This is a genomic window from Neobacillus sp. NPDC058068, assembly GCF_042885335.1.
In the GTDB taxonomy this organism is placed as follows: Bacteria; Bacillota; Bacilli; order Bacillales; family Cytobacillaceae; genus Neobacillus.
Map to the genome: position 1 here is coordinate 115,344 of NZ_JBHVSI010000007.1, position 115,343 is coordinate 230,686.

The 115,343-nt window shown below is 38.1% G+C and carries 85 protein-coding genes and 3 pseudogenes (2 of these 88 cut by a window edge); 71 read left to right on the forward strand and 17 right to left on the reverse strand.

The window, feature by feature from the left end; translation table 11 throughout:
• A protein-coding gene (locus tag ACFVSW_RS10215; RefSeq protein ID WP_387315380.1) for a hypothetical protein crosses the window boundary here: on the forward strand, positions 1-467 show its end. It extends 1,129 nt beyond the left edge of the window; 467 of the gene's 1,596 nt are visible here — the last part of the coding sequence; the start codon falls outside the window, past its left edge; it ends in the stop codon at positions 465-467.
• A gap of 298 nt (positions 468-765) precedes the next feature.
• Here ACFVSW_RS10215 and ACFVSW_RS10220 read toward each other — a convergent pair whose 3' ends face one another.
• A complete protein-coding gene (locus tag ACFVSW_RS10220) occupies positions 766-1,002 on the reverse strand; it encodes a hypothetical protein (RefSeq protein WP_387315382.1) in 237 nt (78 codons plus the stop codon).
• Between the two features lie 199 nt (positions 1,003-1,201).
• Between ACFVSW_RS10220 and ACFVSW_RS10225 the strand changes: the two genes are divergently transcribed.
• The 15 genes and pseudogenes from ACFVSW_RS10225 to ggt all read left to right on the forward strand — a co-directional run bounded on the left by ACFVSW_RS10225 (position 1,202) and on the right by ggt (position 22,589).
• On the forward strand, positions 1,202-1,528 hold the full coding sequence (locus tag ACFVSW_RS10225) for a phosphoribosyl-ATP pyrophosphohydrolase (RefSeq protein WP_387315383.1): 327 nt from the start codon (positions 1,202-1,204) through the stop codon (positions 1,526-1,528).
• Positions 1,521-3,949 (forward strand): annotated as a pseudogene (locus tag ACFVSW_RS10230) (DEAD/DEAH box helicase family protein). The gene ACFVSW_RS10225 and the pseudogene ACFVSW_RS10230 overlap by 8 nt, the downstream one beginning before the upstream one ends.
• Before the next feature lie 87 nt (positions 3,950-4,036).
• Complete coding sequence (locus ACFVSW_RS10235; RefSeq protein ID WP_387315385.1) at positions 4,037-6,262, forward strand: McrB family protein; 2,226 nt, start codon at positions 4,037-4,039, stop codon at positions 6,260-6,262.
• Positions 6,237-7,724 (forward strand): DUF2357 domain-containing protein, encoded by a 1,488-nt coding sequence (locus tag ACFVSW_RS10240; RefSeq protein ID WP_387315387.1) that lies wholly within the window; start codon positions 6,237-6,239, stop codon positions 7,722-7,724. The genes ACFVSW_RS10235 and ACFVSW_RS10240 overlap by 26 nt, the downstream gene beginning before the upstream one ends.
• A 567-nt stretch (positions 7,725-8,291) precedes the next feature.
• The gene (locus ACFVSW_RS10245) at positions 8,292-9,260 is read left to right on the forward strand and encodes a hypothetical protein (protein ID WP_387315389.1); all 969 of its coding nucleotides are present in this window, start codon (positions 8,292-8,294) and stop codon (positions 9,258-9,260) included.
• A 964-nt stretch (positions 9,261-10,224) separates the two neighbouring features.
• Entirely contained in the window at positions 10,225-11,856 is a 1,632-nt protein-coding gene (locus ACFVSW_RS10250; RefSeq protein ID WP_387315392.1) for a P-loop domain-containing protein, read from the forward strand.
• A 257-nt stretch (positions 11,857-12,113) separates the two neighbouring features.
• The gene (locus ACFVSW_RS10255) at positions 12,114-12,941 is read left to right on the forward strand and encodes an electron transfer flavoprotein subunit beta/FixA family protein (RefSeq protein ID WP_387315396.1); all 828 of its coding nucleotides are present in this window, start codon (positions 12,114-12,116) and stop codon (positions 12,939-12,941) included.
• Complete coding sequence (locus ACFVSW_RS10260; RefSeq protein WP_387315398.1) at positions 12,942-13,964, forward strand: electron transfer flavoprotein subunit alpha/FixB family protein; 1,023 nt, start codon at positions 12,942-12,944, stop codon at positions 13,962-13,964.
• Between the two features lie 270 nt (positions 13,965-14,234).
• Entirely contained in the window at positions 14,235-15,416 is a 1,182-nt protein-coding gene (locus ACFVSW_RS10265) for a class I SAM-dependent methyltransferase (RefSeq protein ID WP_387315401.1), read from the forward strand.
• Positions 15,417-15,925: 509 nt separating this feature from the next.
• Positions 15,926-16,876 carry an SGNH/GDSL hydrolase family protein gene (locus ACFVSW_RS10270; protein WP_387315404.1) on the forward strand — a complete coding sequence of 317 codons (951 nt, stop codon included), beginning with the start codon at positions 15,926-15,928 and terminating at the stop codon, positions 16,874-16,876.
• Positions 16,877-17,248: 372 nt separating this feature from the next.
• Positions 17,249-18,184 (forward strand): aldo/keto reductase, encoded by a 936-nt coding sequence (locus ACFVSW_RS10275; RefSeq protein ID WP_387315406.1) that lies wholly within the window; start codon positions 17,249-17,251, stop codon positions 18,182-18,184.
• 518 nt (positions 18,185-18,702) lie between these two features.
• Positions 18,703-18,909, forward strand: coding sequence for a DUF2726 domain-containing protein (locus ACFVSW_RS10280; protein ID WP_387315580.1), 207 nt, complete (start codon positions 18,703-18,705; stop codon positions 18,907-18,909).
• Between the two features lie 31 nt (positions 18,910-18,940).
• Positions 18,941-19,264, forward strand: coding sequence for a phosphoribosyl-ATP pyrophosphohydrolase (locus ACFVSW_RS10285; protein ID WP_387315409.1), 324 nt, complete (start codon positions 18,941-18,943; stop codon positions 19,262-19,264).
• A 30-nt stretch (positions 19,265-19,294) separates the two neighbouring features.
• A complete protein-coding gene (locus ACFVSW_RS10290; protein WP_387315411.1) occupies positions 19,295-20,290 on the forward strand; it encodes an HNH endonuclease in 996 nt (331 codons plus the stop codon).
• Between the two features lie 532 nt (positions 20,291-20,822).
• Positions 20,823-22,589: a gamma-glutamyltransferase gene (ggt, locus tag ACFVSW_RS10295; RefSeq protein ID WP_387315413.1), complete on the forward strand. Its 1,767-nt coding sequence runs from the start codon at positions 20,823-20,825 to the stop codon at positions 22,587-22,589.
• A gap of 1,328 nt (positions 22,590-23,917) precedes the next feature.
• Here ggt and ACFVSW_RS10300 read toward each other — a convergent pair.
• Both ACFVSW_RS10300 and ACFVSW_RS10305 read right to left on the reverse strand, forming a co-directional pair.
• A complete protein-coding gene (locus tag ACFVSW_RS10300) occupies positions 23,918-24,238 on the reverse strand; it encodes a hypothetical protein (RefSeq protein ID WP_387315415.1) in 321 nt (106 codons plus the stop codon).
• A 289-nt stretch (positions 24,239-24,527) separates the two neighbouring features.
• The gene (locus ACFVSW_RS10305; protein WP_387315417.1) at positions 24,528-24,914 is read right to left on the reverse strand and encodes an ABC transporter ATP-binding protein; all 387 of its coding nucleotides are present in this window, start codon (positions 24,912-24,914) and stop codon (positions 24,528-24,530) included.
• A gap of 215 nt (positions 24,915-25,129) precedes the next feature.
• On the opposite strand from ACFVSW_RS10305, the gene ACFVSW_RS10310 reads away from it, so the two are divergent.
• Positions 25,130-27,037, forward strand: a complete 1,908-nt coding sequence (locus tag ACFVSW_RS10310; RefSeq protein ID WP_387315418.1) for a 3'-5' exonuclease — start codon at positions 25,130-25,132, stop codon at positions 27,035-27,037.
• A gap of 218 nt (positions 27,038-27,255) precedes the next feature.
• Here ACFVSW_RS10310 and ACFVSW_RS10315 read toward each other — a convergent pair whose 3' ends face one another.
• Positions 27,256-27,741 carry a DinB family protein gene (locus ACFVSW_RS10315; RefSeq protein WP_387315420.1) on the reverse strand — a complete coding sequence of 162 codons (486 nt, stop codon included), beginning with the start codon at positions 27,739-27,741 and terminating at the stop codon, positions 27,256-27,258.
• Between the two features lie 1,384 nt (positions 27,742-29,125).
• On the opposite strand from ACFVSW_RS10315, the gene ACFVSW_RS10320 reads away from it, so the two are divergent.
• The gene (locus tag ACFVSW_RS10320; RefSeq protein ID WP_387315422.1) at positions 29,126-29,611 is read left to right on the forward strand and encodes a GyrI-like domain-containing protein; all 486 of its coding nucleotides are present in this window, start codon (positions 29,126-29,128) and stop codon (positions 29,609-29,611) included.
• A gap of 290 nt (positions 29,612-29,901) precedes the next feature.
• Positions 29,902-30,162, forward strand: a pseudogene (locus ACFVSW_RS10325) (AraC family transcriptional regulator); the annotation flags it as partial.
• A 24-nt stretch (positions 30,163-30,186) separates the two neighbouring features.
• On the opposite strand, the gene ACFVSW_RS10330 reads toward ACFVSW_RS10325, so the two are convergent.
• Complete coding sequence (locus ACFVSW_RS10330; protein ID WP_387315423.1) at positions 30,187-31,089, reverse strand: LysR family transcriptional regulator; 903 nt, start codon at positions 31,087-31,089, stop codon at positions 30,187-30,189.
• Between the two features lie 1,308 nt (positions 31,090-32,397).
• On the opposite strand from ACFVSW_RS10330, the gene ACFVSW_RS10335 reads away from it, so the two are divergent.
• The 14 genes from ACFVSW_RS10335 to ACFVSW_RS10400 all read left to right on the forward strand — a co-directional run bounded on the left by ACFVSW_RS10335 (position 32,398) and on the right by ACFVSW_RS10400 (position 52,504).
• Positions 32,398-35,217 (forward strand): carbohydrate-binding protein, encoded by a 2,820-nt coding sequence (locus tag ACFVSW_RS10335; RefSeq protein WP_387315425.1) that lies wholly within the window; start codon positions 32,398-32,400, stop codon positions 35,215-35,217.
• 342 nt (positions 35,218-35,559) lie between these two features.
• Positions 35,560-35,646, forward strand: a complete 87-nt coding sequence (locus tag ACFVSW_RS10340; protein WP_387315582.1) for an S-layer homology domain-containing protein — start codon at positions 35,560-35,562, stop codon at positions 35,644-35,646.
• A gap of 465 nt (positions 35,647-36,111) precedes the next feature.
• Positions 36,112-37,338 (forward strand): FAD-dependent monooxygenase, encoded by a 1,227-nt coding sequence (locus ACFVSW_RS10345; protein WP_387315427.1) that lies wholly within the window; start codon positions 36,112-36,114, stop codon positions 37,336-37,338.
• A gap of 594 nt (positions 37,339-37,932) precedes the next feature.
• Positions 37,933-38,691, forward strand: a complete 759-nt coding sequence (locus tag ACFVSW_RS10350; protein ID WP_387315429.1) for an SDR family oxidoreductase — start codon at positions 37,933-37,935, stop codon at positions 38,689-38,691.
• Between the two features lie 377 nt (positions 38,692-39,068).
• Positions 39,069-39,533, forward strand: coding sequence for a nuclear transport factor 2 family protein (locus ACFVSW_RS10355; RefSeq protein ID WP_387315431.1), 465 nt, complete (start codon positions 39,069-39,071; stop codon positions 39,531-39,533).
• Positions 39,534-39,858: 325 nt separating this feature from the next.
• Complete coding sequence (locus ACFVSW_RS10360; RefSeq protein WP_387315433.1) at positions 39,859-40,197, forward strand: hypothetical protein; 339 nt, start codon at positions 39,859-39,861, stop codon at positions 40,195-40,197.
• Positions 40,198-40,520: 323 nt separating this feature from the next.
• A complete protein-coding gene (locus ACFVSW_RS10365; protein WP_387315436.1) occupies positions 40,521-41,021 on the forward strand; it encodes a VanZ family protein in 501 nt (166 codons plus the stop codon).
• Positions 41,022-41,224: 203 nt separating this feature from the next.
• Positions 41,225-42,019, forward strand: coding sequence for an ABC transporter ATP-binding protein (locus tag ACFVSW_RS10370; protein WP_387315438.1), 795 nt, complete (start codon positions 41,225-41,227; stop codon positions 42,017-42,019).
• Between the two features lie 453 nt (positions 42,020-42,472).
• Entirely contained in the window at positions 42,473-43,546 is a 1,074-nt protein-coding gene (locus ACFVSW_RS10375) for a Wadjet anti-phage system protein JetD domain-containing protein (protein WP_387315440.1), read from the forward strand.
• On the forward strand, positions 43,537-45,048 hold the full coding sequence (locus ACFVSW_RS10380; RefSeq protein ID WP_387315443.1) for a hypothetical protein: 1,512 nt from the start codon (positions 43,537-43,539) through the stop codon (positions 45,046-45,048). Before ACFVSW_RS10375 ends, ACFVSW_RS10380 begins: the two co-directional genes overlap by 10 nt.
• The gene (locus ACFVSW_RS10385; protein ID WP_387315445.1) at positions 45,049-45,795 is read left to right on the forward strand and encodes a DUF6063 family protein; all 747 of its coding nucleotides are present in this window, start codon (positions 45,049-45,051) and stop codon (positions 45,793-45,795) included. It begins immediately after the preceding gene.
• Complete coding sequence (locus ACFVSW_RS10390; protein ID WP_387315448.1) at positions 45,773-50,236, forward strand: coiled-coil domain-containing protein; 4,464 nt, start codon at positions 45,773-45,775, stop codon at positions 50,234-50,236. The genes ACFVSW_RS10385 and ACFVSW_RS10390 overlap by 23 nt, the downstream gene beginning before the upstream one ends.
• Positions 50,237-50,692: 456 nt before the next feature.
• Entirely contained in the window at positions 50,693-51,979 is a 1,287-nt protein-coding gene (locus ACFVSW_RS10395) for a histidine--tRNA ligase (protein ID WP_387315449.1), read from the forward strand.
• 141 nt (positions 51,980-52,120) lie between these two features.
• A complete protein-coding gene (locus tag ACFVSW_RS10400; RefSeq protein ID WP_387315451.1) occupies positions 52,121-52,504 on the forward strand; it encodes a VOC family protein in 384 nt (127 codons plus the stop codon).
• 136 nt (positions 52,505-52,640) lie between these two features.
• Here the strand turns inward: ACFVSW_RS10400 and ACFVSW_RS10405 are convergent, their stop codons facing one another.
• Entirely contained in the window at positions 52,641-52,859 is a 219-nt protein-coding gene (locus ACFVSW_RS10405; protein ID WP_387315453.1) for a hypothetical protein, read from the reverse strand.
• 302 nt (positions 52,860-53,161) lie between these two features.
• Here ACFVSW_RS10405 and ACFVSW_RS10410 point away from each other — a divergent pair, with 302 nt between their 5' ends.
• The 5 genes from ACFVSW_RS10410 to ACFVSW_RS10430 all read left to right on the forward strand — a co-directional run bounded on the left by ACFVSW_RS10410 (position 53,162) and on the right by ACFVSW_RS10430 (position 57,714).
• Positions 53,162-53,659 carry a DinB family protein gene (locus ACFVSW_RS10410; protein WP_387315455.1) on the forward strand — a complete coding sequence of 166 codons (498 nt, stop codon included), beginning with the start codon at positions 53,162-53,164 and terminating at the stop codon, positions 53,657-53,659.
• Between the two features lie 493 nt (positions 53,660-54,152).
• Positions 54,153-54,467: a cupin domain-containing protein gene (locus ACFVSW_RS10415; protein ID WP_387315457.1), complete on the forward strand. Its 315-nt coding sequence runs from the start codon at positions 54,153-54,155 to the stop codon at positions 54,465-54,467.
• 19 nt (positions 54,468-54,486) lie between these two features.
• The gene (locus ACFVSW_RS10420) at positions 54,487-55,500 is read left to right on the forward strand and encodes a Gfo/Idh/MocA family protein (protein WP_387315459.1); all 1,014 of its coding nucleotides are present in this window, start codon (positions 54,487-54,489) and stop codon (positions 55,498-55,500) included.
• 61 nt (positions 55,501-55,561) lie between these two features.
• Positions 55,562-56,899, forward strand: coding sequence for a glycoside hydrolase family 30 protein (locus ACFVSW_RS10425; protein ID WP_387315461.1), 1,338 nt, complete (start codon positions 55,562-55,564; stop codon positions 56,897-56,899).
• Between the two features lie 89 nt (positions 56,900-56,988).
• A complete protein-coding gene (locus tag ACFVSW_RS10430; protein WP_387315464.1) occupies positions 56,989-57,714 on the forward strand; it encodes a glycoside hydrolase family 16 protein in 726 nt (241 codons plus the stop codon).
• A 174-nt stretch (positions 57,715-57,888) separates the two neighbouring features.
• On the opposite strand, the gene ACFVSW_RS10435 is transcribed toward ACFVSW_RS10430, so the two are convergent.
• Positions 57,889-59,292 (reverse strand): family 4 glycosyl hydrolase, encoded by a 1,404-nt coding sequence (locus ACFVSW_RS10435; protein WP_387315466.1) that lies wholly within the window; start codon positions 59,290-59,292, stop codon positions 57,889-57,891.
• 233 nt (positions 59,293-59,525) lie between these two features.
• Here ACFVSW_RS10435 and ACFVSW_RS10440 point away from each other — a divergent pair, with 233 nt between their 5' ends.
• From ACFVSW_RS10440 to ACFVSW_RS10515, 16 genes are all read left to right on the forward strand, one after another.
• Positions 59,526-60,656 (forward strand): ROK family protein, encoded by a 1,131-nt coding sequence (locus ACFVSW_RS10440; protein WP_387315468.1) that lies wholly within the window; start codon positions 59,526-59,528, stop codon positions 60,654-60,656.
• 14 nt (positions 60,657-60,670) lie between these two features.
• Positions 60,671-61,390 carry a 6-phosphogluconolactonase gene (locus ACFVSW_RS10445; protein ID WP_387315469.1) on the forward strand — a complete coding sequence of 240 codons (720 nt, stop codon included), beginning with the start codon at positions 60,671-60,673 and terminating at the stop codon, positions 61,388-61,390.
• Between the two features lie 252 nt (positions 61,391-61,642).
• Positions 61,643-63,043 carry a family 4 glycosyl hydrolase gene (locus ACFVSW_RS10450; protein ID WP_387315471.1) on the forward strand — a complete coding sequence of 467 codons (1,401 nt, stop codon included), beginning with the start codon at positions 61,643-61,645 and terminating at the stop codon, positions 63,041-63,043.
• 20 nt (positions 63,044-63,063) lie between these two features.
• Positions 63,064-65,187, forward strand: coding sequence for a glycoside hydrolase family 3 N-terminal domain-containing protein (locus ACFVSW_RS10455; protein ID WP_387315473.1), 2,124 nt, complete (start codon positions 63,064-63,066; stop codon positions 65,185-65,187).
• Positions 65,188-65,651: 464 nt separating this feature from the next.
• The gene (locus tag ACFVSW_RS10460; protein WP_387315475.1) at positions 65,652-66,617 is read left to right on the forward strand and encodes an ABC transporter permease; all 966 of its coding nucleotides are present in this window, start codon (positions 65,652-65,654) and stop codon (positions 66,615-66,617) included.
• A gap of 10 nt (positions 66,618-66,627) precedes the next feature.
• Entirely contained in the window at positions 66,628-67,488 is an 861-nt protein-coding gene (locus tag ACFVSW_RS10465) for a carbohydrate ABC transporter permease (RefSeq protein WP_387315583.1), read from the forward strand.
• Between the two features lie 22 nt (positions 67,489-67,510).
• Entirely contained in the window at positions 67,511-69,166 is a 1,656-nt protein-coding gene (locus tag ACFVSW_RS10470; protein ID WP_387315477.1) for a type 2 periplasmic-binding domain-containing protein, read from the forward strand.
• A gap of 80 nt (positions 69,167-69,246) precedes the next feature.
• Entirely contained in the window at positions 69,247-69,822 is a 576-nt protein-coding gene (locus ACFVSW_RS10475) for a hypothetical protein (RefSeq protein WP_387315479.1), read from the forward strand.
• A gap of 159 nt (positions 69,823-69,981) precedes the next feature.
• Positions 69,982-71,547, forward strand: coding sequence for a DUF4091 domain-containing protein (locus tag ACFVSW_RS10480; RefSeq protein WP_387315481.1), 1,566 nt, complete (start codon positions 69,982-69,984; stop codon positions 71,545-71,547).
• Positions 71,548-71,573: 26 nt separating this feature from the next.
• Positions 71,574-73,205, forward strand: a complete 1,632-nt coding sequence (locus ACFVSW_RS10485; protein ID WP_387315484.1) for a DUF4091 domain-containing protein — start codon at positions 71,574-71,576, stop codon at positions 73,203-73,205.
• Positions 73,206-73,245: 40 nt separating this feature from the next.
• Positions 73,246-74,703 (forward strand): serine hydrolase domain-containing protein, encoded by a 1,458-nt coding sequence (locus ACFVSW_RS10490; RefSeq protein ID WP_387315487.1) that lies wholly within the window; start codon positions 73,246-73,248, stop codon positions 74,701-74,703.
• Between the two features lie 286 nt (positions 74,704-74,989).
• The gene (locus ACFVSW_RS10495) at positions 74,990-75,928 is read left to right on the forward strand and encodes an ROK family protein (protein ID WP_387315489.1); all 939 of its coding nucleotides are present in this window, start codon (positions 74,990-74,992) and stop codon (positions 75,926-75,928) included.
• 29 nt (positions 75,929-75,957) lie between these two features.
• Positions 75,958-77,700 carry a DUF5107 domain-containing protein gene (locus tag ACFVSW_RS10500; RefSeq protein ID WP_387315491.1) on the forward strand — a complete coding sequence of 581 codons (1,743 nt, stop codon included), beginning with the start codon at positions 75,958-75,960 and terminating at the stop codon, positions 77,698-77,700.
• 89 nt (positions 77,701-77,789) lie between these two features.
• Positions 77,790-78,599 (forward strand): alpha/beta hydrolase, encoded by an 810-nt coding sequence (locus tag ACFVSW_RS10505; RefSeq protein ID WP_387315493.1) that lies wholly within the window; start codon positions 77,790-77,792, stop codon positions 78,597-78,599.
• Between the two features lie 40 nt (positions 78,600-78,639).
• Entirely contained in the window at positions 78,640-79,980 is a 1,341-nt protein-coding gene (locus ACFVSW_RS10510) for a glycoside hydrolase family 30 protein (RefSeq protein ID WP_387315495.1), read from the forward strand.
• 46 nt (positions 79,981-80,026) lie between these two features.
• The gene (locus tag ACFVSW_RS10515) at positions 80,027-81,262 is read left to right on the forward strand and encodes a metallophosphoesterase family protein (RefSeq protein WP_387315497.1); all 1,236 of its coding nucleotides are present in this window, start codon (positions 80,027-80,029) and stop codon (positions 81,260-81,262) included.
• Between the two features lie 126 nt (positions 81,263-81,388).
• Here the strand turns inward: ACFVSW_RS10515 and ACFVSW_RS10520 are convergent, their stop codons facing one another.
• Positions 81,389-81,706 (reverse strand): hypothetical protein, encoded by a 318-nt coding sequence (locus ACFVSW_RS10520; RefSeq protein WP_387315499.1) that lies wholly within the window; start codon positions 81,704-81,706, stop codon positions 81,389-81,391.
• A gap of 304 nt (positions 81,707-82,010) precedes the next feature.
• Between ACFVSW_RS10520 and ACFVSW_RS10525 the strand changes: the two genes are divergently transcribed.
• Positions 82,011-82,178, forward strand: a complete 168-nt coding sequence (locus ACFVSW_RS10525; RefSeq protein WP_387315501.1) for a hypothetical protein — start codon at positions 82,011-82,013, stop codon at positions 82,176-82,178.
• A gap of 26 nt (positions 82,179-82,204) precedes the next feature.
• Here the strand turns inward: ACFVSW_RS10525 and ACFVSW_RS10530 are convergent, their stop codons facing one another.
• On the reverse strand, positions 82,205-82,918 hold the full coding sequence (locus ACFVSW_RS10530) for a response regulator (protein WP_387315503.1): 714 nt from the start codon (positions 82,916-82,918) through the stop codon (positions 82,205-82,207).
• Positions 82,911-84,521 carry a DcuS/MalK family sensor histidine kinase gene (dcuS, locus tag ACFVSW_RS10535; protein ID WP_387315505.1) on the reverse strand — a complete coding sequence of 537 codons (1,611 nt, stop codon included), beginning with the start codon at positions 84,519-84,521 and terminating at the stop codon, positions 82,911-82,913. The genes ACFVSW_RS10530 and dcuS overlap by 8 nt, the downstream gene beginning before the upstream one ends.
• A 245-nt stretch (positions 84,522-84,766) precedes the next feature.
• On the opposite strand from dcuS, the gene ACFVSW_RS10540 reads away from it, so the two are divergent.
• From ACFVSW_RS10540 to ACFVSW_RS10590, 11 genes are all read left to right on the forward strand, one after another.
• Positions 84,767-86,017 carry a dicarboxylate/amino acid:cation symporter gene (locus tag ACFVSW_RS10540; RefSeq protein ID WP_387315506.1) on the forward strand — a complete coding sequence of 417 codons (1,251 nt, stop codon included), beginning with the start codon at positions 84,767-84,769 and terminating at the stop codon, positions 86,015-86,017.
• A 353-nt stretch (positions 86,018-86,370) separates the two neighbouring features.
• Positions 86,371-86,610, forward strand: coding sequence for a DnaD domain protein (locus ACFVSW_RS10545; protein WP_387315585.1), 240 nt, complete (start codon positions 86,371-86,373; stop codon positions 86,608-86,610).
• A 309-nt stretch (positions 86,611-86,919) separates the two neighbouring features.
• A complete protein-coding gene (locus ACFVSW_RS10550) occupies positions 86,920-87,675 on the forward strand; it encodes a class I SAM-dependent methyltransferase (protein ID WP_387315507.1) in 756 nt (251 codons plus the stop codon).
• Positions 87,676-87,718: 43 nt separating this feature from the next.
• On the forward strand, positions 87,719-88,267 hold the full coding sequence (locus ACFVSW_RS10555; RefSeq protein ID WP_387315509.1) for a GNAT family N-acetyltransferase: 549 nt from the start codon (positions 87,719-87,721) through the stop codon (positions 88,265-88,267).
• Between the two features lie 1,053 nt (positions 88,268-89,320).
• Entirely contained in the window at positions 89,321-90,208 is an 888-nt protein-coding gene (locus ACFVSW_RS10560; protein WP_387315511.1) for an amidohydrolase family protein, read from the forward strand.
• 407 nt (positions 90,209-90,615) lie between these two features.
• Positions 90,616-99,735 (forward strand): carboxypeptidase regulatory-like domain-containing protein, encoded by a 9,120-nt coding sequence (locus ACFVSW_RS10565; protein ID WP_387315513.1) that lies wholly within the window; start codon positions 90,616-90,618, stop codon positions 99,733-99,735.
• A gap of 446 nt (positions 99,736-100,181) precedes the next feature.
• Positions 100,182-101,171, forward strand: coding sequence for a DUF4822 domain-containing protein (locus ACFVSW_RS10570; RefSeq protein ID WP_387315515.1), 990 nt, complete (start codon positions 100,182-100,184; stop codon positions 101,169-101,171).
• 274 nt (positions 101,172-101,445) lie between these two features.
• Positions 101,446-102,903, forward strand: coding sequence for a sensor histidine kinase (locus tag ACFVSW_RS10575; RefSeq protein WP_387315517.1), 1,458 nt, complete (start codon positions 101,446-101,448; stop codon positions 102,901-102,903).
• A 12-nt stretch (positions 102,904-102,915) separates the two neighbouring features.
• Complete coding sequence (locus ACFVSW_RS10580; protein ID WP_387315519.1) at positions 102,916-103,605, forward strand: response regulator transcription factor; 690 nt, start codon at positions 102,916-102,918, stop codon at positions 103,603-103,605.
• A 77-nt stretch (positions 103,606-103,682) separates the two neighbouring features.
• Positions 103,683-103,982: a YkoP family protein gene (locus ACFVSW_RS10585; protein ID WP_387315521.1), complete on the forward strand. Its 300-nt coding sequence runs from the start codon at positions 103,683-103,685 to the stop codon at positions 103,980-103,982.
• Between the two features lie 107 nt (positions 103,983-104,089).
• Entirely contained in the window at positions 104,090-104,185 is a 96-nt protein-coding gene (locus ACFVSW_RS10590) for an endonuclease/exonuclease/phosphatase family protein (protein ID WP_387315523.1), read from the forward strand.
• 449 nt (positions 104,186-104,634) lie between these two features.
• Here the strand turns inward: ACFVSW_RS10590 and ACFVSW_RS10595 are convergent, their stop codons facing one another.
• The 5 genes from ACFVSW_RS10595 to ACFVSW_RS10615 form a co-directional block, all read right to left on the reverse strand.
• Positions 104,635-106,005, reverse strand: a complete 1,371-nt coding sequence (locus ACFVSW_RS10595) for an MATE family efflux transporter (protein WP_387315525.1) — start codon at positions 106,003-106,005, stop codon at positions 104,635-104,637.
• 155 nt (positions 106,006-106,160) lie between these two features.
• Positions 106,161-106,745 carry a helix-turn-helix domain-containing protein gene (locus ACFVSW_RS10600; RefSeq protein ID WP_387315527.1) on the reverse strand — a complete coding sequence of 195 codons (585 nt, stop codon included), beginning with the start codon at positions 106,743-106,745 and terminating at the stop codon, positions 106,161-106,163.
• 558 nt (positions 106,746-107,303) lie between these two features.
• Positions 107,304-107,582 carry a hypothetical protein gene (locus ACFVSW_RS10605; protein WP_387315528.1) on the reverse strand — a complete coding sequence of 93 codons (279 nt, stop codon included), beginning with the start codon at positions 107,580-107,582 and terminating at the stop codon, positions 107,304-107,306.
• A 177-nt stretch (positions 107,583-107,759) separates the two neighbouring features.
• Positions 107,760-107,936, reverse strand: a complete 177-nt coding sequence (locus ACFVSW_RS10610; protein WP_387315530.1) for a hypothetical protein — start codon at positions 107,934-107,936, stop codon at positions 107,760-107,762.
• 400 nt (positions 107,937-108,336) lie between these two features.
• Positions 108,337-108,999, reverse strand: coding sequence for a nitroreductase family protein (locus ACFVSW_RS10615; RefSeq protein ID WP_387315532.1), 663 nt, complete (start codon positions 108,997-108,999; stop codon positions 108,337-108,339).
• Positions 109,000-109,288: 289 nt separating this feature from the next.
• Between ACFVSW_RS10615 and ACFVSW_RS10620 the strand changes: the two genes are divergently transcribed.
• The gene (locus tag ACFVSW_RS10620; protein ID WP_387315534.1) at positions 109,289-110,284 is read left to right on the forward strand and encodes a zinc-dependent alcohol dehydrogenase family protein; all 996 of its coding nucleotides are present in this window, start codon (positions 109,289-109,291) and stop codon (positions 110,282-110,284) included.
• A gap of 275 nt (positions 110,285-110,559) precedes the next feature.
• On the opposite strand, the gene ACFVSW_RS10625 is transcribed toward ACFVSW_RS10620, so the two are convergent.
• On the reverse strand, positions 110,560-110,952 hold the full coding sequence (locus ACFVSW_RS10625; protein WP_387315536.1) for a hypothetical protein: 393 nt from the start codon (positions 110,950-110,952) through the stop codon (positions 110,560-110,562).
• 372 nt (positions 110,953-111,324) lie between these two features.
• Positions 111,325-112,305: a DUF3231 family protein gene (locus tag ACFVSW_RS10630; RefSeq protein ID WP_387315539.1), complete on the reverse strand. Its 981-nt coding sequence runs from the start codon at positions 112,303-112,305 to the stop codon at positions 111,325-111,327.
• Positions 112,306-112,753: 448 nt separating this feature from the next.
• Between ACFVSW_RS10630 and ACFVSW_RS10635 the strand changes: the two genes are divergently transcribed.
• The 4 genes and pseudogenes from ACFVSW_RS10635 to ACFVSW_RS10650 all read left to right on the forward strand — a co-directional run.
• Positions 112,754-113,164 (forward strand): hypothetical protein, encoded by a 411-nt coding sequence (locus ACFVSW_RS10635; protein WP_387315541.1) that lies wholly within the window; start codon positions 112,754-112,756, stop codon positions 113,162-113,164.
• 99 nt (positions 113,165-113,263) lie between these two features.
• Positions 113,264-113,509: pseudogene (locus tag ACFVSW_RS10640) on the forward strand (M20/M25/M40 family metallo-hydrolase); the annotation flags it as partial.
• Between the two features lie 495 nt (positions 113,510-114,004).
• Positions 114,005-114,502, forward strand: a complete 498-nt coding sequence (locus tag ACFVSW_RS10645) for a DinB family protein (protein ID WP_387315543.1) — start codon at positions 114,005-114,007, stop codon at positions 114,500-114,502.
• 503 nt (positions 114,503-115,005) lie between these two features.
• A protein-coding gene (locus ACFVSW_RS10650) for a GyrI-like domain-containing protein (protein WP_387315545.1) crosses the window boundary here: on the forward strand, positions 115,006-115,343 show its 5' portion. 142 nt of this gene lie beyond the right edge of the window; 338 of the gene's 480 nt are visible here — the first part of the coding sequence; the start codon lies at positions 115,006-115,008; its stop codon lies beyond the right edge, outside the window.

A 115,343-nucleotide genomic window follows, 5' to 3' on the forward strand; every position in this document is an offset into this window, starting at 1 on the left:
CAGATTCAATTCAACCTGGTAATGTATATTTACATGATGGTAAGCTTGAGCGGATCGAACTTGTTTTGAATGAAATAATTGATACTAAGAAATATAACCTTAATGATGAAAAATTGAAAGAAATCTATACTAAATGTAAATTCCTTGAACTGGAAGTATCCCCATCTTGTGATTTTGCACAGTCTAAATGGAAAGTAAATAGAATATTGCCTGGGGTTGCAGTTCCCTTCGAAGAAGGAGAATATTTGAAAAACCAAGGGGAATATTTTTATACTTCACCAGTGGTTAATGTGAATGATAAAAATTATTATATGCTATTTAATATTAAACTATTTTATTCAGTAGACTTTAATTACCTTAAAGCTATTAAGCCTGTCTTTATGTTACGGAGTATTTTACAGATAGAGATAAAAAATAGATTGTCTCAACATTTCCTTAGAGCTGGAATTGTAAATCTTAATCTGTAAGTTTTTTGCACATTTAATTCTGAAATATGTATGTCAATTTCCAATTAATAATGTTGGATTTCTTTTAACAGTAAAAGCCAACAAAAAAGAACCATTCTCGAATGTAAAATCACTATGTTTTTATTTGTCGCCAAGGAAAATCAAAACGAAAGTCATGTGTGTTACCGTAACTGGGTTTGATTATTAGGCGGTCAAGCCAAAATGAATAATATCAGAATCCTGTGGATTTCTTATCTAGAAAGATCAAGTGTAAAATCTTGGTCTTTTTTGTTTCATCTTTGTTCCAAGTTAGGAGCTGCTACTGATTTTTGCTAGTAACTTCTACCATTTTGTCCGGATTCATTTGAGCCGTTACCTGTAGATAATGATGACCGTTTTTTGTATAGATGGTCCCCAGCTCATTGCTTGTATACGGCCCATCTGGCGTCATCAGCTGCAGATTTCCGTACCTGGCACCATCAATGAATAAGGTGCCTCGCTGCGTTAAAGCGTTAAAACGAAACGGGCACCGATTTTTAGTTACGTATTGACACATTGAGAACTTTCGAATTGTGTCAGGATAGAACTGTATAAACAAAGTAGAAACAACTGAGATTCCCGAAATAAACGATACAACAAAATAATTAGTTGATTTGGCAGCGAATTTACTACATTCAGCACGAAACCATTATGTTTACAAATCTAGATTTCCAATTGTTATAATAGGGATATAACTATATGGGAGGTATCTGAAAATGCCTATTTACAACAAACTCGTCCGGGACCGTATTCCCGTAGTAATAGAGAGCACTGGTAAAACGTTTAGCAAAAGAATTTTAAGCAATGAAGAATACATAAAAGAACTTAAAAATAAAAGTTTCGAAGAATTAGAAGAGTATGTACAAGCTGAAAATGATAAAGATGCAATTGAAGAGTTAGCAGACTTGTTAGAAATAATCCATGCTCTAGCTGAATGTCACGGTGCAACAATTGAAACCGTTGAAGAGGTCCGCCAAAAGAAGGCTGAAAAGCGTGGTGGCTTTAAGGAAAAAATCTTTTTAATTGAGGTTGAGGATGAGTAAGATTCAACTGATAACAGGGGATCTAGGAAATCATTTAATTGAAAAGCTAGAAGAGGCTTCGACTATTTGTATTTTAACCTCATTTATTATGAAATCTGGAGTCCAATTTTTAAAAGAGGGCTTAAAAAGGGCTGCGGTAAATGGGGAAGATATTAAGATTTGCACCGGAGATTATTTATATATAACCCAGTCCGAAGCACTTGATGAACTTCTTTCCATTGACGAACGAATAAAAACAAGGATTTGGAAAAGTAATGGTGTTTCCTTTCATCCAAAGGCCTATATGTTTCAATCAAGTGAGCATGACTACTTGTTTGTTGGATCGTCTAATTTATCAAAGTCAGCACTAAATCAAGGGATTGAATGGAATCTAGCGGTCAGGGATGAAATAGAAGTTTTTGAGGAAGCACAATTAGAATTTCTGAACTTATTTTACGACGACCAAACGGTTCCATTAAATAAAGAAACTCTAGAAGAATACAAAGATAATTTTAATAAATTTCAAAGGAAATATCCAAATCTAACACAGAAATGGACCGAGCTTGAAGAACTAGATTTAATGCTACCGACGAAGAAAGTGATTCCAGTCCAGTCAGAGGTTATATTTGAACCGTCTGAATCATATGGGGAAATACAGCCGAGATTTGCTCAAATAGAAGCGCTTGAAGAGTTAAGTAAAACACTTGAAGAAGAGTATAACAAGGCGCTTGTTGTCATGGCTACTGGTTTGGGTAAGACTTATTTGGCAGGGTTCTTTGCCCAAAACTTTAAAAGGATTCTCTTTATTGCCCATCGTGAAGAAATTCTCATACAGGCTAGAGACTCTTTTAAAAGAATCATGCCTGAAAAGCAATATGGAATATACAACGGAAAAACGAAAGAAAAGCATGCTGATGCAATCTTTGCTTCGATTTATACACTAAGTATGAAGAAGCACCTTGAGCATTTTCAACCGGATGAATTTAATTTAATCATCATTGATGAATTTCATCATGCTGCAGCTGATTCATATCAACGAGCACTTGATTATTTCAAACCTCGCTTCCTTCTGGGGATCACGGCAACACCGGATCGTAATGATAACAAGGATGTATATGCTATTTGTGATGGTAACGTTGCTTTTAGACTTGATTTCTTAGAAGCTATTAATCGGAAATGGTTAGCCCCATTTAAATACTTTGGTGTTTATGATGATACAGATTATAGCCAGATTACCTGGTTAGGAAATCGCTATGATGAAGAGGAATTACTTCAAGCTCAATTAAGAGAAGATTTAGCTTCTAAGGTTCTTGCTGCATGGAAAATAATAAACAAACAAGGACATTAGGGTTTTGTTCTTCAATCAAACAAGCAAACTTTCTATCTCAATTTTTTAATAATCATGGATATCATACTATTAGTTTACATTCGCAGCAGACTGGTGTTAGTAGAAAAAAGGCGATTTCACAATTAGCAAAAGGAGAACTGGATATCATTTTTATGGTTGATCTTTTTAACGAGGGTGTTGATATTCCTGCAGTCGACACATTATTGTTTGTCCGCCCGACAGAATCATTAACTGTATTTACTCAACAAATTGGTCGTGGTCTTCGTTTACATCCAGGTAAAGAATCATGTGTGATTGTGGATTTAATCGGAAATTATCGAAATGCTGACATTAAGCTCAGTTTATTTGATACACAACCAAACGAAGGGAAAGTCAGAAATATTCAACCTGTCCTGCCAGAATTCTGTGACATGAATTTAGATGTAAATGCTATTAATCTCCTCCATGAAATGTCCCGGAAAAGGCAGCCAAGAAGAGAAAAGCTATTTAATGACTATGTGGATTTAAAACGGGAGCTTGGCAGGAGACCTGCTTATTTGGAATTGCATTTAAAGGGAGCTTCAGACTCCCCGCAATACAAACAGGAATTTCATTCCTTTTTCGGATTTCTAAAGTGGGCTGAGGAATTAAGTGATCAGGAATTAGTTATATATAATCAATACGAAAAATGGCTTGTTGAAGTTGAAAGAACTGGTATGGAAAAGAGTTATAAGATGGTCGTTTTATTGGCCATGTTAAATCGAGGGAAATCCAATTGGAATAAACCAATTACATCAAAAGAAGCTGCACCATTCTTTCATCAATACCTAATGGAAAAAGAGCACCGGAAAATGATTGATTTTTCCGAAAAGGGTGCTAAAAAACTATGGGATTATGATGAAAAGGGTGTCAGCAAATTGATCGCCACAATGCCAATGACAAAATGGAGTGGCAGCTCAAAGGGATTAATCTCATATGAAAATGATAGGTTAGTGTTAAACTTTGATATTGCCGAAGAAGATGAGGAAATTCTTTTCAATTGGACTATGGAAATTTGTGAATATCGTCTTCATTATCACTTTGAACGGAGAGCAAAGAATTACGGAATCCAATAGTAGCAAAGGATCTATCCAAGAATAAATCAAGGAAGATTAATTTATCGATTTAAGGGTGATACATTACATTATAAAGCAGGTGACGTCATGTTAAATCTTACATATTATCAAACACTATTTAATGAAGACAACACTGAAATTCGGTGTCGTAATGTACTTGATGAAGTATCTCCGGCGATCAAACCGTTATTTCAACGATTGATTGACAAAATTGAGATATCCCTTGGAAATGAGTATATCATCAAAAGTTATGATTCGACACTATCTACCACTTACAGTGATGCAAGGAATCCAACGTATGCAGAGAAGAAAAAGGACTCTGACATTGGCCGTAAATATTTTATTAAACTAAACCGTAAAGTGGATGACAATGAATACAATTTATTGACACTAGAATTCGATGGGATCAACAAAATGATTCTATTTCATATAGAGTTAAATTTCATTCCATTTTGGGCATGGGTAAGAAATAATCAAGTCCATAATGTTTTGGAGGCAATACCACCAACTTATTCGATTTTTACAGGATGGAAGGAAAAAACTACTGTAGCAAAAGATGAAATGATTTCGTTTGTTAAAGGGTGTGTTAAGCCTAGGAAACGCCCTTGGTTCCAAATTGGAACGAGTCTGCCATTAGAGGGGCAGGTAGATGAAGAAGACATATTAAAAGAACTTGTTAAAGTTTGGGACAAGTTAGCTTCATTCCGCGATTTTTATAATGAAGATATTGATCTTTCAAAAAAAGCGTACGATGCCTTATTGCTCTTAGGAGCGTCGCGAAACATAAATGAAACCCGTTTGTTAGGTCGTGAGTATGCCGTTGAAATTTCTGCTTTAGAAGATTACAAAACAAGTGGGAAACGCCAGGCCTTTACTATTCATGATGGGGAACAAATGCTCACAAAAGGATTTATTAGCTACCTTGAATATCATGATAAGAATTCTCCATTTCAAACCATTATCGTTCAACTTGAGGGTCACAACCATATTTTTACCAGTGCAAGAGAAATTATTGGAAATGGCAATATAGAATGGTGGATTACCAAAGTATTTGCCACCCACAGTCAGGACAACCAGTCAGTAATGAATGGTGCCATGCGATTGTTAAAAGAACATCATTTTCATGTGAATGGTACAAGGTATTGTGTCGGAACCTACAATAATGAAACACAGTCATTTGTTGAAGGTGCTGAGAGTGTTAAGAAACATTTTATTGATTCAGCTTTGTTATTTGCCCATGCAAGTAAAAAATTGGAGCTGCCATCTGATGATTCTGTAACACCAACCGGGGATGACGAAGGGACAGAATCTGCCGTAGGCTTGGAGCCAAATTTCACCTATCATGAGATCATCAACACCATTTCCAATAGTCAATTTACTTTTTCTAATGAAATTATTCGTGATTTACATCTAAATCTTACAGCATTGGATGATAAACATTTTGTCCTGTTAAGTGGAATTTCGGGAACTGGCAAAACACAACTGTGCCGGTTATATGCAAATGCAGTTTATGGACTAGAATATGAGAGTGAAAATCCATATTTCACGATTATTCCGGTACGCCCGGACTGGACCGATGCTACTGCACTATTCGGGTACTATAGTTCATTTGAAAAGCGCTATGTAAAAACAGAATTCCTGAATGTCCTATTGAATGCGTTAAAAGAGCGAGAAAAACCGCATTTTATTTTATTGGATGAAATGAACTTGGCCCGGGTGGAGTATTATTTAAGTGATTATTTAAGTGCTGTTGAATCGCGTAAAGAAATTCCTTTACATCAAGATGATCAGATTACGGATATTCCTAAGAAACTATTAATTCCACCGAATGTCTATGTTTTGGGAACCATTAATGTGGATGAAACCACTCATTCCATTTCTGATAAAGTCCTTGATCGTGCCTTTGTTATGACCCTATCCGACGTTGATTTTGATTCCTATTGGGAACAAGTAGATCAAGAGGTAAGAGCAGCGCTTACAAAAGAATTTCTGCTGCTAAAGGCATTGCATCGAACCTTATCCAACTATAACCTTCATTTTGGCTATCGCTCGATGGGCGAAATGTTGCAAAAATTATATGCCAATCATCAGCTTCCTGAAGAGCATCAGATGGATCCAATCGATGCGCTAGATCGGGTGATCTCTGAAAAGGTGTTAACAAAAGTTCGTGGAGATGAGCGGATTACGGAAATGCTGGAAAAGATAGAACAATGGCTGACAGGAAATTTACAGTCTTCCTCGATTTCTCTTCAGCATGTAAGACGGATGAAAGAGGAGCTGGAATACTATGGGGCAACACAATTCTGGAGATAATATTCTGGAATTATGGGATGTCCAGCAAGGATGGATACCTTTTTTGGAAGCCTATCTGACGGAAGCCACGGAATATAAGCTCCGCTATAAAGGGACTCATGTTGATGTACGGTTTCAGAATATTCCCTTGCCTTTTTATCGGGAACAAAGTTGTTGGTTTGCTACGTTAATTACACCGTTTCAGTCCGGCTTAGTAAAGATCATCATCAATGGTCAAAACCATGAAACATTTATTTACCCAGATGAACGCAAGTTGACGGAAGAACAGTTCAATTCGATGCTGGAAGAAATTTTGGAGGAGGCAAATAGTTGCTTTAAGTTAAGCGGCTTAGAGATGGATGTTGCTGCTTCAGGGAGAAACCGTGATATCAGCTGGACACAATGGAGTTATATTGATCAATCCTTCTATCAATTAAAACAAATTTTTTCACGGATTGAAAAACAGCCCATTCAGCGTTTAGAAAAATTTTCAATGACCATGAAAAGAGAGAAAGTGCAGCACACCGAACACGTAACCTTACGCTGGCTAGATTTTAAAGGCTATGGTACTGATATTCCAAGTAATGTACAAAATGTTAAGACACTTGAAACGAGAAATCTATATGAAAATCAAGTGTTAAAGCAGCAACTACAAGATTTGTACCGACTTCTTCGGAAATATGAGGCTGTTGAATATGAGGCGATGGCTCGTAAAGCTAGGAAGTATAAGGCGGTTGTCCAGCGATGGTTGAACAGCCCGTTTATCAAAGAAATTAGCGCAAATACCGGTCCGTATACGATTACACAAAAGTTTCGGAAACATCCTGTCTACCGCCTATGGTATCAATGGTTTGACCGACTTCATAAGCATAATCAAGAGGGTATTGGCTTTGACTATCCAATATCATTTAAGGACACCTTTCAATTATATGAAATGTGGTGTTTCATGAAGATTGTCAAAATTCTTAGAGAGACCGATTTTGTGTTAGATACGAGCGGATTGTTTCGAACAACTAGAGAAGGAATTTTTCTAAATTTAGCTGAAAATAATGAAAGTCGAATTAAGTTGAAGGGAGCCATATCACTCTATTATCAAAGATCCTATCAATATAACTCAAAGACCTTCCATACTTATACGCAGAAAATGATTCCCGATATCGTACTGGAGGGAAACGGAGGAATTATTGTCTTCGACCCGAAATACAGAGTACCCAATTATCTCGGGACGGCTCTTGGGGAAATGCACAAATATCGGGATGGCATCCTTCATCGGGAAACAGGGAATAATGCAGTCCAAGAGGCTTACATCCTAACACCTACTCATGAAGAGCATGCGGAAGGGATGAGGTATTTTCGAAATGATTTCCATGAAAGATTCCGGATGGGCGCTATTCAGATGTTTCCAGGGGACGAGGATCAAAATCTAAAGATGTTGTTGACACTGATACTGAATGGAATGAATAAAAATCCTCAAATCTATTAAAGATTTTGAGGATTTTTTTTTGCTTTTTTCGTAAACATTGTTGATTTTTATTAAATTGAAAATAATGTTCAATAATAAAGATAAATACAACAAGGTCTATTTATTATTACAAAGATGATTACGGCCATTGAAATGTACCACCTCTGACATAGTTTTTACCACCGAATGACAAAGAATGTACCAGAGAATGACAGACTGTTTACCGCTGCAATCCATCTGGTGATAAAAGATATAAAACCATAGTTTTGAGAATCAAAATGTTATAAAAAATTGATTGACTTTCAATAAGAAAAGTCTTCTGCAAACGGTCCAGATTAACTCTTGTTTTACGTAGTAGACTAAATACTGCGCAATAAATAATTTCCTTCATGAAAGAATGTACTCTAAAGTATAGAAGTTTAATTTATCGGTGGTAGTTTTCAAAAAATCGGCCAGATTGATGAGGATTTAGCTTAACTATTAGAAAATTATGTTAAAATATAGAGAATTAAAAAAAATACTTACTTACGATATGAAATTGCATAATTAATATTCTTGAAAGGTTTATAAATTCAGGAGATAAAAATAATGGAGGGTTTAAATATGGTCAGACCTAAATACAAGATAGAAAGTGCAATTGCGATGAGACCAATTTTTAAAAGAATGATACAACAAGTGGATTTTAATATTGATGAGATTAAAAATAAATTAATTCATGAGCAGTGCCATATTTATATGGTCTGTCAAAGACCCAGAATATCCATCGATATTAACAAAACGTCAATTGACTCTGAAAAAGTCAGTTTGTGTTTTAAGATAACAAATAATGAACATATTGAAGAAATAATAATTAATGTTGCAAATAACCTTGGGGTAACAGATATTGTAAGTCAGTATCCCTATACAGATCTAGATTTGAAAAATAAAGATGGAGAAATAGTTTCTGGAGGAAAGGTATCATTTTTTTACAATCAACTTCTGAAAATGAATAACACCTATCATAATTCGCTTAATCTTAAGGTTTTATATATTGGACAAGCGTTTGGTGAAAATGGTGAAAGGTTAGCTTCAGATAGATTAATAAACCACTCGACACTACAGAAAATATATAGTGATACTATGTATAATAGTCCAAACAATGAGATATGGCTTATTTTAATGGAATTTGAACCCTATTTAATTTCAGCAGGAGGAAAAGGTTTTGAAAATAATTCAAGCCTTGGGGATGCTGAAACAGAAGAACATCTTTTTAATCTTCTTACTACACGCATTAATCCTGATCAAGAGATAACATTTACTGAAGCGGCATTAATACGTTATTTTCAACCAATTTACAATAATGAATATAAAACCAGCTTTCCAAAAGGTACACATTCTTCTTACAATCAATGTTATCAACTTGATGTAAATTCAGTAGCATTTGAACTTCAAACCCAAAGTGATTTGTTTACCATGTTATATTCTGATGAGATTGAACCAAGTTTTTATCATATGAAGCATTTCCCATTATATTCAGAAAAAGAAAGATCAGACATGTTTAAAGAAGCTATAAAATAATTTCTCCGTTATAGATATCTGTTTGAACTTTGTAAACAATCGATCGGGGGTTAATGTGGAGAAACAACACAAAGTAATAATAAGCCTATTTACTACACAGTACAAAGATACTATTCAATAGAATATAATATTCCACAATCAGAGTGATTGCGGAAGACCAAAAGCCTAAATCTTCAGTAAAAATAAGCAGGATTTAGGCTTTTTTACTTTAAAATTGTTGCCGTTTTCCATTGTAAAGTACTTTGACAGCAAGTGGTAAATTTCGTGGCAACTGCTGGTAAAAACATGGCAGAGAGGGTACATTCTCGCGGCTGTAATCAGTCAAAAAAAGGACACGATGCACCTCTTGTCAAATGGTTAAATGAATGTTAAGATTTTGTTGCAGTAAAAATAAATCGTAATGAGGTGAGGATCATGATAGCAAAAAATTATACGTCTAATCCTCATATTGCTTTTTAGTTATTTTTTATATAAATACATTAGGCTCTGAGGGTAGGATTTACTCTCAGGGCTTTTTATATTTAGGCAGAAGGAGAAGGGAACGTTTATGCCTTCTTGCCGATCTATGACAGCCACTTATGGAGTGGCTGTCATTTTTTTTGGACAAAAGGTTGGTCAAGGCAACAATAGTGGATTTTTGATATTGGGTAGGATTTAATCCTTTGTCAGAAAAATTGATCTGAACTTTATTAGGGGGAATATGAATTGAACTTGGATTACGTGAGAATATATTCATTTTTCGCGGAAAATATCAAACAATGCCGGTTTATGTTTGAGCAGGCTTATTCCTGGAGAGTAGGGGTCGACCCGTTTCGTCGTTACCTTGTTCCAAAGGATAAAGGGCCCCCTTCTTGAGATATCGTTTCCCGTTATTCACAGCTTTGCAAATATGAAAGGATGATGCTTTATTAAAAGACTCGCTCAATATTTTCGCTCGTTACAATCCGGACAGTCCTCTTACGGTATGATTTATGAAGATCCAATCTATTGGAATAATGATGTTGCCTATTACATTGAACCGACACATAAACTCACACTGGATAAACCATGTATCACCATAAAAATACCTTTTGATCGTCTCTGCTTAGATGAACAGATGGGTCAAGTTGTTCTCCCGGATTTTGCATTAAGAGAATGGGTTGATCATATGGAGGTATTAAATAAATCGATTTATAACCGCTCACGTACTGATAAAGAAAATGGTGCTTTTTATTGTTTTCATCCAACCAATGCGGTGTTGCAACGTAATGCATCCTATGTCGAAGTCATCTCGGAAAAATGGTATATATGCTTAATGATTACCGTTCAACTTCCATTTAAGAATAATAATAAAGCGATGCGCATGCTCTGCAAAATGCTTCCAAAAGAAGTGGAGAAGTTTATAGCCAAGTTTGATCTCAACAAATTAAAAGCAGCCTATGAATTGGTAAAAAACCAAACTATGATTCGCGAATGGCTGAAATCCAGTGGTTATTGTGCCTTTATAGGGAATGGCAGCATTTTGCCAAGAAATAAAGACAACAGCGGGCCACTTGAGGGTGCCTTGCCTTTTACATCTCCGGAAGATGTTGAAGTTGAAATTGGTGGTTTGCGAGGAATGGGAATAAAACAGGGTGTTACGGTAATTACCGGCGGTGGTTATTCGGGTAAAAGTACAATGCTGGATGCACTCAATTCGGGGATTTACAATCACATCATGGGTGACGGAAGAGAATTTGTGATCACAGATCAAAGTGCAATGGAAATAGCTGCAGAGGAAGGCCGTTCCATAAAAAATATCAATATTACGCCTTTCATAAAATGGGTACCCAATAGTTCGGCTGAACAGTTTTCGACTGACTTCGCCTCAGGTTCCACTTCTCAAGCTGCCAATATTATGGAGGCAATCAACTTCGGCTGTAAGCTACTTTTAATTGATGAAGACAGAAGTGCGACGAATTTTATGATTCAAGACAGCAAAATGCGTTCATTAATCAAGCATGAACCTATTACACCTTTTACGGAACGGGTCAGGGAGCTTTATGAGGCTGTTGGGGTATCTTCCGTTCTTGTGATTGGCGGTAGCGGTGAATTTTTATCCGTTGCTGATCAAATCATCCTGATGGACAATTTTGTGCCGAAAAACGTAACCCAGGAAGCAAAAGATTTATGTAAACACGACAAACCACGTGAACCTATCGCCCATACAAAATGGGAGATAGATAGAAACATAACCACAGACCACTTTTCGAGCTATCCACAGGGCAGTGGTACAGAAAAGCTGATCGTTTCACCCATGGGATACATGGTGATAGGTGATGAACAAATTGATATCAGAGGGCTTTACAATATTACATCACATGCCCAGCTTGCAGCTATTGCCTTTTTACTTCGAAAAATTGCAATAAGTAATCAGGATCACCACATCTTTCTTCAGGAAAAGATTAAAAAAGCTCTCGAAGATATGGAGAGAGAAGGAGTGGATTGTGTATTTTCTTCCTTTTTTCCTGGTTTCGAAAGATGGCTTGAATTACCAAGAATCAATGAAGTATTATCTGTCATAAACCGAATGAAACAGTTGGATTTTATACAGCTTGAGCCCACTGAACACCGCTAATTACGAATGTTGGGTGGTGCCTGGCACTTTTTTCTTTTAATTTTCAGTATTTTGTCATTTTTCGACTAGCGCGGTGGGAGTCAGGCACCGATTAATTCGTGGGTTTTTTGTCAGAAAACTCGCATGTAAGGACATCTCCCATAATAAAGTAGATATAGATGGGTGTAACAAGCCTTTTAGTTGTAAAACATCTGGAAAGTTTCGTATGGCGGTAATAAAGAAACCATGGGCTTTTTAAGTTAGATGGGAGGGGTTTAATGTTTCATATTGTAGCCTGTATCAAGCAAGTGCCTGACACTAAAATTATTAAGATGAATCCAAAAACTAACACGATGGACCGGAGGACAGCGCCTGCGATTTTGAATCCGTATGATGCTCATGCAGTTGAAGAGGCCGTTCGTTTAAAACAACGATATGGTGGGACGGTATCGGTTGTCACGATGGGTCCACCTCCAGCGGTGTCCGCTATAAAGAAATGTATTGAAATAGGCGCGGATGAGGGGTATTTAATTACGGATCGCCGGTTTGCGGGTGCCGATACATTGGCAACGAGCTATGCCGTGACAAAGGCGATTGAAAAAATTGCAAAAACCAGACCCGTCGATTTGATCATTTGCGGAAAAATGTCCATCGATGGAGATACCGGGCAAGTCGGACCCGGAATAGCTAGAAGGCTCGATATACCACCACTCACTTCTGTGAACAAAGTCGTGGATATCAATCAAGAAGAAGGATATGCCGTTGTACATCGCAAGCTGGAGGATGGATATGAAGTCGTCCAATCCACCTTGCCGTGTTTATTTTCCGTTGAAAAAACTATTAATGACGTGCCATATTCCCCGATGCCGAACATGCTCAAAGCTGCCAGATACAAACCACATATCTGGTCTGTTGATGACCTTGAAGATGTAGATATCAAGCAGCTTGGTTTAAAGGGATCACCAACAATTGTTTCCAAAGTATGGGCTCCGCAAAAACCGGCAGGGGGAACATTCCTTGAAGGCAACCCAACGGCACAAGTAGAGCAATTGCTTCAGATCCTGCTTGAAAAGAAGGAGCTGTTTGAAAGTAAGGAGGGAATGTAATTGGATTTTAACGATTACAAAGGTGTTTGGGTCTTTATTGAACAAAAGAATGGAGAGGTTGCCTCTGTATCCCTTGAATTATTAGGTGCTGGTAGGAAATTAGCTGATAAACGAGGTGTGGAACTAGCGGGTATTCTTATCGGGGAACATGTTAAACCTTTAACAAAGACCGTGTTTGAATATGGAGCAGATACCGTGTATGTCTATGATCAACCTCTCTTTAAGCATTACCGGACTGAAACCTACATGAAGGCGCTGTTAGAGTGCAGTGATAAATATAAACCGGAAATTATTCTCTACGGGGCCACCTCAACAGGAAAAGACCTGGCAAGCGCAGTGGCCACCGATTTGCCGACAGGGTTGACGGCGGATACGACGGAGCTGGATGTAGAAGAGGAAACGGGGTTACTCCTTGCGAGTAGGCCGGCGTTTGGCGGAAATATTATGGCGACCATTTTATGTAAAAAATACAGGCCGCAAATGGCGACCGTACGCGCCAAAGTCATGAAGGCGCTGCCCCCAGAGGTGGGGAGAATAGGCAAGGTCGTCGAAGAAACCGTCTCATTAAAGGAAGAAGATATCCGGACAAAAGTTTTGGAAATTGTAAAGGAAACGGTTAAGAAGGTCAGAATCGACGAAGCGGACATCGTTGTGGCTGGCGGAAAAGGCTTAGGCAGCTACGAGGGATTTCAGTTAATATACCATTTGGCTGAAACGCTTGGAGGAGCTGTTGGTGCGAGCAGGGATGTGGTGGAAGCGGGTTGGATTGACCACCCCCATCAAGTAGGGCAAACCGGTGTGACGGTAACGCCAAAGATTTATTTTGCGATCGGGATTTCTGGCGCGATTCAACATATTGTGGGAATGAAAAATTCTGGTTTAATCATTGCCATTAATAAGGACAAAGAAGCTCCTATTTTTCAGAACTGTCATTATGGAATTGTTGGCGATGCATTTGAAATCGTTCCTGTCCTAATCGAACAGTTTAAACATGCACTTTCTAGTGACAAGGTGATGAAGTAAGTTAGTGCTGAATTATTACCATTATTCCTCTCTCATTCGTGAGTAAATTCTTCTCAAGGCTTCTGCTAGCGTTTAGCCTTTCGGATTAACAATATTTGTTTAACCTCCAAAGGCCTTAGAAAAATTCATTTAATCGCTAAACACTTTTTTCTTTACTTCACTAAGGAGTAAAGCTTTTTTTATGCTATAATTAGTACCAGATAATAGCACTTACTAGTAGGTTTTGGTCCTGTTAAGCAAAATAAATACGCCTAAACTGGAGATAATACTATGTTTGCAAATACCAAATTAAAATCACAAAGTTTCTCTGCCTATTTTAAGTCACTGGGTATCAAGGAATGCCAAACCAAAGAGGACTTCTGGAAGCATGTAACCGAGGTAGATCCCTTTTTGGCTAAGGAACTCCAACCCATTATGGATCGCAAACTAAAAGGGAATATTTATGAAGTGAAAAACCGAACACTGCCATTCAGTTTGGCAGTAGAATCATGGACGATGAATTTCCATCAGTCCTTGCTCAACTGGGTCAGTCAGCAAACTTATTTAAAGCCGAAACGGATTTTGGAAATTGGCTGTGATAATGGGTTGCTGTCTTGCAGGTACGCCACCATGTTCCCAGATGCCGAGATTGTAGGGATCGACCTGTGTGGATATGGGATTCGATGTGCTCGGGAGTTGGCAATAATGCAAGGACTGAACAAGGTGAGTTTTTACCAAATGGATTTTATGGAGGTATCTAAGCACTTTTCCCTGAATTCTTTTGATTTAATCATTTCTGCACGGACCTTTCATGAAATCATGGGGCCGATCATGATTTCAAACTATTGGTCACTTCTAGCGTACTTGAAGGAGAATCTAACATATGGTGACAGTCGTTATTTAGAAATAGTCCATCGTTTGTTAACGGAGGATGGATTGTATCTCTCTTGTGAACAATTGAAAAATTCCGCAGATCTCGGAAGGTGGGCGAATGTGCTTCAGGATGCGGGTCTCCATATTCAATGGGATGACAGTGGTACTATCGAATACCATGAAATAGGAGTAGATAGGCTGTCTCCTGTGATTGTGGCCACAAAAAGGGAGACAAATCTCGAAACCTTGGAAGGGATGGAACACCTTTATACGAAAGGTTACCCACTTGTATTTGAGGAGGGGAGGTCTTATAAAGGAGGGACAGCGGAATTTGCATATCAACGGCTGGGGGAGAAAACATTCGTCACAGGGATTCAATTGAAAGTGACGAACCATTGGCATGTGTTTCGAATTGAGCTTTGGGAGACAGATGGGTTTCTGCTTGTCTATAACTATGGAAATATGGGGTATCATGAATTGGATATTTTACCTGCCTCCGCATATGAAGAGGCACACCAGTTAATGGAGGAGGCGGTCGGTAAGTTCGGTTACCTTGGTCCGCTTATTTGGTATTACAACCTGGATGAACGACCAGAGTAGTTCAAAAAAACATTTTTATACTAGAAAGGAATATGGTTTCCAAAATTGTTTCGATTGCCGAGATTTCATATTGCTTATTTTAAGAGATATTTTTGCACTACTTGAATATATAAACTATTTTCATAGGCGCCTAGCAGTCCCCTGGTATCTAAAGCTTTAACGAACCGGGGGACTGACCCCAATCTTCCCAATTTACACGGAAGGATTTCAAGGTTAATACATACGATAATAGGCGAAAAACGGCTTTGTACAAATGGCAAAGTCGTTTTTTTTATGGCTCCTTTTTTCTCACAAAATTGACTGCAAACTTTTTATCCTTATTTCAAAAGCTAACAAAAATGAATTGATCTACTCTAATTTTCTTTTTCCTGTTTTGGTTACAAATAGGCAAGTTACAAAATTTGTGGTCTTAAATAATGTTGCCCTGCATGATAAAATGAATAAACTATATTAAACAAATAATGGTATCTTAGATTAAGATCTTCCGATACTAATAGGTGTGATGAAGTTTGAAAAGAAAAAAAGCAAAAATCATGATTATGGGTCTATTCACTGTGTGTATTCTTCTTTCTATTTTTCTTATAGATCGAAATCAAGCAGGCCTTAAAACAGTTACAACCGTCGCGTCAGTTGAATCTGAACAAGTGGAAAATACCAAGGAAGTTGCTTCTAAAGGAGAAGAGAAACCAGTAGAAGACCATTCCATTAAGCAGGAAAGTCCTAAACCATTCACCGCTGAAATCAGGAAAAAGGTAAGGGAAGTAGTGGATGGTGTCATTGATTTCTTCGAAAAAGATCAAAAGATGGTCGCAATCGGAGACTCACTCACGGAAGGTGTAGGAGATGAAACAAAGAGCGGTGGATATGTCGGGATCCTTAATCACACGTTTGAGGATCACAACCTTGCGATCAAAATAGAAAATTTCGGTAAAAAGGGAAACCGGTCGGATCAATTACTAAAGCGGCTGGAAAATAAAGAAATTGCCACTGCGATCTCAAAGGCTGATATTGTTTTAATCACCATTGGCGCCAATGATATTATGAAAGTCTTAAGAAGTAATTTTACAAACCTTACGCTAGAACCTTTCCAAATAGAAAGAGTGGAATATATTGAACGATTAACGGCCATATTGAATAGATTGCAAGAATTGAACCCAGATGCCCAAATTTATTTAATCGGGTTTTATAATCCTTTTGAAAGTCAATTCGCAAACATTAAAGAATTAGACATGATCATTGATAATTGGAATGAGGCAGGAAAATTATTGACAGAAGAATATGAGAATGTGAGCTTTGTTCCCACAGAAGATCTATTTACTAATTCCACGATGAATTTATTAGCAGGAGATCAATTCCATCCAAACACCAAGGGCTATAAACTTATCGCCCAGCGGGTCTTAGAATATCTAAAAGTGACGGAGGGAACAAGGGTCGCCAAAACCGATTCAGATCCAAACTAAAAAAATTGACGGAATAATTTCGTTTAATTTTTTTTAGTAAAAAAAGCTTAATTAGACGGGAAGTTCCGCCTATTGACTCGAAATTAAACATATAAAGAAGGCCCTTATTTCAAGATAAGGGTCTTCTTAAACTTTATTTACCAATACTGGTTGGGCTGTATTTACTATCCTAGTCCACCTCCATTAAGGGAACCGTCTTATGCTGAACTGGACATGCAGCAGCATGTTCGGTCTTTTTTTTTCTGATCATTCCTACCTCATTTCGTAACTTAGTAAATTGATTAGCAGATAATAAATAGAAAGCATTAACTTTGTTTTCTCTTCTAAAAGTTTGTTATCATCAAATTAGTAAAATAAGGGAGATGGAAGCTGATGACCAAACATATTAAAATTGGTAAGACAGATTTATATGTAAACCCGATTGGTCTTGGAACCAATGCCGTTGGGGGACATAACCTTTTTCCAAACCTTGATGATAAAGCAGGAAGAGAATTGGTCCGAACTGGTCTGGAACAAGGGATTAATTTCCTAGACACAGCCTATGTCTACGGTTTGGGGCGATCAGAAGAAATAATTGGTGAAGTTGTGAAAGAACGGGGAAATCGTTCAGAAATAGTGATCGCTTCCAAGGCAGCACTTCGATTAGACGGTAATGATATGGTTTTAGATAATTCACCTGCATTTCTAAAACAAGCCGTCGAAGAGAGTTTAAAACGGCTTCAAACAGATTATATAGATTTGTTCTATATTCATTTTCCCGATCATGATACACCTAAAGATGAAGCGGTTGGAGCATTAAAGCAATTAAAGGATGAAGGAAAGATTAGAGTCATCGGAGTGTCTAATTTTTCCCTTCAGCAATTAAAAGAAGCCAATAAAGATGGCTATGTGGATGTCTATCAAGGGGAGTACAACTTGATCAGCCGCGAAGCAGAGAAGGAGTTATTCCCATACGTAACTGAGCAGCAAATTTCTTTTGTCCCATTTTATCCCTTAGCTTCCGGGTTGTTAACAGGTAAATATAATCTAGAAACTGAAATTAGTGAAAAGAATCGAAAAAGACTGCAATTTCAGGTAGGTGTTTTCGAAAAAAACTTGGAAAAGATTGAACGGGTTCGTCAAATTGCAGCGACAAAGGGTGCGGAAGTTTATCAAGTGATTCTTACTTGGTATCTGTCCCGTCCATGCATCGATGTAATTATTCCAGGTGCAAAGCGAGCTGACCAAGTACTTCATAATCTAAAAACGTTACAGATTCAATTAACTGATGCAGAGATTCAAGAAATTGAGCAGATATTCCCTTTATAAGGAAAATTGTCTTCACACCCTTCCCAATTGGAAACCTGAGGTCGAGTGATTTTTAGTTTAACAATCAACCGGTTGTTGTTGAGTTTTAAAAATTTTCAACTGTCGGAAGCAATGGCTTTGGATTATTCGTGGAAGGAGGTTTATCAGAGGGTGATGAGGGGTTTTAAAAGATAAGATTATAACGAACTAAATTTTTTAGCTAAGTAGACCAAAATTTGAAATCTATTTACCCTGATGTAAAAGTGTAGCATGGTTTTATTACTGCACTATTAATCAGTAACATAATTAAGATTAAAAGGACCCAATAAATATCAAGGGTCCTTTTAATTTAAGTAAATTTAATAGTATTCAGGGACAGCCAGAATTCCAAAGCCTTGACTGGGTGCTGCATCAGCCACTCAGGATGTTAATCAAAGATCCTATCAAGCTTACAGAAGATGAACGAAAGTATACAATGAATGTATTAAAACATACTGATTTTGTTATTTTCAACAAGCTCGATAAGATGCCCTGTATTGGTGGTTGAAGTGGATGGACATGCCTATCACACAAATAATCTAATTCAGCTAAAACGAGACAAAATGAAGGATGAAATATTAAGGAAATATGGAATTCCAATTTTAAGAATGTCAACGACTGGGAGTGGAGAAGGAGAGAGACTTCGTCAAAAATTAATGGAGATATTAAAGCTGGAAACTGACAAGAAAGAGTTAATAAATATTTAGTCAATCAACATTCAATTAAGGGGTATGCCTAATGCCTTTATACAATAAACTAGTTCGCGATAAAATACCAAAAATCATTGAAAGTACCGGTAAAGAGTGTTCCACAAAAATATTAAATAATGATGAATATATCAAAGCACTTCAGGAGAAAAGTTTTGAGGAGCTTAAGGTGTACGTAGATAGCAAGACTAACGATGAAGCAATTGAGGAACTTGCGGATATCCTGGAAATCATCCATTCTTTTGCGGAGTATCATGTGGTTTCAATGGAGAAAGTTGAAGAAGTCAGGAAAAGAAAGCTGGAGACGCGAGGCGGATTTAACGATAGAATTTTTTTACTTGAGGTTGAAGATTGAAATGGGCACTAATATCTTGGGGGAGGGCCAATGAGCCATAAATTGCAAGTGGGAGAAATGATAGCCGCCTATTTAACGGATAAAGAAATATGGGCTCATTTTAATTTCATCTTCTCAGCGAAATCAAAAAATTCGACTACATACAAGTTTGTCTTAATTAAATCTATTCTTGAAAACTTATATAATGTGAATGACAAACTGGAATTGCCATACTCAATCTTATTTTCAAGTTTTGCCAAGATATACTGGAATCTTGTTATTCATCATAACCTTAACCAAATTAATATGACTGAAAAGAAAGCCGAGGTACAGAAAATTCTCCTTGATATCCAGGTAAAATATCAAATCCCGAAAACACTTGTTTTTGATAAGTTGTCTCATGAATTACAGGTTGAGATTATTAACAAGGTGAAGAAGAGATGCAAGATTAATGTGATGGGTGCCATTTACTGTGACACTGGATGTACGATTTACGATTTTGATAATAGCAAGGAACAGCTAAGACTTAATGGAACCTATTATTCGTTTTTGCAGCGGTTTCAACGGGTGTTAAATTATTTGACTAATTACCATCTTGCGTTATTTTTGGAAAAATTTAATGAAAAGGGAGATACCACTAACCTGCTTTTAAAAGTAGAAAATGTCTCTAAAAGATCCACACTTGTTCAGTTTTATCATGTACTCACCTCATTTTATAATAGTAAGTGTTTATACTGTGGGAAAGCTATTAATAAAGGAAAAGCTCATGTCGATCACTTCACTCCCTGGAGTTTTGTTCAAGCAGATCAACTGTGGAATTTAGTCATCGCCTGCAGCGCATGTAACTTATCAAAAAGTGATAAATTGGCAAACAAATACTTTTTAAAAACCGTAATCGATCGAAATGGATCACTAATTACAATTCCTGAACTTAGAAAAAGGGAAGATATGAAGGTGTATACCAGAAATAAACTAAAAGATCTTTACCAGTATTCAATGGACAACGGATTTACGGATATTTGGAGGCCTAAAAAGATGATACTGTAATTCAATAATTGAAGACTATTATTGATAAATTATAGGAATTAAGAGTAGCGCAACAGGGTTCTACTCTTTTTTTCATCCCGAAAGGTATAATGAAGTAAGTCAATAAACAAAAGTAGGGGAACGGATGAACCACGAGCTTTTTAAGAAACAGCTGTGAAAAGATTCATACATAGACATTCCAAAAGAACTGTGCCTGCAGGAATTTTGATTTATCCGTTTAATGAGGGAGAAGTGGATGAGACGTTTGCTTGGGATGAACGAATGACGATGGAAGTATTGACACTGAATTGAATGGTTCGTGAAACTATTTATTTCAAAGGGGATTTAATGGAAATCAATGAATTGCAAAGAAAGTAAGGGAGGGGCTAAATAGTCAGTAGCAAAGCCGTTTTCATACAAAATGATGACTTTAGGATTAGTTTATTTAGGAATTTATAATCAAAAATGGAAAATTGTGAATATAAAAATTCAGATTTTTCTGTCCCCTTGATAGAATAGATTTGTAACCATTCTACTAGAGGAGGGAAAAAGGATGAAGCGTTTATGGAAAGCTGGTTTTACAGTTTTATTGGGTGTCCTCTTGATTGTAGGGACACTCCCTTTTAGCGCACTGGCGAAAGAGAACGACTTTGATTATGGAAAGTACAGCCAGGTAGCAGTCGGAAAGGATGGAATGGTGGCGACTGCCCATCCGTTTGCATCCGAAATTGGAGCTGAAGTGCTAAGAAAAGGCGGAAATGCGATGGATGCGGCCGTGGCCATTCAGTTCGCATTAAACGTTGTGGAGCCCATGATGTCCGGGATTGGCGGTGGTGGATTTATGATGGTTTATGATGGAAAAACCAAAGAAACCACTATCATTAATAGCCGGGAACGTGCCCCACAGGGAGCAACACCTGATATGTTTTTAGACGAGAAAGGAAATCCCATCCCATTTGCCATTCGTTCAACAGGTGGTAAAGCGGTTGGAGTACCTGGGACGTTAAAAGGACTGGTAACAGCCTTGGAAAAATGGGGAACCCGGCCTATGGAGGAGCTGATTGGGCCAGCGATTAAACTTGCCGATAAAGGCTTCCCCATCGATTCAGTACTTGCTGGTGCAATTGAAGATAACAAGGAAACCCTGTCCAAAACAGCAGCGATGAACGTCTTTCTGCCAAACGGAGAACCGCTTCAAGAGGGAGATATTCTTGTACAAAAGGATTTAGCCAAAACATTCAAATTGATTCGTGCTAAAGGTCCAGATGCCTTTTATAAGGGACCGATTGCTGAAGCACTGGCCAGTACGGTGCAAAAATTTGGCGGTGCTATGACAATTGAAGATTTGAAGAAATATGATGTGACCGTTGATAAGCCGATCTGGGGTGATTACCGCGGCTATCAGATTGCCAGTATGCCACCACCAAGCTCAGGCGGCGTATTCCTATTACAAATGCTGAAAATTTTGGACGGCTTTGATCTTTCACAATATGATGTGAAAGCTTGGGAAAAATATCATCTATTGGCAGAGACCATGCATCTAGCATACGCAGATCGCGCTGCCTATGCTGGAGACCCTGAATTCGTGGAAGTACCGCTGAAGGGGCTTGTGCATCCGGACTATATTAAGGAACGGCAAAAACTCATTAGTCTAGATCGCGTTAACCCTAAACCCCAAGCAGGTGATCCGTGGAAGTATGAATCAACTCAAGCAAACTACCAGCCTACGAAACAGCCGAATGACCAAAAACCTGGAGAAACGACCCATTTCACGGTTACGGACAGATGGGGAAATGTCGTTTCATATACGACCACCATTGAACAAGTATTCGGGACAGGCATCATGGTTCCCGGCTATGGTTTTATGTTAAATAATGAATTAACCGATTTTGATGCCGTTCCAGGAGGCGCAAATGAAGTGCAGCCCAATAAACGTCCATTAAGCAGTATGACGCCAACCATTGTATTCAAGGACGGTAAACCCGTTTTAACCGTGGGATCCCCTGGCGGAACCACCATTATTACATCTGTGCTGCAAACTATTCTGTATACTATTGAGTATGATATGGAACTGAAGCAAGCTGTAGAGGAACCAAGAATATATACGAACAACCTAAACTCCTATCGGTACGAGGATGGAATTCCAACAGAGGTACTCAACCAGCTAAACAGCATGGGCCATAAATTTGGAGCTGAACCTACAACAATCGGAAACGTCCAAAGCATCTTAATCGACTATCAAAACAACAGCTTCAAAGGAGTAGCAGACTCCAGCCGCAACGGTGCCGCAATCGGCATCAATCTAAAAGGTAAAAAGTAACCATGGGGACCATTCTCTGAAGCAGGGGGATGGTTCTTGTGTTTCATAATAGCCCGTTTGAATAGTCAGAAATCGATTCTTTTGATTTGGATAGTAAAATTTTCATTACAATTTTTAAAAAAACGCAAATTTCGCACAATAAGGTAGAAGTGGGTGAATCCTTTACCTGGGATGAAATGAATGACTGTGGTAGTACTGACCTTGAATTTAGAAGATTCTTGGAAGGAGATTTATCGGCAGTTGGGGGGGTTTTTAAAGGATAATGATATCTTAAACGAACCTATGATAGAACAAATCTGTCAGTAGGCAGTGTAAAAGATCCATTAGTCGGTTTCCTTTAACTTCTACTATAAAGGGATTAACTTTTGAAAAGAATAGTTGATGAAAACGGCTGTAAACGTTATAAGCGGGTATATTAAAGCAAGTTAATCTAGAATTTGGCCACAACAGTCGGAATTGATCGTTTCCTTACTAAAAAAGCTTTTAAAAAGGAGATGGCTATATATGAAAAATAAGAACAGGAATAGAAATAATGAGCCTTCAATCGCTCCGGGAATGGATGACAGCGAAGAGCTGGAGTAGGCAGCCACTAAGGATGAAATTGATAAAGGCGAATATACGGAAGTGACTACACTTTCTTTTGACGAAGTAGACCCAAGTTGAGAACCATAGCCGGTTTTTAAGTGCCCACGCAAGCTTAGAAGGATTAGAGCTGAGACTGACAATCAAAAGGGAAGACAGCACTATCAAAATTATGGCTCAACGAACACAACTTGTCAGAGACTAATTAGCTTTATTAAATTGGAGGAGATTGTATTAATTTAATCGTCTAAGGAGGAATAGTGAATGACTGTGCAAAATCAATCTGCCGTTGTTCAGGGCGTAAGCGCTTATTAATATTGGTGGAAAACAACCTTTTTTTAATATGTTTGGCAGAAGAAGAAACAATAGGGGGATAGTGTGGGGTTCCTTATTAGGTTTGGGATTAAGTGTTGCAGCATATGGATTAGGTAGAAATGGAAACAGACATTGGGGCGCTCAATACAAAATTTATTAAATAATCTGGGTAAGGGAAAAACAACCCTGACGCTGAATATTGCTGGATTAACTGAGTTTTCTAAAGAATTATTCCCCAATAAAAATCCAAATACCACCAAATAGGAAAAATGCCCTTGCTTTAGAGGGCATTTTTTATTAAGTCGATATATCCATTTCTCGGTTTATGGTTTCCGGGTGTTCTTTAAGCTACGAATCCTCCTATAAGTTTGAATTAACTAAAAAAGCTCCTCCTCATTTTTAATCCTTGAACTCCCCGTATTGCCCAGATTTTAAAAATTCCAAACGACCCCATTTTCAATATACTTTGTGTAATTTAAACCTGTCTGGTTGACCAAATAGTCAAATAGCTTCTTTGCTGTGCTTTTGATCATTATGGTTAGACCTAAACTGTCAAAAACACGTGCATAGCAGCGGATAATCAGAGTATCATTTTCTGCAAACAAATGATAATAGACAATTTCTTTCTGCTTTTTTGCAAAACAGTTGATAAATAGATAGTCATCTGTTGGTACGATTGCTTTTATCAAAAATTCCTTTTCAACGATTCGTTTGACTTCCGTTATTTGTACCTCTGATAAATTTATTCTCATATCTGATTCACCAACTTATTTTTTTTAACATTCCATCCTTCTTCTATACGAAATTATTAGTTCGACTGTCGCATAGCCATATTCTTAAATTATATTTCTTGTTATGAAAGAAATTTACCATGATTTAGAGATGTGAGACCATAAGTGTCCATGGGGGCGGTTCTTATGGCTAAGATATCCTTACCAAAGGCCACGAGAATCGCCATAATGGCATGATATGAGTGTAAGGCAAAAAATCCCGAGATTCCATTGATTGAACCGGGGTTTTTTCTAATAAGCGCAAATGTATTTACTTATTCTTCAATACCCCTTTTTTCACCAAATTTACAAGTGTTCCTTTATTTTTATACCGATTATAAGCAATCAATCTATTTAAATCTTTAATGGTTAATGTCGACGGATTAATGGCCAATTCGAATTCATTTTTAATTCTGTCGATTAAAGAAAGGGCATATTCGATTTGTTTTGGGGTTAAGGTGTAATCGTCTTGATCTGCCGGCTGATTTTGCCCGGGTGAATCCTTTTTTGTATATTCAAGCGTTGCTGCATGCTCCCTAATTTTTGCCTCTACTAATGCTTCTACGTCAGCTTGACTAATGGGTTTGACGGCCGGTTGGGGTGATGGTTCTTTCCCTTTAAGTAATTTATCAAGGATTCCTCTTAACAAAATTTCCACTCCACTTTCATGAGTTTTATTGTTTTCTATGTATGTTGGATTATTTCTTCTATTCTATTATTAAAATAATAGTTCAAAAAGACAATAGATTTGGTGAATTTTGTTTGTACTAGGAGAAAAAAGTTAAATTTAAATGATAAAATACCCAATTGTTTTAGGGGCTTAGCACTATTTGTAGTATAATGGAGAAAAATGCAATTTTTGGGGCGGTTATTATGGCAATTACAATTCCTGAGACAATTAGATCGACTGCCACTGCTGGTGAGCGGCTGTTTTTCCGTACTCTGAAAACTTTTCTTCCAGATGATTATATTGTGTACTTCGAACCGGAAATTCAAGGGAGAAAACCCGATTTTGTGATTATAGGACCTGATCTTGGATTGGTTGTTTTGGAAGTGAAGGATTATACGAGGAATACACTTTTTCAAATAAATCATGATGAATGGCATATTGTGGCGACAAATGGTGATCAAACCATTATCCCAAGCCCCATGATTCAGGCGAGGGACTATATGTTTAAAATTGCTGATGTCCTGAAAAAGGATAAAAACCTGATAGTCGCAGATGGAAAATATAAATTGAAATTAAAGTTTCCGTATGGCCATGGGGTTGTTTTTACGAGATTGTACACCAGGGACTTTATTAAAGATGGACTATATACGGTCATTGAACCCAATTTGTGCTTAGCAAGAGATGAAATCGATCCCGAAAATGAGAGTTTTTCGGAAGAAATTTTGATGGAAAAAATCATGAATATGTTTGTTGTTCCATATCGATTAAAGGAACCACTTTCTATCGAGGATATTAATGCGATTAGGTATCATTTGTTCCCTGAAGTTCGGATTAGCGCTGAATTTAAAGCCCCAGTTCCATATCAGGATCAACTACTCTTATCCTTACATGATATTAAGACGATGGATTTACATCAAGAGAATTTAGCGAAACAGATTGGTGATAAAAACCGTTTGATTCGAGGAGTCGCTGGAAGCGGGAAGACGATTATTTTGGCCAGCAGGGCGAAGATGCTATCGAAGCAGAACCCTGATTGGAAGATTCTCATCCTTTGCTATAATATTTCTTTGGCAAATGCAATTAAGCAGATGATCCATCATATGTTAAATGAACCAGAGGACTTATTTGATTTTGATCCAAATGTAAAGACTGTACAAAACCAAAACATAATCGTGCGGAATTTTCATGCTTGGTTAAAGAATGATTTAAGAATTAGAGAGCAGAACCTTTCTGTGATAATTGATAAGATCGAAAAGAAGGAAACCATTTTGCCATCATACGATGCTATATTGATTGATGAAGGGCAGGATTTTGATGCTGAGTGGCTGCGGCTTGTGAGTCTCTTAATAAATACCGATACACAGTCGCTTTTATTGGTGGAAGATCGAGCGCAGACGATTTATCGGCGCAAGCGCTCGTATTTGCAGGATACAGGATTAAGCTTTCAAGGCAGGTCAAAGGTGTTGTCCATTAACTATAGGAATACGCAGCAAATTGTTAAGTTTGCCTGGGATTTTTACCGCGAGCATTCCATGTTTAAGAATAAGGTTGTGAATCGGGACCTTGAAGGAGAAATCATTGCTCCGCAAAGTACGAAACGAAAAGGGCCGGAACCAGGGATCATAAAGGCTGCCAATTTCTTTGATGAAATGAGATTAGTCGCCAGGCAAATGAAAAAGCTGCATGAAGAGCGGAAGATTCCTTTTGATGAAATGGTCATTTTGTACCGGGTGAAAAAGAATCATAAATATCCGTTTGTGGATATTATTCAACGGATGTTAAAGGAGTCGGGCTTACCGTTTTATTGGATTACGGAAAATGATGTCTCGAAGCGATCCTTTAAAAAGGATGATGGCAAAATAAAAATTAGTACGATAGATAGCAGTAAAGGCCTTGATTTTCAGGCAGTATTTATCGTAAATATTGATTCCATGCCATTTTCGCTTGAAAATGATAAGGAGAGAGAAGTTTCCTTATTTTATATCGGGATGACCAGGGCAAAAGAATATCTTTGTCTGTCGTACTCGGGTGAATCAGAATTTACACAGTATTTGGATCAAATCATCCATAATAGGCACTGCAAAAAGGTAGAGAATGTGAACATAAATTAAAAATATTAAGAGCGTGTTTTGATTAATCTATTTTTTCAAAACCCGCTCTTTCTTACAGATCTTTTAAGTCTTTTCTTAATAAAAGTGCCTGACCCCCAATAAGTTAAACGTTAGTGCAGTGGGTGGTCAGACACCGTTTTTAAGGCTAAATATTGTTCATCCACTAAAAGAACATTAGTGCAACAAGAAACTAGACTTAAATTATTGTCTATAATAGATTAATTATTAAGATGGGAGGCAAGCCCCCGACCAATAAAGTTCGCAGAAACAGGCTTTTTCCCTATTTCCCTTGCCCAAATTGATAATTGTCCTATATGGTGAATTTCGTGGGCAATGACATGACGGATGACCTCACCCCAGGTATCTGTTACAGTGCTTCCATCTGGCATGGTATCATAAAATAAATTATTTTCCATGCTCTCATCCCAGTTGTTCACAAATTTCTCCACTTCCTTACGAAATTCAGCATCCAATTTTCGTACCTTATTTAAGCTTTTGTAATCATCAAAACTCTCCTGAAAGTCTGTTTTCCCTTCTAAAAGACGAATCCAGCTCCACTCCACATCAATTATATGGAACAATGTATGCAATATGCTGCCTACTCCGCCAGTTCGGTTGCGTAGAAGTTCTTCTTCAGGTAACTCCTCACACCATCGATACCATTCTTCTCTGACCATCCAGTTGTATTGAAAAAATGTTTGCAATAAAATCCCTCCATATAGTAAGACTATGTTGACCGATACAATAAAATTGATATGAAAATAAAACAAAACTAACTCCGATATTTCTATTTCTACTAACTTGGTATAAATTCCTCCTTCAATTTTAGTTAATTTAACAATTACCAACATTCTAAATTCTCGTGCCTGACCCCAGGAGTGCAGCGGGGGACAGGCACCGCTTTTGGTAAGTTACCAGTTTTGAATATTCGTTTAGATCGAACCACCTTCTTGGGAAAAATGAATACTTATCTCGGCCTAATTGAACATGTATTGCGGATGAAAACAACCTCCACCATGAGATGACACTGATTAATCAGTGATCTTCAGCAAACGGGCCAGATTGTTGAGGAACGTATTCAATAAAGAATGGATATTTATGTTGAAATATAGATTAAAGATTGTGAAGGTTTTTACTTAAACTAACGTGGCAGGTGTGCGGCCGAGCCTAGGTCGTATCATATAACGGGTGGGATTCCCGTCGAGTAAGAACTAGCCATTCGCTCGTAGCGAGTCTTGGAGGGCTAAAGGTAACTTTAGTCTTTAAGCGTAGACAGTTAGGTGGCGTGCCGAAAGCCAAATGGTTGAAGGGATTGAGCTCCAAAATGTTAGTAAATCGAGAGGGATGATGCTTTACCTGCAGCAGAAAGCTACATTTTATCCTTCGTATAAGGCAAGATGGATAAAACCTCTCTGGAGTCAGAGACCTTGGCACGTTACACATTGATATGATACGGCAACTCGGGAGACCCTACCGGTCTTTTCTTGTTAGAAGAGTATGGTGTACAAGCGATAAAAAGTAAGGAAACCAAATGCCGGTGTAGGGAGTCGGATAGCAGCGTAGTACCAATGAAGTTGGGTAATGCCGATGGAGGAAAGGCTAGCTACCAGTTATCACCCTTGCTAGTGACACATTTACAACACACAGAGGTAGAAAACAAATGGAGACAAAACTAGTAAGGATAGCAGAATTAGCAAAATCTGATCCTAAGAGATTAGCAAGGTTTTGTGAATGGTAACTAGGAGGAGCCGTGTGCGTTAATAGCGCAAGCACGGTTCTGTGAGGGGGAGGAATACAATCTACCGAAAGGTAGAGAGGTTCCTTTCTACTCGACTACTCCAAGAAGGAATTTATCATATGTTTGTTGAAATAGTCATCCTAAATAAGGTTCTATAATATTCTTAAAGTATATTTTAACGGTTAATTATTTTTCTTAAAACTGGAGCTCTATACAAAAATTTAAAAGAGATTGTGAAATTATGTGCTTAAAGTAACGCAGCAGGTTAGTGAAAGTAGGAGATTCACCCATAGATAGCGAAAACAGTTAAAAGGAATTTATGACGCTTTAGGAGAAAGGAAGGGAATAAATTGAGTTATCAAATTATAACGTTACCGGCCTATCGGACAGTAGGATTAAAATGGGAGGGAACATTCTCTGAAATTGTACCGAATTTAAAAAACGTCATTCAACAAGTTGAAGACCGTGCCGATGAGTTAGAGAATAAGGTGAATCCTAATGTTCAATTAGGTCTATCATATCATGTAATTGAGAATGGATTCGCACATTACGCGGTGTATGAAGTGAGTGAGGAGCAGGAAATTCCTGATGGGATGATTGAAATATGGGTTCCTGAATGGACGTATGTGAAGACGACACATAACAAAGGAGAAGATATACAAAAGACCTATACGGATTTACATCAATGGTTATTTGATAGTGACTATACCGCATTTAGAGAAGCTAGTGTAGATTACTATGATCCTTATATGCCGATTAAACATGAACATTATCCAGTTGATCGTGATCCGAACGATCCGCATTTTGATATTTATATACCGATTGTAAAAAAATAATGTTTTCTTATTAAACAAACGGGCGCTAATCAGTAACTGGATCAGCGCCCATTTCATTTTAGGGCCAGATTGTGGAGTAAGGAATGCCCAAATAACGAAAGGATTTCACGAAACTTAAGAAGAAATTTTCATCTAACAATCAGATACCTTTCAAAAAAGTTGATGGAAGAACAAGACCTTGAGGAAGACTCTGCTCTTAAGGCTTTGTACCATTTTTTATTTTATAAATCACAAGAAATATCAAAAGAAAGAAAATCTACCTCTAATAATTTTATTTAGGAGTGAGATAAATGAATGAACAGATACAGCGTATGATTGATTGGATTGAAGACAATTTAAAAAATCAATTTTCATTAGATGAACTATCTAATTATATGGGATATTCCCCTTATTATTGTTCGTTTAAATTTCACCAAGTAACAGGTATAAGTATTAGGCGCTGTATTCTTCTTAGAAGATCGTATTTATCCACGGAAGATTTGGAAAATAACAGGAGGATAATTGACATTGCCTTTGATTACGATTATTCTTCGCAAGAAGCATATAGTAAAATATAGTTTTGCTGTTCATCTTTATCAATTAAATACTTTTTTAAAATGATCTAAAAAGTCATCCATAAATTCCTTAGCTACTTTCGTTAAATTTTTCGTTTCTAAATAAATAAGCCAGAAATCAACTGTAAAATGCTTTTCTTCCTTTAATGGGATAATTTTTATATCTCCATTCATAACCATTGAACTTTTTTTAATAGTAAAATCATGCAAAAACAAGAGGGCTTGACTTTCTTTTACCAACTTATATAGAAGGCTGCTGCTATTCGATCTAACTAACACTTGATTTAACTTCAGTTTTGTTAATTTGATTACCTTTTTATAGTCAGATGAATTATAAATTACTAATTTTGAATCTTTTAATACACTAAGTGTTACATAATCATGATGATAAAAAGGTGAATTTTTACCAACCGCTATACAAATGTGCCCTGTATGTATATGTTCAAAATGAATATTTTTTTCTTTTTTTAAATCTTCTAAAGAAGCGGGAATTAAAGCAAAGTCATAATTTTCCTTATTGAAATTCTGCATAATTTCGGTAGGGTTTTGCTCTATTAATTCGAAGGTAATATTTTGATTTTCTGAATTAAACTTTACCATAGTTTCTTGAAGTATAAAAGTAAAGGTAGGAGCAGTTAAGATTTTTAAATGAGTTTGATTACAATTTTTATACTCATAAATTTCTTTATTTAGTTCTTTAATGGTGTTTAGCAAAGTCATAGCTTTAGAAATTACGATTTTACCTTCAAAAGTAGGAGTAACTCCTTGTTTTGATCGGTTAAAGATTTTTAAACCAAGCTCATTTTCTAACTGGGTAATAGATTGACTCATCCCTGAAGTTGAAATAAATAATTTTTCTGCTGCTTTTGAAATTGACATCTCGTTTGCAACGTTTATAATATACTCCATTTGTTCAAAATTCATCGTTCCACCTCAACTTTAGCAGATTAAATCTATATTTTCATATATTCTACACTTGATTTTAATTTTTAATAAAGAAGATTCGAAAATCTGACCAGAATCCCATGAGTCCTTTCATGCACACGGTGTATTTAGAATGCAATTAAATTTCTCCTGTATCTAAAAGTTCAACCCTCACTTTTGTCCGAATCGGTACGGTTGTATAAACGAGAATTCCATTTATTTTTAGCATTCTTCCACCGATCGGGTTGATAAACGGTAAACTTTATTACAAACTGCAGAACTTTATTTTAAATTCATACCCGTCAGAATCAAATTTGCATTTTACTAAATTGTAAGTGACAAATTTTAATAGATAGTAAATTAAATGTAAAAGTTTCGTAAATGGGTTCTGGAGCAAAAAGATTAAATTGCATTGCTAGTAGTATCTAAAGGTCATTTTAAGTTTTACTTAATACGGTATACAGATTTATGGAATGTATTAAACGTTTCGAACCATGTTACGCTTCTTTCTGGCAAGGGGGACGACCACATTACTTAAAATCAATGTTCATTGCCTCGTATTATTATTCAAAATTATAAAAAGGCAAAAGGGAGGGAGAAAAAATGAAAAGAGTGAAATGGAAAAGGCAACAAATGATCATCTACATGCAAATAAAGGGATAGCAAAACGATGTTCAGCCGCCTGTAACAAAGGAAAGGGCGAGTTACCGGTGACGGCGCATGGAATGCCAAGTTTGTGAATCTGAAATTCACTGCAGAGGACGATTCAATCGGAAAGGGTGTTAATCGTATCGAGACAAGGGTAGATGGCGGCGAATGGACAAACACAATGAAGTCGTCGACATGATAGATATAATCAATGAGTTCCGCATCAAAGTTTCGCTACGGTTTTGTTTTTTACTCAATTTTACAAGCTTTTTGAACAGGCTCTTAAAATACTAAAAAATATGGAGGTTTTCTGTAATGAAAAGAATTTTATCCATTACCCTTGTATTAACGATGATATTCGTTATGTTATCGACCACCGCAGAAGCACTTGCAAACGAATCGGACGCCAAACTCGTCAAAATCGACAATATGCAGCCGGTTTACGGTCAAACGATCACCGCCAATGTAATCATGAATCATGGTTCAATGGGCAAAAATCTAAGATTTCAATGGCAAGTACAGGAATCACGTATAAGCAATCAATATATTAATGTAAAATCGGGTGGTACATCCAAAAGCTACACCGTAACGTTAAATGATATTGGTAAAAAATTGCGCGTTGTAGTTAGTTTACCAGCAAATGGTGACAAAAAAACTTCATTGCCCACGAACGCAGTAATGAATGCCAACCCCCTTATTGCATCGATGAAATTCGACAATAATTTAAAGGACGATGCAAATCAAGAGAACTTGGAAGGGAACGGAAATTATAGTTATGTAGACGGTGTATTACCCGGGACCAAAGCTCTGCACTTAGAAAGCGGAGACGGCAATTATGTCGGTACGACGCATAGCTTGAATTTTGGTAATGACAGTTTTACCGTATCCTTCTGGTATAAGGGCGATACGAACAAAAATCAGGTCATATTATCAAACAAGGATTTTAGTAACGGCTCTAACGCAGGCTGGGCGATTTACACATCAGCCAATTCGGTCAATATGAATTTAGGATTCCCGACCGCAAAAGAAAAGAACATTTCCTTTGGGCGCAATACGTTTAATGCTTCCGATTGGCGTTACGTGACATATGTTGTAGACAGAAATAAAATGCTCGCGTCGTTGTATATTGATGGTTACGAAATGGCTGAAACTACGCTGAAGCTCGGAACTTTAGATACATACAACCCTTTAAAAATAGGTGTTGACGGATTGGGCAACCTCGGCGGTAATTCATTCGATATAGCTGATCTGATGATTTGGAAAGGCGTATTAAGCAATGATGTAGTTCAAGCGAATTATAATAGTTACGCTGTAAATAAAGTAGATATGAACGCACTTAACAACACAATATCAGAAGCAAATACAGTTATAGCAGGCGGTCTCAGCAACGGTTACAGCAAAACTGATTTTGATTATTTGAAAAAGGTTTTGAAACAGGCAAATACGGTTGCAACAACGCAAAAAGAAAAATTATTTACACAGGAAACGATCAATTATTACGAACGTGAATTAACCAATGCCATTTTCATCTATCAAAAAAGTAATAAAACAGCAACGCCCGCCGATTTAAATATGATTGTGAACAGCGATACAGAAATCAGTGGTAATCCTGCTGCAATCGCGCGTGTGGAGGATGATTTCAGAAAAAGCCTGAAAATATTCTCGCAAGCCGACGTCATGTTGATTCCTGGAGACGTTACCGGCGGTAACAATGCCATCGAATATCTGTGGATGAATGAGCTGACAAACGTTTACAATAAACTTAAAGATGAAGGCAAATTTGACAATATTGCGCTTTATTTGGTAAGAGGCAACCATGATATGGGCGGAGCCGAAAAATTAATTCCTGTTGGTTCGGCGGGCGCGTGGAACGAATCTACGAAATCGTACGATAACAATTTCTTTAACGATGCTTATCGGGTCAAGATAAAAGGATATAATCTTGTGGTTTTTGACGGAAATTATGACAATAACAACACGTCTGGAAAAGCTAAAAATTTCCTTGATCAAATTAGAAAAGAACCGGATTACGATCCCACCAAACCGATATTTGTATCTTCTCACTTCCCTATAAGCGGGACCAATTGGGGATCGGGATGGAGCACCTCGGCAAGTAATAATGTAGGTAAATATATTGCTGACAATGATTTGTCGCAAGTGGTATATCTGTCAGGTCATACGCATTACGATCCGACCGACGAACGTTCACTCTATCAAGGTGCAGCTTCGTATTTCGATGCTGGTTCGACGAATTATTCCAGTTATATTGATGGCGGTCCGTCCGGCGGATATATAGAAGGTGCGTATATCAATTACCATACCACACCTCGCATCTCGAATTTCATAGAGGTTTATGGTACAAAAGTTATCATCAAACATTATAATTTAAGCACAGAAGAATTTGTCGGCATACCTTCTGTAGTCAACGTTGGCGAAGGCAAAGATGCTTTTACGTATAGCAAGAGCGATACAAGAGAGCTCATCGCTCCGCAGTTTGATGAGGGTATTACGATCAATTCCTTAAAAAGTAACGAACTTACTTTTACAATGAAGCAAGCCAATGACAATGTACGTGTGTTGGAATACAATGTTCAGCTTATCAACAAGCTTACCGGGGAAGTTGACAAATCGTTCAACAGTCTTTCGCTGCCGCTAGACAAGCCATTCGATGAACACAGGGAATATACGATTACAGGTTTATTGCCGAAAACTCCATATATACTCAGGGTATTTGCCGCGGATTCCATGTATAACCGTTCGTCGCAAGACATTGACCTCATAACAGACGGTGTTAAATTAAACAGCTTCACTGCACCTGCTGACAAAACAGGGGTGGCAATCGGAACGGCGAAGACAGCGGATGCCCTAGGATTACCAACGACAGTAGACTTAGTTACGGATGCGGGCAGCTTGAATGGGGTGGCCAAAGTGACATGGAATGTAGATGCTTCAAAGTATGATCCCACTGTAAAGACTGTACAGACCTTTACTGTAACTGGAACTGTAACTTTGCCAAATGGGGTGGAAAATCCCAATAACGTCCCTTTGACAACAAGCATCAGTGTAACTGTTGATGCAGCAGCTTTTATTCAGGCGGAAAACTATACCTCTATGAACAATGTAAAGAAAGAGGACACCAATGACATTGGCGGCGGACAGGCACTTGGATATATTGGTGCGGATTCTTGGATGGAATATAGTGACATCGATATTCCGTCGTCGGGAACTTATACCCTGCAATACAGGGTGGCTGTCAATAAGTCGGCAGGATCCGGCATCACATTTATCGTAGACGGAGTTCCGCAGAAGACAACGACATTGCCGGATACAGGAGGGTGGCAGACTTGGTCAACAGTGTCTGATGAGGTTACACTGGCGGCGGGGAAGCATACAATAAGGCTTCATGCAACAACAGACGGATTTAATATCAACTGGTTCAAACTATTGTATCCAACAAATCCAAATCCCAGTCTACATTGACAGGTTTACAGCGGGTGAACTCTGATCAAGCATTCAATCTGACGATGGATTGACCGGAGTAACAGAAACTGTAATACCGAAGACATCGTAGATTTCAAACCGGTTGCCGTGGATACGAACATAGGCGAAATTTAGGATGGATCGGTAATGAAACAGGGGGAGATCGATTTTCTCCCCCTTATCGATTTGGACGGGTTAATGGCACCAAAGGTGTACTAAAGCAGCATTTCCTCGCTCTACAACGGGAAACCGGCTCATATTTCATATGTAATGTGATAGTCGCTAGCGCCGTCGGTGTAGAAATTGACCTAATTGTTGTCCATTCGGTTGTTGTGAAAGATATTGACAGACACTGGGGGTAAAGACGCCGTTGAGAAGCTTGCTAGCGCAGGAGTGATTACCGGATATGATGACGGGAATTACACTTAATAAAGCTAGAAAAATTCTTTTTGCCATCCCGTGTTCCTCCAAATCTATTAATCTATTTCCTATTTAATCACGATAATCCATTTTTTAGTAAACGCTTTTTCAAAACTAGCCTTTTCTTTTTGTTCGTTTATCAAGGGTATTAGTATCAATTTAATCAAACTCTATTTTAAAGCAACATTTTAAGTTACCTAGATTCTAACTATTAATAAAAATATTGGGTATTAAGGTAAATTTATCTATATACTACTAAAATTAAATTAATAATGTCTAAGGAGTTTTATTAAAAATCCTGTGTTGATATGCAGGGTTTTTTCTTCTTCAAGCAACTGGCAGTTTAGTTGAACAATCTAATTAGCATTTGTTCAACAATCGGGCCAGATTCTTGAATTATTAAAGCAAGCATTATATCCATTTTTTTACATATAATCCCATGTTGGTGTTTGAATTTAGGGAGGAGATAGCAGAATGATTGGAAAACAAATACAAAAGGATGTCATTGTTGTTGGGGGAGGACCAGCTGGCATGATGCTGGGCTTATTATTGGCTAAGGTTGGTGTTCAAGTAATCGTCTTGGAGAGCCACGATAATTTTGATCGTGAATACCGTGGAGAGGTGCTTCAGCCCCGCTTTATTCAATTGCTTAATCAATTAAAATTGCGTGAGTATATCGAACAATTGCCTCATTCTAAGCTAAAGAAAGGTGCTTTTTATCATTATGATAAAAAGAAAGGTGACATTGATTTTACTTCCATGATTGCAGAAGCACCTTATGCTCTCTGGATTCCTCAGCCTATTTTACTTCAAGCACTATACAAAAAAGCAAAGGAATATCCAACGTTTAATATGATGTTTCATGCCCCGGTAAAAAAACTGCTCGAGAAGGATGGAACAGTGACAGGAGTGGTTGTTGAGCAGGAGAATAAAGAGCTACTTGAAATCCAGGCAAAAATAATAGTCGGAGCTGATGGACGGTTTTCTACGATTCGTCGTTTAGGTGGTTTTGAATTAGAATATCAACATTATCCTGGTGATCTAATCTGGTTCAGTGTAAAACGGCCTTCTCATTGGGGAGAAGAATTGCGATTTAAAATCACAGAGGGACACAGCTATATAACACTGCCGAAATACCCTGATTTACTTCAAGTAGGCATTGCTTTACCACGGGGCGAATGGAAAGAAACACAGCGTCAAGGAATAGAAAATTTTCGTCAAGAAATTATGCATGCTAACAAAGGATTTCATGAATTTGCTGAATCTTTGGTTGACTTTAAATCATTCGTACCGCTTCAAGCTAAAAATCATATGGTTAAAACGTGGGCAAAGAATGGCTGCTTGCTGATCGGTGATGCTGCTCATTGTTCATCTCCTGTAGGAGCAATAGGAGTTTCTTTAGCAGTAACGACAGCAGTTGTGGCGGCTGATGTTATTTGGGATGCGCTGCAAAAACGTGATGTCTCAGCTAAAGTTCTCTGTAGAGTTCAGGAAATTCGAAGTGAAGAGATTGAGGAAATTCACCAAATTCAAGAGCGAATGGGAAAATTGTTTTTTACTTCGTCAAAATTTGTAAAAGGGATCCGACCATACATTGTATCTACTGCTTTCAAAACTCCTCTTTTTTCGATGATCCAGAAGAAGCTATTTGTCATGAAAAATCCTGTAGCTATTAATCCTGAATTTGTATTCGATAAATAACAAGATAACGCTTATCTTTCTTTATTGTAATAACGGTTTTTGTTCCATAATCGGGCGCTTTAACGGAGCAACGAAAAAAGCCTAATTTCTCAAATATAAAATGTTGAGAAATTGGGCTTTTTAATATGGTAATTTCCTTAACGTTGTAAATCAGCGGTTATCTTAACTTGGACGTGAGAACTATTGGAGTATCAATGGTTCTCACATCATTTACATGTATTCAATGTTAATATTGATTTAAAAAAGTTTGATCATTAATGATATCATGTTAAATTAACGGACCCTACTTGAAGAAGCATATACTTTTTTATTCAGTTATGAGGCAAGGCGCTTACCAAGCAATTGAAGATGTAAATATTTTGGCAAAATGTATTAAAAGAAATAACTATGTTGAACAAGCATTTAAACAATATGATGCATATCGTCAAAAACGTATTCAAGATTTATATAAGCAATGCTGGCAACCAAGAGATGAACTAAGTTATCTGAAGCAATCGCCCCCTTGAAACCGAATAGGAGAGCAACATTTCAAATAATGTTCCATGATATTATTCTCTATGAAATATAACTATGTTTGAACAAGGAGATGGAAGCATGAGTAAGTTAGCGGGCAAAATCGCTTTAGTTACAGGATCAAGTCGAGGAATTGGCCGCAGTATTGCATTGCGTCTGGCACAAGAGGGAGCCTTTGTTGTCGTTCATTACGGGAAAAGACGTAATGAGGCAGAAGCAGTTGTTCACCAGATCGAGCAAAGCGGAGGAAATGCTTGCGCGATTGGTGCTGACCTTAGTACTCTAGATGGTATTCAAGATTTATTTACTACTTTTGATGATACTATTCGGGAATATATGGGCGGTGACGGATTCGATATTCTTGTCAACAATGCTGGAATTGGTCAAATTATCAGTTTAGAAGAGACGACGGAAGAATCATTTGACGAGGTAATGAAGATTAATGTCAAAGCACCACTTTTTGTTACTCAGCAAGCTTTGCCACGTTTAAAAGATGGAGGACGGATTATTAATATTTCATCTTTTGTGACACGTGCAGCTTCTCCAAGTGTCTTCACGTACAGTATGTCCAAAGGTGCTATCGACACATTTACGCGTCTTCTAGCCAAACAACTAGGGAGCCGTAATATTACGGTAAACGCCATCCAGCCTGGAATTATTAATACAGAGATGAATGCTGAGAAAAACCTTGATGGACAAAAATATGCGGCTGGTCTTTCAATCTTCAACAGATGGGGAGAACCCGAGGATGTGGCAGATATTGCCGCCTTTCTCGCTTCCTCAGACAGCCGTTGGGTAACTGGTCAATTGCTCGATGCAAGTGGCGGATCTCATCTATAGAACCTGTAAGATAACGAATTTATAAGGATCTTCAAATGAAGTGACCTCAAAAAGTTAGACACATATTTTAAGCAGTTACTGAGGAATGAACTCTGTATTGGACAGGGCTCATTCCTTTAATTTTCCTTTAATTCATTTGTTATTGTAAATAGTAAATGTACTTCTCCAATTCTGAAATGAAATGTTCCATACTTTCAAATTCTTGATAATAAAATAGTTCAGATTAGTGGATTAACTCCCGTTGAGTCTAAATCGGTAAAACCGGGTGAAAAACTAGATACATTAGCAAAATTAATCTTTTGATTATTTCCAAAATTCAATCTAACATCTGATATAATTAGTTAGTTGAAAAAAGTACTAAGGGATGGTGAATTTCATTGAAAATTCTTGAAACGGATCGACTTGAAACAAAAGTAATTCTAGATCGATTAACCGCCTCATTTTTCGAAGCTTTTACTAATAAAAATGGAAATAAACCGAATGTACGCGCCCTCACCGAATTATTTATTCCAGAGGCAATGATCATTAAGAATACAGATTGCGCTCCTATTATTTATAGTCTTCAGCAGTTTATCGAACCCCGTGAGAAACTATTAAGTGAAGGGAACTTGATAAATTTCAAGGAAGAAGAATTGTACGAAATCACAGAGATTTTCGGAAATATCGCTCATCGCTTCAGCCTGTATCGAAAAATAGGTGTATTGTCTGGCGAAGCTTTTGATACAATGGGCATGAAAACAATGCAGTTCATTCGTACTCCCTGTGGTTGGAAGATAAGCTCAATAGCTTGGGATGATGAAAGAATGGGCTTAACCATTCCGGAAAGGTATCGAAAAAAATAACTATGCAAAAGACTCTCTTCTCATCTAATTGCTCCAAAGCATGCGGTGACATAGCTTTGGGGATTTCCAATTATCTTGAAAAAGTAGATGACGTAGCCTAGTATTTGTAATGATCTTCAACAATCGGGCGCTTTTCTTGAATAAGAAGGCGTCTTTTTGAATTGTACTGGATTCTGGAACAACAATTATTAGGGATTGTATATATATTAATGCGTAGAAGAGATTGTGAAGGATTACACTTAAACTATCGTGGCAGGTTACTTCAAGAAAGAATTAAACAATTCAACGAAGAAATCAATGGATTATGCCATTATAGGAGGATTTTATGTCCAATTTTATTAATGTAAAGGACTTTAAAAAATGGATACTAGAGAAAAATATAGAGCGAGAAACTATTGAAGGGTTTTGGGAGACTTTTAATAATTGGAAGGAAGAGTACCCTGAAGAATATGAAGATACATTTAAGGAAGGCTTTAAATCTGAGAAACTTTCCATTTATATTAATACAGTTACTTTTACAATTACAAACTATCCAGATGAGGACTTTAATCACGTAGTTATAAGACTCAATTTTGAGTACGATGATTCAGTGATAGGCGAATATAGAATGGTTTTTGATTATGAAACAGGTGAAGTATTTGATGATATATTTTGTGTGTATTAATTTTGCACCTTTCTTAAGCTTACGGGTAATATAGTTGAAGAATGGTCAGTTATTTTTATTCAACAATCGGGCCAGATTGTTGAGGAAAATTCGCTTAATGGAATGTAAAAATTCCTAGAATATACATTTTTACGTGGCAATAAAGGTAGCACCTAAATAGGCATATGCTTGAAATAGCAAAATAATTAGTGAATAATTGATGATATTTATTTATTTATAAACCAAACAGAAGGTAAATTCGTCTATATATTTAAAAGGGTAAAGCGAGACTTCTCGCAATATAAGGATTCAGTAAAAAATTTTAGATTGGAGTTTATACAAGAATGAGAATTTTTTCCAAAGTAGTTTTAATAATCCTATTGTGTCTGTATCTATCAATTCTTACAAAATTAATATTATTTAAGCATCTTCCTTTAGAAATTATAATTAGCAATTTTACTTTCAAAAGTAATGATGACTTCTCCTGGTATTACACGAGTAATTTCATACCTTTCAAAACAATTATTTATTATTTGTTTTTAGCAGATATAAATTTAAATATTCGAATTGAGAATTTAGGTGGAAATGTTATTGGTTTTGCACCTTTTGGTTTCATTATTCCGTTATTATCTAAAAAATTTCTAAGCTTTAAAAATGTCGCTATTGCCACAGCTTGTTTAAGTCTGTTATTTGAACTTACTCAATTAATTTTTAAATTCGGTAGTTTTGATGTTGACGATTTGATTTTAAATACACTTGGGGGAATGTTAGGGTATGTACCAATTAAATTGATTCGGTTATTAATAAATCAAAAACAAACGTATAGCGCCAAAGATGCTTTATAGTATATAAAGGGGGAAATCTTACGGGAGTTGTTTGTTGTGTCATACTTCTTAAGAGCGTCTAAAGTAAATAAAAAATATAATACATATAACGTTTAAATGCACCACCAAAAACCATAAATTACACCAGATCGATAGCTTTACTTTCTGAAAATTTCGATACTATAATAATATTATTTAATGTATGGTAGAAAGGGGTATTTATATTGGTTGTACAACTCGAAAATGTTTCTTTAAGTCGAGATGGTAAATGGATTTTAAAGGATATTAATTGGCAAATTAAAGCGGGAGAAAACTGGGTACTTTTTGGATTAAATGGCTCTGGAAAAACAGCCATTTTAAATTTGCTAAATGCTTATTATTTCCCGACAACAGGAAAAATAGCTGTTTTAGAAATGGAATTTGGGAAAACATACCTTGGCGAAAAACTTCGTAAGCAGATTGGCTTTGTATCGACTTCACTGCAAGAAAAGTTTTATCCAAGTGATAGTGCATTTGAAGTTGTATTAAGCGGTGCCTTTGCTTCCATTGGTTTATACGAAACCCCATCAGATGAAATGAGAAAAAAGGCGATCACGTATCTAGAGAACCTTGGATGTATTGAGTATGCAAATAGAAATTATGTGACATTGTCACAAGGTGAAAAACAACGAGTGCTGATTGCTAGGGCATTGATGTCAGACCCTTCATTGCTTATTCTTGATGAACCAACTAACGGATTGGATTTTATTGCACGCGAGCAGCTGTTAGAGTCAATTGACAGAATGGCCAAAAGCCCCGGGGCGCCAACATTGATTTATGTCACCCATCATGTTGAAGAAATATTGCCTGTTTTTAATAAAACATTATTATTAAAACAAGGACAAATTTTTGCATTAGGAAATACTCAAGAATTAATCTCAAGTGAGCCTCTTTCTACGTTTTTCGAGTTACCAGTACGTGTATTATGGGAGAATAATCGACCATTACTGTCCAAACTTCAATTTATGAATGGCAGATAAAAGGGAGATTGGGGGTCAGTCCTCTGGCACACTATTGCTTTAATACCCAGGGGACTGTAATTATAGCGATTCTGTCATTTCATAACCATAAAAAATAATCCAACCTTGAGCTAGCAAGTTTATATGGATTATTCTACCGTATAGTCGACCCCTTAGAGGGAACCGTCTATTGCTGGACCGGACATGTAAGAGCATGCTCGGTCTTTTTTAATTTATGAATTCCTTACATTTATTATACCCGCCACTCGAAAAATAGAAACTGCTTTTGCTTAAAAGATTTTCTTAATAACGCATCAAGGGTTTTGTCAGATTAATATGACCGGCAGGGCCTTGGTCACTTAAGTTGGTGCAAAATTAAATCTCTTACAAGCAATCGCGAAACTAGTTTATAATAGAATGATAACTGAATTTATCGTAGGATTTAATTCCTATGACTTTAGAAGATATAAGTAGGTGGGCACAATCGACATCATCGAAACACGGGTGAGAGGTTTTATTACAGATATCCAGCACCCTAGTCAAAAAAAGAGAATCAATATGAATGATTTAGAACTGCAATTACGCAAGCTGATGGATGATTATTTTGAAATGGATGGGTATTCGCTGTTTTTTAACACCATTCAAACGTTACAAGCGGAAGGGGAGCTGATCCCGATTCAAAATAAGCAATATAATGGGAAAACACCCGCGCTTGCTTTATATTACTGGGTGAATATCAAAGCTCATACAACTAAATGGAATCGTCTTGAGATGATGAAATTAAGTGATCAGTTTGATTTTTCCTATTATGAACGGCATCCCGAATGGCAAACGAAAGAGGAATGGAATCGAATCCAGAATGTCTATTCATTCTTACAATCGAGTCATGAGCGAGAATGGGTGTCAGTCGAAGAAAGAAGCTTGGAGCTATTCGGCCATGAAAAATTCCTGCTCGATGGCGAACAATTTTCGGATAGCAAAGGCTTTTTAACGAGAATTGGTATCGGAGAAGAACAGCTTAAAATGGTGAACTATGGCGAGCCATTTGTGTTTTGGCTGAAGCAAGGAAAAGCAATCCATGAGATTCAACGGATTCTCATTGTCGAAAATCTATCATTCTTCCATACTTCGATTCAATTATTAGAAGCCGGCCAGCTTGATTATGAGCCTGATGTAATTATTTATGGGGAAGGCACAAAAATAGAACGAAGCTTTTCGTTTTTCTTTCGCATGTTTCCGCCAAACAACTATCTTTTTTATTACGCAGGCGATCTTGATGCGGCAGGGTACGGAATCCTTATCCGGATGATTGAAAAATATCCAGACAGTTGTATTCAGCCTGCCTTAAAAATATATCGCAAAATGCTTGAATGTCTTGAACAAAAAAATGATCAAAAACAAGGTCAAACACAAAATCTGAAGTTTCGAGATGCCTTCTTTCAATGGTTTACAGAAGAGGAGCAAGCATTACTCATGCAATTATGGATGGAAAATAAGCGGATTCCACAGGAAGTCCTGACAATCGAAACATGGAGGCGATGGATGTGAACGAATCATGGGAAGGATTCGCAGGAAGAATGCAGCGATTAAATCCATTGTTTGAGCTTGGGAGGGGAATGGATGTAGGAGAGCTGAAACCCTATGTTCAAACTATTCTAATGCAAGTGCTCCTCACCATCTTTTACCGGGAATTAAATGATGATGATGGAAGAAAAAAGTCTGATATTAAGTATATGGTGGAAGATGCGATTAAACAAATGAAGCTTCTTGCAGACGATAAGCAAATTGAGCGGATCACAAGCGGACTTTTATATTCAGGAAAAGAAGAGTACAGCCAGCCGTTTGAAGCGTTATATTACGATGAAATCAGGCAGGCATGGGAGACTCAGGTGTTCCGCTATGTCACGATGGATGAGTTATACACGAATTTAGAGATGGGCGGATCCATTGTTTATAAACTAACCGAGGTCTCTCAGGAAATGATTTTTATGAGCAGGGAAATGGCGGAGGAATTCTCCATCACCATCGAACAACTCTACAGTATGCAGCTGATTAAAAACGGAAATTTCCGTAAAGCGACTCGAAACCTCGATCACCTCATTTCACGCGTCAACCGCTTAATGGCAAAAGAATTCTCCTTTCAAAAGGAAATGATCAACAATCCAAAAATCTTATTAATGGAAGAAGAAATGCAAAGGGCAGACAATCGTGCTGAAATCGAAAACCAATTTGAAGAGGAAAAAACGCACTTCCGGACCATTACGAGTATGATTGAAAAAACGAAACGAAGAAATGAAGAAGATGACGATGTCCAAAAAGAATTGCATCTTCTCCAAGAAAAAGTAGGCCATACGAGACAATTGCATGATCGTTTTGCGAAGCTCGTTATTCAAAACATTTCCTATGAGATGAAATTAAAGGCCGAAAATCCATCGTTATTTTGGGAAAATAGCTTGGTGTCATTCCGCGAGCATTTTTATGAAAATATGTTCATGAAGGAAGGCGTTCGTTCTTTTACGGAAATCGAAACCGTACTGTCTCCTTTGTTTGCACCGAAGAATGAATTCATTCTGCCGCTTGATTGGATTTGGGGTGAACAGGAATTCGATGATAAACAAGTGACCGATGTGGTCATCGAAGAGGAGCCCGAGGAAGAAATCACTCAGGTGCGTGTGACGGACTGGAATTCTGTAAGTAAGGCTTGGAGTTATGTTTTTCAACAATTACAAGCAACAGGAGAGTTTTCATTAACTGAATTATCCACCTTTCCATTCGAAGTGCAGGACCTATGGTTTGAAGAATCGGAAACTATTGATTTATGGATGATGTTTGATAAGAAACCGCTTAAAGTTCAAGTGCTGCATCGGAAGGAAGAAACCTTAAGCGATGAAAGGGAAATTCTTCTTTATAAACTACTGAACGAATACCCGCAATTTCAAGTGTTTGAAGGCATGAAGCTGTTTACGACGTTTGATCCTCGGGCGGAGCCTATTCTGTGGCAGCGAACGAAAATAACCCCTTTTAAACTATGTTTACAGGAGGCCCAATAAATGAGTGCAGAAACAACCAAGAGAGCAGCAGCTGTCTATTTTACTCTATTAAAAGATAAAGTCATTGATGAATATAGTGAACACTTTCAGACGTATTTTGATCCGGAGGTAAGACAGACCGTTCTTTTATTAGCAGACGAATCAGGCACCTATATCATTGAATCGCCTAAACGTATTCAATTGATTGTCCAGCCAACCGGCTCCGTTTTTGCGACCAATTTTACGCATATGAAGGAAAAGCATAAGCAAATCGAGACGAAAAGACATTTTCATCTCATTAGCATTGTGATTATGTCCTTTTTAGCCAGCATCGACCGCAACCAGGCAGCCAAAATCCGGACACAGCGAGAAGGGATTAGCTACTACACATTAGAACGTCTTGTCAATGATCTGATCATGAATTGGGAAAGCATTCTAAAAACTAAGCCTAACTTCGGTGATGAAGAACGCATTGATATGAAGGAAGTTGTTACTACATGGAAATACATGGAAGTGGAAACGGACGATTATGGCGCTAAAAAAGCAAATCGACGAACGAGAATTGGGTTAATTGCCAGTGCAATGCGCTTACTGGAGTCGGAACGGTTAGTTGTCATTCTGGATCGGGACGATATTCCAAAGGTGATTCCAAAGCAAGAGCTGTTTGAACGGATTGAATACCTGTATCACGATTATGATCGCTATGAATTATTGAAACAATTAATGACATCAGAGGAGGATGGGCATGCCGAAGATTCATCGAATTAGAATTGTGGGCCTGAAGTACGATGGCATGCAAAAGCAATATAAAAATACCACGTTTAACTTCCATAATGAGGAAACGTCGACAAATGGTCTCATTTCGATGATGAACGGCGGTGGGAAAGGGGTTTTCCTTCAGACCATCTTCCAAATTCTCAAACCAGGAACGGCGTGGGGGAAACAAAACAATCGGTATTATCAGCAATTTTTCTTTAATAATAAGGAGCAATTTATTCCTTATACCTTTCACGTTGTGATTCAGTGGGAATTAGATGGTGCGGACCGCCGTCATCTCGTCACGGGAGGAATGTTTTCAGCTGAACAGCGGATCTCGATGAGTGAAGAAAGTGGAAATGAAAGTAGAACACTGGAACAGGAAGCCAAAATCCTCCCTACTTTTACGTTTTATACAAGAGAGTTTGAACGGAAAGAGGAGGCAGCTCTTGAGCATATTCCACTTGTTGAAAATGAGGAAGTGGCTGACACCGAAGCTTTGAAGGACTATTTAAAATGGAACGGATATGATGTATACCGAGATCTGAAAAAGCATTACCGCATTCTGGATACATACGGAATTAACCGTAAAGACTGGGATATCTTGAAGGACATTAACAAAGATGAAGGCGGTGTTGGAAAATACTTTGAGGGAGCAGAAGATGATCATTCCTTGTTCCAAAAACGAATCATTCCAACGGTTAGTCAAATCTTACATCGAACAGACCATCAAAAAAACGATCTGGTAGAAATCTTCAAGAGTCAGGCAAGTATTGCGAAGGACCTGCCAGTACTTTTAAAAAGAGAGCAAGCACATAAGGAGTTCTTAGAGGACATTATCCCTTTTGACGAGCACCTAGCAAAGGGGATTGAACATAAAGAATTCATAGAAAACAGTATTAAGGTTGGCCGGCAGCTGCTTGGTGCTTTAGAGCATTTGAAAAAAACTGAAGAAGAAACGCTCCTTACGTTAGAAAAAGACAGTGAAAAACTTACCTTAAAACAAGCAAATTTACGCTTCCAAAAAGACAACTTGGAGTTTGCAAAAGCGCATAGGGAAGTACTAGATTGGGAGAAGAAATTAGCAGAAGAACAGAAGAAACACACGTCCTTACAAGAAGCTGTGAAGGAAAAACAGGAACGAAGAGAAGAGCTTGCCTTTCAGACGATCTTAAAAGAGTGGTATGAATACGAACAAACGATTCGCTCATTTTCCCAGCAAATTGCGAAATTGGAGCAAAACAGCGGCTTAGTGCAGGTTAATCAAAGAATGGATGAAATCAAAAAAGAAGCTTTAGCGCAATGGGAAACTTCTTACCAATCCATACAAGAGGCCATGATGCAGTATGATGGCTACCAAAGGTTCTTAAAGAAAAAAGAAACCGAATTGTCGCGCCAGGATAAACAAATGACTAAGGAGATTGCTCAGCTCAGCGCAGTAATTGATAGTCTCTATACTCAAATGCATGCGTTCGAGTCTAAGGAAGAAGCGCTTATAACCGAGTTTGGCGACCGCATCACCTATGATTTAAAGGGTTATATCGAAAGCCTATCAAAACAAATTGAAAACAAAAAGGCTCAGTTAGAAGAGCTGGATGTCAAAGATCAAGAATCTACGGAAAAGCAAAAGCAGTTAGCGGCATCACACGGGACACTTGCTCAATCGATTACGTTTTCAGAAGAAAAATGTGAAGAGCTAAAGCAAGCAAATGAAGTGCAAACTCAAAAAGAAGCAAAACTAGTAGAGAAGCTTCGTGGTTTACTAGAGGATGTCACGGTGCCGTTAAGTCATGCTCTATTATCGAAGTATGCTCTTCAGATAGAAGAACTACTGGGCCAGAATAAGCAACAAGGGGAACAACTGAAAAAAGAGCTTTGGGAAACACAGCTCGACCATTCCTTAAATGATGATCATTTCTGGATTGCCAATAAGGATGTGAAGGAGTTAAAGGAATGGATTGATGAAAAAACGGGGATTGATGTGTTTTATGGAACCCAATTTCTTCAATCTTTAAGTCCCGAGGATCTAGTGAAATACCTTTTGACTAATCCGCTCCTCCCATATGGTTTGGTCGTCAGCCAGCATCAATGGCAAAAAATTAATCAGCAGGTTCTTTCCGGAAGATTGTTTAATAGTCCTGTTCCCATCTTCCTGCGTGAGGAAATGAACAAAGAAAGGGACCAAGCTTCCTTTGTCATTATTAACGGAACCGAAAAAGCGCTATTAACGGATAAAAATCAATTCTCTAGCTGGAAAATTAGTATTGCGAAACAAATAGAAGAAAAGCAAGAAACGCTTGTAGAAATGGAAAAAACAGAAGCGACCTTCCGTCGTATTTTAAAAGAAATCGATCGATTCCTATCAAGGGAGCTTTCCATTGATCTCGAACGAACGCTCAGTCAGGAACAGAATGCTCTTCTTTCTCAGAAAACACAACTTCAAGAAATTATCACACAAGTGGAAAAAGAGAAGGAATTACAGCTTCAGTTAAAAAAACAGCTGGAAAAAACGAAACGAAAACGTAAAGAACTTTCTACTGCTGTGGAAACATTAGCTAAATTTGCTGAAGAAAAAACGCTTCATCAAGAAAATAAACAGGTGAAGCTAGAGAAAGAGAACCAAAAGGAAGCTTTGACCATCAAGCAGCAGGAAATAGGTAAAGAGTACCAAACCCTCGTTGAATTGCAAAACAAGTGGAAGCAAACCTATTTTGAATGGAAGCTAACCATCGAACAAACGATCAAAGAAATTGCCGCCTTTATAAATGTTGCAGCGTTTCCTACAGAAGAAAAAGCAGACCTATGTGAAGAGGTTCCGCGTCTTTCACCACATCTTTTAGAAGAGATTTATGGGAGAACGAAAGAGTTAAAGCAGCTGCAAAAATCAAAAGAAGAGCAAGCTAGTGAATTATTGGTGATTCAGGCGACAAAAGAATCAGAACAAAAGCAGCAAAAGAAATTAGAGAAAAAACTGATGGCTCATCAAAAGGATTGGAAAGAAGTTCCTGAACCAGATGAACCGATTAGTATATTGGAAAATATACTGCAAACCGCACAGAAGGAAGCAAAGACAGCGGAAAAAGAAGAACGTGAACAAGGTACTGCTGTAACCGTAGCAGAAACCTCCATACAGCATGCGATCCAGCAGCGTGAAAAGTTAGGAAAGAAGGTCGCAAAGCATGAAAAACAGCCTGAAGAATGGGAAGACCTTGACTTAGAAGTAAAGGCCGTAGAAATTAATGACCAAACGAAAATCGCGAAGGATGAATTAAAGAAGACAGAAAAACTCCTAAAGGAAACAGAAGCCAATATTACAGGCTATGAAGGGGATTTGTTAACCTTATCTGTTATTCTTAAGGAGGAAGCAGCAGTATTCACGGATCAAGATGTCGAAAAAATAAAGAATCAAGGAAAAACATGCATCTTATCCTGGTGTGAAGAGCATCAAGCGATTCAGGAAGAAGGTCAAGAGAAGCATGCGAAAATCGAACAATCATTGCGCAATTTAAAGCTCGCGATTGAAGGAAAAGATTGGGAGATTCGTTTTAAAAATGAAGTTTTAACAACACTTGACCATATGGATACAAGGCATTATTCGCATATTCAAACCATTGTTAAAAATATGAAGCGTTTTTCACAAAGTGGATTGGAGCAATTAGAACGGGACAAAGAACGAGCTGAAAAGGCGCAAAACTTCTGGGCCAGCCGTGCCAGCATGAAGGTGATGAGTATTTCAGAGTCGATTCGTTCGATGATTGCGAAAATGAAGCTGAAAAATGAACGAGGATCGTTCCCGCTTGTCCAGCTCAAAGAAGACATCCTGCCGAAAAGGGCGGAAGAGATTGAGCCGTTACTGAAGCAGCATTTTGTAGCGGCCATTAACAAAATTACGAAACAGTTTGATATGATTGATAACAACAATCTATCATTAGATCAAGAAATCAAACAGCTCATTAGTGATGAGCAAATTTTATTTGTATCGCTTCGAAATCGATACCCTGAGCTGCTTGTCTATAACATGCGGACGGATAACGCCTTTATGTATGGCAAGCCAAAAAGGGAGCATTATTCGACCTGGCAGACGATTAATCAAGGATCTAAGACGAAATCGGACGGAAGCGGTGGACAAAAGCTTTCCGCTCGAATGGTCATGATGATGATGTTATTATCAGTGAAAAGCGAAAACGATCAAAGCTGGGTGCCTTTAGTCTGTGATAATCCATTTGGACAAGCTGCATCGCCACATGTTCTTGACCCGATCTTCGCTGTTGCTGAGAAACTGAAATTTCAATTCATCGTCGTGACACCACCTGAACTGGTGAAAACGGAAATAAGCCAACGATTCGATGCCTACTATAAATTGGACTTTATTCGTGAAAAAGGAAAAGAAATCGTTTCAGACACCATTGTTCCAGCATTTCGGATCTATCAGGGGGAGGAAGTTATTCAATAGGGTAAACTTATTTTATGATTAACTTGCTTGATCGGGGTTATAGAGGTTGTTTTGAGAACGGAAGATTTAACAATAGGATATCGCTCAACGATGGCGAAATTCTTAAGAATTTTAGAAATTGGCGCGATTATCTAAAGATAATCGCGCCTATTTCATGTTTAGGGCCATATTGTATTCGACTTACATATAAAAAAAAGAAAAACTAATTTACGTAAGCCAAAGTTGAAATATACCAAAGAGTATGATAAATTAAATGGAAATTAGAGGTGAAAAAAATGCTGTCTCTTATTAATATCCCTTCTCTGTCACAATTCCATCATCATAAAAACTAGCCTTGCTATTCGATTTTTTAGTCGTATATAGGAAGGCTATTTCTCATTAAACCGTATTGATTAAGTTTTAAAACTTAAATCTAGTGCGGTTTTTTATTTTAACAAAATAATGGAGGTAAAGAAGATGAAGAAAATGAATTATCAAAACGTAAAGGGTACACAAGATTACTTACCGAACGCAGAAGTCGTAAGAAGAAATATTAGGAGATCTTTAGAAGACGTTTTTATGCTTTACGGCTGTAAACCCTTAGAAACACCAATTTTAAATTACACAGAATTGCTTGCTTCTAAGTATGGCGGAGGTGCTGAGATATTAGAGGAAATGTATACTCTGACAGACAGAGGAGAAAGAAATTTGGCACTTCGATACGATCTTACTATCCCATTTGCAAAAGTTGTAGCAATGAATCCCACTATCAAGATGCCTTTTAAAAGATATGAAATAGGTAAAGTATTCAGAGACGGTCCAATCAAAGCAGGACGTTTTCGTGAATTTACTCAATGCGATGTTGATATTGTGGGAGTGGAATCACAAATTGCTGAAGCAGAATTAATGATGATGGCATTAGATGCATTCCGTAAACTTGGTTTAAAGGTAATGATCCAATTTAACAATCGGAAATTATTAACGGGTATGTTAGAAGTGTTTAATACAGGGGAGGACAAAATAAATAAAGTTGTTTTAATCCTTGATAAACTTGAAAAATTGGGATTAGAAGCGGTATTATCGGAGCTGACTGAACAAGGTCTTTCAGCTTCCACTGTCCAATCCATTAAACAGTTTTTGAACGATAAAAATAATAAAAGTTATAGCTACTTTGAGCCTTTCGCTAAACAAAATAAACAAGTTGAACAAGGATTAGAAGAATTGAAAGAACTGGAAACCTATTTAGTTTTCCTAAATGTTAATAGTGAATGTGTATTTAATCCGTTCTTAGCAAGAGGATTAGAGATATATACTGGCACTATTTATGAAGTTTTTTTAACAGACAAAACCATAAGGTCAAGCATTGGCAGTGGTGGTAGATACGACAATGCAATTGGTGGACTCATTGGTACAAATGAGAAATTCTCTACGGTTGGAGTATCATTTGGTTTAGATGTCATTTATACCGCTATACAATTATCGAAGGAAAACATCCCAGAAGAATCGACTGTCGATTTTTACATAATACCAATGAATACTCAAAAAGAATCATTATTAGCAGCAAGCTATTTAAGAGAACAAGGGTATACAGTCGAATTGGAAATGGGGAACAAGAAGTTAGGCAAAGCCTTAGATAAAGCAAATAAAGAGAAAGTACGTCAGGTTATCATAATTGGTGAGGAAGAAGTAAAAAATAATCAATTTAAAATCAAAGATATGTTAACTGGTGAAGAAAAAACTGAAGGTTTTCTATTTAATAAATAATATATATAACTGCATCTTCATTTCCCTTCTAAGAACGAGTTAAATTCCATTCTTTGTGGTGTAGAACTTGGGTTGGATTGCTTGCGGCTAGATTGTAGCATTAACACTATGCGTCACAAATATCAAAGGAGGCAAAAAAGTATGAAAATCATTGTTACCAGTATATTCGTACAAGATCAAGACATGGCACTGGAGTATTATTCAGAAAAGCTGGGGTTTGTAAAAAAGGAGGACGTTCCCGTCGGAGAATTTAGATGGATAACGCTTGTTTCTCCAGATCATCAAGACGGTACCGAGCTTTTACTTGAACCGAATAACCACCCTGCTGCACAGGAGTATCAAAAGAAGATATATGCTGATGGCATCCCAGCAACAATGTTTGGGGTTGCAGATGTTCGCAATGAGTACGAACGATTAATGAAAAATGGCGTAAAGTTTACTATGGAGCCGACAAAAATGGGGAATGTCACAATAGCTGTATTTGACGATACATGTGGCAACCTTATTCAGATAGTGCAGAAGTAAATTCATGACAAAGTAACGTAGTTCTTAACAACTTTTATTGGTAAGTTGTAAGTTCGGAGAGTAGTACAAAAAGGATAGATAGAGCATGGTTATATTCTGCTCATCTATGCTTTTTTATTTACCCCAGCTTAAAAGATTATTTCTTTTTGACTTTTACTAATCCTTTCCCTAAATTACCTTTTTCAAAATAGCATGTGACTTCATCATCGACTTTTATATCATCATCCGAATCGATGTTTTTAGTAGAAAAAATGATCCCTGTCCCGTCATTACTTTTTCCGTAGTAGCGATTGCCTTCAATTTTGCTAATCTTATATTCTACTGTAGTGCACGCCGACGTAAATGGGGCTTTCAATATTGTTCGGAAACATGTTGGTGGTGCCTTTGAAGGACTTGATAAAAAACAATTCCTTCAATCTCCTAAGAAGATCATCATCGTGAAAAGTAAGAAAAAAGCAAAACGGAAGAAAAAAGCAAAGCTGAAGACTTCGGCCTGATGTATTAGCGGGACCTGTGGTGGCCCACGAAAAGACAATGGGGTTTTTTAATTTATGAATAAGCCTTTTGATAGAAGCGAATAGTTAGCTGAGCATGATACAATGAATATGAAAGACTTGTTTAAAAATGAAGGATTTGCTAATTTAAGGAGGGAATGGAATGTTTACATCAGTAATTGATTTCTTAAACGAATGGAAACAAGAAGCAGCTGTTACCCAAAAAGTGCTGGACGAGTTGACAGATGAATCGTTGAATCAGGAAGTTTCTCCAGGATTATACAGTATTGGAAGCGTAGCTTGGCACATTACTGGAGCAGTTTACTACTTTCCTTCACAGGTAGGATTAAAATTCGAAATTCCTGATCTTCAAAAAGAAGCACCGAAATCAGCTGCTGAAATCAGTGAGACCTACAAAACAGTAAGTCGGCGGTTAACTCAAGCATTTTCTGAACAGGTTTCAGATGAAAAAATGAAAAAAATCGTGAATTTATTTGGGATGGACATGCCAGTTCAAGCTGTTTTCCGTCTGCTAATTCAACATCAAGCTCATCATCGCGCACAATTGACTGTCCTTATGAGACAAGCTGACTTGAAGGTTCCTGGCGTATATGGTCCTAGCAAAGAAGAATGGGAAGCAATGAATGCTCAAAAGAGCTGATATCGTCAATGATGCAAAAAAGCCGGATCCTCCCGTTTATTCGTACTTCCAGAATTTATTTCATTGCTTAACACAGATTGCACACTGAATCCGTTTTTATATTCGTTGAAGAAAAATGATATTCAAGAATCGGGCGCGATTATCTAAAGATGATCGCGCCGGAAAAAAGATTGATTGAAAATACTAAAAAGATTTTATAGTTTGGTAATTACTCAGTTGAGTTGACTATTAATCTAGTTGGAATATATAATATAAATAAGGTACGGTTGTACCTATTTATTTTCTTTAATTATTTAACTTAATTAATTAATTTTATTGTTTTGTTTTGTGAAGCCATGAAATCATTTTTACCTAATGATCTTAAAGATGAAAACAGAAAGTTCATTTCTAAAATACGGCTGGAAAACCCAGAGTTAGCCAAAGTAAAAAATCACGGAAAAAGCCACGATGAATTTTGGAAGCGTTAGCAAAAAAATAAAGGAGATTGAAGAAATTGCCAGTTATTAAAGGTTATGCAGAAATCAATGAATATCCAGAGTGGAGCGAAATTAATCACTATGGTGTGAACTGTTTGGAAGTTGGCGATGAGGTCGAATTACACTACCATGACGGAAATGAGTATTGGATTATCGTTTCAGGTAAAGGAGTTTGCACAACTGAAGGTGATACTTACGAAGTTGGGTCAGGAGACTTAGTTCTTACGAAAAAAGGTGACGAACATTCTCTTGTAGTAACGGAAAAAATGACAGCTGTGTATATTTTCGGGAAAGTTCCACCTGGCGGAACAACAGACCACTTACACAAATAATAATGCGAGGATTTAATTAATGAGTAAATTAAAAATTGTTCAAGTTGGATTAGGCTCGCACGGAACTGGGGTAGGCGTAAATGCAATTGTTTCTTCTCCGGATTTTGAATATATAGGATTGGTTGATCCATATCAACCAGGATTGGAAGAAGCGGCTCATCAACTAAATGTTGACAGCAGCAAATTATATAACGACTACAAAAAGGCATTCGCAGAAGCTGGTGCCGATGCAGTTTATATATCTGCGATTTCACCAGTTCACTATGAAGTTTGTAAAGATGCATTAGAAAGTGGATTGCATGTTTTAATAGAAAAGCCGTTCGTGCTAGATATTAACGAGGGGAAGGAATTGGTTGAATTAGCTGAAATGAAAAAACTTAAGCTAATGGTGGATCAGAACTATCGTTATAACCTGCATGTGCTCGATTTAATTAAATTGGTTCAAGAAAAGAAACTGGGCGAATTAGAATTTGTAAACGTGCAATTTTACTACTTCCATGATGGAAAGCCCTATCAACATGAAATGGAAAACTACATGCTAATGGAAATGGCGATTCATCACGCCGATTTAATTCGCTATGTGCTAGGTTCTAACGTAAAAACTGTAAACGGTAAAACTTGGAATGAGGAAAATAGCGGTTATAAGGGCGATCCTTGTGTGCATGCTGCATTTGAAATGGAGTTAGGTATACCAGTTTTCTATACTGGGACGCTTCTCTCAAAGGGACTTTCGACGCCTTGGGAAGGTAAATGGAGAATTCAGTGTAAAAATGGCTCGATTCATTTAGATGATCTTGGCCAAGACTATGGAGTTTACCTTGTAGATGAGCATGAAAACGTTATTAGAGTTCCACTGGAATGGACTGACTACGCGGATGTGAAGAGGGTGTTTGCAGAGTTTTCCAGCTCTATCAGAGAGGATAGAGAACCTGCAATTTCAGGAAGAGATAATTTACAAACGCTAGCAACACTACTTGCTACAAACAAATCTTCAAAAGAGAATCGCCAAGTTGCAATTTCAGAAATTCTGTAAAAATAGGGAATATGAATTAATGGAAGCTATTGTAAATTAATTATCAAGTGGAGGTATTCATATGAAAATTAAATTAGTTACAACAACTTACAAAAATGATGCGAAAGAAACTATTGAATCAAGTCTAGATTTTGGCCAAGACAACAATACTGAAATGGCTGTGGTTAATATTTATCCTCAAATTGAATACCAAACTTTTGATGGGTTTGGTGGAGCAATCACGGAAGCTGCAGCATTCACTTATTCTCAAATGAGTGAAGAAAGCAAAAAGAAAATGGTAGAAGCCTATTTTGGGGAAAGCGGAGCTCGTTACAATATTGTTCGAACGCACATTGATAGCTGTGACTTCTCAGTAGATATGTATGAAGCAATGAGTGACCCAACGGATACGGAATTCAAGTCTTTTACACTAGAACGTGACGAGAAATACATTCTTCCTCTACTAGATGCTGCGCAAGCAACAGCTGGGAAGAAATTGAGCGTATTAATGTCCCCATGGTCTCCACCGGCATTTATGAAGACGAATGGGCAACGCACATACGGAGGCTCTTTAAAGCCGGAATATAGAAAATTCTGGGCAGATTATCTTTGCCACTATATTAAAGAATACCGTGCAAAAGGTTATCAAATTGATTCCTTGAGCATTCAAAACGAGCCGAATGCCGTCCAAACTTGGGATTCTTGCACGTACACGGGTCAACAAGAAAAAGAATTCTTGCGCGACTTCTTATACCCATCCATTCAAGAAAATGATATTAAAGATCTTAATGTAGTGATTTGGGATCATAATAAAGAACGTGTTTTTGAACGTGCATGTGAAATTATTGATAACGAGACTGACAAAATGGTACAAGGAATTGGTTTCCACTGGTATACAGGAGATCACTTTGATGCGCTCCGCCTCGTTTCTGAAAAATTCCCTGATAAAAAATTAATATTCACTGAAGGTTGTGTAGAATATAGCCGTTTTTCAGATACTGGGCAATTAGAGAAAGCGCAAATGTATGGTAGAGATATCATCGGCAATATTAATGCTGGTATGAATTCATTTATCGATTGGAACATTTATTTGGATGCACATGGCGGTCCTAACCATGTTAATAACTACTGTGATGCGCCAATTATGTGTGATACAGATAAAGATGTTATTGAAGAAAGACTTTCATATGATTACATTAAACATTTCAGTCACTACATTGTGCCAGGAGCGAAGCGGATTGCAAGCACAAAGTATTCGCCAATGTTAGAAATGACCACATTAATGAATCCAGACGGCACGATCGTAACAGTTTTAATGAATATTTCTAAAGAAGACCTAGAAGTGAACATTCGCTTAAATGGAGAAGTAGTAAAAATCACAGCTCCAGCAGGTTCAATTACAACGGGTTTAATCAACTAAATTAATAGTTTTCTAGTGATTGAAAATCTCAGGAAATTATAACAATAATAAAACCTAATTTGGTTTTTCCAATAAGGAGAGTGGGATTTATGAAGTTGATTTTTAGTGACGAATTTGATTATGATGGGGCACCCAATCCTGAGAAGTGGGTATATGATATTGGGGGACACGGGTTTGGTAATAATGAATCCCAATATTACACAGATAGATTAAAAAATTCCTTTGTAAAGGATGGAAAGTTACACATTGTTGGAGTCAAAGAAGATTTTGAAGAAAATCATTATACATCTGCGAGACTTCTAACCTACGGAAAATTTTCAACGAAATACGGAAGAGTAGATGTAAACGCAAAACTTCCAAAGGGAAAAGGTAGCTGGCCGGCTATTTGGATGCTACCAAATAGTATAATGGAAGGAAAAGATTGGCCTTTGTGTGGTGAAATTGATATCATGGAGCATGTTGGTAAAGATGAAAACATGATTCATGTGAGCCTGCATACTGAGACTTATAATCATGCGATTAACACACAACGCACACATTTTGAACCGCTTGATAATGTAACAAGTTCATTCCATAAGTATTCGTGTGAATGGACTCCTGATTACATAAAATTCTTTTACGATGATAGAGAAGTAACTTGCTATAATAAACAAGATTACGAAGATACCAGCGAAACAGGTTGGCCATTCGATCAAGAATTCTTTTTGATTCTAAATGTTGCAATCGGTGGATTCTGGGGTGGCGAAATAGATGATAATTTGCTTCCATACGAAATGGAAGTTGAATATGTGAGAGTGTATGAATTATCGAAGTAAAAAAGTTAGTCATAGAATGAAATAAGCGAATTTTGAACTCGGTGGTATTTTTTGAAAACCACCGAGTTTTCTATAGAAAAAGCTCGAGAATACAGAAATTCTCGAGCTTTTACTATGAAAATTATTTTTAATAAGTTACAGAACCAAAAGGAAATCCCGCTTAAAATGTATCGTTTAATCCCATCTTAGGTCAGGTAAAACCTCTTTTTGAAGCTCAAACATTTCATTGATCATCGCTACAGCATTGTTGTAGGACGAAACTGTAGGGTCTAATAAAACCGCTTGGAGTAGTTTGTTTCTTGACTTTTCATTATAAGCTTCGTGTAACAATTCAGTAACTGCGCCTTGAGTTGCAATCATAGCAGCAAGTGCTGTAGGAATTTTTGCTGTTTTTTGCGGGTGAATCCCATCTCCATCAACAATAGCAGGTATTTCAACAGCCATACCGTTCGGAAGATTTGGTGCATATCCATCATTCAAAACATTTACCGCACCAATTTTTGTAGTTTTATTGAATACAATTGCCTCAATAATTGGTACACCATATTCGCTGCTTTGAACTACATCATTTGACTCTTCTGTGTCATTCCATGTAAAAGCGCTCTCAAAAATATCTTTTGCATCTTTTTGGGCCATATCAGTTTCCCAGTCACGGTTTACTGTAGAGTCCACCGTGTAAACGAGCTCAAGTGGGTTGTTTTTATTGTCCCATGGATTTTCTGTTGCAGGATCGTAAAAGAATTGCATGGCTGCACTTGCTAAGAAACCATCGCTCCATGCAAAATATTCACCAATATGATTAGCCCCTGGGTACATCCATACGCCATAAACTCTCAACATTAATCTTGATAAAGCATCATGATCCCAATTTGCTAGTTTAGGCAATTGTTTTTCTTTTTCTTTTAGTAAAGGGTACAAGTCTTTACCTGTCTTTTTATCAACTATTTTTGTTAGGCAGGCGAAGTGGTTAAGTCCACATGCTTCCGTCTCAATATCTTCCATTTTCATACCTAAAATGTGAGCAACCTGCCACACACCCCACCATTCGCCATGGCAAAGTCCAACAGCTTTGATTTTTGTTGATTTTAAAATAATTTCTACTAGTTTTGCCTCAGGATTTGTATAGTTTAATAGAAGAGCATCAGGACAAACTTCTTCCATTGCATGTGCGATTTCTAGCATTGGCCCTAAATTACGCAATGTATGGAACAAACCCCCTGGACCGCCGTTTTCTCCGTAAATTTGTCTAAAACCATATCTGCGAGGAATATGAAAGTCTTGTGACCAGTAATGGTATCTGTCTTTTTCGATTGCTGTAACGACAAAATCTGCATCTTGTAGTGCTTCTTTCAAATTAGTGGTTGCAGAAATTTTCGCTTGAGGATTTTTTTGGTCTCTTAATTTTTGACAGAAGTCAAAGCTCACATCAAGTGCTTCTTTTTTGATGTCCATCAAAGCAATTTCAAGAGGCAAGGTATTAATTTCTTTGCTCTTAAAAATGTCTAAAACCGTTGAAGGGCAAAATGAAACGCTTCCAGCACCTATTATGGCGATTTTTAACTTTTCATAATTTCTCATAATTGGTCTCCTCGTAACTTAATTTATTTTTTTCCAGGGAGGCTAACTTAGCATGATGTTTTTCGTTTTCATCCCCAGGTTCCATCTTTTTATTATAAAATAAACAGGAGCTCTACTCAAGAATATTATTTAATGTTGTAAATTAATTTTATAAAATAATATAAATACACAACACGCATAAATTATTTAACTTTGTAAAATAATTGTGTTATAATGCTTTTGGAGGGATTTGAATGAGATCGTATATGCCTAATGATATCAAAGATGAAAACAGAAAAGTCATTTTTGAAATCCTATTACAAAACCCTGAACTTGCAAAAGTTGAGATTACTAAAAAAACCACAATGAGTTTTGTTACAGTGAGTAAAATTGTTGATTTTTTTCATGAAATTGGTCTCGTTACCTTATCCGGCGAGAGTCGTGATGGCTCAGGAGGGTTGGGAAGGAAGAGAACTGTCTATCGTTTAAATGAAAACAGTTTTGTTACGGTAGGAATTCAATTAATTGAAAGAAAAGTTGCGGTTGTTCTAGTGAATCTCAACGGAGAAATTGTCGATAGTTTTTCTGAGGAGACGAATTTGCCGTTTCAAAGTGAAGATTTTGTTAATTACTTCGAAGATATTATCAAACAGATGAAGAAAAAAGCTGATGAACTTAATGGAACTATCATAGGTGTAGGTTTAGCTATTGATGGAGCAATAAATATTCGAAAAAGAACAGTTCGTATGCGTGTCGATGAGGGTGTAGAAGAGGACTTCAATTATGAAGAGATTATCGATAAGTTAGAGAGTCGAGTTGGATTGCCGGTTAGTCTTGAAAATGATGTTAACGCAGCAACGGTTGCTGACTTAAAAACATTAAATACAGTAGAGCCAAGTGTTAAAGATTTAGTAAATATTTCAGTAGGCGAGGGTATTGGTGCTGGGATTATCATCAATAACGCACTATACCGAGGAATGAATGCTAGTGCGGGCGAACTAGAATATATGTGCTTTGATGAAAACTATCATAAATCACCGTCATCAATTGGATGGTTAGAAGGGAAAGTAAAATACTCTCGCTTGGAAAACACATACAATTTGAGCTCGGACCAGGGAATCGATGTGTGTATTGACTATTTATCAAAAAAAATAGCGCTTTCAATTATTAACATAATTAGTATTTTAGATATAGACCATTTCATTTTAAGTGGGAAGTCAGTTTTTGTTTTTTCAGATCGACTGCTTGAGAATGTGAAAAGCTGTATTGAACAATATGTTGATTGGGTGCCTACGATTTCAATTAGCCTGGTTCAAAATTCGAGTGCAATTGGAGCTGCAATTTTGTCGTTGCATAACGAAATGAATGAAGTACTTTCGAGATAAAAAGGAGAAATAACATGATAAGAGTTTTTGAAACTGAAGAAGAAGTAGCAAAAGAGATTGCTGCAGAAATGAAGGAATATTTAAGTAATGAAAATCCAGTATTCTGTTTGGCTTCTGGGAGTACACCAGAAAAGTCTTATAAGCAATTTTCTGAAATGATCAAAGGTAATTCCGATATTCAGAAGTTAAAGATTGTAAGCCTAGATGAATGGGTGGGAATTGAAAAAACTTCCGAGGGAAGTTGCTACCAAATGCTAAATAAGGATCTATTTAGCCTGGTTGGTCTTCAAGAACAACAAATTTGTTTCTTTGATGGAACAGCAGAAGATCTAGATGAGGAATGCTCTCGTATAGATGAAGCAATCAAAAAAAATCCGATTACTTTTAGCTTGATGGGCGTTGGAATGAATGGACATATTGGACTGAACGAACCGGGTTCTAAAGTAATCGATTATAGTACAGTTGTTGATCTTTCTGAGAAGACGAAGGAAGTCGCTCAAAAATATTTTAATCAACCAACTAATTTGGAAAAAGGGATCACGATCGGGTTAAAGCAAGTAATCGATAGTAAACGAGTTGTAGTGGCTATTACTGGTGCTCATAAAGCTGAAATTGTGAAGGAAATTTTTGCGAGCGGCGAGAAAACGTTGCCTGCACAGGAAATGTTAGGTTTCGAACATATCGATTTCTATTTAGATGCCGCTGCAGCTAAACACCTCAGTCAGAATCAATAATTGAGAGGTGAAACATGACATTAAAAAAATAGCTGTGTTAAAGCACATTGTTGATTTTGAGCACAATGTTGATTGGAGTGGAAGGCGCGAGACTCCTGCGGGAACAGCGGGACAGGTGAGACCCCGCAGGCGCTTTAGCGCCGAGGAGGCTCACCGCCCGCCCCGCGAACCGCTCGCGCCTGGAACGGAAATCAACATTCACTTTTAACACAGCCAAAAAATAAATAAAAAACAATAAAAGGAGTCCAAAAAATGAGAAAGCTAAAAGTCACTCTAGTAGGCGCAGGAAGCGTTTCTTTCGCATTAGGCACACTCCAAGATTTAGTTTTATCGAATAGATTAAGAGAAGAAACAGAATTAGAAATCTCCTTGATGGACATTAGTGATAAAAACTTAAAGGCGACACATGAATATGCAACTCGAATGTTTGCAGATTTCGATAATCCTGCAAAGATTTGGATGACAACCGATTTAGAGTCGTCATTAATAGATGCAGACTTTGTAATCGTTGCAATAGAAGTAAACCGTTATTTCTATTGGGCACAAGATTTCCATATCCCTCGCCGTTACGGTAGTAAGCAAATCTATGGAGAAAATGGTGGACCAGGGTCAATGTTCCATACTTTGCGTAACTTGGGACCAATGTTACAGATTGCTAGAACCATGGAGAAAGTCTGTCCAAACGCTTGGTTTATTAACTACACAAATCCTGAAGCGAAATTGGTTGAGGCTGTTTCTAACCTAACTTCAATTAAGATTGTAGGTCTTTGCCACGGTCTAGATATAGGTATCGAGCAATTAGCTGAAATGCTTGAAATGAAAAAGGAGGATATCGCTGTTGAAGGTGGCGGTTTAAACCATTTCGGTTTCTTCACAAAGATTTGGGATAAGAACACTGGAAAAGACTTGTATCCACTTTTCCGTGAGAAAGAAGCTAAGGCAAATCGCCTGGCTAAGTTCGATCACTTAGCACTTTCAAGAACAATCTACCATACATATGGCTACTACCCGTATCCCGGAGCGAACCACTGTGGTGAATACATTTCTTGGGCGGATGATTTTTATGCGGGCCTTTCATTGCAATTCCGTTATAACCCATTGAATCCGAATGAGAAGATTGGCGACAAGAATTCCAGAATCCCTGAATTCGTTTACTGCGCACACGCTGGTAGTGTAGACCGTGAACTGCACGAAGGGGATAATGATTTAGAGACTTGGATTGCAGAACAATTTGAGTATAAAAAGGAAAATGTAAATGGAACAAGTGAGTATGGGGTTCCTATCATTGAGGCTATTTTCTTTGATGACGAAATCGTCATCAATGCGGCGAACTTACCGAACAAAGGTGCTATCAAAGGTCTTCCAGATGACATGGTAGTTGAAACACAAGCTATTGTTAACGGTAAGGGAATGGAATTAGTGCCGATGACAGTTGAATTACCAACTGCACTCATTGGAACAATTCATATTCAGGGTACAATTCATAAGTTGTTATTTGAAGCATATCATGAGGGGTCTAAGACCAAGTTGCTTCAAGCAATTCTTCTTGATCCACAAGCGCCAACTTACTACCAAGCTTGTGCTATGATTGACGAAATGTGTGAGTTGCAAAAAGATATCCTCCCAAAATTAGAATGGAACCAACCAATTTAAGTGAATAGGGGGAAATAAATATGGAAAAGCAAAAACTTTTTGAGTTATTAAAGGATATGACCCTAGAAGAAAAACTAGGACAAATTAGTCAGATTACAGGCGAGCATTACATTGGTAGAGTTGATGATGAAATGGTTGAAACTGGACCAGGATTTTCGAATACTATCTTAGAGAACAACAACCTGTACACAATCGGAAGCGTCATCGGTGTTTCCAGTGCAAAAATTACAAATGCAATTCAAAGAGCATATTTAGAAAAGTCCCGTTTGAACGTGCCGCTATTATTCATGCATGATGCCATTCATGGATACAGAACAATTTTCCCAATCCCGTTAGCAATGTCTTGTTCTTGGGATAGTAAGATAATCAAAGAAGCTGCTGCACATACGGCATCAGAGCTGCGTGCAGCGGGTATTCACGTAAACTTCTCGCCAATGGTTGACCTAGTTCGCGACCCAAGATGGGGGCGTGTAATGGAAGCGTTTGGTGAAGACCACATTCTTTCTGGAAACCTTGGCCTCGCGATGGTAGAAGGTTATCAAAAAGGAGAGAACGGCAAACTAACAAACGATGGAGTTGCAGCTTGTTTGAAGCACTTCGCAGCATACGGTGCGCCAATCGGTGGTAAGGACTATAACACTGTAGATATGTCAATGCGTGAATTCTTCGACTACTACGGAAAGCCATATGAAGAAACATTAAAAGGGAAACCGAGATTTGTAATGAGTTCTTTCAATACGTTTAACGGTATTCCTGTAACAGCAAGTGAAGAAATGATGCAAGATATCTTAAGAGATAAGTACGGATTTGACGATCTAGTCATTTCGGACTGGGGTGCTGTAGCGGAGCTGCAAAACCACCGCGTTGCTGGAAATGGTAAAGAAGCAGCAGCTCTTGGATTAAAAGCTGGAATCGATATCGAAATGGTTTCAACACTTTACTTTGAAAACGGTAAAGAAATCCTTGAAGAAAACCCTGAACTTCTTAATGTGATTGATAACTCAGTATTGAAAGTTCTTGAATTGAAAAACGATTTAGGGCTTTTCGAAAATCCTTATGTTGATGAGGATGCAGAAAATGCTGTTCTTTTAAATCAGAAATTCATTGAATTTGCTCGCGAGTCAGCGGAAAAATCTTGCGTACTATTGAAGAACGAAGGCAATGCATTACCAATCAAAGCGGAGCATAGGAAAGTTGTTGTAGTAGGGCCTTTCGCTAAAACAAACGAATTGCTCGGAAACTGGATGTGTAAAGGGCGTTTCGAAGATGTTGTTTCATTAGAGAAAGGTTTGAAAAATGTTCGTCCTGATGCTGATATTGCCGCGTACGAATCGCTTGCAGATTGTCCAAAAGACGTTTTACAAAATTGTGATTATGTACTAGTAGCTATTGGTGAAGACTGGCAGTTAAGTGGAGAAGGACACAGTAGTGTTAATCTTGAACTTGAAGATAGCCAGAAAGAATTGATTCGTGAAGTGAAGAAGTTGAACAAGCCTTATTCATGCGTTCTATTTACTGGAAGACCACTAGCTTTGGAATCAATCATCAATGACATTCCATCATTGCTGCTTTGCTGGTTCCCTGGAACACAAGCAGGTAATGCGGTGGCTGATTTAGTGTTCGGAGAAGCTTCTCCTTCGGGTAAATTGACCATGTCATTCCCACGACATTCGGCACAAGCGCCAATCTACTACAATGAGTACAATTCAGGTAGACCTGCGAACGATTCAAGTTATAGCAGCCGTTACCAGGACATCGAAGCGGGAGCTTTGTTCCCATTTGGTCACGGTTTGACTTATACGAATCCTAAGTATTCAGATTATAAGATTTCAAGCAACAAAATTACTGAAACTGAAAATATCAAGATTTCTTTCAAAATAGAAAACTCTAGTTCATACGTTCATACAGAAATTGCAATTCTTTACATCGAGGATCTCGTTTCTAAAGTATGTCGTCCAATTCGCGAGATGAAGAAATATTCGGTTGTTGACGTTCCTGCAGGTGATTCAAAAACAATTGAATTTGAACTTTCTTTAGAGGATTTGAAGTATCTAGATAATTCTTTGAAGCTACAAATTGAGCGTGGGGACTTCAACATTTATATCAATAATATGCAGGAAAAAGTATTTAGCTTTGTCTACTAAAAAATAGTTGTAAATCCATATCAGCACTAAGCGAGTTTTGTTTAGATAAAATTCACTTAGTGCCTTTTTTTAATCAATTTGATAGATAATTTTCAGCAAAAAAATGAAGAATACCATGGGTATCAAAATATTTAACTATATTAATTAAATATTATTAATAATTACATTGACACTGTTTCTGTTTACATCTAAAATATAAATAAGAGATAACAGTTATCATTTATTTTCAGAGTATTTTGACGCAAATATTGATCAATAACGTAATTTAGGAGCAAGAATGTTCATTGAAATGAAAACGCTATTATTGGAATTGAAATGAAATGGAAACAGCAATTGGAAATGTATGCCGTCAAATTGAGGACTCAATGTATCTTCACCTTTTGGAGAAAATAGATTAGTAGAAACAGAGTGTAGTAAATGGCATATAACTTTTTTTTATTAAGTGAAAGGAAGAGATGCACAGCATGTTAAAGCGAGCTGAGGAAACCTATAATGTCGCCATTCCGGGAAAAAGCCTGAAAGTATCAAGTAAAAGAAAGAAATTTAGGTCCCAATGGCAATTGCAAACAATGATATGGCCAGCCATCATTTTATTGATAATTTTCAATATTATCCCATTGTTTGGATTGATCGTTGCTTTCCAAGAATATTCGGCGATTGACGGATTTATTAATTCGCCGTTTGTAGGTCTTGATAATTTCAAAGCCTTTTTAACGGATCCAGCTTTCTATCATTCATTAGTAAATACGTTCGGTATTAGTTTCATGAAGTTAATCTTCGGATTCCCATTTGAAATTTTATTGGCGATTCTTATAAACGAATTAAGAATGGGAAAATTCAAAAAAACGTCACAAACAATTTCCTATCTTCCACATTTCATGTCTTGGGTTATTCTTGGTGGTATGTTGATTACATGGCTAAGTAGTTCTGGATTTATAAATAGCTTTTTAATGAGTCTACATCTTATCGAGAACCCGATTCAGTTTCTTGCGATTCCTGGAGCATATTGGTGGATTGCTGTCTTCTCAGATATTTGGAAAGAAGTAGGGTGGGGCACGATTTTATATCTTGCTGCGATGTCAGGTGTTGATCCTGCATTGTATGAAGCTGCTAAGGTAGATGGTGCTTCAAAATTTAGACAAATCTGGCACGTTACACTTCCAGGGATTAGAGGTATCATTACTCTGATGTTTGTTCTTCGAATCAGTTCGCTTATTGGCTCCAATTTGGACCAAGCATTGGTTCTCCAAAATCCGTCTAACTTGACAAGCAGCCAAGTAATTGATTCATTTGTGTATTTTATGGGGATGAAACAAGGAGATTTCTCATACGCGACAGCGGTAGGAATTTTCGGTTCAATTGTTTCTATTACAATGTTACTTATTGCTAACTACTTAACAAAGAAGTTTAACGACACAAACATTTTTTAAGGCAGGTGAGATAGAGTTGGCAAAAGGTGAGAAAGTCTTTAATGTTTGCAACATCATTTTTATTTCGTTTTTTAGTTTATTGATTATTCTCCCAATTATGAATATAGTTTCATTGTCATTCAACGATGGAACGGACTCACTGAGAGGAGGGATATATTTTTGGCCGAGAAAATTCTCGCTGGATAACTATCAAATAGTTTTAAGCACCCCGGCAATTTATAAAGCATTTGGTATCTCGGTTCTAAAAACAGTTATTGGGGTTGTAACCCATCTAATTGTTACAGGTGCTGCAGCCTATGCGATGAGCAAAGCAGAACTCATAGGCAGAAAATGGTTTATCAAAATGGGTATTTTAACGATGTTTGTTGGCGGAGGGATGATTCCTAGTTTCCTAGTTATTAAATCGTTGGGCTTATATAATAGTTTTTGGGTTTACATAATTCCAGCACTATTCAGCTTCTATAACTTAATAATTTTCATGAATTTCTTTAGAAACTTGCCAGCATCTTTAGAAGAATCAGCGAAAATTGATGGTGCAGGATATTTCACCATTTTCTTTAAAATAGTACTACCTTTATCTTTCCCGGTTTTTGCTACCATTGCATTATTTACCGGAGTCGGACAATGGAACGATTTCTTCACTACAAAGTTGTATATTGATAATCCAGATTTATTTCCGATTCAATACTACTTATATCAAATGTTAATGAGTGTCGGATCGCAATCGGCAATCAAAGCAGGGATAGTAATCCCGACGGAAGCCTTGCAACAAGCAACAATGGTAATAACAACACTTCCTATTGTGTTGGTATATCCGTTCTTACAGAAGTACTTTATTAGCGGTATGTTAGTAGGCGGAGTAAAAGAGTAAAAAAAGAGAGGGGATATAATTTATGATAATGTCGAAAGTATTGAAAAAAACTGCAATTGCTATTACAGGACTGGCTTTAGTAACGAGCTTGGCAGGTTGTACAAGTTCTACAAGTTCTACTTCTGGTAAGGATGATGCTGCAAAGTACAAATTGCCAAAAGCAAAAATCACAGTGGATGCTAATACGCCAAGTTGGCAGAAAGATAAAAGTAAAGCATCACTTAACTGGTTTTTCGGATGGGACTGGTTTGCTCCTGGTCAATTGGATACTCCAGTTGAAAAATACATTAGTGAAGATACAGGTGTTACTATCACATACAAAAGCGGTGGAGATGATAAGCTGAATTCACTTATTGCTTCAGGTACGCTACCTGATATTATCACTGTTGATGGTGGAAGTCCATTGGTCAAAGATTTAGATAAGATTGCTATTCCTTTAGATATATTAGCTAAGAAATATGACCCCTACTTTTTGGAACATGCTGCTGATCCATCGATTGTAAAATTCTATTCAGCAGCAGATGGTCACCTTTATAAATATCCTAACTTTGCTTACACAAAGGCTGACTATCAAGCAAAAGATGGTCTTTATGGTAACGGAGCGTTTGTTGTTCGAAAAGACTTGTATGAAAAAATTGGTTCACCTGACATGAGCACGCCTCAAGGTTTCTTAGCCGCTCTAGAAGCTGTAAAGAAATTAAATGAAAAAGATGGCAACGGAAAAGCTGTAATTCCTTTCGGGATCGGCACAATTGGCAGTGATTCCGTTGGAACTGACGCATGGTTAGCAGACTTCCTTGGTATACCTAATGTAAAAAATGGTAAACTTTATGACCGTTTCAATGATCCAGAGTTTATTAAATGGATGAAAGTGTTGTCACAAGCAAACCGTGAAGGACTTTTAGATCCAGATGCAACGACTCAAACTGATGCTGCACCGAAGATATCTAACGGAACATATTTTGCTTATGCAAGTGCAAACCTAAATGGTGATTCATACCTATTCCCAGCTTGGGCAAGTTCCAATCCTTCTGCAGCTTATGAAGCTATTGATGGACCAAGTTCTAAGGATGGATCCCAGTCTGTTGCTTTAAGTGGTGGATCAATTACAGGATGGACACGTACATATATTTCGAAAACTAGTAAAAATCCTGAGAAAGCTATGCAGCTGATTACCTACCTTGTAAGTGAAGAAGGACAAGCTACTAACTACTTTGGTAGAGAGGGTACTGACTATACTATGGTTAACGGTAAGGCCGTATATAACCAAGCTATTCAAGATATTAAAAACAATCACCCAGATCAGATGGATGCTAAATACGGTTTTGGTAAAAACTTTGCTCTAGAAAACGGATCTTACCTTTCTAAACTAGCTGGTATCGATCAATATCCTACTGCGAACCAACAAATTTATGACTGGACTGTACCATACTTATCAGATACGCAGAGTGTTACAACAGATATGGATGCCAACTTAACACCTAAAGATTCTCGCAATAAACAAAAGATTAATACAAATTGGGCTCAAACTTTTGTAAAAATCCTTAAGGCTAAATCTGATGCTGAGGTAGATCAGGAGTTTGCTTCATTCAAACAATTCAGAGATGCTAATGGCTATGCTGATATCGTGAAGGCACGTAACGAAATTATTGCTAAAAACGTTAAAAAACTTAATTAATTAAAGATTATTAATCTATAAATAACTCAGAAGTCAGTCTTCCTGAGACTGGCTTCTGATTCAGTTTGAGGTAATTAGAAATGATAAGCTTAGAAAGTAAACTTTACAATTATTTAACGGCGATTTCACAGTTGATAGTATTAAATATTTTATTCTTACTTGTTTCTATTCCTCTAGTATCTTTGCCTATTTCGATTTTAGGAATGAATCGATGTGTAGTAAATATGATTGAAGATAGAAAACTATTTGCAGGATTGAAATTTAATAAAAAAATATGGATTAGACTAATAATTCTCCTTTTCATTGGCCTATTCTCGATGGCAACAATTGGGTCATTAGCTATGTCTGGCCAAGTGTTCCCGAATTATATCATCATTTCATTGATTGTCTCATTTAATTTGATTTCATATGTAATGATAATTTTTTATAGCGATGGATTATTCGTTCTTTTAAGAACTTCGTTTATATATTCAGTGGTTTATTTTCCGAAAACGATCCTTCCGATTTTTATTATTTTATTTGCAGTGACAAAGTTCGTCCCTTTTTATCAATTTGTAATTGTTACCTTGTTGCCTGCAGTGTTTTTCTATATGTTCATCAGAATTAATTACAAGACACTTGTGGACATCAAAGGATTGCACAAATTGTCCCAGTAGGTCTTTCAAAGCAAATGTTTAGGATAAATTTGTCACTTTTTCAAGGGTGGGTCATGATGAAAATCTGACTCACCTTTTTCTAAATTAATCGATTTTCAGCTCAACTCGAATAAATAAACTCGGGTTTCCTCCAAGTGAATGAATGGGAGTGACATGTGAATGAAGTATCAGATCATCAATCAAAATGAATGGCTGTATCCAGATAGCATTGTTGCGGAGTGTGGTGACAAAGAGATTAGGATCAATACAGCAAAAGGTGCTTATGTTTCAACTCAGATTTTATTAAATCATTTGGAAGTGGGTACAAAATATCACTGGGATTGCCTAACTCCAAAAGGTGTTTCTGTTGAAGTTTATCAACAAGTCGATATCCTATGTGAAAAAAATACAGGACCAATTTGTTTTTGTGTAAATGAGGAGGCAGGTGAGTCTGCAGATGGATATATAACTCGAAAGGCTCCTTTCAGAGTAAATGATGCGCTGCGACCGCTTGCTAATAATGAGTTCGAGGTAACCGCTCAGACGGAAGCCTTGTATTTGGCTTTCTTTGTGGACGAAAGTGCACTTACGGAAGAATTTACTTTTTCTTTTGACCTTCAAACGGGTGGATCTATGGTCTCAATTCGTGTTTCATTAAAGATTTTCAATGTAACCATTCCAAAAGAAAAAAATCTATATATTTCCAACTGGTACAGAGCAGACAATATTGCAACTCAGCACAACCTGGAAATGTGGTCTGAAGAACATTGGGAAATGATTGATAAGTATGCCGACCTCATGGCAAGGACAAGACAAACTCACTTTTGGATTCCAAATGAAATTAGGGAGATTTCTAGACGAGGAGATGGAACTTATGAATTTAGGTTTGATCGCACAAAGCGCTTAATTGAATTGTTTCTTTCAAAAGGTTTCACTCATATTGAAGGAAATCTGATTTATGCGCGGGCTGATTTCTGGGATTCTACTTTCATTGTAAATATCTTGGGGGAAACTGTTCCTGCAAAATCACCAGAGGCATACGAATTTGTTAGTCAATACTTAAAAGCTTGGAAAGCATTCCTGGAAAAGAACAATTGGTTGCACATGCTCCATCAACACGTTGGCGACGAGCCGATTGAAGCTTGCAAAGATGAGTACCGCATTCTTTCTAGTATTGTGCGTAAACATTTACCTGGAGTACCTCTGATGGAAGCTGTCGAAACTTACGATTTGGACGGGGCAGTTGATATTTGGATTCCGAAGAATAACTATTTCAAAGAAAATAGAGATAAGTTTGAGAGAATCAGAAACAATGGTGAAGAACTTTGGTTCTACACGTGTTGTTACCCAGGAGGATATTATTTAAATCGTCTTTGGGATATGCCGCTTATCCGTACAAGATTATTGCACTGGGGGAATTATCGTTATGATTTGAAAGGTTACTTGCATTGGGGTTTCAACTGGTGTGATGCACCAGACCCATTTAATCATAAAGACATTTTCTTCCCACCAGGAGACACACACATTTCTTATCCCGCAGGAAAAGAAGTATGGGGCAGCATGAGAATTGAAGCAATGCGGGCTGGAGTACAAGATTACGAATTGTTTCACATGCTTGCTAAAAGGAATAAAGAACTTGCTGATGAGTTATGCAAAAGTTGCTTAGAAGAGTTCGATAAGCCAAATGAGGATATTGTTCATTTTGAAGAAATTCGCGAGAGAATCTTATTGGCAATTGAAAATTAAGTCTTGCTATAAAGGTAGGTATGCAAATGAAGTTTGAAACAAGATTAATCAGCCCGCTTGAAAAAGTTTTTCCAGATGAGGAGCTAAAGGCAGATAGTTACAATAGTTCTTCCGCCTTAATTGGAGAGTACGTTTCTTTCCAACTTGCTGTAAAAGCAGACGATTTAAAATTTAACGTAACGATCGATATTGAATCAGAAATTAAAAATCGCATTGAAATTGGAAGCATAGGACTTGTTCCTTCTATCATGCCAAACTACAAGGATCATGATGGATATCTGTTACGCACAAAGCCAGGCCTTTATCCTGATCCAATCCTTCCAGGAAATAAGTTTTCTCCAGTACATGAGCAATGGAATAGTTTCTGGATTTATGTGAATACAAAGGACTTACAATCGGGTAAGTATGAGATTAAGTTCAATGTAGTCCATGAAGACAAAATCGAAGCATTTGAAGTTTTTGCATTAAATTTATTAGACGTCAAGATGGCTAATCATGGGTTAAAGAGAACAGAATGGTTCTATTTAGACTGTATTGCTGATCATCACCATGTTGAAATGCTATCAGATGAGCACTTCGAAATTATTGGGAATTATATCGATAATTATGTAGAACATGAAATCAACATGATTTTGACACCTCTCTTTTCACCTGCGTTAGAAATGTTCGTAGATGGAGATCGACCAACCGTTCAATTAGTAGGAATTGAAAAGATGGATGGAGAATATTCGTTTGATTTCACTTTATTGGACCGTTTTATGACGATGTGTTTGGATAAAGGTATTAAGTATTTTGAAATGACACACTTGTTCTCACAATGGGGTGCAGAGTATGCACCTAAGATCTATGCGTATGTGGACGGGACAGAAACAAAGATTTTTGGATGGCACACGCGTGCGGATTCCGAAGAGTATAAAACTTTCTTGAATGTGTTCTTAAAAGCTTTACAGGTTTTCCTTCAAGAAAAAGGTTGGGAAGAATTATGTCACTTTCACATTTCGGATGAGCCAAATTTAAGTAATATTGAGCACTATAGTGTGGCGCGAAATATCATTAAGGACCTTGGATTTAATGCACCAGTATTTGACGCGCTATCTGAATTTGAATTTTATAAAAGGGGTTTGGTGGATGTCCCTGTAGCTTCTACGGACCATATTGCTACATTTATTGAACATAAAGTAGAAGATTTATGGGCGTACTACTGTTGTTGTGAATATAGAGAAGGGCTATCCAATCGCTTCATGAATATGCCAGGGTTGCGCACACGTGTGATTGGTCTTCAGTTGTACAAGGCTGGTGTAAAAGGGTTCTTACACTGGGGCTATAACCACTGGTATGGGCATAAGTGTCTGAACATGGAGATTAATCCGTATACGAATACTGACGCTGATCGTGGTTTCCCTTCAGGTGATGCATTCCTCGTTTACCCGGGTAAACAAGGGCCAGTTAGTTCAATTCGCTTGAAGCAGTTGCAGCTAGCTTTTCAAGACGTAGCAGCTTGCGTTACGTTAGAGAAGAAAATTGGCAGAGATGCAGTTGTTGCAATGATTGATTTGGTGATGCCAATTGATTTTAAAAATTACCCGCATGAAGACAATTGGTTCTTATCACTAAGAGAAAAAATAAATAAAGAGATTGAACGAGTTTATCAAGCTTAGATCTAAAAACCAACCAATATGAATGTAAGGAAATGAGGAAATGAACGTACCGAGGACTTTATTAAGATCTACACCTGAAGAACAAGGGGTTTCTTCAAATGCAATTTCCCAATTTTTAGGTACTATCAATAAGGAAAATCTGGAACTGCATAGTTTGATGATTTTGCGACATGGTCATGTCATCGCTGAGGGATGGTGGCAGCCTTATCAAAGTGAACATGAACATATGCTATTTTCCTTGACAAAGAGCTTTACCTCAATTGGGGTCGGATTTGCCATAGCTGAAGGTCTTTTATCCTTAGAAGATACCCTTGCATCCTTTTTCCCAGAAATAGTGGTTAAGCAACACAATCAATTTAGAGCCATCCGAATCCGTGATCTGCTAACATTAAGTGTCGGTCATGAAAAGGCAACAATGGGCTGGGATTTACAACAAATTGAAGGAAGCTGGGTAGAGCATTTTTTAAACATTCCACTGGATCATGAGCCAGGGACCCGTTTTATTTACAATACAAGTGCCAGCCATATGCTTTCTGCCATCATACAAAAGGTTTCAGGTTTATCCTTAATGGAATATTTGACACCGAGACTGTTCGAACCATTAGGTATTTCCGTGCCCTTGTGGCAATCATCACCTGAAGGCCATAATACGGGGGGACACGGTATGAGCCTGAAAACAGAGGATATTGCGAAGTTTGGCCAATTTTTATTACAGCAGGGTTTTTGGGAGGGGAGACAGCTGTTGCCGAAAAATTGGATTAAGGATGCATCCTCAATACAAATTACAAATGGAGATGATGAAAATGATGACTGGCAACAGGGATATGGTTTTCAATTTTGGCTTTGTCGATATGGTGCTTTTCGAGCCGATGGAGCATTTGGCCAATTCTGTATAATCCTTCCTGAACAAGATGCCGTTGTCATAATCACCAGTGGAACTAATGACGGTGATGCAGTTTTGAACCTTATTTGGGAGTATTTATTGCCTGCAATGATGGAAGGCCCACTTCCGGTTGATGATAAAGCCAATGCAATGTTAAATAATCAATTGAATCAATTAATGATTGATACACCAAAGTGGATAAAAGCATCTTCACTTGCTGAAAGTGTAACCAATAATGTATATAAAATGAATGCAGACAAGAGTGGGATTAGAGAGGTTTCCTTTCATTTCAAAACCGATTCATGTACTATTTATTTGAAGGATGATAACAGGGAACATCATATAACATGTGGGTTTCAGGATTGGATAGAGAATAAAACCATGTTGTTTGACAATGTTCTTCATTGTCTGTATCAACCGGACACAGTAAACGTCCTAGCAAGAGCGGGTTGGAGGAATCGAAACGTTTTCGAAATGATGTGGTGTTTCGTAAATACAGCCTTTATTGATACAGTAGTTTGTAATTTTATTGGTCAAGAAATTCAACTAATACGAGTAATTAATACGAACCAAGATGAAACACGTATGATCATGACCGGAATAAAGGTTGAATGAAAATACTCAAGAGAATATATAGTTTGATCATTGCCCATTTACATTGACTATTAATCTAGATGGAATATATAATATAATATGAAAAGGTACATTTGTACCTATTTATTTTTTTTAATTATTTAACTTAATTAATTAATTGTGTTATTTTTGTGAAGCTATCATATTTGAATATCCAAATGATAAATTACTAGCTCAAGAATTACATGGTTATAATCACATCGATTTTTATAAAGATTCAGTCAGCAGCAAAATTCTTGAATAAATGAAAAGTTTGGGGAGTTATAAAATGGAAGATAAGGTTATAGGAGTTGATATTGGAGGTACAAATATTCGAGTTGGCTTAATCAGCAGCGATTTTCAGCTGCTTAAAAAAGAAACAGCCATGACATCGGATTATCAATCTGCGAAGGAATTTTTTGAGCATATCAGATTGATGATTGAAAGAATTGACATTCATAAAGAAGCAAAGAAAATTGGCATTGCCTTACCTGTACCGTGGAAAGATGGAATGGAAAAATTTCAGGACGCCACTAATATTCCATTTTTAGAGAATGCTAGTGTTAGTGAGATTAAAGTTAATTTTCCGGGTTATGAGCTTTATTTTGAAAATGATGTAAATGCCATTGCGCTCCTTGAATCGCACCATGGTGCCTCTAAAAATTCTAAACATTCTATGTATATCACTGTAAGTACTGGAATTGGCAGCGGAATAATTTTAAACAATTCTATTTACCGGGGTACGAATGGCTATGCAGGGGAAATAGGAAGTATGATTATTTCCGACATTAATAAAAATCATTTTTTACGTTATTACGGCACACTGGAGTCGTTATGCAGCGGAATTGCGTTAGAAGAAGAAAGTATTAAGCTTTATGGAAATGGCGCAACAGCCAAATATTTATTTGAACAGTATCATCATGGTGACGAGAGTGCGTATGAGGTTGTTGAGGCATGGATAAATTATTTTTCAAGTGCTTTGGCATCCCTTATGCAAACAATAGACCCGGAAGTATTTGTATTGGGTGGGGCCGTCATTTATCACAACCAATGGTTAATTGATAAATTAATAGAACCAACAAAAAATAAGGTTTTTGCTCAGCTAAAAGATAAGGTCAAAATTGAGATAGCTAAATTTGGACCTGATGTAGGAATAATTGGTGCAAGCTACATAGCTTCTTCAAGAGATCAAAAAGATAGGAATGTATCAGCCTGCGGTCGGCAATAATTTAGAAACGGCAAAAAGGGGATGAGCGGATGTTAAGATTAAAGGAATATTCAGAGGATTTGCTATTTCACCCCAGTCAATCAATGGGACCAATCCCTCCAATTTGTGACCCTGATGGAATTTATCCATATGAGAGTTTTGTCGAAACATTCGAGAGGCCAGCTTTTAAGTCTTTTAAAATGGTAAGTATTGAAAATGAGATATTAAAAGTGGTCATTTGCCCTGATTTGGGCGGGAAGGTTTTTTCCATTTGTTTCAAAAGGGAAAACAAGGAAGTCTTATATAACAGCGGTAGTGTTAAACCTGTTCGTATTTTACCAAGAATGGCTTTTTTAAGCGGAGGGATCGAGGTTAGTTTTCCAATCTCGCATTCTCCTGTGCAAATTGAACCTGTACATTATGAGGTCAAAAAAGTCGATAATCGTCTATATGTATGGTGTGGAGAACAAGAAGTCAGAAATGGCCTTAATTGGACGGTAGAATTTTCGTTAGGTGATAAGGATGAGTTTCTTACGCAGCGAACGGTCCTGCTTAATCCTACCAATCGAACATGTTCTTGGATGGCTTGGTCAAATGCTGCAGTGCCCGCTAGCGAGGATTCACAGCTGCATTTTCCCTCTGGAGAAGTATTGGTTCATGGTAAAGATTTGGAAATAATGTCTTGGGATGATAAAAGCCCTCATATCGCAAAAGATTTTTCGACCATGACTGGCCTTTTTTGGAACAGTTCAAATTACCATTCATTTGGAGTGTATACTCCAAGTAAAAAGGTTGGTCTCTATCATACGGGGGATAAAACGGAAGTTCCGGGGATCAAGTTATGGACGTACGGTATTGGTGAAGATGAAAAATGGGCCCATCAAACAGCTTTGGCGAAAGAGTCCTATATCGAAATACAGTCAGGTCCGATTAAAGATCAATCCATTACTAACGAGTTGGGGCCAGGTGAAAAAAGGATTTACCATGATTTTTGGATTCCTAGTTTAGAACCAAAAAATATAAAAGATATTAAATTACCAATAATTAATCTTGTCTCAGTGGAGGAAATTCCTATATTCGGCTTTGTTAAGCAAAGGAAATCTATTATTCCATGGGATATACTTCAAGAGGCGTTTAAAAGCAATGACCCTACACTGATCCCAATCCCTCCCAATCCTCTAGAGAATATTTGGCCTCCATCGGGAATGAAGAATTTGGATTTGTGTTTACGTTGGGCAATGGACCAAAAAAGCGGCGCGGATAAAGAGAGATGGCAATATTATCTTGGTGTTTTATATGCGGCATATGAGGATTACGACAATGCTCTACAAATACTTCAAGGTACTTCTTTAGATATGGCATATGTAGTAAGTGCAAGAATCTGTTCCAGAATAATGAATAATCCTGAAAAGGCACTAAATGTAATCAATCGAATTTCCTCTCCTGCCATTATGCTGCATCCACAAATTGTGGAGGAACGGGATTTAATTCTTTCCAGTTTTGGCGAAACAAGCTTAGAAGAAAGAGGACAATGGTTAGATATGGTAAGTGCCTTAAAGGATGATAGATTGATTGAAAGACGAATTGCTTATCATCTTGATATGAAGGATGTTACAAGTGCAAAACAATTGTTCAATGAAGCAAAATTCTCTCTTGTGCATCAACGTTATACTCGAACTGAATTGTGGAAGAAGCTGCAAAAAATGCTTGGTGTTACAGATATAAATGAAATTCAGGCAGAATTAGGGGAAGATGAACTTGCCGCCTTTGGGAAATATAGAGTCAATCATTAGTAGAATTAATACGACAGTGCGTATGAAAAGGGGGTGCGTTTCTCCTAGAGTGTTGTAACTTCAAGTAATTCCAAGGAGGAGAAGGGAAAATGATTCATGAAATCATTGATATTGTAACAGAGCAATCTGAGGCAAAACTGTATACGTACATATTGAATAACTCTCCAGAAATCGATAGTGATCGAAAACGTCCAATGATCATTATATGTCCTGGAGGCGGCTACGAATTTACTTCCGATCGGGAAGCTGAGCCCATTGCAATAAAAATGAATGCAATGGGGTTTCACGCATGTGTTTTAAGGTATAGTGTTCGTCCCGCTGTCTTCCCGACAGCGCTGCAGGAGCTGTCAATGGCAGTTGTGCAAATCAGAAGAAATGCCAAGCAGTGGAATATCGATGTCAATAAGGTGATTATAGCCGGTTTTTCTGCAGGTGGCCACTTGGCGGCTAGCTTGGGTGTTTTCTGGAATAGAAGCTTTTTATCTGAGCGTTTGGGGATTTCAAATGATGAAATAAAGCCAAATGGAATTCTGTTGAGTTATCCGGTTATTTCTTCTAGGGCCTCTGCCCACCAAGGTTCTTTTATTAATTTGTTAGGGGAAAACTATGACAAGCTAATACATGATGTCTCACTGGAAAAACAGGTTTCTAAAGACACCCCTCCAACCTTTCTATGGCACACCTTTGCAGACAATATTGTTCCAGTAGAAAATAGCTTTATGTTTGCAGATGCACTGCTAAAAAATCGAATACCTTTGGAAATGCACATTTATCCTAAGGGTGCACATGGGTTGTCATTGGGAAAAGAAGAGACGAAGGGTAAAGATAATGAATCCACCCTGCAACCAGAAGTCGGAAATTGGATTGAAATGGCAGGAACGTGGATAAGAGGGCTTTAAAATAGAGAGGTAAATAGAAAAATAGACGAGGAGATTTAATATGAAAGATCTTATTATTTATCAATCAAATGGAGAACAAGAATTATTTGTTAAAAAAGGGATTCATCAAGTTAAAGCAAGTAATACAACAGCTGACAGTATTATTGTAACAATTGATGAAACAGAAACATATCAAGAAATTGACGGTTTTGGAGCTTCTTTTACAGATTCTTCGGCCTATTTAATCAATCAAGTTTTGGACAAGGAACAAAGAACCGAATTGATGGAAACGCTTTTTTCTCGTGACAAGGGAATTGGTCTTTCTGTTTTGCGAAACCCGATGGGTGCATCTGATTATGCCCGAGAAATATATAGCTATAATGATATCGACGCCGGGGAAACGGATTTTCAACTTGAACAATTTACAATTGAGCATGATTTAGAGGATATTATTCCTTTATTAAAGGAAGCAGTTGCGTTGAATCCTGATATAAAGCTGATGGCCTCTCCCTGGAGCCCTCCTGCATGGATGAAAACAAGCGGGTCCATGAAAGGCGGAGAGCTAAAAGAAGAATGTTACCAAGTTTACGCGGCCTATTTTGTGAAATATATCCAGGCATATAAAGAGCATGGTCTTTCTATTTATGCAATTACTCCACAAAATGAACCGCTTTATGTACCGGATCACTATCCTGGTTCGTTTATGCCGGCAGAACGGCAAGTTGAATTTATTAAGAACTATTTAAAACCGAACTTCTTAAAATTTGGGCTGAACACGAAAATCCTCTGCTATGACCATAACTGGGATCGCCCCGATTATCCACTCCATGTGTTAGATCATGCAGGTGATGGGGTTGATGGTGTTGCTTGGCATTGGTATGGGGGAGAGCCGGCAGCACAACATCAAGTCCAAATGGCTTTCCCAAATAAAGAAGTTCATTTTACTGAAGGGTCTGGAGGAGAATGGATTCCAGCTTTTGAACCCGCGTTTTCCAATGTGTTAAGAACTGGTATTGAAATTCTGCGAAACGATTCCAAATCCTTTGTATTATGGAATATGGCATTAGACGAAGAGAATGGACCGTTTGTACCTGGTTTTGGGGAAAGTACGTGCCGGGGAATTGTTAAAATCGAACAGAAAACAAACGCATTAACCTACACATTGGATTATTATGCTTTAGCTCATTTCAGTAAATTTGTTCAACCAAAAGCAGTTCGAATTGCTACTACTAGCGATGAAGTAATACGTTCAGTGGCTTTTAAAAATCCCGATGGTTCAATCGTAACCATATTATTTAATGATAGTGATGAAATGAAAACGGTTCAATTAATCCAGCAAGGTAATGAGATATTGCATTGCAATTTGGCCGCCAAAGCCGCGATGACGATACTGAAAAAATAATTATTAGTTATCGGTCAGTAATATTCAATCAATTAGGAGAAAATCAATGAGCATGGATCGTTCTCATAATAAACCTAAATTAATTTTTCCAGTAATAAGCGATGTCCATATTAAATTAGATGATAATTTTAACCTAGAAAAATTTATCCATACGTTAGAACAAATAAATCGAGTAGCACCAAAACAAGATGCTTTTGTTGTTGTAGGGGATTTAACTGAATCTGGAGAAATAGCAGAGTATGATAAATTTATGGCTGCTTACAAAACTAGAAAACAAGCAAAAGCAGTATCATTGATGGCAATCGGGAATCATGATTATTGGAATGGATTATCGGGAGAGGATGCACAAAATCGTTTTTTGGAGAAAACAGGTATGTCATCAATTTATTATCACAAGGTCATTAATGACTATCACTTTATCATTCTAGGAACTGAAGACGGAATAACAGAAGGAACGTTTTCTTCCAAACAACTTGAATGGTTAGGCGAACAGCTAAGAAAGGCAAATGCAGATGATCCAAAAAAACCGATTTTCGTGTTTCACCATCAACCGATGATCAACACCATTTACGGTAGCGAATGGGGTTTTTCTGAGAATAGAGATCTTTTCTACAATACGATGAAAGAATTTCCTCAAGTCATCGCTTTTTCTGGCCATACACACTATCCTTTAGATGATCCAAGGATTATCCATCAGAAGGATTTTACATCAGTAGGAACTTCATCGGGTGCTTATTTATACCTTGAAAACGGAAGAATTCAAAGTGAAGTACCTGAAGGGGCTCATTTCCTGAATCAAGCTTTAATAGTAGAGGCTTATGACAGCAAGGTATTGATTCATCGCCGTGATATTCAGAAGAATGATTTTATAGGGGAACCATTTATAATCAACTACCCTGTAAAAAAACAGGAATTCAATTATGCAGAACCCCGGGTTAAAAAGGCACCGTTCTTTGAACCGGGTTCTGTGGTTTCTATTGTTAATGAAAAAACAACTTCGAGCTGCTTCACTATCATGGTTACTCAAGCAATAGACAGCCTCCTTGTCCATGACTATAAGGTAGTAATAAAAAGAGCAGAAACAGGGGAAACAGCAAATCAATCTCTTGCCTTCTCAGAATTCTACAAAAATCCAGTACCAAATCCATTAATATTGCAAATTGATGGATTGCAGCCTGATACATTATACAAGATTGAAGTAAGTGCACTAGATTCATACGGTAATTTAAGCTCAAACTCTCTAAATGTGTTGGGTAGAACTAAAACCTTAGATATTTTTTAAAAAGACGAAATTTATGTTAGCCCTGTCCTATTTTTAGGATGGGGTCATTTGTAGTACAAAAAAGGATAGATAGAGCATGTTTTACTCTGCTCATCTATGCTTTTTTATTTACCCCAGCTTGAAAGATTATTTCTTTTTGACTTTTACTAATCCTTTCCCAAAATTACCTTTTTCAAAATAGCATATGACTTCATCATCGACTTGTATATTATCATCCGAATCGATGTTTTTACTAGAAAAAATGATCCCTGTCCCGTCATTCCTTTTTCCGTAGTACCGATTGCCTTCAATTTTGCTAATTTTATATTCTACTGTAGTGTATTCAGCGGAATCGTTGATTTTCGTACTTGGATTGTTAACAGGAGCAACTGTATGGGTTCTATGTAAAACTAATGCTATTAAAACTAAGGAGAGCACCCCAAGGATGATCACTCTTTTGAACATGCTACTCTACCTCCCTCTATGTATTGTAAGAGATGGAAGCGGAAAGTAAATCCTACTATTTTCCTTTAGTCTTTATACCTATTGTTCCTTTTTTGCGGAAAACCAAAGATCCCAAAGTACAAACCTAAGTATGGACGCACGACATTTTCTTGGTTTCTCATGCCTTTTTGCCCATTAAAAAAATAGCAGGCGGGACTCTGGAATCATTTTTGTCAGAATCTTCGGGAAATTTATTCTTTTAGAAGGAATTTCCAATATATTTGAAGAATTCTTTCGATTAATAAATTCTAGGAGGTGCTGTTTTTTGTCGTTTTTGCGAAAAAAATCAAAGAGAGAATGGTTTGCTGTACTTTTGTCACTATTCATCCTGTTTTCCACGTTTGCGCCCCAGGCAGCACAGGCAGAAGCAAAGACATCCTCTTTTTCCAAAGATGAGCTTCAGTTGGAAAAGAAGCGGGAGCAGGGGGTCTGACCCTTTTTTGCTTTTTTGGCAGCGATTTAAAGAAATCTATTCACTTGCTCCTGCTTGTCCGCCTTCAAAGTATACAAATTAACGGGTCTACCAATCCCATATGTCAATGTTTCTTCGAGGACGCCAAGATTGGTCAAGAATTTCAAATATTTTCGTACCGACACTCTTGATATAAGAGTGGCCTCTGAGATATCATCGGTTGAAAACGGGCTGTTTCCTTTTGACTTGATGACATTGATGACTGACTGCAGGGTACTGCTAGTTAAACCTTTAGGCAAATTATAAATGGATTCTTCGGCTGGTTTTTGATCCGTGCTAAGGATCTGTTCATCTAAATCTTCCTGCCTTAATAATTCGGTATTGGCGAAAAAGTCGTATTTAACCTTGTACCGCATCAATGCCTGATAAAACCTGTTAAACTCAAACGGTTTGATTAAATAGTCGACAGCCCCATATCTTAGGGCAGTTTGAATTTTTTCTTTGTCTGCTGCGGCTGTAATCAGGATAACATCGGTTTTCCTGTTTTGCTGTCTAATAAACTTTAGCAATTCGAGCCCAGTAGCACCTGGCATATAAACATCAAGTAGAATAAGATCAACCTGTGTATTTTTAAGATAATCCTTGGCATCCTTTACGGTATGGACGATTGCGGCTAGACTGAAACCTTTCACTTCTTGGAGGAAGCGCTTATTAAATTCAGCAACCATTGGATCATCTTCGACAATAAGGACCTTAATCATTTTCCCACCTCTTCGCTTCATAAGGAATTCTTATATGGAATTCAGTCCCAAGTAATAGTTTTGAATCAATCGTTATTTCTCCACCAAGGTTGTGAATGGCACTTACTGTTAAATAAAGACCATATCCCCGTTTTTCCCCTTTTGTTGAGAAACCTTTTTCAAAAATTCTCTTTTGCAACTCTTCAGAAATTCCAGGTCCGGAATCGAGAACTTCAATTGTTAGCCATTGATCGTCATATGTCATATTCAGTTCTAGGGTTTTTTCATGGCTATCAGCCATTGCCTCGATGGCATTATCAATCAAATTGCCAAGAATGGTAATTAGCTCATAAGTTGTCTTTAGGTTTGCTGGATTAGGAATAACATTTATACAATTGATTGTAAATTCAACATTTTCCTCCCTAGCATAAGAACATTTCCCCATGATAAATCCACCGACAACTGGGTCTTTGAAATGTTGAGTGATGTTTCCGTATTCTTGGTTTCGAAAGTCTACCAATGTATGAATAAAGTCTGTTAGTTCATCGTAAAATTTCATTTGGACCATGCCAAGGATTACGTGAAGGCGGTTCATAAACTCATGCGATTGGGAGCGAAGGGCTTCAGCATATGTTCTTACACCGGTTAACTGTTCAGCCAATTGGTTGACCTCGGTCTTGTCCCGAAAGGTTGAAATGGCACCGGCCACCTGACCATTTACTACAACCGGAACCCTATTGACGAGGATTGAAACACCATTAATTTTCTGTTCTACATCTAGTTCGGGTATTCCTGTTTGCATAACCTTATCCAATCTAGTCGAAGGCATATAATCATAAATTTTCATGCCTACTGGATTTTGAGAAAGTCCAGCCTTTTGAAAGATGAGTAATGCCGATTTATTTACCAAGGTGATGGTTGAACCGCGATCAACAGCAATTATTCCCTCACGGACAGACTGAAGCATGGCACTCCTTTCCACCAGATTCTTTGCGATTGCAAAGGGTTCAAGTCCAAGCAAGATCCTTTTAATATATCTTGCTAGTAAAATAGCACCGATGACCCCAATGGTTAAACCCAAAACTGTTACAATCAAAATGCTCCGATGGCTTCGGCCAAGCGACGTTTTTACATCTTTGAGAGAAATACCGACTGCAGCCACTCCAATTTGCTCTTTTGTCTCATTGTAAATGGGCATAAAGGCCCTTACTGATTCACCTAGAGTACCATGTGAGATGGAAACATACTCTTTTCCCATAAGTGCCGGCAATTCATCGCCGCCAACAAAATGCTTGCCGATTTCCTCCGGATTGGGATGTGATTTGCGAATTCCGTTCATATCCATTACCACAACAAATAAAACGTTTGTGGCGGCTAGAATATCCTTTGTATAATCTTGGATGGCCCCCGGGTTTTGGCCATTCTCTAATTTATCGATTACTATAGTAGATTTAGCAACTGTCCTCGCAACAATCTGTGCCTTCTCCTGATGACTGTTTCTAATATTTTTACTGACATTTTGACTAATTAAAATATCAGTGATTAGTAGCGACGCAAGGACTACTAAACAAACAAAGAAAATAATGACCGTACTTAATTTAAACTTGAATCGTCGATTGTACACAAAAAACCTCCGAATAAATACTAGCTTCAATTAGAATGAAAGGAAATTTTGCCCTTTCATCTACTATAAAATGAAATGGATGTAAAATAAAGAACTGTTTATTAAAGTATCTTTGCTTACTTTAATTACAAAACAATTTATAAAGTTATATTAACTATATTTACTTTTCACAAAATTGTAACATATTGATAAGTCAAAAAAATGAAACCGTTTTCAATAAAAAGTATCTAAAAGGGGGCAGGCGTATGAAAATTAGTTTTAAGAGTCTTACTACTCAAGTGATCCTTGGGATTATACTAGGGATTTTAGTTGGTTTTGTGTTTCCTGATATTGGATCACAGCTAAAGGTTATAGCTGATATATTTATTAAGTTGGTGAAAATGGTAATTGCTCCTATTATATTCCTTACCATCGTTATTGGGATTGCGGGAATGGGTGATTTAAAGAAAGTTGGCAAAATTGGCGGTAAGGCGTTACTATACTTTGAAATTGTCTCAACGATCGCTTTGGCGATCGGTATCATTGTTGCCAATGTCCTAAAACCAGGTAAAGGCATTGATGCAAAAGCAGGTACGGGTGATATCACCAAGTATACAAAGGCTGCTGAGGAAACAAGCCACGGATTCATGGATTTTATTCTTTCCATCATACCTGATAGCTTCCTAGGCGCATTCACGAATGGCCAGCTATTGCCAGTGCTGCTGCTTGCTGTATTGTTTGGAGTTTCATTGGCACACTTAGGCAAGAAGGGTAAACCAATCATTGAGTTTTTTGAGAAAGTTACTGAAGTTTTCTTCGGAATCGTTAATATCATTATGAGGGTTTCTCCATTTGCTGCTTTCGGTGCGATGGCCTATACAATTGGAGAGTTCGGTATTGGGTCACTTCTTTACCTCGGAAAACTGATGGGCTCTGTTTACCTTACAATGGCCATCTTTATTGTCCTAGTTCTTGGCGGAATTGCAAAAATGTTTGGTTTCAGCATCTTCAAATTTATTGCTTATATAAAAGAAGAAATCCTTCTTGTAATCGGTACATCATCTTCTGAGGCAGCACTTCCTAGTATGATGGAAAAGCTTGAGAAATATGGCTGCTCGAAACCAGTGGTGGGGCTGGTGCTGCCAACTGGATATTCCTTCAATTTGGACGGAACATCCATCTATCTCTCCATGGCGGCATTGTTTATTGCCCAGGCATATGGTGTGGACCTTAGCATTTGGCAGCAGATTACACTTCTTGGAGTTTTGATGCTGACTTCGAAAGGTGCTGCCGGGGTCACAGGGTCAGGCTTTATCACACTTGCCGCAACATTAACGGTATTCCCGTCGATCCCGGTAGCAGGAATGGCTCTAATCCTTGGTGTGGACCGCTTTATGTCAGAAGCGCGTGCAATCACAAATCTAATTGGCAATGGGGTTGCAACAGTTATCATTTCTAAGACTGAAGGGGAGTTTAAGCCTGACCAAGAGGTTATTGAGGAGAAACTTGGTGCCTAATTTAATTACAGTATGAAGCCTAGTCATTTCATAGTACTGGGCTTTAGTACGTTTTGTAGAGTTCTGAACTAGTTAGCATCACTTCTATTATTAAGAATGAACTTATTGAACTCGTTCAACCTGTCCTGCCCATCTGTTAACCTAACTTTGATTCCATAAGTATGGTGTACAGCTAGGGGACAAATAGCAGAAGAAGAAAAAGAACAACAACAACAAGAACCTTTTAATCCAAATATAGTGAAAAATCCAGATATCGATAATTCATTACAGAATAATCAAAATGATGTGAAAGAAATTGTTGAGTTTGGGACGCTTATGGATTTGGTTTTACAAACGTAAATGCGAAACAGCAGCTGCTATCATGGTTAGATGATTCTAGCTTTTTACAACCGAAAGAGTTGATTTTAACAGCCAAGAATATTGCGTGTGCCAATAACAAGCGAAAGCTGAACTATATTGTGGGGATTCTGAAAAACTGGGAAAATGAATCCTTACTGTCCGTTGAAGAAATTGATTCGTATTATGAGAAACAAAAGCCTGTAGGAAAGACTGAACAGATAACTGCCGGAAGAGATATTCCCAGATGGGTCTAGTAAGTTGAACTATTATTTATAAGTTTACTATATTTATTTTAGTACTTTTTTGCCAATCAGAGCGAAGGAATGAATGGAAATTTGCGATTAATATGGGAAGGATTCATCTTTATTACATTAATGAAGATAAATTAGAGGACATTATCTATTTAGATTACTTGTGTAAGTTGGAGCGGAAATCAATACTTCAACATCTACTTTTTCGAAAGCTCAGATGAAACAGAGAAATGAATAGAATTTCTTGAAGAAACATGTCATGATTTAAGTAAGCAATTCAAGTCAACAGATTCTTCAAGGGGAGAGACTTAGATGGAACATAAATACATAGAACTAAATTCGAAAACGATTGATAAGTGGGTGGAGGATGGTTGGTTATGGGGGCAGCCGATTAGTCATGAGATTTTTGAAAAAGCGATAAATCATGATTGGTTTGTCGTCCTAACTCCGACCAAGCCCGTACCAAAGGAATGGTTTGGCGAAATCAAAGGTGCCGAAATCCTTGGCTTAGCTTCTGGCGGTGGTCAGCAAATGCCGATCTTTTCGGCATTAGGGGCAAAGTGTACGGTATTGGATTATTCAGAAAAGCAATTGGAAAGTGAAAAAGAAGTGGCAAAACGAGAGAAATATGAGATCAACACAGTCAGGGCTGATATGACCAAGCCGTTACCATTCGAGGATGAATCGTTCGACTTGATTTTCCATCCTGTTTCCAATTGTTATGTGGAAGATGTTGTGCCGATATGGAAAGAATGTTACCGGGTATTGAAAAAAGGCGGAATCCTCTTGGCAGGATTAGATAACGGTTTTAATTATCTATTTGATGAAGAAGAAACAACGCTTACGAATCAACTGCCATTTAATCCATTGAAGGATCCCGAGCTATATGAAAAATCGCTAAAAAATGACTGGGGCATCCAGTTTTCACACACAATTGAGGAACAAATAGGGGGACAATTACAGGCAGGCTTCATCCTAACTGATATTTTCCAAGATACAAACGGTTCAGGTAAACTTCATGAATTCAATGTCCCCACTTTTTATGCAACCAGAGCTATTAAAAAGTAGCTAGAACGTTATCGGCATTAATCGTTTGGGGAGTGTAGAGAATATGAAGCAAAGTTTATTTCATTCATTGGAAGGTAAAAATATCTCCTTTAAGGAACTAAGCACAAATGATGCTGAAGAAATCCATAACTATGCATCAGATAAAGAAGTCTCACGTTTTATTGGCTGGAGTTTAATGAACAGTTTGGATGATACTAGAGAACACATTGAAACGATGGTAAACCGTGAGACAGCGGGGACCCATTTATATGCGTCCATTGTTCAAAAATCAACTCAAGAAATTATCGGGACAGCGATGATATTCAATTTTGATCATGAAGCAAACCAAGCAGAAATTGGCTATGTTTTTCATCGAGACCATTGGGGTAAAGGCTATGGTACGGAGTGTGTGGCTTTGATGAGTGATTTCGCATTTGAATCCCTTAACCTGCACAAACTCCATGCTAGTGTGGTGGATGCAAATGTTGGCTCTGCAAGGATCCTTGAAAAGAATGGCTATGCATTAGAAGGAGAATTAAGGGATCACTATTTTATTGAAGAAACCTATTTTAACGCTTTACTTTTCGGAAAAATTCAAACCAAAAAAGATTAATATTCAATAGATAAAAATTGTCTTACTTAGGACCTCCAAATGGAAGTCCTTTTATTATGCATTAATTTCAGCAATACTTTAAAGCAAAGCCTGATAATAAAACGTGCCAGATTTAATGATGGTTGAATACAATCTAGAATAACCGCCTCCCGATGTACAGTGAGAGGTGGTGATAACATCATGTTTTCTGTTACAGGAATGCAAGGATTCGAGTTGTTTTCAGTTGCCCATATAGCTGTGTTGATTGTATTCTTTGCTGCCTGTTGTGCTCTAGTGTATTTTAGCAAAAAACGTAAAAAACACCAGCAATTAAAGTTCGAAATGTTGTAAAAAAAGAAAAGAAGGGTGGACTCACCTTCCTAATATGACTTGATTATCGAGTTTTAACTACGCTGAATCGTAGAGGTTGAGAAGTTTTTGACCATCTTTTGAAGGTTCCGATGACCCTCTCTTAATTTAATAGTTTCATCGATAATTTTTTGGAATCCTTCCAAATCTCTATCGCTTGCATGTAATAAAGACTTCGGTAGACCTTCGACGATTTGTTGTAGGGTTAGTTCCATACTCAGGGATCATGACCACCTTTCAACTTACTCGTTTGACATCAGTTCCGTTTTCTTTACTATTTTGTAGCGGAATGATTTTTTCCTGCCTGCCCGGTATAAAAGTTATCTACATTAATCTCCATATTTTATAAAAAAAAGAAAAAAACCCCCTTTTTCGGACAAATTAACACGGTAAACCAAACGGTGATTCTCTTATTTGTAGAAAAATATTAAGTGAAGACACTTTTTATAAAGGTGAATTTTTCAATTTGATCCTGATAATTCTAGTACTTTCTTTAAGAATAGAGGTGGAAGGGTGGATTTTTTTACAAAAAACGGAATATGATAGAACAGTAAAAAGCTGGAATCAGATGATGAGTTTGTCAGAGCTAGAACAAAATTTAGTAAAAAGGCAGATCAACCGTAATCCTTTTCGAGGCTTCCATCCAACCATTCGGTGGTAAATAAGTAGTAAGGGAAAGGAGGGCGGCAAAATGAAAAAAGTGCAGTGGATAAGGGGAGGATTAAAATAATTGTTGATTGCCATTTTCATGTGGACGAAACAATGCTGACTCTAGAAAAAATGATAGAGGGTATGGATAAAAATTATGTAACAAAAACAGCGCTAATTGCCCCCATGAACGAAACAATGTTTGAAGTGGATAGCAATTTTCAACATAATTTACAACGCTTATTTCGTTTTCTAATTCTATATACACCTCAAATTGGATTCAAAATTTATGATGGTCTAGTAAAGGATGGCTATATGAAACTTTACGGCAATTCATACAAGATTTTTACTAAGCCGAGCAATGATATTGTTGCTGCTGCCATTGATCGATTTCCAGACCGGTTCCTGGGCTGGGCAGCAGTGAATCCAATGATCCCCGAATCAGTGGATGAAGTAGAATTATATCTAAATAAACCTGGTTTTATTGGAGTGAAAGCTCATCCGTTCATGCATGCATATAGTATTAAGGCTCTTAGTCCAGTTGCGGCTATGTGCGAATCAAATGGCATACCTATGATTATTCATCTATCTTCAGAACTAGACTCCTATAAATATTTACCTGAAAATTACCCTAAACTTAAATTAATTTACGCTCATGCCGGTATCCCCTTTTGGAAAAAACTATGGAAATACGTAAGAGATAAGCCAAATGTTTTTATAGACACTTCAAGTGATTATATTAATCCAGCTATAGTGAAGCAGGCAGTGGAATCTTTAGGATATCGTAAAATCCTTTATGGCTGTGACGGACCATATGGAATGAAAAAATTTAATAAATATGACTATTCGACTAAGAAAAATTGGATTGATACACTTCAAATTTCTGATAACCAAAAGGAATTTATCCTTGGAAAAAACTTCTTAGGATTAATCAAAATTCTATAAAAAGATTAGTTAAAAAATTGCCACAATAAAGAAGGAGCAGCCGAATTTGCCGTATTGGCCAATTTTCTTATTTTCATAGCCTTTTTGTATGTTTGTTTTCATTTACAAGCCTACTTTCTATTTAATATAAAAATGGGACTACTTCATTAAGTGTTGTAGTCCCATTCTAATTGTCGATATTTACCTATTATAAGAAGAATATATCATGAAATTCCCAATCTTTACACAATAATTAATGATTTTTGTCTTTTCTTGGTTCCTCATGCCTTTTTTCCTATTAAAAAAATAACAGGCAGGACTCCTGAACCATTTTTGTCAGAATCTTCTGGGAATTTATCATTTTAGAAGGAATTTCCAATAGATTTGAAGAATTCTTTCGATTAATAAATTCTAGGAGGTGCTGTTTTTTGTCGTTTTTGCGAAAAAAATCAAAGAGAGAATGGTTTGCTGTACTTTTGTCACTACTCATCCTGTTTTCCACGTTTGCGCCCCAGGCAGCATTGGCAGAAGCCAAGACATCCTCTTTTTCCAAAGAGGAGCTTCAGTTGGAAAAGAAGCGGGAGCAGGATGCCAGGGCTGCTGAGCTGAAACATGAAGGGCCTGAAAAAAGCGAGGATGCCGACACGAACGAACTTACCAACCTTTTAACAGGCCTTGGAATCAAGCCGGCGCCGCTTGAAGAAGCAGCAGACAAACAAGAGAAATCGGAATCAACACTAAAGGAAGCGTTCAAGAAAAGCAGTAAAGTCGACGTCATCATCAAAATGAAAGACCAACCAGACCTCCAGGCCATTTACCCTCAGATGAAACAGAAGAAGAACCGCACCGAAAAGATCAAAGCCATCAAAGATCACCTCACACAAAAAGCCGACAACTCGCAAAAAGGAATACAACAGGCACTAAAGGCGATGGAATCAAAAGGAAAAGCCAAGAAAAAGGAAACATTGTGGATTATCAATGGTATTTCCGCTACCGTGACGAAGGAAGCATACGAGGAGCTGAAGCAGCGGGATGATATCGCAGAAATTACACTGGATGGAATTGTAAGCCTTCCGGAAATCACGGTCGAGGCTGCTCCGCCAAGGCTTCCCGAGTGGGGCCTTGAGAAAATTTTCGCACCAAAAGTCTGGGGGCAATACGGGCTTAAGGGCGAAGGAATTGTAGTAGGCATCATGGATTCCGGAGTTGACGGTAATCATGAAGCCCTAAGAAAGAATTACCGCGGCCGTGACGGCAATCAGCAATATTCCTGGATCGACCTGTCAGGTCAAAATTATTTAACACCAAATGACGGGAACGGCCATGGTACCCACGTTGCCGGGACGGCAGTAGGAGGCGGCGACGGTGAGCCAATCGGCGTTGCTCCTAGAGCCGAATGGATTGCAGCCAAAATTTTCAACGACAGCGGGAATGCCACTCTTTCGGGCATCCACCAGGCATTCGAATGGTTCCTTGCACCAGGAGGAGACCCTTCCAAAGCGCCGCACGTTGTCAACAATTCTTGGGGGAATTCGAATACATACACTCTCGAATTCTATGAAGATGTGAAAGCCTGGATTGCAGCAGGCATTTTTCCGTCCTTTGCTGCAGGGAATGACGGGCCGGGGTCCCAGACAATCGGATCACCGGGCAGCTTCCCGGAAACGTTTGCCGTCGGAGCCACTGATATGTATGACCAAACGGCCTCATTCTCTAGCAGGGGTCCGGTTTACTGGGAGGATGGCAATGGCGAAAGGCAGCGGATCATCAAGCCGGATATTTCCGCCCCTGGCCACAAGATTTATTCGGCATGGCCAGGTAAATTAAATAAAGGAAAATATAACACAATCAGCGGGACATCAATGGCCACTCCGCATGTAACCGGAGCGGTTGCGCTTCTGTACCAGGCAAACCCGGGGCTTACGGTTGATGAGGCTAAAAAAATCCTCAAGGATACTGCCCGCAAGGATCCTCATATGGGAACCCTGCCAAACGATTCCTATGGCAGCGGGATCATCAATATTTACCAGGCGGTCACCGAAGCGGTTTTTGCCGGTGAATTGAAGGGGACTGTTAAAAACAAAAAGGGTGAGCCAATCGCAGCGAATTTGAACATAGATGCTGAAGGCCTCTCCTACCAAATCACGAAGGATGGCAGCTTTTCTTTTAAAATTAGGGAAGGTTCTCATAAAGTAACGGTTACTTCCTTTGGTTACAAGACGTTTGAAGGAACAGTCACCCTTAAGAAAGGCGAAGTAACGAACGCCAACTTTGTCCTTGAAGACGCGGAGGCCTACACCGTCAACGGAAAAGTTGTTGACGAGTCCGGCAAGCCGGTTCCTTATGCGTTTATCCGATTGAAAAATACGCCTCTTTCCGCCATCCGGACAGACGAAGGCGGCAATTTTGAAATCAAGCGGGTTCCGGCAGCAGCCTATGAAATGCAGGTAACTGGTGAAGGCATTAAAGGCAAAGCGGAGGAACTGACTGTAAACAAAAATATCACGCTCGAACTGAAGGTTCAAAAGCTGGCATCCGCACCAAACAAACAGTGGGGCATTGCAAATGGGAATGCCCAGCGGAATGCCGTCTCCGGCAACGCAATTGATGTTCAGTCACTGGAGAAATCCTGGGAATATAGTGCGGAAGGAAAAGGCGACATCCTGTTCTCCACACCTGCCGCCGCTAATGGGTATATTGTTTTAACAACAGACAGGGGCTGGGTCGTTGGACTCGATTCCAAGTCAGGTAAGGAACGATGGTCTGTCAGGATTGGCAGCACGAACCGCTCGTCACCGACCATTGAACAAAACACAGTCTACCTCTCCGGCGGTCAGGATGGGAAGATTTATGCGCTTGACCTCACTTCCGGCAGCATCAAATGGAGTACAACGGTCGGGGCAATGGCAATCTATGAATCTCCCGTTTACCATGAAGGCACTCTTTTCGTATCATCGGACCTTACGGTAAATGCCCATTTGCATGCATTAAACCCTGAAACGGGCAGTAAGCTGTGGAGCGTAAAGCTTGGCGCACCGACTTATTTTGGGCCAAGCATCGGGAATGGCTTGATTTATGTTGGCAGCTATGACAACCAAACGATTCGTGCCTTGAAAATAAAAGACGGTACTGAAGTGTGGCAGAAAAAACTATCCGGAGAAGGGATTGCCTCTAAGCCGGTGTACGACAACGGAGTCCTTTACTTTACAGGCATCAATTTCGATACGGACGGCGGCACACTGTATGCATTAGATGCTCAGGCAGGCTCAGAAAAATGGAAGGTTCCCGGGATCGGGGATACCCAGGCGGGATCGCCGATTGTCTATGAAAATATGGTCATCATGGGATCAGCAGTGCAATCCAATCTGCGCGCATTCGATAAAGAAACGGGGAAAGAATTGTGGAGCAACACCTCGGTCGGAACAACCTTGAATAGCGGCTCGGTAACGGCAAACGGCCTGCTGTTCTTTGCTTCCACGACTGGTTCAGTATCGGTTCTGGACGCTTTTACCGGGGAAAGGCTGAAGGATATCATTCTCCCGGAATACAGTACATCGGGAATTCCAATCCTGCCAGGCCAGGTGATTTTGCCATATTTAAAAGGTATTCAAAGCTATCAGTCTCCCGGTACTCTTACCGGTTCCTTGAAAGACACGAATGGCCAGCCGGTCAAAGGAACGCTGACGGTCGAAGAAACCGGTGAAACAACGACAGCGGAAGCAGACGGGAGCTTTGTGCTGAAGCATACTCCGGGTGAATACACGGTCCTCATTTCGATTTATGGCAAAAAGCAGATTACCGAAAAGGTTCAGTTTGTCTCCGGCTATAAGCTGGCGAAAGACTATCAGCTTGAGGATGCAAAGAAAGGCTCGCTATCGATTGTGGTCAAAGATAAACGGACAGGAAAACCGCTCAAAGGCGTAACGGTCGACATGAAGTCTCCCGGCATTCGCGGCGTGACGGATGACGCCGGGATGTTTGCCAACGAAGAAGTTTTCGAAGGCACATGGGACGTTGCATTTTCGCTGGGCGGCTTTAAGGATGGCACTGCTAAAATTGCGGTCAAGCCGGGGGAAAAAGCAGCCCTCACCTTTGAGCTGCAGCCAATTGATGTGGCGGTCCTGAACGACTATAAAGGCGACATCACCAAGCTTCTCGAAGTAAGCGGCTATCATGCGGAAGAACGCGGCTGGGATGTTGTCAATGATATCGGCCGCTACAAGGTTTTATACCTGAACGGCGCCTATGGCACTGATGGAGAAATACCAACGGAGAAAGAGGTTACGAAACTAATCAATGAAGCGAAAAAGCATGATGTGAGCATCATTTTTACCGACCAATGGGGTCAAAGCTATGGTTCCATCCACCAGCTGAAGGATTATTACCAAAACCCAAGTGAACTTGGCCACAGCTATAATGAAGGGGAGGTAGCCCTGAAGGTGGAGGCAGAGCATCCGATTGTGAAGGGGTACAAGGCAGGGAGCGAAATCCCGCTGCTGATGAATAATGCGGACTTTGCCTGGTTCAATAACTACACAGGCCGGACGCTTGGCAAAATCGGCGCCACGAAAATTGGCTATGTTGGTTCCGGCGTTGCCTATCAGGCCGTCTCAGAAAACAGCGCCCATCTCTTGTTGTCGAGTTTTGCTTCTGTACCATGGGAAACAGCCGATGACTGGATGCTTGGACAGAAACAAATTTTGCTGAATAGCCTAGACTGGCTTTACAGCTCCGAGTTCGGAAAAGTATCCGGAACAGTCGTGAATGCCGCCGGCGAACCGGTCGAAGCGAGTATTGAAGTAGTCGAAACAGGTGTGAAGGCGGAGAGCAGCGCAAACGGGGAATTTGAATTTTTCCATGACGAAGGCACCTTTACCCTTGAGGTGCGTGGCAAAGGCTTAGGGACATATACCGGAACGTTCACTGCGGCGAAAGGCAAGCCAGCCGAGGTCGCCGTCAAACTTGGAAACTCGGAAAGAGGAAGCTTGTCCGGCGTGATTACCGATGCGTTGACAAACCTCGAAATGGAAGGGGTGAAAGTGGAAGCCAAAAATGCTGTCGGGGCAATAGCAGCCGAAACTCAATCCGCGGCGAACGGCCGTTACCAGCTGACAGGGCTTCAGGAAGAAACGTATACACTTACCTTCAGAAAAGAGGGATATATTGTCCACTCGGAGAAGGTGGATATTGCCCGCCATTCAGGCGACATCGATGTGAAGCTGCATACGATGCCAGAGGTTGCCGTCGTAGGGGATCACTACACGACTGACACCAGCTTTAAAGCACTGCTCAAGGAATACGGCATCCAGGCTGTCGATGTCCAGCCTGCCGACCTTCCGAAGCGAATCGGTGAATTTGATGTTGTGTTCCTTAACGAACCGAGCACGATTGCATTTACCAAAACCGTTTTTGAAAATACAATGAAAGCCGCAGACGAAGCGGGAACTAGCGTGATATTTGGCGATGACTATTGGAGTGGTTCAGGCCTCAACCACCTGGTAAACTACAGGAAGGATCCTGAATCTCGGACAACCGTCCGCAGTACGACACAGGCAGCTGTATACAAAATCCTGGCAGAGCATCCAATCTTCGACGGCGCGAAAGCAGGGGATGCGATCAAGATATTGACTCCGGCCGCAAGCACGTTTGCCTATTTTAAAAATTACAGCGGCTACCCGCTCGCGGAAATCGGGCTTGACGGTTCATCCGCAACAGACGGGCTTGGAATCGCGTATAAGCCAAGGACCGAAAACAGTGTGGAACTGTTAATGGGCGGTCATGGATTTTCGTCGTACCATGGTTCAAAGGACTATACACCGGAAGGAAAGCAGATCTTGCTCAACGCCATCCTTTGGGCAGCTAATGTAAAATTTCCTGTTTTGAAAGGGAACGTCCTCGATGAAAACGGCGAACCACTGAAGGTTGATATCAAAGTAAATGGCCAGCCTTTTGAAACGCAATCCGATTCTGCTACCGGCGGATTCTCGATTGCCATCCTCGATGGTACGTATGATGTGAATATCAGTGCATATGGATACAAGACGAAATCAGTGAAACTAAAAGCCGCAGTAGATGGGGAACCGCAGACGATTTCAATGGAAGTGGCCGGTGATGTTGGGTCGATTGCCGGAACGGTTGCGAACGAAAAGGACGGCAATGCGATTTCAGGCGCCAAGGTGACGCTAATCGGCAAACCGAGGTCCGCCGTATCGAATACCCAGGGGCAGTTCAGCCTGGCGAAAATCGAACCGGGAACCTACACGGTCCGTGTGGAAAAAGAAGGGTTTGTCCGCAAGGAAGTTTCAGTCAAGATCGCTAAAGGGGAAAAGCTTGCCTTAAGTGTGAAACTGAGTCCTTCTCCAACGATTGGGCTGATTGTCGACCTGACAGCCTCTGGAACCACTTTTAAACAATACCTGGAGGAACGAGGCTATAAAGTGATATACCTCGACTTCAAGGATATTGACAAGCTGGATGGGGTAGACCTTGTGTTCGCGAACTCGGATTATAAGCCGGAAGTGGTCCCGAAAAAAGCAGACTTCAAGGCATTCCAGGAAGCATTGGATAAAAAACGCAAATCGGTCATCTGGACCGGCCAGACAGGCGGCCGCGGCTCGATACGTTATCTGTACGAGTATGATGGAGATCCTTCGTCCATATTTGATGGTACGAATAAAACCGGATCAAAAGGCATCGTAACAGAAGATCATCCATTGGCAGCAGGCTTTAAGGCCGGAGATGTAATCGACATCCCGGGCAAATCCGGTTACTATTATGGATTCAATGGCTATTCCGGAAAAACGGTCGTCGCTTTTGAACAATCACAGACCGGCGAAAAAGGTTCGATGGTGGCCTACAAAGGGCGGACAAGTGAATCATTGGAGATCCTGCTGGCGAATATGACCATCAGCCACGTTTTCCAACCAGGCGATCCGGCACTCTTTGACGCCGGCAGGGAAAAACTGCTGATGAACGCCATCGATTGGGCTCTTGCCGAGAAGGCCCCGCTTGTCGGAGAACTGCACGGAACCATCCAGAACGAAAAGGGCATCAAGGTAAAAGGAGAGGCGGTTATTAAAGAAACGGGCAAAAAGCTGATCTCAGATGAACAGGGCAAATTCTTTACAGCGCTTGAAACTGGAACCTACACAGTTTCGGTAAAAGCTTTCGGCCATCACGAAAAGGAATTTACTGTTTCCATAAAGAATGGCCAGGTGTTGAATGAAACCTTCACGATTCAATCTCAAAATGCCGGCATCCTGAAGGGGAAAATCAGCGATGCGGCAACGAAGAATGTGATTGCCGGCGCTGTCGTTGAAGTGCTGGGAACTACTGCTGTGGTGAAAACAAGTGCTGCAGGAGAATACGAGTTGACGTTGCCGAATGGCTCATATGAGGTGCGCATCAGTGCATCAGGCTACAAGCCAATATTTGAAACAGTTCAGATTGTCGAGGGGCAAACAGTAACACTCAATGTATCGATGGTTGCTTCCCAGAAAATTGCTGTCCTTGCCAATCCGTATAATGAAGCGAAAATTGTTCCATTCATAAAGGCGTACGGCTATGACTTTGATTTTTATCCATACACCGATTTTGAGACGCTGATTGAGAAGATTGGAGATTACAAGCTGATTATTGCCAATGATATCTCAAGTACGATGAAGGACCGTTTTAAGGTATTGGTCGAAAAAGCAAACGAACATCAGACCAGCATGATTTTCCCAGGCCAATACGGTTTCGGTTCCATAAGTGAGCTTTCAAAGGCCTATGGCGACCCAGAAAAAACAACGTCTAATTATGTCGATAAAGAACTCAACATCCGAGTCGACGGGAACCATCCGATTTTCCGCGGCTTTGAGGCGGGTAAGGAGTATCCACTCCTGCAAAATATTAAGGGAGCCGTCCAATATTCCAGCTTTGAAAATTACAGCGGCACGACGCTTGGGACCTTAACTAATCCGGCGAAGGGAACTGTCGGCGCATCTGTCGCCGTGAAGTTCAGGTCGCCAAATAGCGTACACATTCTGTTGTCGGCACTGCATATCGGCAACTACGGCGACCCTGAGGAACGCTGGACAAAAAATGCGGTGCAGCTATACCTGAATGCCATCGATTATGCGTTGATTGCAAGCCAGGGTGAAATCAAAGGAGTGGTGACAGATGTACAGGGCAAGCCGATTGCCAATGCGCTTGTCTCGATCCCGGGCACGAACGTCAAAACCACAACGAATTCTGCCGGACTTTACCGGATTGGCATTGGAACCGGCAAATACGATGTGAAGGTTCAGGCACGAGGCTTTGCTGAACAGACCGGCCAAGTAGAAATTATGGAAACCGGCAGCAGCGTTGAATTAAATTTTGTACTGAAAGCAATCGAGGGCTCCAACCTGAAGGGAATGACCGTCGACAAAAAGACAGGTGCGCCGGTCGCAGGTGCTTCTGTGACGCTTATTCCAAAGGATGAACCGGATTTCAAAGGAAACGCAGCAAGCGGTTCGGACGGATCATTTGTATTCGAGAACCTGCTCCCTGGTGAATATATGATTGAAGTGGTACAGGATGGCTATCTGCCGGCAAGGACTGAAGTCATAGTCGGGGAAGAGGATCTGACCGTGAAGCTTGAACTGAATGCCATCGAAGTGGCAGTCCTCGGCGACCTGAACGGGGAGCTAAGCAAGTTCCTGAACGACCAAGGAATTTTTGCGGAAGAAAGAGGCTGGGACCTCCTTGGCCATCTGAACAAGTACGAAGCAGTGGTTGTCAACACGAACACTGGCACGAAGGACCAGGTTGACCAGTTGATCAAGGAAAGCGATGAGCATAAAGTCAGCTTAATCTTTACCGGTACATGGGGAATGAAAGATGGCTCAATCCAGCTCTTGCAGCAAGCGTTGGGCACGCCGGAACAAGATCAGCAGGGCTACAATGAAGGGGCCGTTTATCTGAAAAGCTTGGCAAACCATCCGCTGTTTGCAGGCATTAAAGCGGATGAAAACGGTTTGATCAAGATCCATCCGGAAAAGAGCCCATATGCCACATTCAAAAATTACAGCGGAACCCCATTGGCAGGATTGAACGTCGATGGTGAGGACAAAGGAAATGCGATTGCGTATGAATTCAGGGGCAAAGACCATATGCACCTGCTGCTGTCCTCGTTCACTGCAACCAATATTATCGGTCCGGAACACGGCTGGACGGCAGAAGGGAAACAGCTGTTTACCAATGCGGTCCGCTGGTCGATGAATGCGGAACAGCAGCTTCCAAATGCACCGGTCTGGGATGTTGACAATCAGAAGGTAAAAAGTGAACCAGCGATTGTTACAGGAAAAGCCGATGCCGGTACAACCGTTCATGTGTATGAACAAGCGGGCAATAAGATAAACCTTCTCGGCACTGTGAAAGCGGACCATGATGGAACGTTCTCAATCGAGCTGAACCTTCCTAACGGTCAACATACGCTCATTGCGGAGGCGGAAAACTTTGCTGGAAAAGCGAAGGCCACTTCCACCATGAAGCTGATTGTCACCGGAAAACCAGAGAAGAAATAGAGAGGAAAGAGCTAGGTATTTTTGGGCTTCCCTTAATGGGGAGCCTTTTTTGTACCGTCATTTCATAATAAAAAATTGCCTTCCTGTTAGTAAGTCGTTCTCTTTTGGAGTACCCACATAGGAAAAAGCATATATAAAAACAAGTTTAAAAGCAGTGGATTCACACCCGAAATGTAGTGCACCCGGCAGCTTTGTATCAGTCAAGTGGTTAAGGAGTAAAAAATGGAGCAATTTACCAAGGGAATAAGGTTTTGAATGTCAGTAAGTGAGAAATCATTGTCTAATGGTTTCTTTTTTTGATTGTAAAAGTAAACGGTTCTCAACTTAATATATTAAACGAAAAAGTTAAGAATTTGGTAATGTTTTTTATACGGGGAGTTAAGTTCTGTCAGGTACAATAAATGTACGTCGACGGAGCCATACATTATTGAATTAGGGGATGAAAAATGATTAAGAAAGCAAAAATATTAACACCTTTTCTCGGATTGACAATTGCATTAGCAGCGTGCAGCACAAGTACGCAAGCCGACGCAAGTGTACTAAAGAAAGAAACAAAAACAGAACAAGCGAAAGCGAATAAAGCCCAAGAATCGAAAAAAAAATCAATAAATAAACTGACTAAAGGACAGGAAATGGCTAATATTCTTAGCAGCACAAATTGGCAAGGTACGAGGGTTTACGATAAAAATAATCATGACTTAACAAAAGAGAATGCAAACTTCATTGGACTTGCAAAATATGACGCGAAATCAGGAAGATATGAATTTTTTGATGCAAAAACGGGTAAAAGTCGTGGCGATAAAGGAACTTTTTTTATCACCAATGATGGAAAGAAGAGAATATTAATTTCAGAATCAATGAATTACCAAGCTGTTGTTGACATAACAAAACTAAATAAAGATATTTTTACTTATAAAAGAATGGGGAAAGATGCTACTGGCAACGACGTAGAAGTATTCGTTGAACATGTTAAATATAAAGGAGAAGAGATGTCTTTTACTGACCCGGACAAGCAGTTGGACACAAATACTGGAGATATTGTTAAAAATATTGATGGAGATACTATTTTAGGCAGCACCCTTTGGCATGGAACAAAGGTATTAGATGAAAACGGCAATGATATTACAACATATAATTCAAATTTTATAAGTCTGGCAAAATTCGATGATAAGACGAATAAATATGAGTTTTTCAATGCTGTAACAGGCCAAAGCCGCGGTGATTATGGCTACTTCGATATTGTACACGAAAATAAAATAAGAGCCCATGTTTCAATTGGAGATAATAAGTATGGTGCTGCTCTTGAACTTACCGAACTTAATAATAATAAATTTACGTATAAAAGGACTGGTAAAGACAAAGATGGCAAGGACATAACTGTATTTGTTGAGCATGAACCTTATAATGGTGATCTTAAACCAAAATTTAGTTTTTAAAAACATTCAACTAATGACAGATCGTCAAAGGAATGGTGAAATCCATTCCCTATACAATTAGTAGAGGCGATTGATAATAGTAGTTCAAACTTAATCTTGCCATGGACTCGGGACCTGAATTATTTGCTTGCCGGAGAATGATGTTATCAGTGGATGAAGGAAGCTCCTTTTGGGAAATAATTAATTTGAAACAAGGTTGTCTCAAAAAGGTGACAACCTTGTTTATTTTACAGTAAATTTAAGATAACTTTACCTCAGATCGGGAGGCACTCTTATGTCCATTCGGTGGCGATTATTGATTTCACATACTACTATGCTAATCGTTACACTAGCACTATTCATAATAAGCGCTTTGTTAATACCAGTGGCGATTACGGGTGATGTCCGGAGTATTAAAGATTTGTATACTCGTCAATATGCACTTAAACCCTTAACAAAACCAGAGGAAAATGTATTTCTAGATGTAAAATATTTAGCTAAAAAACAACCAAATCAATTGTTAAATGAATCCATACTTAAACAATACGATCAACAGTTAGCTTCAGTTTCTTCTGGGTTAATCATCCGTAAAGGAGAAAAAATTGTACATTCCTCAAAAATATTAAATTCCATAAAGGACGAAAAAAATCTTCCTGTTTTTGAACCGGAAAATATTAAAGTAAGAGACACCATCAGTATAGATCATCAATTTTATTTATATGTAAAATTCGATTTTTATTTTCAGGATCAGGAAAAAGGCAGTGTAATTATTATGAGGGAAGTGAGTCCATTTGGTGAGCTGTCCAGAAGCTTATTTCCATTATTATTTGGGCTATTATTTCTTACTTTAATTCTTGTAAATGGTCTATTAAGTTATTTTGTATCCAAGAGTATTATTAAGCCGTTATTTTCTTTGAAAAATGCAACTGAACAAATGGGCGAAGGTAATTTACAAGTAAAGATCGATTATGGAAGGCAAGATGAAATTGGCCAGCTTAGCCATGCGCTTGACAAAATGAGGATAAAACTAAAAGAATCCATCGACCTTCAGCTTCAATATGAAGAAAGCAGAAAAGAATTGATTTCCAATATTTCTCACGATTTAAAAACCCCTATAACTGCTATTAAAGGTTATATTGAAGGAATCCAGGATGGCGTTGCCGATTCAAAGGGTAAAATGGAGAAATACCTTTCTGGAATTAAACGAAAAGCGACAGATATGGATCAATTAATTGAAGATTTATTTCTATTTTCTAAACTTGATTTAAAAAAGCTGCCGTTTGCCTTCGAGGACATTGATTTAATCCGTTTTATAATAAATTTTGTTGAGGAAGTAAGTTTTGATTTAGAGGAAAAAGAGATTAAGCTTAATGTTGAAAACAGGACGAAAAACAAAGTGATGGCTATTGCCGACCGTGAACAATTAAAACGGGTAATGACGAATATAACGGAGAACTCTGTAAAGCATATGAAAAATGCGGTGAAAAATATATGCATTTATATTAGTGAAGAGACAGATTTTATCGAAATTGAAATCCATGATACTGGTTCCGGTATTGAGCCGGAATTTCTTCCTTATATTTTTGGACGTTTTTATCGTGTAGATACTTCAAGAAATAAATCAACAGGCGGGAGCGGTCTTGGACTTGCCATTGCTAAGCAGATTATCAGGGAGCATGGCGGTAATATTTGGGTAAAGAGTCAATTAGGTGTAGGAACGAGCATCTTTTTTACATTAAAGAAGTCAAATTGAGTGGTGAAAAGATTGAAAAAAATTTTAATCGTGGAAGATGATCTTGATATTGGTGAATTGCAAAAAGATTTCCTTGAGATTAATGGATATGATGTTGAATTACAAACCTCTGGTAAGGAAGGGTTAAAACGTGCAGTAAATAAAGATTATGACTTATTAATTATTGATATCATGCTTCCAGAGGTAAATGGATTCGAGATTTGTAAACAAGTTAGAGCTGTAAAGAATATACCTATCTTAATTGTTTCGGCCAAGAGGGAAGATATTGATAAAATAAGAGGTTTGGGATTTGGGGCAGATGATTATATAATTAAACCGTTTAGTTTTAGCGAGCTTGTCGCCAGGGTAAAAGCGCACTTGTCGCGATATGAACGACTTTTAGGGAATAATGATACTACAAAAAAAGAAATAAGAATCCGAGGGCTTGTCATTGATGAAATGGCTCGAAAAGTCTTTGTGAATAATAAAAAGATATCATTAACTGCAAAAGAATTTGACTTATTACTTTTCTTAGCTCAGCACCCAAATCGGGTCTTTAGTAAAGAAGATCTCTTCGAAAGTATTTGGGGGTTAGATTCATCAGGTGATATTACCACCATCACAGTGCATATAAGAAAAATCCGCGGTAAAATCGAAAAAGATCCCTCAAATCCTCAATTTATCGAAACGGTTTGGGGGGCTGGTTATATGATATCGGTTTAAATTCTTATTACTTAATATAAAACTTAAGCAGTTGTTGCCGACGAGCCAGGAGAAAACAATGGTGGCGTGCCTGACATGTGCGGAATGGACCAAAGACTCTGTCAATTATTTTAAACCATCCAAATTATGAAAAGATTAAGTCCCTATACGGGATTTCTATGATCTATCGCGGAACAAAACAATTCGGATTTACAGTTAATAACTTACCAAGGGGACCATTCTCCTTCTTTACCAAAATATATTTGCGCTTATTAATGTCTGTCGTTCATCCTCAAGGAACAGATAGGTTACAAAACAAACTTGAACATCTTGTGCCAAAGATGGTGGTCATGTCGACAAAAGAACTTATGCGAAGATATCCAATTGAAAAACTTTAGATTGTATATCCCACATAAGCCTGGAGTAAGAGGGGGATGAATTGGCACACTGATTGAGTTTCACTTAATTGCGAGTAAATGATCTTCGATTTTGAGGTGAGGAGATTTTGGATATTAAGGTTATGACCTATAACATTCACCATGGTAAGGGGCTCGATAAACTAACGGATCTTCATCGAATTGCGGATATAATTGAAAAATGAAAGGCAGATATCATTGGTCTAAATGAAGTGGATAGGAATTTTTCTAGGCGAAGTGACTATGAAGATCAGATTAGTTTGCTTGCAAAGCAATTAAATATGTATCAAGGTTTTAGTCCGTCCATCTCTTTATCGTTCAAGAACAAGAAGAACGCTCGGGAATATGGAAATGCTCTTCTGTCTCGATATCCGATTATTACTAAAATATGTGTTTTTATACCTGCAGGTACTCTAAAAGATAACGACTTAGCCTGTTAGGGAGGGCAATTTTTTTGCAAAAAAAATCAACCAAGTGACTGAAATAAATTATTTCTAACATGAAGTAAAGATAAAAGTACGCTCTTTGTCTGCAGTGATCAATCGCTTTATACGAGCGAAGCAGTTTAGTGCGGCATTAGAAATAAATGAAGCTATTTACCAAGAGAAATAAATAGCTTCATTATTTAGTAAGTTTACCTCAAAAGTGCTATTAAGGATTTCTTTTTCCAGAAAAATTGATGATAAGAAGATTGAGCTAAGAAATTGACGATGAACGCAATTGGATAGGCTAGCCATACTCCATTTAAGCCGAGTGATGTGAAATGTGATAAGAAATAGGCTGCCGGAACTTGAATCAGCAGAATACTTATGATTGTAAATATTGTTGGCCATAACACAGTACCTGTTGCTCTCATTGTTGCTGTGATTGCCTGCGTGTGGCCCAAAATAACGTAACCCCAAAATGAGATTAGTATCAGATTTTTTGCTATATTAATTGTTTCAGTGTTGTCTAGAAAGATTACTAATATAGGATTTGGTATAAGGTAAAGAATGAGAATGAGAATACCACCAAGGAGATAATTCAGGGAAATCGCTATTTTTTTTATCTCTTTGATATTCGACATGTTCCCAGATCCTACGGCTTGTGCAACAAATACTGAAATGGCGATTGAAATACTCATCGCTGGGATTTGAACGTAGCTTGCAATTTGATTCACGATTCCGTACGCTGCTGTTGCATTAGAACCATAATCATTGACAAAAGTGATGACTGCAATTTCTGACAATGCGATTGAAACCATACTAATACTAGTAGGAATGGCTAATTTCATTAAGGGTTTCAACACCGAACCTTTTAAGTAAAGATGTCTCAAAATATCCGAGTCTAATTTGAGTAAATGATTTCTTTTGTGTAAGTACCATAATAGGATCACAAATGTTATGAAATTGGCTAATCCTGCAGCATAAGCAGCACCATTTAATCCGAATTCCGGTAAGCCCAACCATCCGAAAATAAGGATTGGCAGCAAAGCGATATTTAGGATAATACTAATCAATAAAAAGTAAAAAGGTGTTTTTGAATCACCTACACCTCTCATAAAGGTTGTATAGCACATATATAAGAAAGTGATAGGTAATGTAACAAATAATATACGTGCATACTCCGCGCTTTTAATCAGTATATTCTCAGGTGTTCCCATCCATTTTAGAATATCTACTGTAAAAATTCCTCCGATTAAGGCCACAGTAATAGAAATGATGAATGTAAAGACTAACGTAACCCCAACTACTTCCTTCATTTTTGGGATATCACCTCTACCGTAAGTTTGCCCAACTAGAATTGAGCTTCCTGAGCCAATTCCAATGATAAATGATATAAGGAAAAAGAGTAGAGGAAAGAAGGCAGAAATAGCTGCTAAAGAATCCACTCCAAGTGTTTGCCCAACTACAATAATTCCAAATACTTGACCTAATGATTGCAAAACACTTGCTAAAATGACAGGAATGAGAAAGGCAATCATCGGTTTTACTAATGACAATGTTTCATTAAAAGATTTATTCATTTCATTTAACTCCTATAAGTTTCATAAAAAAACAACGATAAAGATTTTCGTTTCAAAGGAATCCCTCCTCTTAAAAAGGGAGGGAAAGATTGATTAATAATAGAGTCATAACATTTAAATCAAAACCAACGATTTATCATTGATCCGATAAATTTTTAGACAAGCTGATAAAATAAACCGAATTGAGTATCATACCATAACAGTTTGCCATGTTTACGTTTCGGGATACGTGTTTGTAAACTCCACTCGGGGTACTGTTTAATAATCTGCACTTGGTCACCTGTAGCAAAAGCAATAAACGAAATATAATTCTCTTTGGTCATAGGATGCTCGCTAGAAATAAACCATTCATTATCAATTTCTGAAATGGATAGCTTTTCATCGTTTGACGCTTTCTTCGCTTCTAATGCTTCTAACTTTCTTCCGCAACAAGATATGGTCATATTTCCAGTTGCTAATACAATATTATTACATGACGGACAGACAAAATAATTAGACTGTTTCATATTTCCCCCTACAAATTCATTCGACGATAATTCACCATCTAAAATATATTCGATATTTACGCCAAGAAGGGATGATAAACTTGGTAATAGCGTGATATCTGGACAGCCATACCCACGCTCCCATTTTGAAATCGTTCGATCAGAAATATTCATTTGATCCGCTAATTGTTTCTGTGTTAGTCCCTTTTCTTTCCGTAAATTAAAAATTAACTCTCCAACTTTACGATTATCCATCAATTTTTCCTCCTACTCTAATGTCATCTTAAATCTTTAAATGTAACGAAGCAACAAACGCTCCGTAGAGTTAAACAGAGGGACGGTACGCATGTTTTCATTCCTACCGAAATCGCGAATTTCTAAATTGCCCCATATTATTTTGATTATTCTCATATAAAATGGGTCTTTTAATGAAATAATAAGTTAATTTTTGTGGGGAAATATAACATTTTTGTTGTGCAGTTTTTAGTTCTTTGCTTAAAGGCCAATTCTTTTTTTTATAAAAATATGCATTTATCTTTGGTTAAAAGAAAATACTTGGAAAGGAACCTGGAATTGTCTTCATTTCCACAATGATAAAGTATTATGAAGAACCGGGAAGCCAATACATTTTCAATAATTGGAGGAATTAGATCTATGTATTGTTCAATAGCTGGATTTATCGACGATTGGAATCAAGAAGCTGCTTTAACTCACTGATTGATTAAATCAAGGGGGGAGGTAATATCCTTATTTTGGATAAATTTTCGCAGTATTTAGTTTCATTCAAAAAGAAAGTAGCCTGTTCTCTCTCTTTTAAATAGTTTGATCATGTTGGTTCAAAAGATTGGCAAGGATCGCCGAATTTTCTTGGTCTGCATCATATTGCACAACATCATCATATTCAAATAAGTAAAAGTTATCTGGGAATTGTTCACTCATGTAATTCACAAACGCATTTGGATCTTTTTCGCCTCCACGCCTAAATTCCATCATGATGGCCCTAAATTTATGCGGCGGCAAATCGGTTTGAATATGATAGGATTTTGTTAATCCCAATTGATCCGAACTGTATAAGTTATAGGTATAAGACATGCTTGGACCCTCTTTCTCTTTGTATTTCAGTAATATCTATATTGTGTGCATTGCTTCCGATTACTTCTTACTTCTATATTATGCTTATGGAAAAAATCTAAAAGAGACCGGACATCAATTTCCGGTCTCGATTGCAAGTCAAGTACCTCGCTCAACTACAGTAAAAAATATAAAATGCTAAGGATTCAACGAATGGTTCTTATTTTGATTTGATTGCAGTTTCTCCGAATTGTCGTTAGAAACTGATTCCAGCCCATATCCAGTAGAACTGATTTCAAGCACCTGTTCATTTCCTTTGTTCTTAAAGTTTGCGTTTGTTTGATTTTGAATAGGATCAAAATTTTCGTTTTCCATATGATATACCTCCTTGATATATTCAATAAGATGGTAAAAAAAGCGGAAGGAAGGTACCTCTGTTCTTCTCTTTTAATAGCTGTCCATGAAAGTACCGTGGGGAATATTTAACTCTTCTAGTATTTGCAATATGCAGGAAAATAATTATCATTTTTAATGGAAAAACCCTTGGGAGGAAGTACGAAAAATAGATCTAGAAAATACGAATGGTGCAGGCACTGTTAGACTACTTACAAATTGATGATTTGGGCAGTTACTGGCGATAAAAATTTTATCGTTCCTGGTGCAACTCTTATTTGTAGTGTGAAATTTCTCTCAAAGAATAAAAATAGAAACCAGCTTGGTTCAACTACAAGCTGGTTTCTAATGTTAAGTCATTTTATTTGTATTACGTTCTTGCTTATTCCGTAGGCATTTCGTTGAAGAACGCTACGTCCTCAATAGGAAGGCGGGTAGTCGGATGTCCTGGTTTTGTTGCTTTACCAATTGCAATGAGCATCACTGGCACATATTTTTCGTCAATTCCGAAAGCTTCAACAAACTGTGCTTTGTTGTATCCTCCCATCGGAACTGTATCGTAGCCTTTGGAACGGGCGACAAGCATGAGCTGCATGGAGATCAATCCACCATCCGTATATACGACTTGGCGCGCTACTTCTGGTGGGAAGCTTGAGTACGTGCCGACCGTGCGCTCGATGAATGATTTAGCCGTATCGGCCGGCATAAAGCCAGCTTCAACTGCTTGTCCATAAATTTTTTCAGCGTTCTTGTAGCTTTCCACGTCACCAAGAACAGCAATAACGGCAGAAGCTTCGACTACTTGTTGTTGGTTAAATGCGATCGGCAAAAGCTTGTTCTTAAGTTCTGGCTTATCGATGACTAAAAATCGCCATGGCTGCAGGTTCGAAGACGAAGGAGCCTTTGTAGCTAATTCTAGTATTTCGGTCATTTCTTCGCGTGAAATCTGAACTGTTGGATCATATGAACGAACAGAACGACGTCCCTGAATCACATCAATGAACGTTTGCTGTTCTTGCTTTTCTAAAGTTTGTAAGTTTGACATAATCATGCCTCCTAGTGATGTAAGGATAGTTTGTCTCCCCCAATTATGAACATTCTAGGGAATTCATATATAGGTAGGATATAAATCCTTTTATGGTAAATGTGAAAAAAATCTATCACTTTTTCGCATTCTACTAGGTTACATTACTTAAATTAAAACGACTTGTCAAAAATAATGGTTGGGATAAGGGAGCTGGAACTCTGTCCTGAACCAATGATTATAAAATTCATAATATTTCTAAATTGAATATATTTAGTGTAAAATTATAGAAGAGGAGTGTGATTAACAAATGAAAGCACAGGTAATTAAAAAATTTGGAGACCCATCTGTTTTTGAGATTGCTGATGTTCCTAAGCCTGAAGTAATTCCTGGGCATGTTGTTATTCAAGTAAAAGCAACAAGTGTTAATCCAGTTGATACAAAGGTACGCAGTGGTTTAGTAGCAGCAGTTGCACCAGCGTTTCCGGCGGTGTTACACGGCGATGTAGCAGGAGTTGTTACAGAGGTCGGAGAAGGGGTAACAGAGTTTAAGGCCGGTGATGAAGTTTATGGCTGCGCAGGCGGTTTTAAAGGAACAGGTGGTGCTCTTGCCGAATATATGCTTGCAGATGTACAGCTTCTAGCACCTAAACCAAAAAACGTAACGATGGCACAAGCGGCGGCGCTTCCTTTAGTAACCATTACTGCATGGGAATCCCTTTATAATCGTGCAAATGTGCAAAACGGACAAACGGTACTTGTTCATGGAGCCACAGGCGGGGTAGGTCATGTTGCCATTCAGTTAGCAAAGCTAGCCGGTGCGAAAGTGTTTACAACGGCTTCTTCTACGGAGAAGTTAATCATTGGAAATCAATTGGGTGCAGATGTGGCTATTAATTATCGGGAACAGTCCGTAGGGGAGTATGTAAAGGAACATACAGATGGAAAAGGATTCGATATTGTATTTGATACTGTCGGTGGCGAGAACCTCGATCGGTCTTTCCAAGCGGCGGCCATTAACGGAACAGTATTAGCAATCGCAGCGCGCTCAACACATGATTTGTCTCCTCTTCATGCTAAGGGACTATCCTTACATATTACGTTCATGCTTTTAAAAGTAATGAATAAGGACCAAAGGCAGGATCACGGGAAAATATTACGAGAAGTAACAAATCTTGTAGAGGAAGGGAAACTTCATTCGTTAGTCGATGAAAGAACGTTTACTTTTGATCAAGTAAGTGATGCGCATACTTTACTGGAATCAAACAAGGCAATTGGAAAAGTCGTATTAATAAATGAATGGTAACTAGTGGAGAACTTACCCCTTCATGAGTAGAGAAGTATGTATTATTTATACGACTCTACTCTTTTTTGTGCTTTATGGTTAAAGCTTTAAAGTAACAGTTCGATTCTTATTAAGCTAAAGGGTAGTTTAATTTAAGTGTAATTATTCACAATCTGTATTATTAAATGTCCTTTTCCTCCACACAAAAAGACTCCCACCAGATGAAAAAGGAGAATGAATTCATTATGAAATCATCCCCTCAAATAGTTTGAAAATGCTTATAGTGATATTACTCCTCAATGACTAGCTAAACGTTTTTCAAAATCCGCCTTAAACAACAGAATAGCATCAATATTTACAGCAAAATCGTGGTCACTGATATTAAAATTAGTTGTAAACTCGTCAGACTTCTCACGAACCATAATTGTCGGACGGATATTGTCTCCAATAGCGTCCTTAGTTACAGCACTTCCATAGAAATACCAGTTAGTTTGAGTAGGCACATTTGCTGCATTCTTAGATAAGTCATTTTTTATTAATTCGCATAATTGAACCATAAAATCTTCATTAAGCTTAATGGTTTTTCCATGCTGACCATCAACAGATATATCAGCATATCCATACCAAATATTCCTGCTTGTATACTTTCCGTCATTTGAAGTGTAAGTTTCATCAAACAAAATCTTCATTTTCATTACCACCCCGTTAAAATACAATTTCTTCACACTATTATACACCAATTAGAAATTGTAAAATAGCTTGCTGTTAGTCTCAATAAAATTGTAAGAGTTAGGCAAGCTAACTTCATAGTAGGATTCCGCCTAAAGTTGTGAGTTAGAGTGGTGTCTATACTCATATCTTACTGAGGAGCCTTATTTTTTTCAAAGTCGAAAAATAACGGTCTACAGGAATGCTAAAGTGGCAGATTTGTTTAAGAAGATTCGTCTATTTAGAGAATAAGGATAAGAAAAAGCATTCATTGTAGTCAAATATACAATAAATGCTAATCCTTCTGGTAAAATTTTTAGTTCAAAAGGAATGATCGAATTGACTGCTATTTTTCACTTTCGGTTAGCAGCTAAAGGAGGCTGATCAAGCCATTTCTTCTCAATCATCAGGTTCAATCCATCATCAAGAAAGGTTCCTGTTTCAATAATATATAAGGAAAACATTGTACTTAAATCTCTTCTTGTCACAGCACTAAACGCATTCCCAGATCTGGCAATGGCTATTTCCGCAAGGGACATTGCTTCAAACATAATTAACTTTTCAGAAAAAGGGGATGTTGAGGAGTTTGTTATTTCAGTTTCATAAGTAGCCAGGAAAGGCAAGTTCTCGGTAGAATTCAACGATTGGATATTCTCCACTCTCTTGCTACAGATTTCCTTTCCTCTATGACAATATTTTTGGACCATTGGATCTTTGGAAATTTGAGAAAATACGATATACAACGTCTTGGCTAAAATAACGCCCCGTAAACTAAAAATTAGACTATCGATCTCTATGGCATTAACTGGTCGCTGTTCTCCCCACCAACCTGACAAAAAGGACTGCTTTTCCACCAATTCTGCCCGTTTGGGGACAGGGACATAAATAGGCTGGTGCTGGTACCCCTTCTTATTAATGTTTTCGGTAATGAATTTATATAGGTCCGATGAATTTTTTAAGTTCATTTGAAAGTAGGACAAAACTTCCGGAGTTTCGGTTTTTCCCAATGTTAACCCATATCCATAAACTCCATATTCTAACAAAACTTGAAGGACGAAAAAGATTAATTTATCAGACATTAATCTGGGTTCTTTTGGATCCACATCTTTATCCAAACTGAATCCAATTGGTAAAGGAAACCCTGCTTTTTGATATAACTCTAAACCCTCGATGATAATTCTATTTGCCTCATCTATTGAGCGTTGCAGGATTACTTTTAACTCTTCATCTTCCACGTGTTGCATCCAATGTTCAAGGAAACAAAGATGTGCTTGATTACCAATAACAAACTTCCAAATATTCGCTATCTCCCCAGCTGTAGGTTTGAAGTCCATAATTTCCTCCTTGAGTCAATTAACTTTCTTATCTTAAGGGCGATAAAATTAACATCGATAATTGCAATGAAAAGTATTTATCATTAAACCACTTCATTTCTATATAATTACCAATTACAGATGCAGTAATACTCAATTAAGCCTGTCATTTTGAAGGCATTTCTTTTTGATAAACAGACAGGAGATTATTGGCGGGAATTTGACAATGGATGGAAAAAGTATGAAACTTTTTCGAATCCAACTAAAATAGAGCTTGTAAAATAATATTGTTAACTATTGGGTTCAAGAGTTTAAGACCGAGCTGCTGTTTTGGTGGCTTTTTTTCTTTTTGTGTTAAATGGCAGTTTAGTTTAAGTACAATCCTTCACAAAGTTAGAATGAATAATGAATTCATTAAAACACAAATTAACAAACTAAGACCAAATGATTCGCACATGGGGTGGGTATGATGAATCGGGTCGGAAAATATGCCATTCAAAAAGATATGGACGAAACGGGATTATTAAAAATGGTACTTGAACTTACAGAAAAAGACAAAATGTTAATGTGGTCAGAGGGGTATATCGACCTTGTTATTGATAAATTACCGAAGTATGGTAAGGATATTTTGGTGAATCGCAAAGATAAATGGGAAGATACGAAAGCCTATTATCAAGACCAACTTGACCACATCCTTTCAAAAGAAGAAGTAAAAGTGAAAATGAAGAGCGAACGAAAAGAATTCGCTCTTTTTGTCATCGAGAATTTTAAGGTGTTTCATTCTTTACTCTTTTTGTGTTATGACGGGAATTTAAAAGACCTTGATTTAAGAAAATTCGTTTACCGGAAGAGATATGGAACAAGAAAAATTAACTCGTAGGTAAATTAAATGTATGTAAATTATTTCACTTAAATCCAGCTACCATTTTGGTGGCTTTTTTGTTATTGCACTAAACGTACTATTTTGGCAATCCTGCTCGCCGATCATCCAATGATTAAAACACTACAATCGGCTTATCAATCGATTACAGGGGATGAACCCACACTTTTAACATCGGGCGGGGGAACATATGCAGCGTTAATGAAAAATGCAGTGGCTTACGGTGCGCTTTTCCCTGGTAAGGTAGATAGCTCTCACCAAATTGATGAATTTATAGAAATCGATGATTTAATTAAAGCGACAGCCATCTATGCCAAAGCATTATATGAATTAAGCCACTTATAAAATCAAAGGCCAGGTATGTCGTTTAGCCAACAGGTCAACCAGAAAAAATAAAATGTACCCTATAGAGTAGACACTTAAAAAGGTCTGCCCTATAGGGTACTTTATTTGTCATAATGAAGGAATAAAAGCTGGATAAGCCGAATAAGTCATAGTGATCATGGTTTTGTTGTATTCTCAAAATAAAAGAATGGAGTATTTCATTGAGAATATTTTTTCGTTATATGACCGACAGTCGAAAATGAAGGTTATTTTATGCGTATGAATGGCTTTTTTCGAAATTGATTGAGGATTATTGTTATCGTCACCCGGAAATTTCGGATTACCCTGCCATGTTGGAGATAATTAGAAGCTGGAGAGAAAGGTATGTCCAATATGGAAGGGACCACTTGGATTTGGTTTTTACCTTTTTAGGACCGATTAATTTATACTATAGTCAGATTTTTTCTTGTCTTTTAACTTTGAAAGATTACACTAAACAGTAAGGAGATTGGTTATATGCAAGTTGTAACCAAAATGTTTTTAGAACAACTCGACATGCATTGCCATGAGAATGATTGGTTTGCATCCATGGATCAGGCGCTTCATGGAGTCATCGCAGCTGAGGCAGCATGGACAAGTTCGGGAATCAGCAATTCGATTTGGCAGATTGTCAACCACTTGATATTTTGGAATGAAGACGTAATCCATCGAATTAAGGGCACAGAGAATCCGCATAAGGCAGAAGACAATGAAGAAACCTTTGGAAATCCGGGGGATCCAGAAGACGAAATTGGGTGGGCCCAGACAGTGCAGCGCCTTAATGAAGTCATGAATAAATTAAAAATGGTCATTGCGGACCTTGACGATGAAAAGTTAAAAGCTCCGTATGCAGCTAACAGGTACTCTATTGAGCGTTTACTCAACAATATCATGATGCACGATACGTATCATCTCGGCCAAATTGTTCTGTTGCGAAAGTTGCAATCCTCTTGGGGTGGCGTTGATTGGTCCTAAAGCACCATAATTCAGCGACCTTCCTCGCCCAGCCGTAGAAGCAGTATTGACAGTGTGAAGCCCTTTTCATTCTCTATGGTGAAGCGGGTGATTTTCCTGCTTTATGGATGGCTAAACGGGTGTGTTAGTCAAATAAATTAGAACGTATTTGCAGAGCGATCTTTCGCATATCATTGTTCAACAGTCGGGCGCTTTTCTTAAATAAGAAGGCGTCTTTTTGCATGTACAACACATTTAGGGATTGAGTTTAATGAGGTGTAAAAAAAGATTGTGAAGTCCTGTATTTAAAGTAAAGGGGGCTTGAGCGGAACAAGGAGTTGCAGTGGCATCTCCTATTTTTATTGAGACAAAGGATATACCGCATGATGATATTAATCCGTTTAACTTTTTTCATTGGGGTCTCCTAAACAGTGTCATTTTTTGACATGATTTAAGGTTATTATAAACTTATCAAGTGAAAAACAAATCATTTGATAAATTTAAAAAAAAGGAAGGTTTTGAATATGACAAATTATACTCTAGAAGAAAAAAACAGCTTTACAGTTTTAGGTATTGGAACAGAGCTTAAGAGCGATTACACAGACTTTGTCGGCATATCCAAGGAAAAGGGAGACTTTTGGCAGGCGGTCAAACAAGATGGAACGCTTGATTCTTTAAAAGCGATAGCCGCAAATGACTACATTTTTGCCGTGAACGAAGCTGTGAATAACAAGATGATGCATTATGCCGGCGTTATGACGGATGCATCGCTACCAGAAGCAGACAGGGTGATCCAATTTCCTAAAGGGGAATATCTGGTTGTTAAAGGGGAAGCGAAGACGGCTGATGAATTGAGTAATAC

Excerpts from the sequence above, each read along its gene's own strand:
- ACFVSW_RS10220 (WP_387315382.1), bottom strand. The coding sequence starts at position 1,002 with ATGTGTCAATACGTAACTAAAAATCGGTGCCCGTTTCGTTTTAACGCT.
- ACFVSW_RS10460 (WP_387315475.1), top strand. The coding sequence starts at position 65,652 with ATGTTAAAGCGAGCTGAGGAAACCTATAATGTCGCCATTCCGGGAAAA.
- ACFVSW_RS10490 (WP_387315487.1), top strand. The coding sequence starts at position 73,246 with ATGAACGTACCGAGGACTTTATTAAGATCTACACCTGAAGAACAAGGG.
- ACFVSW_RS10630 (WP_387315539.1), bottom strand. The coding sequence starts at position 112,305 with ATGGACTTCAAACCTACAGCTGGGGAGATAGCGAATATTTGGAAGTTT.
- ACFVSW_RS10555 (WP_387315509.1), top strand. The coding sequence starts at position 87,719 with ATGAAGCAAAGTTTATTTCATTCATTGGAAGGTAAAAATATCTCCTTT.
- ACFVSW_RS10505 (WP_387315493.1), top strand. The coding sequence starts at position 77,790 with ATGATTCATGAAATCATTGATATTGTAACAGAGCAATCTGAGGCAAAA.
- ACFVSW_RS10450 (WP_387315471.1), top strand. The coding sequence starts at position 61,643 with ATGAGAAAGCTAAAAGTCACTCTAGTAGGCGCAGGAAGCGTTTCTTTC.
- ACFVSW_RS10395 (WP_387315449.1), top strand. The coding sequence starts at position 50,693 with ATGAAGAAAATGAATTATCAAAACGTAAAGGGTACACAAGATTACTTA.
- ACFVSW_RS10385 (WP_387315445.1), top strand. The coding sequence starts at position 45,049 with ATGAGTGCAGAAACAACCAAGAGAGCAGCAGCTGTCTATTTTACTCTA.
- ACFVSW_RS10530 (WP_387315503.1), bottom strand. The coding sequence starts at position 82,918 with ATGATTAAGGTCCTTATTGTCGAAGATGATCCAATGGTTGCTGAATTT.
- ACFVSW_RS10300 (WP_387315415.1), bottom strand. The coding sequence starts at position 24,238 with ATGAGAATAAATTTATCAGAGGTACAAATAACGGAAGTCAAACGAATC.
- ACFVSW_RS10410 (WP_387315455.1), top strand. The coding sequence starts at position 53,162 with ATGTTTACATCAGTAATTGATTTCTTAAACGAATGGAAACAAGAAGCA.
- ACFVSW_RS10290 (WP_387315411.1), top strand. The coding sequence starts at position 19,295 with ATGAGCCATAAATTGCAAGTGGGAGAAATGATAGCCGCCTATTTAACG.
- ACFVSW_RS10275 (WP_387315406.1), top strand. The coding sequence starts at position 17,249 with ATGACCAAACATATTAAAATTGGTAAGACAGATTTATATGTAAACCCG.
- ACFVSW_RS10610 (WP_387315530.1), bottom strand. The coding sequence starts at position 107,936 with ATGGAAAACGAAAATTTTGATCCTATTCAAAATCAAACAAACGCAAAC.
- ACFVSW_RS10540 (WP_387315506.1), top strand. The coding sequence starts at position 84,767 with ATGAAAATTAGTTTTAAGAGTCTTACTACTCAAGTGATCCTTGGGATT.
- ACFVSW_RS10645 (WP_387315543.1), top strand. The coding sequence starts at position 114,005 with ATGCAAGTTGTAACCAAAATGTTTTTAGAACAACTCGACATGCATTGC.
- ACFVSW_RS10625 (WP_387315536.1), bottom strand. The coding sequence starts at position 110,952 with ATGAAGATTTTGTTTGATGAAACTTACACTTCAAATGACGGAAAGTAT.
- ACFVSW_RS10400 (WP_387315451.1), top strand. The coding sequence starts at position 52,121 with ATGAAAATCATTGTTACCAGTATATTCGTACAAGATCAAGACATGGCA.
- ACFVSW_RS10500 (WP_387315491.1), top strand. The coding sequence starts at position 75,958 with ATGTTAAGATTAAAGGAATATTCAGAGGATTTGCTATTTCACCCCAGT.
- ACFVSW_RS10445 (WP_387315469.1), top strand. The coding sequence starts at position 60,671 with ATGATAAGAGTTTTTGAAACTGAAGAAGAAGTAGCAAAAGAGATTGCT.
- ACFVSW_RS10430 (WP_387315464.1), top strand. The coding sequence starts at position 56,989 with ATGAAGTTGATTTTTAGTGACGAATTTGATTATGATGGGGCACCCAAT.
- ACFVSW_RS10225 (WP_387315383.1), top strand. The coding sequence starts at position 1,202 with ATGCCTATTTACAACAAACTCGTCCGGGACCGTATTCCCGTAGTAATA.
- ACFVSW_RS10390 (WP_387315448.1), top strand. The coding sequence starts at position 45,773 with ATGCCGAAGATTCATCGAATTAGAATTGTGGGCCTGAAGTACGATGGC.
- ACFVSW_RS10245 (WP_387315389.1), top strand. The coding sequence starts at position 8,292 with ATGGAGGGTTTAAATATGGTCAGACCTAAATACAAGATAGAAAGTGCA.
- ACFVSW_RS10250 (WP_387315392.1), top strand. The coding sequence starts at position 10,225 with ATGATTTATGAAGATCCAATCTATTGGAATAATGATGTTGCCTATTAC.
- ACFVSW_RS10595 (WP_387315525.1), bottom strand. The coding sequence starts at position 106,005 with ATGAATAAATCTTTTAATGAAACATTGTCATTAGTAAAACCGATGATT.
- ACFVSW_RS10615 (WP_387315532.1), bottom strand. The coding sequence starts at position 108,999 with ATGTCAAACTTACAAACTTTAGAAAAGCAAGAACAGCAAACGTTCATT.
- ACFVSW_RS10310 (WP_387315418.1), top strand. The coding sequence starts at position 25,130 with ATGGCAATTACAATTCCTGAGACAATTAGATCGACTGCCACTGCTGGT.
- ACFVSW_RS10345 (WP_387315427.1), top strand. The coding sequence starts at position 36,112 with ATGATTGGAAAACAAATACAAAAGGATGTCATTGTTGTTGGGGGAGGA.
- ACFVSW_RS10635 (WP_387315541.1), top strand. The coding sequence starts at position 112,754 with ATGAATCGGGTCGGAAAATATGCCATTCAAAAAGATATGGACGAAACG.
- ACFVSW_RS10480 (WP_387315481.1), top strand. The coding sequence starts at position 69,982 with ATGAAGTATCAGATCATCAATCAAAATGAATGGCTGTATCCAGATAGC.
- ACFVSW_RS10520 (WP_387315499.1), bottom strand. The coding sequence starts at position 81,706 with ATGTTCAAAAGAGTGATCATCCTTGGGGTGCTCTCCTTAGTTTTAATA.
- ACFVSW_RS10600 (WP_387315527.1), bottom strand. The coding sequence starts at position 106,745 with ATGGATAATCGTAAAGTTGGAGAGTTAATTTTTAATTTACGGAAAGAA.
- ACFVSW_RS10425 (WP_387315461.1), top strand. The coding sequence starts at position 55,562 with ATGAAAATTAAATTAGTTACAACAACTTACAAAAATGATGCGAAAGAA.
- ACFVSW_RS10235 (WP_387315385.1), top strand. The coding sequence starts at position 4,037 with ATGTTAAATCTTACATATTATCAAACACTATTTAATGAAGACAACACT.
- ACFVSW_RS10570 (WP_387315515.1), top strand. The coding sequence starts at position 100,182 with ATGATTAAGAAAGCAAAAATATTAACACCTTTTCTCGGATTGACAATT.
- ACFVSW_RS10495 (WP_387315489.1), top strand. The coding sequence starts at position 74,990 with ATGGAAGATAAGGTTATAGGAGTTGATATTGGAGGTACAAATATTCGA.
- ACFVSW_RS10350 (WP_387315429.1), top strand. The coding sequence starts at position 37,933 with ATGAGTAAGTTAGCGGGCAAAATCGCTTTAGTTACAGGATCAAGTCGA.
- ACFVSW_RS10380 (WP_387315443.1), top strand. The coding sequence starts at position 43,537 with ATGGATGTGAACGAATCATGGGAAGGATTCGCAGGAAGAATGCAGCGA.
- ACFVSW_RS10420 (WP_387315459.1), top strand. The coding sequence starts at position 54,487 with ATGAGTAAATTAAAAATTGTTCAAGTTGGATTAGGCTCGCACGGAACT.
- ACFVSW_RS10485 (WP_387315484.1), top strand. The coding sequence starts at position 71,574 with ATGAAGTTTGAAACAAGATTAATCAGCCCGCTTGAAAAAGTTTTTCCA.
- ACFVSW_RS10255 (WP_387315396.1), top strand. The coding sequence starts at position 12,114 with ATGTTTCATATTGTAGCCTGTATCAAGCAAGTGCCTGACACTAAAATT.
- ACFVSW_RS10360 (WP_387315433.1), top strand. The coding sequence starts at position 39,859 with ATGTCCAATTTTATTAATGTAAAGGACTTTAAAAAATGGATACTAGAG.
- ACFVSW_RS10515 (WP_387315497.1), top strand. The coding sequence starts at position 80,027 with ATGAGCATGGATCGTTCTCATAATAAACCTAAATTAATTTTTCCAGTA.
- ACFVSW_RS10510 (WP_387315495.1), top strand. The coding sequence starts at position 78,640 with ATGAAAGATCTTATTATTTATCAATCAAATGGAGAACAAGAATTATTT.
- ACFVSW_RS10330 (WP_387315423.1), bottom strand. The coding sequence starts at position 31,089 with ATGAATTTTGAACAAATGGAGTATATTATAAACGTTGCAAACGAGATG.
- ACFVSW_RS10435 (WP_387315466.1), bottom strand. The coding sequence starts at position 59,292 with ATGAGAAATTATGAAAAGTTAAAAATCGCCATAATAGGTGCTGGAAGC.
- ggt (WP_387315413.1), top strand. The coding sequence starts at position 20,823 with ATGAAGCGTTTATGGAAAGCTGGTTTTACAGTTTTATTGGGTGTCCTC.
- ACFVSW_RS10285 (WP_387315409.1), top strand. The coding sequence starts at position 18,941 with ATGCCTTTATACAATAAACTAGTTCGCGATAAAATACCAAAAATCATT.
- ACFVSW_RS10620 (WP_387315534.1), top strand. The coding sequence starts at position 109,289 with ATGAAAGCACAGGTAATTAAAAAATTTGGAGACCCATCTGTTTTTGAG.
- ACFVSW_RS10475 (WP_387315479.1), top strand. The coding sequence starts at position 69,247 with ATGATAAGCTTAGAAAGTAAACTTTACAATTATTTAACGGCGATTTCA.
- ACFVSW_RS10240 (WP_387315387.1), top strand. The coding sequence starts at position 6,237 with ATGGGGCAACACAATTCTGGAGATAATATTCTGGAATTATGGGATGTC.
- ACFVSW_RS10440 (WP_387315468.1), top strand. The coding sequence starts at position 59,526 with ATGAGATCGTATATGCCTAATGATATCAAAGATGAAAACAGAAAAGTC.
- ACFVSW_RS10550 (WP_387315507.1), top strand. The coding sequence starts at position 86,920 with ATGGAACATAAATACATAGAACTAAATTCGAAAACGATTGATAAGTGG.
- ACFVSW_RS10265 (WP_387315401.1), top strand. The coding sequence starts at position 14,235 with ATGTTTGCAAATACCAAATTAAAATCACAAAGTTTCTCTGCCTATTTT.
- ACFVSW_RS10470 (WP_387315477.1), top strand. The coding sequence starts at position 67,511 with ATGATAATGTCGAAAGTATTGAAAAAAACTGCAATTGCTATTACAGGA.
- ACFVSW_RS10455 (WP_387315473.1), top strand. The coding sequence starts at position 63,064 with ATGGAAAAGCAAAAACTTTTTGAGTTATTAAAGGATATGACCCTAGAA.
- ACFVSW_RS10605 (WP_387315528.1), bottom strand. The coding sequence starts at position 107,582 with ATGTCTTATACCTATAACTTATACAGTTCGGATCAATTGGGATTAACA.
- ACFVSW_RS10365 (WP_387315436.1), top strand. The coding sequence starts at position 40,521 with ATGAGAATTTTTTCCAAAGTAGTTTTAATAATCCTATTGTGTCTGTAT.
- ACFVSW_RS10575 (WP_387315517.1), top strand. The coding sequence starts at position 101,446 with ATGTCCATTCGGTGGCGATTATTGATTTCACATACTACTATGCTAATC.